The sequence below is a fragment of the Hungatella sp. SL.1.14 genome (genome assembly GCF_024460495.1).
In the GTDB taxonomy this organism is placed as follows: domain Bacteria; phylum Bacillota; class Clostridia; order Lachnospirales; family Lachnospiraceae; genus Hungatella; species Hungatella hathewayi.
Genome location: NZ_JANFYJ010000013.1, coordinates 1 through 115,343, shown reverse-complemented (window position 1 = coordinate 115,343; position 115,343 = coordinate 1). Strand labels below are relative to the sequence as shown.

Below are 115,343 nucleotides of genomic sequence, written 5' to 3'. Positions count from 1 at the left end.
CAGACGGCTGCCATCGACAATATAGCTGAAGCGGATTCCAAATTTCTCGCAGTAGAGTCCTTTTTCCGCCAGGATAACATCGAGCGAATCATTGCCGGTTTTAGCGAAAGCGTCATAGATCATGATAGCGTCTTCCAGCTCTTTTATGCTTCTGTCATGCTCACTCTGACTTCCAGTGTAGCGCAGGGCCGAAATCTGGTGCTTTAAGTCGTGACATTTTAGATTGATCAGTTCGATTGTCTCTCTGGAAATGGCGTGCTGTTCCTGTTCCATGTGGAGAACCTGCTTCATAATCTCATTTTGTTTTTGGATATTTCCCCATTCAAACATGCCGAACTGGAGAACCAGCAGAAGAATACAACAGAAACAATCAAATAAATTACAGCCAATGGTTTCCGTTTCTGTCATAGTTGTCCAGAGGCTGACGCAGTATACCATAAACATGGAAAATAAAGTAAATGCGGTCAGATAACTGTTTTTGACGGCGATATCCTCCCCCTTTTCCAAACGGCGCACAAAAACCAGATAGAATACGAGATAAAGGATTACGGCCAGAAACAGCTGAACGAACTGACTCGTCATGGTATCCCCAAGCGAGAGTGACATATCGAATATTTTCGATACTGTGTGGACGAGATGCTGGATCACACAGGCAGCGGTTCCGTAAAATGCAAGGTATTTACCCCCGGGTATTTCGAAGCAGTACCATACCAGAACGAGGGACAGTACCAGTAATATAAGGAATCCAAAAGTAAACCAGTTGCCGATACGAAATCCGGACCAGAAAAAACTTTCGGGCAATAGATAGGGAAGCAGGCAGTAAAGCGCTGTCCCGGCAATCATTGTCGGCCAAAAGTTTTTTTGACGTTTCAGCTTCAGACAGAATAACAGTTCTGCTGCCAGAATCTGTATATGAAACGAATTGAGAAACAGCCAGGTTTGTTTGATGTTACCCATTAGAAACCACCTCCCATATAATCAGCCAGGCTTTTCATGAAATCCTTTTTCCTGCGCCGGCTAATTGGAATTTCATCATTACCGATAAGAATAGAATTAGGGTGAACCTCTGTAATATGCCTTAAGTTTACGAGATAACAGGAGTTACATTTTGCAAAATTGCATGGTACCAGGGTTTCTTCTATGTTTTTTAATTGTCCGTATGCCTGGTATGTATGGTTCTCTGTATGATAGATCAGAGTGTGGTTGATGACTTCTATATAATAGAGATCACGAACAGAGACTCTTTTTATCATATCTCCGGTGTTGATCGTTATTTTAGTGTCCTTATGTTTTTCTATATAGTGGATCACCCTGTTCAATTTCATCTCAAAATCGTAGTATTTTACGGGCTTTAAAATAAAATCGAGGGCATTCACCTCATATCCGCGAATTGCGTACTGCGCCATGCTGGTGATAAAGACCAGCGCTGTATCTTCATCGATCTTTCGCAGCTTTTTTGCCGCTTCCATGCCATCCAGATGCGGCATCTTAATGTCCATAAAAATCACATCGAAAACAGGCAGATAGTCGCTGATGAATTCCAGGCCGTTTTTAAAAAAGACCAGCTGACAATCTGTTTGATGGGTCTGCTGGTACCGTTCTATATAGTTTTGCAATAAAGAAGCACTGCTTTCGTCATCCTCAACGACTGCAATTTTAATCATTCGTTTTCCTCCCCCGGCGATAGCAAATAGTTAAAGACGATGGTTTTCCATTAGCAGTATATCATCCTGGAGAGCGGTGTGCAATAGAACACTTGCACGACAGCAGGCACGCTACAAGGAAGATAAGGCCGAGCGAGGTATTATATATGACAACTTGTGAAATGAAAAAAGCAATTTATGAAATGAATAAAAAAACATGAAAACTTATGTTAAAATCTCTCTAAGAATAAACAAGATAAAAAGGGGTGATAGTAGTGAAACAACAGGCTTTTAATCCATATCTGCCGAGCTGGGAATATATTCCCGATGGAGAACCTTACGTCTTTGATGACAGGATATATGTATATGGTTCACATGATTCTTTTGGAGCCCCCATTTTCTGTGTAAATGATTATGTGTGCTGGTCAGCACCAATAAATGATTTGTCTGATTGGAGATATGAAGGCATAATTTACAGAAAAAAGCAGGATCCCTGTAATAAATTGGGGCTTCGGTCATTATATGCACCGGATCTGGCAAAGGGTGCAGACGGAAGATATTATTTGTATTATGCTTTAGACTTTATGGGACGGATGGGAGTTGCGGTTTGCAATACTCCAGCGGGACAATATGAGTTTTATGGATATGTTCATTTCGAGGATGGGCATATATGGGGAACAAAGAGCGGAGAACCATTTCCATTTGATCCGGGCATACTGGTAGATGACAATGGGAAGATTTATCTTTACTCCGGTTTTGCGGTGAAGGTTCCATTTGTGGCCTCCAGAGGACATAACCTGACAAATGAGGGAGGGGTGGTGCTTCAGCTGAAGCAGGATATGCTGACCATTAAGGAAGGCCCTATACTTTTATTCCCAATTAAGGGCAAAGCAGGAGCATTTAAAAACCATGCGTTCTTTGAGGCAAGTTCCATACGCAAGGTAGGAAGTCAGTATTGCTTCGTATATTCTTCAGAGCATAATCATGATTTGTGTTATGCTTTGTCTGATTCACCAATGGGGCCATTCACTTTTGAAGGAAGACTGATAGACATTGGAGATTTGGGACTGGCTGGTAACGAAGATGAAAAACATGCCTCTAACTACTTAGGTAATACCCATGGAGGATTACTGGAGGTATGTGGAAAATGGTACGTCTTTTATCATAGGCAGACTAATCGAAGTTCTTATGCAAGGCAGGCATGTGCGGAAAAAATAGAGTTGACAGCAGACGGAAAGTTTTGTCAGGCAGAGGTGACGAGTTGTGGGCTTAACGATGGGCCACTTAGAGGACTGGGCAAATACGATGCCAGGATAGCCTGCAATTTGTGGTCATCACAGGGAACGGGGCGTTATGACTGCAGAGCGCCAAAAAAACGGTTTAAAAACCATCCATATTTTACCCAAAGCGGAAAAGACAGGGAGAGTAATGGTGATCAATATATTGCAAATATGCGGGATGGTGCAGTCGCCGGATATAAGTATTTTGATATGGGGGAGGCGAATCGAATACAGATTGATATTGGAGGAAAAGCAAAGGGTACGGTACAGGTAGCCGACAACAAAGACTTTATCACAAACTGTGCCGAAATTTCAATTTGTATATCTGAAAATAAACGTATGACTTTCTCTTCCAATTTAAAAATGGGGAAAGGGAAGAAGGCAGTTTATTTTCGATATAGAGGATCTGGGTATATTAATTTCTATGCATTTGGATTTGAAAAGGGAGAGTGATTAAGTAACAGATGAAGAAATGGATGGAAAGGCACCCCGATTTGAAAGAATTTATTATGTTTAATCTGCTGGCTAACTGCGCGACAATAACTAATTTTATTGTCATATGGCTGTGTACCAGTTTTATCTTTAAAGGATTAAATGAAACCCCGATTTCTTTTCTGATGTTTCATTATACGACGCCGGAAAGTTTAATGCTTTGTGGATTCCTGAGTTTTTTTATAGCCACAATAGCCGCGCAGATTGTCAACTATTTTGTACAGAAGAATCTGGTATTCAAATCCGATGTGCAATTTGAAACAGCATTACCTAAATATGTAATCATGGTAATAATAATAGTAACTATATCGGCGGCTTTGCCGGCATATAGTCAAAAGATTTTAATAGGCTTGGGTATGACGAGAGGGATGGCCCCAATATTGGCTAATATTATAAATATTGTGGTACAGGTACTTATAAGCTATCCAAGTATGAAGTTCTGGATTATGCCAAAATCAAAAGAAAAAGAAGCAAAATATAGAATAGCAGGAGGGAAAAATGAAAAATAATTGGTTAAAAATAACAGTTACGGTGGTGATTCTGGCTGTCTTGGCAGCGGCAGGTTACAGAATCTATGATATGATGTTCAATGGCAGTGTTCCTGTTCAGATGGTGGATGTCATTGCAGCTATAAAAAATTGCAGCCTGCAGTTAATGATTGGCGGGGTTATTCTGATTGCAGGACTTGTTTGTGTTATTGCAGGCAAATTTTTAAAACAGGTTAATTGCAGGCAGCTGGTATCCGTACAAGGATGTGTAGCTATGCTTTTGGCACTGGTGATTAGCATAACATGGATTTGTCTGGGACCGCAGTATTCTATTGTAAATAATCTGTTGTCCGGTACCAGCAAAATTTCCGATGAGCATAAGCAGAATTCTGTGGAAACAGCAGAACAAATTGCAGAAGAAGGAATTACACTGCTGAAAAACGACGACAAAGCATTGCCGTTGACAAAGTCCAGTAAAGTGAATGTGTTTGGATGGTCATCAACCAATCCGGTATATGGCGGAAGCGGCTCTGGTTCCACTTCAGCTGAAAACAGAGTTTCCCTGATTCAAGGGTTAGAAGAAGCAGGTTTTGAAACAAACAAATCCATAGAAAATTTTTATAAAGGTTATCGATCAGAACGTCCTTCAATAGGCTTTGCAGATGAAGACTTTACAGTTCCAGAGCCAACTATGGATGAATATCAGAAAGAAGGCATTTTTGAAGAGGCAAAACAGTTTTCGGATATTGCCATAGTAGTTGTGAGCAGAGCAAGTGGAGAAGGCGGAGACCTTCCAATGAGTTTGTCCGAGGAAAACAATTACTTGACAGCTGAACAGGGCAATCCCATTGTTTTTTCTACACAGGATGATGATCTGGATGCATCAAAAAGTTACCTTGAACTTACCAATCGGGAAATTAGATTATTAAATGAAGTTAACAAAAATTTTAAAAATATAATTGTGGTTGTAAATTCTGCGGCAGCAATGGAATTGGGATGGCTTGATACATACGATAATATAAAGGCGGCTGTTTGGTGCCCAAGTCCCGGAGAGGTTGGATTTAGAGCTCTTGGAAAGATCTTAAACGGTGAAGTAAATCCTTCCGGACATCTGGTGGATACATTTGTCTATGACTTATTAAACACGCCGATAATCAATAATTTTGGCAGCTTCACGTATGAGAATTACGCAGATGTAACAGGCAGTGAAGATAATAAAGCGGTTTTTGTTAATTATAATGAAGGGATTTATGTAGGATATAAGTTTTATGAGACGGCTGCTGCAGAAGGGCTCATTGATTATGATTCCACGGTGCAATATCCATTTGGATATGGTCTTAGTTACACCAGCTTTGAAGCCAGTATAGATGATGTAAAAGATGATGGGAACAGGATTGCGGTAGATGTTCTTGTAAAAAACACCGGAGAAGTTGCCGGTAAATATGTGGCTGAGCTGTTTTATACCCCTCCATATACGAATGGAGGCATAGAAAAGGCAGCAGTAAACTTAGTTGGATTCGCTAAGACGGATATGATTGACCCAGGAGCGTCTCAGACTGTAACCATTGAATTTAATTATGAAGATATGGCATCCTATGATTCTGAATGTCTTAAAAGTGAAAAGGGTGCTTATATACTTGAGGCTGGGGATTATGACATTAACCTGTGCAGTAATTCACATACGGTGTTAGACACATATAAGACAAATGTACCAGAAGATATTATTTACGATGAGGAAAATGGAGGGAGCCGTTCAAATGATAGTGTAGCAGCTACAAACCAGTTCCCGGAATCAAAAGGCAATGTTACCTATATGAGCAGAGCGAATCGATTCGAAAATTATGAGGAAGCTGTTGCAGGACCAGCAGTTTTTGCAATGACAGACGAAATAAAAGAAAATTATGCTTCTATTATAACATTTGATGCTTCGGAATATGATGATCCAAATGCAGAAATGCCGACAACAGGTGCAGATAATGGGTTGACCATACAGGATATGGAAGGTCTTGCTTATAACAATGAAAAATGGGATGACTTATTAGATCAATTGACTGTGGAGGAACTAAAGAGTCTGGTCGCGGATGGAACTTACCATGCAGTTATAACAGAAAGCATTAATCTTCCCTATATAGTGGATACGGATGGACCTTCTGGTATACACAGTTTCTTTACCGGAAAAATGGGAACAGGTTTTACCGCACCATTATTACTTGCTGCAACATGGAATGTAGATCTTGCAAGGGATATGGGAGATCGGATTGGTCAGGAACTGACGGACTATGGTATGACAGGCTGGTATGGCCCGGGTTTGAATATACACAGAAGCGCATTCTCTGGAAGAAACTTTGAGTACTACTCTGAGGATAGCCTGCTTTCCGGCAAGATGGCAGCAAATGAAGTTGCCGCAGCCAGAAAACATGGAGTTATTACCTATATTAAGCATTTTGCATTAAATGATTCTGAAACAGATCGGGCAAAAGGTATCTGTACATGGTCGACCGAACAGGCAATCAGAGAAATTTATTTAAAGCCATTTGAAATAGCAGTGAAAGAAGGAAAGTCAAATGGTGTTATGAATTCTAAAAATGGTATCGGAAGTGAATGGGTTGGTGCAAGTATAGAATTAATGAATAATGTCCTTAGAGATGAATGGGGATTTGTAGGCTGTGTGATGACGGATGCACTTGATACAGTAAGTAAGTACTATCAGAATCCAAATGAGTCCGTTCGTGCAGGTACTGATAAGATGTTGTCTGCATCTATAGAGAAAGGATATTGGGATGATGAATCAGCCGGCACGGTGATTGCACTCAGAAATGCCGCACATAATTACTTGTATGCGCTGGCAAATTCAAATGCAATGGATGTTGCAACCGGAAGCCCAATGTGGGTAAATATTTTATGGGCAGCAGACACGATTATTATATTATTGCTTGTAATTTGGGAAGTGATTGTAATTAGACGGTATATTCGCAGAAAGGAATGTATTGAGATTTCCACTGTAGAGAAATAATGTTATATTGTAGAAAGGACTGCCACACTAGAAAAAAGTGTGGTGGTTTTTTCTGGTGTCTTGTTCCTCGGTTGTTTTTTTAATATGATCATGTTACAATTAGATACAAATTCGGAGGACGTATATGATTCACATAGCAATAGTAGAAGATGAAGATATTTGGGCAGACAGAATAACGCTGTTCATTCAGCAGTATAAAAGAGAATACCAGGAACATTTTCAAATTTTAAGATACCGGGATGGGTATGAAATAGCAGACAATTATCCCTTGGATCTGGACATTATTTTCATGGATATTGAGATGAAAATGATGGATGGAATAGCGGCGGCAGAAACAATACGAAAGATGGATGAGCGAGTTATTATTGTCTTTGTTACGAACATGGTCCAATATGCCATAAAAGGTTATGGCGTAGATGCGCTGGATTACATTTTAAAGCCGATTTCATACATCCCTTTTTCAGAAACATTAAAAAAAGCAATTCGATCTCTGCAAAAAAACAAAGAAGTATTTATTACTGTGAAGTTTCGTGACGGAGTTTTAAAAATCTGTTCCAGCCATATTCTTTGGATAGAAAGTCAAGGACACAGGTTGACATTTCATACAGTAGAAGGAGACTATGGTACAACCGTCTATAGTATGAAGGAAGTGGAAGAGAAATTAAGACCGGAAGGCTTTTGTCGGTGTAACAGTGGAAATCTGGTAAACTTAAGTCAGGTACAGGGAACAAAAAATGGACATGTACAGATTGGCGATGCACAGTTGTTAATAAGCCGGGGGAAAAAAGTGGAGTTTATGAAAGCACTTGTCAGTTTTATGACCAAATAATGTATTCAGGAGGCACAGGAGAAAATGCAGGATATACCCAAGACTTATACTGCACTCGCTGAGTGGCTCAGCTGTGTAACCATATTAATTGCATACAGAAATCTGATTAACAAAAACGAGATAAGTAAGATTGTATGCAAATTGGCAGCAGCGCTGCCAGTATTATATGTCATTCAGATGCTATGCGGAATGGTCTCAAATGTGCTGTGGCTATTTGGTATGTTTGCGGCAATTTTTACTATGATTTTTCTGAACAGAAGTTGCCTTGGTATTGATATCAAAGCATCGGCATATTTAAGTGCCAGAGGATTTTTGAAAGCGGAGTTTCTGGCGGCAATCGAATGGCAAATTTATTATTATTACTTTATTGATAATATTGGCGAAAAAATATTCAGTTTCTTTTTTTGCGTGTTTTTTTATCTATTTGGATATCTTCTTATAACTGCTTTAGAACGAAAAATAATGCCGGGTTATACAGAGAAAAGGTGGCTTTCGATTACAAAAAAACAGCTTGCGCTTGAATGGGGAATTACACTTCTAATTTTTATGCTAAGCAATATGAGTTACGTGTCCTTTAACAACCCCTTTACAGGAACAGGAACTATGGAGATATTCAATATCCGAACTTTGTTCAGCATGGTAGGCGTGCTGCTTTTAGAAGCACTTCAAATGCAGAAGCTGGATGCAGATAGAAGGCAGGAGGTAACTGCTCTTAACAATATTTTGCAGAATCAGTATAACCAATATCGAATGTCACAGGAGAGCAGAAGATTAATTGATTTGAAGTACCATGATTTAAAGCACCATCTTCAAATATTAAGGGAAGAATCAAACGGTGAAAAACGTGGTGAATATTTAGATGAAATTGAACAGGGAATCAAGAAATATGAAGCGGAAAATAAAACAGGAAATTCTGTATTGGATACAATTCTTACGAACAAAAGTGAAAAATGTATAAATATGGGAATTTCTCTTATTACTGTTGCTGATGGAACGCTCTTGAATCAAATTCATGTTATGGATATTTGTACAATATTTGGTAATGCCTTGGATAATGCTATTGAATATGAAGCACAGGTTACCACTGCAGAAAAGCGGTTGATTCATGTGACGGTATCACAGAAGAATAATTTTATATGTGTAGTAATTGAAAATTATTTTGAGGGAGAACTGGAATTTGATGGGCATTTTCCGTCGACAACAAAGGCAGACAAGCGATATCACGGATATGGTTTGAAAAGCATTTGTTATGCGGTAGAAAAATATGAAGGATATATGAATGTGGAGGTTACGGACAACTGGTTCCGTCTGGAAATATTATTTCCTAAAGCGTAAAATAAGATACATGTGAGGATACTATGCTATACGTGTGCCGCAGCATAACTTACAATACGTTCCATGACCATGGTAAGTCTGGATACTGTGGTTTCTTCTAGTTCGGATCTTGCCTAAAGTTAGTCTCCCGCTTTATGTGGGATTGTGAGATAATATTTGTTAGCCGATAATCCTGAAATTGGCAGGATGAGTTTAAAGCATGGCAGGCTGTAACACAGACAGTCTGCCATGCTTTCTTTGAATGTTCTTATGTGATGAAATAGTACAATCCTAGTTATAGGATAACATTTTCGATGATTGAAAAATAAGATCATCACACATATGATGTAATATCGTACTGCTTCACAAAGTCAATAAACTCCTGTGTAGTTCCTAGAAGAGAATCCTTTTTCCAGACAGCGCCAAATTGAGTTGTTATTTCCGGATAAATGGGTATCTGTACAAAATCTCTTGGATTGGCAGCCAGAGTGGAGTAAAGGAAGGCACCGCAATTTCCGCCCCGTATGAAGTTTAACGTAGTATAAAGCTGGCTGGAGTAAAGGATTACGTTGGGGGTTAAGCCTTCCTTGCGATATCGGAGGTTGATGGTCTGATTTTGGACAGAGTCCGTATTTAAGAAGATGACAGCTTCATCTTTTAACATATCAATTGTCACAGCAGTTTCTTTGGCGTACGGGTGAGATCGTGAGACACAATAGATGGTTTTGTCCTCCATGAGTACGTGATAATTGAAGTTGTCTTTATCGTAGAAGTCAAGATTTACGATTGCAAGGTCAAGTTCTCCGGATTTTACCATGCTGCAGGCACGAACCGATCCAAATTCGTACAATTGGATGGGAGTGTCACTGATTTCGTGAAAACTGTCAATCATACGGGGAAAGAAAACAGTGCTGATCATTGGCGGAATTCCGATTTTTATTGGCCGGACTGTCTGACCAAGCAGTGAAAAGTCTGTATAAAGGGATTGGGTCTGAGTTAACAAATCCTGTGCGCGCAGATAGAACTGTTCGCCGTCGCTTGTCAGACTGATTTTGTTTCGTGTGTGGTTAAACAGTTGAAGCTGAAATTCTTTTTCCAGCTCCTTTAAGGCAAGGGAAATGGTTGGCTGGGAAACAAATAGTTCCTCTGCAGCCCGGGTAATGCTGTGATACCGGCATACGGTGCAAAAATATTCTAATTGATTTAGTGTCATAGGAAACTCCCTGTTTTTCATATCAAAATAGCAATTATGAGTATACAGAAACAGTATAACATGTTTGGCGGAAGAATGAAATAATAGTATTAAAAAAACCAATACTAAACATAGATTATATAAATTTTACAAAAGTCAAGTTATGAGGTATAGTAAAGTCACAAGGTACAAAACGGCCGGGATTGTACAAAACGTAACTAAAAAAATATATGATCAAAGGGGAAACATATGAATACAGCAGCGATAATCACTTTACTATTTCTCGCATTTGCTATCATCATGTTTGTGACAGAGAAGATTCCGCTGGGACTCACATCTATGATTGCCTGCATAGGGTTGATTGTGACCGGAGTTTTGGAGCCGAAGACTGCATTTGCCGGATTTATTGATTCGAACGTAATTCTATTTGTAGCGATGTTTGTTGTCGGAGGTGCTTTCTTTGAAACAGGGATGGCAAACGAAATTGGAGGAATTGTAACAAAATTTGCAAAAACAGAACGAAGTCTGATCGTAGCAATCATGATGATTGTAGGTCTGATGAGCGGTGTACTTTCCAATACTGGTACGGCTGCGGTTTTGATTCCGGTTGTTATCGGAATTGCGGCGAAATCGGGATTTAAGAGATCGAGACTTCTGATGCCGCTTGTCTTTGCGGCAGCCATGGGAGGAAATTTATCACTCATTGGCGCACCGGGAAACATGATTGCACAGTCAACACTCGAACCGTTAGGACTTAAATTTGGTTTCTTTGAATATGCGATTGTTGGTTTTCCAATACTTGCAGCCGGAATCATTTTCTATGCAACCATTGGATTTAAGTTATTACCAAATCACGATGTAGAAGATGACGGAACTGCATTCGATACAACAAAAGATTTCTCAGGTGTACCGAAGTGGAAAAAGATATTGTCACTTGTAATTTTAGTGGGAACACTGCTTGCAATGATTTTTGAAAAGCAGATAGGAATTAAGCTTTACATATCTGGAAGTATCGGAGCCCTGCTTCTGATTTTAACAGGAGTAATTACAGAGAAACAGGCGCTCAAATCCATTGATTTGAAGACAATATTCCTGTTTGGCGGAACGCTTTCTCTCGCAGCAGCCCTGGATTCCTCGGGAGCCGGCGAAATGATTGCAAATGTTGTGATTGGAGCGCTAGGATCCAATCCATCTCCGTTTATACTCACTTTTGTAGTATTCATTCTCTGCTGTGTGATGACAAATTTTATGTCAAATACAGCCACTACAGCCTTAATGGCGCCGATTTGTCTGGCGATTGCACAGGGAATGGGGGCTGATCCAAGAGCCGTGCTTATGGCATGCGTGATTGGCGGATCGTGCGCTTACTGTACACCAATTGGAATGCCTGCGAACACGATGGTTGTGGGAGCTGGCGGATACAAGTTTAAAGATTATGTGAAAGCAGGAATTCCACTTGTTATCATTGCAACGATCGTAAGCATGATTATTTTACCAATCGCATTCCCGTTCTTTCCATAAGGAAGTATAGGAATCAGGAAGAAGTATGGGTATCAGGAAATAGAAAAACAATGAATTACATATCAGGAGGATTAAACTATGACACAGGAAGTACAGGTGAAAAGAGTACAGGATATTATGGCACAGTTTGTTGGGTTTACAGCCAGGAAACTGCCGGATGATGTGGTAGACAAGCTTAAGGAACTTCGTGATAAGGAAGATGATCCAATGGCAAAGACAATTTATGAGACCATGTTCCGCAACCAGGATCTTGCAGTGAAATTAAACCGCCCATCCTGTCAGGATACAGGAGTATTACAGTTTTGGGTAAAATGCGGTACGAATTTTCCGCTGATCAATGAGCTGGAAGTTTTGTTGAAAGATGCAGTTGTCCAGGCTACTTTTGAAGCCCCACTTCGCCACAATTCGGTTGAAACGTTTGATGAGTATAATACAGGTAAGAACGTTGGGAAAGGAACACCTACTGTATGGTGGGATATCGTTCCAAATTCTGATGAATGTGAGATTTACACCTATATGGCAGGCGGCGGCTGCACACTTCCGGGCAGTGCAACAGTTCTTATGCCGGGCGAAGGATATGAAGGTATAACGAAGTTCGTACTGGATCGAATGACAAGCTATGGATTAAATGCCTGCCCGCCGCTTCTTGTCGGCGTTGGCGTGGCGACCAGTGTAGAAACAGCAGCAATGCTTTCTAAGAAGGCTCTTATGAGACCGGTTGGATCACACAATGAGAATGAGCGTGCTGCCAGGATGGAACAGTTACTGGAGGATGGAATCAATGCGATTGGTATTGGTCCGCAGGGAATGGGCGGAAGCTATTCCGTTATGGGTGTAAACATTGAAAATACTGCCCGCCATCCGTCTGCGATTGGTGTTGCAGTAAATGTAGGATGCTGGAGCCATAGAAGAGGCCATATTGTATTTGATAAAGACCTTAATTTTAAGGTGACAACCCATACCGGATTCGAATATCAAGAAGCGTAAAATCAAGAAGCGTAAAATCAAGCAGCCGTAAAATGCATTCCCAGGGTGGGAAGAATCGAATCAATAAAGGAGATTACCATGGTTGAAATAATGGATGGAAAGAAAATCTTAACAACACCTGTATCAGCAGAGGACTTAAAAGATATCCATATTGGAGATATCATCTACTTAAACGGACATATTACAACTTGCAGAGATGTGGCTCACAGAAGAGTCGTGGAAGAAGGAAGACAGATTCCGGTTGATGTGAGAAATGAAGCAATTCTTCATGCCGGTCCGATTATTCGTCCTCATGACGATGGAACGTATGAAATGGTATCCGTTGGGCCGACTACTTCTATGCGAATGGAGAAGTTCGAGTATGAATTTGTAAAAACAACAGGAGTCCGTGTTATTGTCGGAAAAGGCGGAATGAAGGAAGAAACCGCCAGAGCATGTAAAGATTTCGGGGCAATCCACTGCGTATTTCCGGCAGGAAATGCCGTAGTAGCCGCGGTGGAAGTGGAAGAAATCGAGCGTGCAGAGTGGCTGGATCTTGGAATGCCGGAGACACTGTGGAACTGCCGTGTAAAAGAGTTTGGGCCGCTTATTGTATCTATTGACAGTGAGGGGAGAAATTACTTCGAGGAGAAGAAGGTGGAGTATAATAAGAAAAAAGATGAACAGATAGAGCTGATCAGTAAACAGGTTGGTTTTATATCATAATACTGTTGTTGATTGTCTGCAGTATGATTGTGATTCAATCACCCAGGCAAATGGAAAGACAATCAGGAGAAATCCGGAAATGGTGTCAGGCTTTGGCCTTATTATTCAGAGAGAAAGACGTCAAAATTGGAATATATTTTGGCGTCTTTCTTATTTTCATAGAATTGCAGGTTTTCCCATCAGAATTAGAGATAAGGCAGTCATGCTTATCGCTGGCTGTGACGCTGCTGCCATCATAATGACTGCTGAAATCTCCCTGGTGAGATTCCATATATTTGTTTGAAGACATAGGAAAAATTCTTCACGCTGATATATCCAACCTTTTCGACAATTTCATAGATTTTTAATTCTGGATAGTTTTTCATCAATAAGATTGCATGTTCCATTCTGACTCTGGTCAGATACTTAATATATGATTCTTTCTGCACTTTATGAAAAATTGTACTCAGATAATTGGGAGACACCTCGGTCACTTCACCCAGAAGCGCAAGTGTAATTGGCTTAGAGTAATTTTTGTCAATATAGTCTTTGGCCGTGGAGACAATTGCATTTTCACTGCGCTCTTTCTCTGCATCTTCTGTGTCAGGGGCAGTAGAAGCAGATAAAGAAAGCGCAATAGAATGATATAACGATATGACATCGGCTTTATTATCTGCAGTAGTCTGCAAAAGTTTTACACAGGCATTTTCAATATCCTCAGGTTTCCAGAAGAAATTTCCCCCTGTTGTAGATTTAATTAAAAATACTCCAAAACTGAGCGTTGTATGTGGCGTATATTGAGGAATTAAATTTACAAAAGAAGTTATCATGGATTTCATATTAATAAGATCTTTTTCGACCAAATATGTGCTCAGTGAGGTACTGTACTGACATAATAACCGCTGATGTTCCACTTCAATAGAATTCATATCTGTAAAAGAATGAATACAGCCATACGTTTTAAATAAGCGTTGGTTAAGAGCGGAAGAGGCTTCTTTGTAGGCATGATTCATCTGTAAAACATTTGAGAAAACGCTGCTGACACCGCCGCTTAAACTGATGCACGAGTGCCGGATGACCAAATCCTTAATCTGCGAATATACTGTCTGCACAGTCAGAAAGATATTTTCTTCCTCTTCGGAGATCAGGATAACCGTGTTTTCTTCAGAATCCAGGCATGTCCACATATTCGCATGTTTTTTGCAGATATCATGGGCAACCTGATTGACAATATATTTAAACAACGGTAAATCGTAAACGGGAATTCCGTGTTCCAGCAATATATTGTCATCAGGACTAAGCAGCAGTAAAATACCGGGACCGTCTAAAAGACTGATTTTCATGCGGCAAAGGCATGGGTACAGGGATTTAACCTCAACATTAGATTCTGAAATTACTGCTTTTATAAATTTTGCAATTATTTGAATTTTTCCTTCACTGGAAAGTTCAAGAAGGCTGTGGTAATTGGCGGCCTGCTCTTCATCTTTTATTATGAGTTCTTTCATTCGTTGGAGCACTGATTTAAGTTCTGTCTTTGAAATTGGTTTTAAAATATACTCTTTTATCCCATAACGGATAGCGTGTCTGGCATATTGAAAGTCATCATAGCCAGACAGAATGATAATTTTCTGTTCAGGATAAAGCTGCCTGACGCAGGTGCAGAAATCAAGGCCATTCATCTCCGGCATTTTAATATCTGTTATGATTAAATCAGCACGGTTTTTTGTCAGCCACGTGCAGGCCTCAGCTCCATTGGAACAGGTTCCGGCAATGCTCCAGGATTGATCAATTTGTGGAATCATTAATTCCAGATACTGTAATGTAAGTAACTCATCATCAACTAATAAAATACTGTACATATTATGATCCTTTCTCTATCAGGGGCAGTTTAACAAGTATTTGAGTCCCTTTTTGATATTCACTGTTTAATGTGACGCCGTACATTGAGCCGTAAGTAAGTTTGATTCGTCTGTTTACATTATTTAACCCTATATGTTCTCCATCTTTTGCAAAATCCGGCTGATGATCAAGACTGGCCGAACAGTCCGACAACTGGTCCTGGAGTACAGATAAACGCTCGGCAGGGATTCCGCAGCCATTATCGCTGACAGAGATATATAAAGAGGATTTATCTGAACAGGCCTTTACAGTAATTGTTGTTTTTCTGGTTAATGTTTCACAACCATGAACAACAGAATTCTCTACCAGTGGCTGCAGGATGAATGGAATAATCCGATCGTCTTTTAAAAAGTCTGGCAAATCCAGAAAGAATTCGAGACGATTTTCAAAACGACACATTTGTATCCCAAGATAGGATTCCAGAATTTTAAATTCTTCTTCGAGAGATACATCTTTTTTCCATTTTGCCATACTCCGCAGGAGATAATGCAGTTTATCAATATTGTCAACAGCATTGTCATATTTTCCGAGCTGTACTTCGATGCTGATCATATTCAATGTATTATAAAGAAAATGCGGTTTTATTTGACTTTGTAATGCATTGATCCGGGCTTCTTTGTTAAGCATTTCTGTTTCATAGATTTTTTTGATCAGTTGTGTATTCTTGTTTATGTTATCGTTGATTGTGCTGACCATGGAATTAAAGGAGGAGGCTAAATATCCTATCTCGCCCTGGGTTTTCCCCTGAAATACAACGCCAAAATCTCCTTCGCGTACTTGTTTCATTAGAGTGACGATCTCCATAAGTGGATTTAGGAAGCGTTTAGTAAAAAAGAGCATAATGACGATTGCACCCAGAGAGCAAAGTGTTGCCAGAACAAGGGAAAAATTCAGGGTATTTCTTGCTTCCAGATTAAGCTCATCGAGAGAACTGAGGCCAACAACAGTCCAATCGGCACTTTCAATGACTGCCGTATTTATTAAGTATTCTTTGCGGTCTATGGACTGGACAAACGATGATGGTGTCTGGAGCAGGGAATTGGCAATAAAATCTGATTTTTCTTTTGAAATATTACTGTAAATGATATTTTTATGTTTATCAATGATGAAAATTCCGCCATCCTTTCCCATTGATATTTTTTTTACTATAGTTTCAATCCCTTCATAGCTGGCGTCGACCTTTATTACACCGATGATCCGATCGATATTTTTTATGCTTCGAAGCTGTTTGGCAATGGAAAAGACGCGTTGTTTAGGATAGCTGACCAGCTGTTCAAGCTGAGTTGGTATGAAGATTACATCCTGAGTGTTCATGCACTTCTGATACCAGCTGTATTGAGTAAAATCTTCTGAGTAGTTAATACTTTTAGGCATTCTGCCGCTATAATAGATTTCGTCAGTAAGAATAAAGACATTTGTGATATCTTTTCTCGGCATAACCATTATCTGATTTAAAAAACTTTCTATTTCCCTTCGCTGCTTTAAAGAATCCAGTTCATTGTCATATTTTGATTCTATTGCAGTCATAATATCATCGTTATAGTAAGGGAACAGTGAAAAGTGAAACAATTCTTCTAAATAAGTATCAATATTGAGTGACAGCTGTTCTAATGTCTGACTGGTCTTTTGGGAAAACTGTTCCTGAAAATTTCTGGTATACCGATGATAGGATACGATAGAAGTCAGGAATACGGAAATCAGGATCAGAATGCTTACAACAACGGATAGTGTAAAAGCAATACTGTTCCCTTTATATGGTTTATCAGACAGCGGTCTTAGTTTCATCATAATGTCCCCTTTCATCATTTATAAAATTATTATAGCACAGGAAAATTGATTAGATAGGATAATGATAAAAATTAGTACCATGATTGGAAAAAGCAGGGATTTATATTGAGAGACATGTAAGTTAGAATAGAGATATCAAATAAAAAGTAACGGAGGCTTAGCATGAAAAAATGTAGAAGATGGCTGATTATGCTTGCAGCAGGAATTATGACGGTTGGCCTGACCGCCTGCAGCGGGGAGGCAAAAAAGAGCGAAGAAACGGAAAAATCAGGAGGGACGAAGGTAACTGTCAAATTTTTTAATGGAAATGTGGAGATGGTGGACTGGTATAACGATGCGATTGAACAATTTAATCAACAAAGCGATTCGATTGTTGTGGAACATGAATTTTTAAAAGAAGGGACATCAGCACTGCAGACAAAGTTTGCAGCAGGGGATATACCAGATATAACAACAATGGCCAATCAGCAGATGATTGATGCAGGAAAATTCCTGGATTTATCTGATTCGGACTGGTGGGACAGGATTGATCCATCTATTAAAGAAATAGCGAAGGATACAATCAGCGGAAAAAATTATTTCGTTCCTACTAATACGGTTTTTACAGGAATTATTTATAATAAGGACATTTTTAACGAATTAGGACTCACATCTCCTGGAACCTGGAGTGAATTTGAAAATGTACTGCGGGCGATTAAAGAGAAAAAAGAGGAGATTGTTCCGTTATATTTCGCTGGAAAAGAAGCATGGACCACGGGGATGCTGTTTGCTGATATTCCGGGAGCTGTCGAACGGCAGAAGTTAGGAATTATAGAGTACAATAGAATCGCAGGCCAGGGTGAGATTGAAAAAATGAAAATGGCAGAACCGGATGGACCGTATGAGAAATATGTGGAAGGACTTATGACGCTTCAAAAAGAAGAACTGATTAATTCAAACGTTCTGACTGCAACTTATGATGACCAGGTAAACGCGATGGCTAATGGTGAGGCCGCTATGATTTTCCAGGGATTGTTTTCATTAAGTAATATTGAGAAGAATAATCCGGAAATGGCAGACAAATTAGGATTTATGGCATTTCCGGCAATGGAAGATGATGTAAAACCGGCATATGTGTCGGCTCCTGACAGCACTTATTATATTGCTTCTGACTCTAAAAACCAAAAAGAAGCGAAAGAATTTCTGGACTGGCTTTTCCAGGCGGAAAATCAGAAATCCTATGCGGAAACCAGAATGGCTCCCTCCGTATTTACAGATGTAAAGGCGGTTTTATCACCAATCTACAATGGTATAGAGGAAGAACTTAAGGATGCAGCAGCACTTGGAAGTGTGTATGAGCCTGTAGGCTTTGGCGGCGATGCGATCGGTATTATGGTACAGGAACTGTTTGCCGGTAAATATACTCCTGAAGAATTTGTAGAAGCATATGAGGCAAACTGGAAAAAATCATATGAGGCTCAATAAAATACTTGCGGAATGCGATGCATTCCGCATTATTTAAAGGAGGGTATAAATGAGTCAAATAAGAAATAAGATAATGTCTAATCTACATAAATATATGATACTGCCGGCAGCTGTTCTCTTTGCAGCATTTTTTCTATTACCTTTGATTCAGGGAATAGGAGTAAGTCTGACTGATTGGAATGGATTTTCGGAAGAAAAAAATTTTGTTGGACTGTCGAATTTTATCCGCTTTTTTCACGACGACAGAGCAATAAATGCTATTAAAGTTACGATGATTTTTGGACTTATCAGTCCATTTTTGCTAAACATTTTCGGACTGATGCTGGCATTGCTGTTCGATTCCAAAATAAAGGGAAGAATTCTGGCACGAACTGTGGTATACCTCCCGACTATTATCAGTCCGTTAATTATGGGATACTTGTGGACTCTTATCCTGTCTCCTCAGACTGGTGTGCTGGATAAGACTCTTCGTGCCCTCAATATGGGATATCTGTATCGCGATTATCTGGGCAATATGGATAAGGCATTATGGCTGATCATTGCGGTAAACTTATGGCAGTTTGTGGGAGGCCCTATGATGATTTATCTGGCTGGTCTGCAAAATGTGCCGGAAGAATTGTATGAGTCTGCAAAAATTGATGGGGCGAATGCTGTTCAAACTTTTACATATTTGACGTGGCCGCTGCTGCTTCCGTCAGCAAAAGTCAATATATTAACGAATATTATCGGTTCTATGGCTGTTTTCGATATTATTATGTCCTTAACCATGGGAGGTCCCGGGTATGCGACTGAATCGCTGAGTATCTATATTTACAGGATGTCGTTTAATGGATTTGCAGGATATGCGACTGCGGTAGCAATTATTATGTTTATCATGGTTGTAATACCGATCGGCTTTGTAATGAGATGGAGCAACAGGAAAGAGGTGGAAATGTGAAAAAAAAGAGAAAATTAGGCAGAGGAATTCTGATCATTGCTATCATCCTCCTGTTTTTGCTGCCTTTCTACGTAATGTTTTATCTGGCTTTGAGTACGCCGGGGCATCAACTGGCAAAGGAATGGTTTCCGATAGAAATGAATGTTCGTAATTTCGCAGATGCATGGACGAAATCAAATATGGGAAATGCTATGAAAAATTCGATTATTAATACCGGAGGAGCGATTGTGCTGCTGGTTTTCTGCTCTGCCAGCGCAGGATATGCGGCTGCAAGAATCGGTGGTCGTATAAATCGTTTTATATTTAATGCTATGCTATTGAGTATGCTGGTACCCGGAATTATTAATACGGTCCCATTGTACATTATCATGCGGAAAATCAACGGAATCAATACTCATTGGGCTATGATTTTTCTGCTTGCCTGTATGAGCCTTCCGATATCCACTTTTTTGTATGAAAGCTTTATTCATTCAAGCAGCAAATCCTTGGAGGAAGCAGCGGTTATTGACGGTTGTACCTATTTTACTGCATTCTGGAAAATAACCTTTCCGCTGCTAAAACCGGTGACAGCAACAGTGGTAATTATGCAGGGCGTGGGAATATGGAATAATTATGCGCAGTCGGTATTCTTTTTACAAAACCAGAATTACCATACAATACCTCTCGCCATATCCGGCTTTTTTCAAACTTATGGCGCGGACTATAATTTGCTGGCGGCAGGAGCTATGATAGGTCTTTTGCCAATGGTTGCGGTATTTTTAGTGTTCCAGAAAGAGTTTGTGAAAGGGTTATCTGCAGGAGCAGTCAAGGGGTGACAAGTATGAGAAAAAAAGAACCTTATTTTAAAGAAAAATATCGTCCGCAGTTCCACTATACTGCAGAGACAAATATTATTAATGATCCCAATGGACTTGTCTGTTATGAAGGGGAATATCACCTGTTTCACCAGTATAATATCAATAACCATATTCATTGGGGGCATGCTGTAAGCGGTGATCTGTGCCATTGGACACATCTGGAACCAGCATTATTTCCAGATACGATCGGTCAGATCTGGTCAGGCAGTGTAGTGATAGACTGGAATAATACAAGTGGACTGAAAATAGGGCGTGAAGCTGTTATGGCTGCATTTTATACTTATAATGAGCATATCGATTCCTGTCAGAGCCAGGGAATGGCTTTTAGCCGTGACAGGGGGAGAACGTGGAAAAAATATAACTATAATCCGGTGGTAACTGGCGGAGAGAAAAAAGATTTCAGAGATCCTAAAGTATTATGGTATGACAGAGAATTGTGCTGGATTATGGTACTTGCCTGTGGAAATCATGTGGAATTCTTCAAATCGTTTGATCTGACCAAATGGTTTTATGTGGGATCCTTTGGAGAGGAAGAAGGAAGTCATGAGGGGGTATGGGAGTGTCCGGATTTATTCGAACTTCCATTGGAGGGGACAGCCGGGAAATCAAAATGGGTTTTAAGCGTGAGTGTCAATCGGGGTGCGCCTGCAGGAGGCACCGGAATGCAGTATTTTATCGGTGAATTTAATGGTAAGACATTCACCAATAGGAACGTTGCTCATAAAACCTTGTGGCTGGATTATGGGAAAGATTTTTATGCAGGAGTTACCTGGAATGATGTTCCGAATAAAAAAAGGTATATGATAGGCTGGGCGGATAACTGGGAATACAGGGATAAGCTGCCTTCTTATCCATTTAAAGGACAATTTAGCTGTGTAAGAGAATTAACTTTAAAAGAAGAGGAAAGTGAAATTTTTTTAATTCAAAAACCTGTAGAAGAATTAAAGCAAATTCGAAAGAATGTGTCTCAAATAAATAAATTCGTGTTGTCAGGGAACACAGCCATATTAAAAAATATTCAGTCAGGACTATGTGAAATTGTGACCAGTTTTCAATCAGAAGATTCAAAAGGAAATGGAGAAATATGTATAAGAAATAACCGGGAAGAGACTGTGAAAATAGGATACGATTTTGGCAAGAAGGAGCTGTACTTAGACAGAAGAGGGGCAGGGAACGCTCCCTGTGAACACTTTTTGGAAAAATATCAGGTTTCTCTTCAGCCGGAGCTCGATCAGGTAAAGCTGCAGATACTGGTTGATCACTCACAGATTGAGGTCTTTGCTAATGATGGAATGGCAGTAATGACAAATCTGTTTTTTATGAATGATTTTTCATATTGGATTGAGGCTTCTGGCAATGACAGTATTCTGAGAAACACAGAAATATATGAATTGAATTCCATATGGAAGGAAGGCATGAAGAGCGCAGATGATGATTTCAGAGAAATAGTTAACGGAAATTGGGGAGAAACGGTATTTGGATTGGAGGGAAATTGCCATGGAAACGGCTGCCTGCTGACTGAAAAAACGTATTTTGACATTACTCTAAAGGCAGGAATTATTTTTGCTCCATATGAGGAAAATAGAGACGCCGGTTTTCTGCTTGGTTGGGACAGCCAATTGGAAAAAGGGTATACCATTCTGCTGAACCGTGAAAAAGAAGGGCTGGAAGTCAAATATGGGGAAGAAACACTTAGTTTTGTCAGCCTTTCAATCAATCAGTGGCGAAGATATGTTTTAGAGGTACAGGTAATGGATCGATATCTGGAAGTTTCGTTGGATGACTGTAAAAAAATCAAATTAAGAATTCCCGGATATCAAGGTGGAAAATGCGGTTTTTATTTAAATCAGGCATTTGTTTATTTAAATGATATACAGATTAAGTAAGGACAAAATTAGAGAAGTATGCAGGATCAGGGAAAGGCTGGATATATGAACGGACAGTGGTGGAAAAGAAGTGTTGTCTATCAAATTTATCCCAGAAGCTTTAAAGACAGTAACGGGGACGGAATAGGCGACATAAGGGGAATAATAGAAAAAATAGATTATATAAAGAATTTAGGCGTTGATGTTTTATGGTTGTCTCCAATTTATCAATCGCCAAATGACGACAATGGATACGATATCAGTGATTATCAAGCAATCATGCCGGAATTCGGTACGATGAAGGATTTTGACGAACTTCTTAAACAGGCTCATAAAAGAAATATTAAGATCATAATGGATCTTGTGGTCAATCATACTTCAGATGAACATATTTGGTTTCAGCGTAGTCGGGAAAAGGAGAAAAGCAAATATCAGGATTATTATATCTGGGCAAAAGAAAAGCCAAATAACTGGGAATCTTATTTTGGTGGATCAGCCTGGGAATACGATGAAGTAAGAGAAATGTATTACCTGCATTTATTTTCCAGGAAGCAGCCTGATTTAAACTGGAGAAATCCTGAACTGCGTGAAGATATTTATAAAATGATGTCATGGTGGCTGGATAAAGGGATTGACGGTTTTCGGATGGACGTGATTAACCTGATATCCAAAGCGGATGGGTTTCCGGAAGGCGAAGTGATAGAGGGGACACCTTATACAGAAAAAGCGCCTTATGTAATTTGCGGTCCACAAATGCATACTTACCTGAAAGAAATGTATAAAAAGGTACTCTCCAATTATAATATCATGACAGTAGGAGAGGGATTAGGTCTGGGACTGGATGAGGCTCGCAAAATAACTTCTGAGAATTCCAAAGAGCTAAATATGATGTTCACATTTGAACATATGGATGTGGAAAATATAGGAAAGGAAAAGTGGACAGAGCAAAGATTTAAACTGAAAGATCTAAAACAGATTATGTCCAAATGGCAAAAAGGACTGGAGCATGAGGGGTGGAATAGCTTATACTGGAATAATCATGATCAGCCGCGGGTTGTTTCTCGATTTGGAGATGATGGTTTATTTTGGGAAAAATCTGCTAAAATGCTTGCAGTCTGCCTTCATATGATGAAAGGGACACCATATATCTACCAGGGCGAAGAAATCGGGATGACGAATATCAGGCTGAAGACAATTAACGAGTATCATGATATTGAATCGAAGGCAGCCTATGAACGCTATAAGAATTATATGGGATATTCGGAAGAAAAGATTATGAATTGTATTCATGCGAGAAGCCGTGATAATGCCAGATCCCCAATGCAGTGGGATACAACCCGGAATGCAGGCTTTACTGATGGTTCGCCATGGTTCGAGGTTAATACCAATTATGAAAAACTATTTTTTACAAAGGCATAATGCCAAGTGAAACAGGCTTTAGATTTTCCAGTGGATTGTAACGCTCTCACTGGTTGCATCAATGTGGGATATGAGAATATCAACCACCTTGCGCTTATCGTCAAAACTCACGGACTCCCAATCGTTGAGGTAATTCGTGATACAGTCAATTTGCGTGTCCGAAACGGAATTAGCGGTGAGATCGGCCACCAGCTTTAACTGCTTTTGCCGTTCTGCGTCCAGCTCCTCGATCCTATTGTTTGCGTATTGCAGGAGCAGCGGGTTTGCCCCGGACAAAGTGTCCAGAAGTTTCTCAATCTCGCTTTCCGTCTTTGCCAGGGCAACACGGGCGGCGGTCAGTTTGGGGTTATAGCCCGGTTCCTTGCCGCCTTTCAGCGTGTGATACTTCCGCATTTTCTCCACCATCTCGCCATACACAAAGGACTCCATGCTTTGCGCCGTCAGCGTACCGGCACCCTCGCAGCTCCCGTTATCGGCCCGCTGCTTGCACCGCAGGTAAGTAACGCCGTTTTGGGCTCTCAAGCCCACCAGAGCATAGCCGCAGCGTCCGCACTTGATTTTCCCGGCCAGCCAGGTATTGTGGCATTTGCGGCCATTCTGGAATGAGGTGTTTTGTGACAGCTTACGCTGGACGGTCAGCCAAAGGCTGGAGGGGATGCGCCCCTGGTGGGGAGCGATTACAAGGATTTGTTCTTCACCCTCCCGGCCCTGGTAGAGATAGCAGCTATTGTCCCCCGTGAACATTTCCGGGGGGCTTTCGATTTTTACGCCCTGGGCTTTGAAGTATTCGTAGATGTCCATATCGGCCTGGACATAGACCGGGTTTCTCAGCAGTTTCGAGATAAAGGCCCGTTGCAGGGCTTTTCCATAGACATCAATGGAGTTTTTGACAAAGTACCGGGTTATATCGCCGTAGGAGCTGCTCGGCTCCGCATACATCTGGTACATCAGCTCGGCAAAATCCATTTCCGCATTTTCCACCAGCTTCTTTGTCTTGATCCCGTCCATGACGATGGGCTCAGTATCAAAACCGTATGGCGTCCGGCCCCGCATATAGTAGCCTTTGGTACACCGGGAATAAAAAGCGTCCTGCACGCGCATTTGGATGCTTTCCCGTTCCAGCTGGGCAAACACGATACAGATATTGAGCATCGCCCTGCCCATTGGGGTAGAGGTATCAAATTTTTCCGTACAGGACACAAACTCCACATTGTACTGCTTGAACAGCTCCATGAGCTTTGCAAAGTCCACAATGGAGCGGCTGATCCGATCCAGCTTGTAGACGATCACCCGCTTGATGAGCCCCAGCTTGATGTCCTGCAAAAGCCGCTGGAAGTCCGGGCGTTCAATATTCTTGCCGGAGTAACCTTTATCCTTGTACTCCCGGCCCTCACCGCCTTTCAATTCGTAACGGCAAAATTCAAACTGACTTTCAATGCTGATACTGTCCTTTTTGTCAATCGACTGCCGCCCATAAATCGCGTCAATTCTGTTATCCATAATTAGCTCCCTTTCCATAAATGGGAGCCAACCTACAACTATATTATACCTCTAATGCCCCCATGCAACAAGGATGACTCCGGCCTACCCCCTCTGTCCGGCGTACTTTACAAACACATCAAACAGCCGCCGCTCGACCTCACGGCTTCGCTTATCCCGCTCCTGCGGCGGGTAAATGGGGGTAACATTCTTGACGGTGATCGTCCGATCCCCAAGAACGGCAGTTTTGATCTCGCTTTCGTATTTGACCTGTGCCTGCATAAAATACCTCCCTCTTAAAACGGTATGGATAAAGGAAACGGCCAGCACCCGCATAGGGCGCTGGCCGCTTGACGGTGTGACCTCTGGACACTTTGTCCAGAAGTCAATAGGGGCTCCGCTCGTAGTAAGCCGCAGCCTCCTCCGGGGTGGTGTAGTCAAAAACCTCGTGGAGCTCCAGCATGACCTGTTCAATGTCGGCGGGCTTGAAGCCGCACCGCTCCATCGCAGAGATCACATAGCCCCGGCAGGCCCCCTCGCTCCACGGCTGGGAAAGCAGGGCCGCCAATTCTGGATCGTAGTTCATAGAGCGTTCCCCTTTTTCATAAAGATATAGGGGAGCGCCGCGCTCATTTTCTTGCCCCGTCATAAGACAGCATCCTCGGCGGCGGCGCTCCCCCGCAAAGAGGGCGGCGGCCCGGCACTGTGGCCTGGGGCCCCCGCGTCCTCTTTACGGAGAGGGAAAAAACTTCCTCTCATATACCCAGGACAAAAAAGGGGCAAATGGAGATGGTAATTAGAAATTTTCTCTTAAATATTTTTTCATCCGTTTGATGCCGCTTTCCACGGAACAACGGACGGCGCTTTTATCCACGCCCTCCTCGCGGGCAATCTGGCGGTAGCTCTTGCCGAGGATCAAGTGAGCGTCCACCCGGCGGCCCTGGATTTCCGGCAGGGAGTTGAGGGCGTTCCACAGACGGAAAAACATTTCTTTCCGATCCAGGAGCTCCTGGGGGCTGGGCTCGTGCAGACACGCGGAGTATTCGATCCCGTCATCGCAGTCCAGGGAATAAAACGCCTTGTTCCGGGTAAGCCGCCGCTGATAGGCCGCTTCATTCCTCCGGCTGGCCAGAAGCACCTCGGCCACTTCATCGGGCACCTCCACCAGCTCGTCCACTATGTACCAATAATAAAAATCTTTCATATTGATTGTAGTCATAACTTGTCCTCCATTTTGTTTCGGTGGGTTGGTTGATCGGAAACAAAATGGAGGGCTGGCGGGGAGCGGCACCCAGGGGAGCCGCCCCGTACCCCTGGACACTTTGTCCAGAAGTAAGGCAAGCAAAATGCGCTTGCACAGCACAAGGCCGCACAAGCGCATAAAGCGAGGAATTTATTTATATTAGAACAATTTTCGCAACCAATATCAGAATATCCTGGTCCGGTGCCTGGGCTTTTTTTGACAAATTAAGGGCATGGACAAGGCAAAGAAACACGGCGTACCTCCTTTGCCGCCGTGGGTATAAAAAAGCGGCGGCCTTGAAATGATTAGTTTCAAAACCGCCGTTTGACTTCTGCCCCTATTTGAGGCGCATAACAACACAGCCGCCAATCCAACGGTTTTTTTATATGCCGTTTCCGTTGGCGGCCCCCAAACAACTATTAACCTCAAGAAAAAATACAGAAAAGAGAATATAATACGGTGCCGATGCCAAGTAATATATACACTATTCTCAACCCGAACGAATATTTTGCGTCTGGATTTCTCGTTAAGAATTTTGGTAATTTTATTTTGTTGCAGATAAAACCGAATATCACAAAACCTGCACCAATCACAAGCGTTACATATTGCCAATACTCACTTAAAAACTTTTCTATAAACTCCATCACTTACCCATCCAATATTTCATGCAATACTCACTCAATTTTTCATAGTCAAACATATAATTAACGTCCATGAGATAATTTTCCATCATCGCCACGGAACTAATAAGCTGTAAATCTATTTTGCCATCTTCAAGCTGGTCATTCTTTAAGATGAACAGGCTTGTTTTCTTGTCCTGCGTCATTTCGGAATTAGTCTTTTTGCAATAAATAGGTTCATCAATCCAATCCCATTTAGGATCTACGGGAATAAGTACGATTTCAGGAATGTTATTATCGTCTATGCCATAGCCCATAAGCCAGTTGTAATATGTATGAACAGTTTTCGTTAGTTTTTTCTTTGTTGTCATTTTCCAGACAACGGCGGTCTGATAATCTTTCCCTGTCTTTTCCTTAAATACTTCCGCTACCTTTTTCATATTTTCTTCTTGTTTAGCGGTCAGCTTTCCTTGCAGCGGCTTAAAAATGTTTCCAAACAATCCCATGATTTTTCACCTTTCCTTTTTGTTATTGTTGCAGTCGTTTTTGCATTGAAAGTTTATCCTCTTTCCATGCTTCATACAATTCCTCGTTTTCTTCCCACAATTCTCTTAATTCAGAATTATCAGAAAGAATGGCACCAATAGCCGTTACTGCTTTTTGTTTGAGGGGAGAAAAGTCAAAACATTTTTGTGAACTTGTCCACTCAAAATAATCTTCCTCATCACATCTATACACAAAGCTGTTTATTACGCTGTCAATAACGGCCGCTGATACTAAAGCGTAATGAGCTTCATCATAGCCGATATATTCAGCCTGTATAACCTCATCAAAATATCGTTCCATATCAGCAATTATGTCTAATGAATTTTTAAGGTCAGTCAAAGCGTCATACGCAGTATCATCATCAAAAACACCATAATTCCATGCGCCCATATATCATCCTCCTTTATCTACCGGGCCACTTCTGGACAAAGTGTCCAGAAGTCCGCACCTAAACAAGCAACGTAGCGATACTACACACGATCAACACGCATCCCCCGCGCCAAAGATGAAGCGGCAAGTTCCTCTTTATTTTTCCTGTTCTTGCTCTAATCGCTGAAAGAGTATATCAAGATAATTTCTTTTATCCAATTAGTACCACACGTCCACGCTCTGGGAAATAAATATTCAACCCCATCTTCCAAAGTTCAAAATAAGGACGGAAAGGATTTTCCCGTTTCGTATCATACATAGGCCACTGGAGATAATCGGACAATAGATAATCGCAGTTGATATGGTACAATGCCTCAGTCATTAACTCAATATCCTCATAGCCCTCCTTGTACAGCATATCGCTACACCAATCTATCAAATCAGTTTCTATTTCTGTACTTTCTCCATTTATTTGTTGCTGATAGGCTTCTTCTCTGAAAGTCTGGGCAGCTTGTCCGAATAAAATTTCTATTTTGGCGTTCTCGTCCAATGGAGCAGCTTCCTTGAACTCCTCCACGAAAATACGATTTATATTTCTAATATAGGCTTGTACTGCATTTTCAGCGTTCTGTCTATTATCTTCTGAAAATCGAGTAAAGAAATACCCTGCATAGCTGGTTTGTTCGTCTGGCAGTTCAACCTTTGCTGTATCTTTGCTGATTTCATCAATTTCCAAAAGTTCTTGTAACATATTTAATCCAGTTTGCCCATAGAGAGCAAAAATAGGGCGCAGATGTTCGATATTTCCACCGCGCAACTCCTGAAACAGAAAAGGCGGTACAGCTTCTTCCTCCAAATCGTAATCATGTTCTTCAAAGATTTCCATTAGTAATGGGTCTTGTTGAATAATCTCTGCCCAACGATTGGGAAGATATTTTTTACATTCATCTATTGTCATTAAAAATTTCTCCTCCTTTTCCTGCATATAGGGTGTTCTTATAGTACATCTTCATGCCAGATTTGACGAAGCGTAATTCCTTTTTCAAAGGTTTCCTCTGTGCCATCTTCAAAATGGACTTCAACCCGAATAGCTTCTTCATTCTCGTCATTTTCCGATTGATTAACCCAGTCAACCCATTCGATTATTGGAGATAGTTCATCATTGTCCCTAACAATTCGATACCCTTCTCCCAGATTTTCAGATAAAACATCTTCAATTTTATCAAGCTGCATTGTCATTAACTCCTTTCCGTTTCATCATCTTCAATTTCAATCCATTCCCCGGTTTCGTCTTTCTCCATACACGTGCCATAAGGCAAGGACAACAGGGGCACTACGGTTGGGTCAATGCGGCAAATGTCTCGAATATCGTAAAAGCCGCCGTTTTCGTCATCTTCAATTTCATCGTCATCATCGGAAAAGAACCCCCAGCCGGTGTCCCAGCCCCATTCCTCACGCTCCGGCGCTACCCGTTCTGCCACCTTGATTTTATAACCCTCTTGAGCGATACGGTCAGTTGCATAGCAGAATAGGGGACCGTCCCAATCGGGAATGATAGGCGGCTTTCCATCGGCGGCACGTGCAACACGCAGTTCGGGATCATCTTCAAATTCTGCTTCCAAAAATTCTTTTAACCGCTTATCCAAAATTGCACTTATCGCCTGGTAGCTTTCCTCGGTATAAGGCAAAAGCAAATATGCGGCTTCTTCCTCCTCAATGCTATTCCATGTATGGTCTTTCAAAACAGCCAGAGCGCAATCACGGTAGTCCCGAAGATAGCCATAGGGGTTTGAGCGATTGTCCTGGGCATACCATTGAGCAAAGCCAGAGCCTACCCGATCAAAAAATTGTGTGGACAATTTTCCGTCCAGCTTGTCCCGGATAAACACACGCAAGTCGGGGCCATTCCCCGCCCTAACTGCTTCTACCACATTTCGGTACTGGGTAAGAAACGGATTACTCATTTGCCCTCGTTCCATAGCCCAACGCAGATAAACGGCCATAGAGTTGTAAGCGGCCAGTTCATCAACAGGCAAATGCAAATCCCGGATACGTTTTAGATGACTTTCCGCATTATCCATTTCCGCTAAATCATAGCCAATCGTATCTTCATCTGTAATTGCATTAAGGCGCGTGGGGTTAATGACCTCCAAGATTTCGTCCGGGCATTTATCTATAAGTTCATCTACACTATTTTCTAACTTAAACTCCATTTCTTCCTTGTAGAGAGGGATAAGCTGATAAAAATTCACTTCGTCCCCGTCGGGGAGAGTGCAGAAGTATGAGGGTTCACCAAACACACCAGGGTTTAATAACATAGCCCCGCACAATTTTGTACTTTCCGCAAATGGCTCACCGGAACTTATGGTATGTCCCCAGCCAAGCCAAGTATTTCTATCTTTAACAGGTATGCGGGCAGTCCATTTCAAAACATCAATAGGCCAATACCATTTTTCCTCTTGCCAATCCTCCTCCGACAATTTCCAATCCGGGGGAAGATTGATTAAAAGCTCTGCCCGTTCCAATTTTTTCTCTGTTAGTTCCTCTGGCACGTTCATTCTATGAGCGCCCATTCCAAATGTAACAAGGGTATAATAGTTATGATCTTTTCGCGGTGGAATAACGCAGATGTCCAAATGAATACCTGTGGAAACACTTTCGTGAAATACGTAATCATAATGACCGAAATATTTTTCAATGTGTTTCTCTACCGCATCCCAATCGGCCTCGTCATACATTTCGACTGGTTCTTCCGAAAGATACCCCTCACAATCGCTCACCAATTTCTGCGCTTCTGGATTGTCCGGCTCTAATTCCAGCCACCGCTTTCCATATTCAAGAGCAACAGCCGCCGTATCATCTGCCATGAGGTGAGCATATCCCATGCGAGCGTTCCAGTACGGGTCATTTTCTCCCTGTTTCCATACAGTTTCCAAAATGTCAATGGAGTGTTGGATAAGTTCCTTATCTACTTCATCATCATCTCCATGCGCCTTGTGATCTCCCAATACTGCCAAATTGCTATAAGCCCGGCCAAGCAATACGGTCAATTTATATCCACGCTCTTTTTCCGGGATAGCTTCAATGGCTTCAATACACCGGGAAAATTCATCGTTTTTATTCCACTGTTCAAGTTGTTCCAGCAAATTGTCCATACCATAATCCTCCTCCAGTTGACGTTTTCAAAACAAAAAAGCGTTTCTATCCGCGCAGAAAACTGCCTTGATAGAAACGCTTATATATACCAATATTATTGGGGGCATGACAAAAGCCCGATGCTACATAGTTATAGCACCGCTCCGCTTGCTTGCTTGCTTGCTTGCTTGCTTGCTTTAGGATGGCAGAAGTCATGTTGCTTGTCAACCCCTTTTTGAAAAGTTATTTATAGACATTATAGCAGAACATTTGAAGTATGGCAATATTCTTTTTGGAATGTTCGCCCCCTGCACTATCCGCTCCAAAGCGCCTGTTTTTCGGGTTTGCACGAAACGGCAAGCAGGGCAGGTGTGCCCACACCTGCTATTTTTGCGTGGCCGGTAGCCCCGCAAAAATGCTTGTTGGGGAGCTCCCCAAACCCGCTGGACTTCTGGACACTTTGTCCAGAAGTCCTTATTGTCTGCGGCCCCGGCGCTACCGCTCCTGGGCCTTATCTTCCCGCCCTTCTGGATAGCAGCGCAGGAAGTCGATGTTGCCCTTGACCGCCACAGCCTCACGCATATCCGCCTGGGCTTTGCGGTACTCGGCATAGAGGGCCTTTTTCTTTTCAGAGAGCTCACGCCGCCGCTTTTTCAGCGCGTCCATCTTTGGGAGTTTTGCCCCGTCCAAAAGCTCACTCATGGCGGCCTTTGCCGCCCGATAGTCAGAAAGCTCCGCCTCGTGCTGGGCCAGATATTTTTTAGAATACCGGGCCGCCTTGTAGCCGTCAAACACGGGCCTCGTCTTTGCGTACTGCACCACCGCCCCCATGAGCTGGGAAGTATGGGAGAGGGCGGCCTCGGTGTCCCGCAGCTCCCCGGCCAGGGTGTGAAAGCGATCCACCGCCGCCTCGGTGGTGGCCTCCAGCGCCGCATAGTCGGTCAGCCCATGCTCCCGGAGATACAGGAGCGCGGCGGCCATCTGTTTGAGGTTGTAGACCTTCGCCCACCGTTCATAGGCCGGGCCTTTGCCCTGGGCCAGCCGATTTTGAATGTCGATGATGAGATCGACGCGCCGGGGCGGGGGCGGGCCATCCTTTGGCAGCTCCGGGATCGGGCGCTCCCCGGCGATCACCGCCCGGATGTCCTCCGGGTCAAAGCCCAGGCCCAGGGTGGACGAGCGCAGGCGGGTGGGCTTATCCTGCCCAGGGGCCAGGAATGAGATCACCCCGCCTCGGCCATGCTTCACCGCAAAGCCGGACTCCTCCATGAGCCGCAGGAACGCCGCAAAGTCGGCGGGCTGTTTCCCCAGGGCCTCCACGATAGCCAGCCGCACCCGCTGCTGGGCCGAGGGCGGGCGTTCCCCGATCCATTGGCCGTAGTGGAGAAAGCGGCCCTTGCTGTGGAGCTTCGGGTTTTGGATCACAGACAGATCATGCTCCAGGCATACCCGGTCAGAGAGCCGCCGCAGGGCTGCCGCCGATCTGAAAAAATCCCGGAATTTCCCGGTATAGTCCAGGGTGGTGGAATTGTAGTAAATGTGATTATGGATGTGCTGGCGGTCTGTATGGGTGGCAACGAAAAAGGCGTGCTTCCCCTTTGTCCAGCGCATAGCCGTTTCATAGCCCACCCGGTTTGCCTCCTCCGGGGTGATCTCTCCAGGACGGAAGGACTGCCGGATCTGATAGCACAGCACATCCGCATCCCGCCGCTGCTCCCGGCCCGTGACGGCTTTGTACTTTGCCTTTGCCAGCAGAAACTCGGCATCGGCTGTGCGGTGGTCGCACTCATAGGCGGAAATGAGCTCCCCGCCTTGGGTTTTCTCCGGGTTTTGGCCGTAGTCGAAACGGTCTTTCAGCGATTGGGCAACAGTTTCCCCCTTGCTGATATGGTGGGTGATCAAGCGTGTTGTGGCCGTAGGCTCACCTCCTCCAGATAGACGAAAAGCGGGCGACGGGAAAATCCCCGCCGCCCGGCACTTCTGGACAAAGTGTCCAGAGGTCATCAGCTAAACATAAAATCCTGCAAAGCGTATTTCACCCCATACAGGCGCTCCAGCAGCCACTCCCCGATGGCCGGGAGCCCAAAGGGGGAAACCAAAAACGCCAGCACCAGCATGGCAATACACCCGGTATGCAGCCCTGCGAAAAAACCGCAGGCCGCCAGCAGAACGAAAACCGTACACGCCAGCCAGCAGAGCGCCCCTGCGATGCAGGAGAGGAACGAGAGCACCGCCACAGCGAGGATCAGCGCCAGAACAAAGGGGGCCGCGATGATTTTCAAAATGATACGCATGGTTCATACCTCCTACAAAAGTTTGCTATTTGCCTCTATATGTATATTATAACTCAGTAAGAGGGGGCCAACAAGGATGACTCCGGCTGCCCCCACCTCTGGGCAAAGTGTCCAGAAGCCGGGGCAGCCGGGGAGCGTTGCGCTCCCCGGCAAGGGTTAAAGCTCCACCACCGCCGACAGCTTTTTGAGCAGGTCGGACAGCGGCTCCCACAGGGTTTCATAGTCCCGCTGGAGGGCCTTGATCTCCTCCGGGTAAATGCCGCCGTAGGTGTTCGCCTGGATCGCCACCTGGTTTAGATTGTTGGAGCACCGCCGCTGGAGTGATACCAACTCCCGGACGGGCGAAAGGTCAACATGGAGCACATAGCCGTTGAGCGCCATTTTCCGCACATAGGCCCCCAGGTTACGGACACCCGCCTCGGCCATGCGCTCCCGGATCAGCGCCAGCTCCTCCTCGGACACCATCACATGAAGATGGACAGGGCGGCGGCGCTTTTTCTGGCTCACCGTTCCTCGCGCTCCCGGCTCCGATAGGGGCGGGGCGGCTCCTTTACCTTGTCCAGCGGCTTTTCCTCCTCCGGGGGCTGGGGGGAGCCAAACACGCCGCACAGCCTTTTCATTTCCAGGTCGGCCCGATCCTGTTCCCTCTGTTTTTCCATACACATACCTCCTAACGCTCGCCCCTATCGGGGGCTTTCTTTTTTGGAGCCTCCGGCTCCCGGTGCTCCAGGGCCTCCCGCTGGGCGGCCTTGATTTGTTCGGCAATCGGCTGTTTTTCTTTCGCCTGTTTGTGGGCCTTAGCTGCTACTTGACGCTCCACCCCACGGGCGCGGGCGGTAAGCTGCTCCGGGGTGACATACTCTTTCGCCACATAGCTGCCAAAGTCGGGATAAAACCAGGTCAGCCGCCTTTGTTCCGGGACATGGTGGGCGTCCTCCCATTTGCCTACCACCTGGGCCTGGGCATCCATCTGCCGCCGGATGTCCAGATTTTCACGGGAGGGCCGCAGTTCATAATCCTGCATTTCCCGCTCAGTCAGCGGCTGGGCATAGGTGATGGCACCACACGCCTGGAACGCCTCACCCGTCACTTCCAGGCGGGTGAAATATAAATCCATGTGGACAGGACGGTTAAAGTAGCTGTTCGGGTAGGTGCCGATGTCGATGGGCCGCTGGGTGGAGTAGTATTTGTAGGTTTCCTTGTCCGGGGCCTGCTCTACCTCAAACACATGATAGCGCCGCTGATAGTCCTCAGCCCGATTGTGAAAATCCCGTTCTGCCATATCCGGCTCGTTGTGATAGTGGCCCCAAAAGAAGTCCCGGTGCCCGTCCTGCTCGTTGAATTGCCATGTTACATAGGGGTTTGGAGCCTTGGGGTTTTCCCCCAGCACAAAGCCACATTTGTTGTCAAACAGGATCGTGTGGCGTATCACATAGCCTTGATTTTCTTCCAGAATACCGCCTCCTTGTCATAATCAAATAGGCCGCCACCTCTGGACAAAGTGTCCAGAAGTGACAGCGTGGGGATGTGGAAAGCATTTGGCTAAAACGGGGGTAGGCCAAAGAAACATACGGCCCACCCCAAAACCGGCCCCGGAAAGCCTTGTGATCAGCGGGTTTTCCGGGGCCTAATTTTCCACACATCACCTCCGCTTTTTCCGCATATACTCCCGCTTTTGCCGCCGCAGGGCGATCCGGGCGCAAACCTCGGAGCAGTAGGCCATGCGCCCATCCACGGGGACAGCCCCGCCGCAGATGGGGCAGGGTTTGAAAACCGGGGGCGGGCCCTCGGTCAAGAGCGCCGCCTCCAGCGCCGGATCAAGGGGCAGGACAGCCTCCCGGAAATAACGGCAATAGGCCCCCGTCCAGCATTTGCCGAACATATAACATTCGCACTCCAGGGGCAGGCATCCATATTCCTTGTTATAGTTGGCGCACCACTTCACCACCAGGGCGCGGATTTTCCTTTTTTCCTCGCGGGTCAGTTCACGGGCCACCCCATCACCTCCCGGCAGGGGTTTTCAAAAGCTCCCGGTAGCAGGACACGCAGCTGATCCCCCGCCAGTAGGGGCACCCGGAGCAACGGGAGCCTTTGGGCTCTTTGGGGATGGAGGGGGCCAGAGGCCGGGGCTTCTGTTTCATCATTTTTTCATAGGGGTTATTGGTAAAGTTCATTCCTCATCCTCCTCGCTGTTTTCGTCCTCGTCCCAGGGCGGGCCGTCGTCCTCATAGTCCTCCTCGCCGTAGTCCTCCTCCGGCTCGGCGGCCTGCTGCTGTTTGGGCCGGATCACCTTGAAATAGAACGCGGCCCCGCCGCCGATCCCAGCCACTGCCAGGATGAGAAGGAGCCTCCCCATGCTGCCGCCTGTTTCCGGCTCCTCCGCAGGCTCCTCAGTTTCCGCAGGCTCCGGGGCGACGCCCACGCATTTTCCCATATTGACAGAGCAGACGGCGCACTCTGTATTGACAGCCCCCACCTCGCATTTTTCAGAGCAGGAGCACACCGCCTGTTCCACGCCAGCGGCCTCGGCTGCGGCCAGCAGGTCGGCTTCGTCCACCACATTCAGAAAATAGGTTTCGTACTGTTCGCCCTCCTCGTCCACGGGCTTGTCGTAGTCAATGACGAAATAAAATGTAGCCCCGCCGCTGGTCTGGACGGTGATAAACTGCTTGTTGGTGTTTTCGTCATAGAGCAGGTCGCGGGTCACAAAACCGCCCTCCTCCGAAAAGCCCTGGCCGGGCTCTATGGTAGGCTCCGGCTCCGGGGCCAGGGTTTCCATTGTGGGATCGCCGTAGTCCTCATACTCGCCGCCCCCAGCATAGGCGGTGGTGCTGAATCCGCATAAAAGAACAGCGGCGCAAAGCGCCGCCGTCAAAGACTTCCATCGTTTCATATTCAATTTTCCTCCTTTTCCATAGGCCCCGACTTCTGGACACTTTGTCCAGAAGTACCCTCCCGGAGCTGCTGAAGCACCAGGGGCAGCTCCTCCAGGGAAATGCTCAGACCCCGCACGATGTCCACGATCTCGCTGTTTTCCGCCTCCAGCTTGTTTTTCTCCAGCTCCTTGAGCCGGGCCTGCTGCTCGTTGATTTTGGCCTTGACCTTTTCGATCTCGGCCTGGATTTTTTGGCTTTTGCTTGCCGCCATAGAGTACCTCCAATCATGGTAAACGCCCGTAGGCGTAGAAATGGGACTGCCAGTAGCTTGTATTCAAATTCGCGTAGCTGATGGGATCGCCCGCATGGATCATCATCCCGTCCCCCACATAGATACCACAGTGGGAAACGCCGCTTGTATCATAGGTACCCTCAAAAAAGACCAGATCGCCGGGGCGGGGCGCGCTGGTGGGGGTGCAGATGTTGTAGAGCCCCTGGGCCCCCAGGCGGCCCACATCCCAGCCGGAGTGATTGATCACCCAGGATACGAAGCCGGAGCAGTCAAAGGAAGTGGCGGGGGAGCTGCCGCCCCACACATAGGGATAACCCAGGTACTTTTCCGCCTCGCCCAAGATAGCCGCAAAGGTTTCATCGTCCAGATATTCCTCCGGCACATCGTAGTCGGCGGGCGGTTTCGTGTATTTGTCCACATACCCGGACTCCGGGAACAGGTCGGGCCGGTTGCCCAGGCTGGACATATAGAGGGCATACCGGGCCAGCTCCTCCTCGCCCATAAGCTCCAGGGGGAGATGGGAAAGGTTTTTGTTTTCCAGCGTCACATAGCAGATATACCAGTTATACGGGACTTCCACCTCATAATCGTTGCCCTCGCTGTCTGTGCGGGTTTCCGTCCGGTAGCGCACCTCCACCACCACATCCTCGGTGAGAATGTATTGGCGGTCAAAGAGCATTTCCAGGGTGCCCTGTACCTGGGCAAGCGTCCATTCCCCCTCGTGAAGCACAGAGAGGATGGAGATGAGCACATAGGGATCGTGTTCAATCCCGTCCAGGTCAAAATGGTATTCGTCATAGTCGTGGGTGCTTTCGTAGGTGTCCAGGTAGTTTTGCAGCTCCGCCTCCATATCCGCATAGGCGGCCTCAGCCCCCAGGATGTCCTCATCCTTTGATGGATAGGTGGTAGCGCCCACGGCCCCCGCGCCGGAGTTGCCAAACATCACCAGGGAGGACGAACAGGACTGCATGATAAAGAGCAGGAGCACACAGGCCAGGGCCAGGAGCACCCCCACGGGATGCCGCTTGATGAAGCCCACCGCCTGGGCTCCGGCTCTTTCCGTGGCGGCGGCAGTCTGTTTTGCCGCCTTTGCCGCCCCAGCCCTGGCGGTCTGCCGTGCCTGCTTGCGGTATTGCCGTTTCTGCCAAAACCGTTTCCAGGCATTTTTCTCCAGCTCCGGGTGCTCCTGGGCCGCCACGCGGAACTGATGATCCGCCGCAGCCTTGATATATTTGGACTCCGCCCGCTGGACAGCCTTTGCCGGGTGTTCCCGGATTTTCTTCTTGACGAAGCGGGAGCCATGCCGCAGGGCGGTTTCACCCGCCAGCTCGGAACGGTGGGCTCCCTCGGTGCCCACATTCTCCTGTTCCACCTCAAAGAGCTTGCCATGCACGAAGCCGTGAACCGTACCGCCAGCGGCCCGGCCCACCCGCCTCACCGGGCCGGGCTTTTTGGGTGGCTTCTGCTTTGCCAGCTTATCTTTGGCCGCCTCCAGCTTTTCCCCGCGCTTTTCCATACGGAGCTTGGACGCGGCGGCCTGTTCCTGCTGGCTCTTTTGCCGAAATTTTGACTTCTGGACACTTTGTCCAGAGGTGCCGCTGTCCGCAGCCCCAGCATCACCTGGGGAGCCGCCCCCAGCGGCCTCGCCAGGATCGGCGGTGCTCTCCCAGGAGCCTGGGCGTTCCATTGGCTCTTGTTTTGGCCTATTCGGTTTTCGCTTCATTCTTCAAATCCTCCGGGCGGGTGGTGAGCAGGTTGTAAATCTCCCCTTTGGGGAAACGGTCAACAAAGGGGATGGTCACATCCCCATAGAACAGCAGGCCCTCGCCGGAATTGCTGTGGGTGATATAGGAAAGCTGGTGCTCGGAAATGCCGAGCTGCTTTGCCAGGATCGCCCGGTCACTTTGGGCCTGGGCCAACAGGATCATAAAGTCGGTGTTGTCCAAAATGGCCTCGATCTCCCGGCTGGCTAACAGGTCTTTCACATTCTGCGTAAGTGCGCTGGGGACGCAGCCCTTTTTGCGGAGCATCTTCCACACGGCCACAAAGTAGCTGGCGGTGAGGGCATCCCGGAGCAAAATGTGAAACTCGTCAAAGTAGCACCAGGTCGAAATGCCGTTGTGGAAATTCACGTTGACCGCCGAAGTGACAAAATCGTTGGTGATGTGCATGGCGATCTTCCGCAGGTTTTCCCCCAGCCCTTTGAGGACGATGCACACCACGCGGGCGGTCAAGTCCACATTGGTCGGGTGGTTGAACAGGTTGAGGGAGCCGGTGCAGTAGAGCTCCAGGGCGGTTGCCACCCGCCGGGCCTCCGGCTCCGGCTGTTTCAGAAGCTCCTCATACAAGTCCTGGAGCAAGGGCGGCTTGCTGTCCCCAATCCCCAGGGCCATATCCCGGTAGATGAGCCGCACACAGCGGTCGATCACCGTCTTTTCGATAGGCTGTAAACCATCCTTGCCGCCCACCACCAGCTCGCACAGGGACAACAAAAAATCCGCTTTCATTGAAAGCGGGCTCTCGTCCTCATCCATATCCAGCCGAATGTCCATAGGGTTGATATGGTTGGGAGAACCGGGGGCGATCTCAATGACTTGCCCGCCCAGCCGCCGCACCAGCGGGGCATACTCGCCCATTGGATCGACGATCAAAATTCTGTCCTGGGGGATGGTGAGGAACACGTTTAGGAGCTCCCTTTTTGCCGCAAAGGATTTTCCCGATCCGGTAGAGCCCAGGTACAGGCCGTTGGCCGATTTCAGCTTTTTCCGGTCAGCTATGATGACATTGTGGGAAAGGGCGTTCATCCCGTAGTAGAGGGACGGCCCCGCCATCCGCAGCTCCCTGGTCATAAAGGGAATGAAAATCGCCGTGGAGCTGGTCGTCATGCCCCGCTGGATTTCCACCTCGTTATAGCCCAGGGCCAGGGAGGACACAAAGCCCTGCTCCTGCTGCCAGTCCAGACGCTTTAGGGCACAGTTGTATTTCTGCGCGATGCCGCCCACCGTGAAAATATCATTTTCCAGCCGCTGGCGGGTGGGGGCGATGTTCACCACCGTAAAAGTCAGCAGAAACATCCGCTCGTTGCGGGATTGCAGGTCGGCCAGCAGCTCCGCCGCGTCTTTGGAAAAGGTAATGAGGTCGGGGGGCAGGATGTCGGGATCATACCCGGCCCGCACCGCCTTGCGCTGTTCCTCCACCTTCATTTTTCCAATGTCGGACAGCTTGCCTTTTACCGTTTTAATGGCCTTGAGCTGATCCACCGTCTGGATGTGCATGGTCACGGTCAGCTCTGCGTCCAGCTCCAGGATTTCCGCCAGGAGCTTATCGGAGAGCTCCGAAGCCATGATCTGCAAATAGGAAGCCGCGCCCCAATACTGGCCCACCCGGAACAGGCGGGACTGCCTAAAGTCGAAGCTGTCCGGGGCGATATAGTCTTTGGTACCCAGCCCTGTTTTGGGAATGTCCTGCCAGGAGAAGCGGAACGGCTCCCGGCTGCCGGGGTGCATCTGGCTGTGGAGCAGGGCCAGCCGTGACCGCCCGTCCAGGGGCTCCGAAGGTACCCCCAGCCGTTTGAGATTGCCTGTCACATCGGCCTCCACACGCTCCAGCCGGGGCCGGGCCTCCCCGATCCCATCGGCGGGGAGCCCAAAGGTGATATATTTTGACCGCTCGATCCCGTTGTTTGACCGGGCAATCTGGTTTTTTAGCATCCCGGTAAATTCGGCCCGGACGCTGTTGAAGTCATCCTGGGCCTGGGGGATGTTCACCCGGTATTTGTTCCGGGAACGGGAGCGGCGGTTGATAAAGGAGAGCTGGAACGGCAAAGAGGTGTCAAAGTAATTGAGGAACGAACTCCAGCCGCCGAAAATCGCCGTCTGATCCTCGGTGCTTGCCACGGAATAGTTGATGTCCTCATATTCCACCGTCTTTGTATAGAGCCCGCCGGGGAGCTGGCACACCCCGTCCGGGTGCATCACCAGATAAGGGATCGTCTGCTGGGCAGACAACGCAGCTTTCCGGTCAGCGGCCTTTCCGGGGCCGCGCTTTTGATTTTTTGCTTTCTGCAATCGCATCCTCCTTTCCCGCAGCGCCCCGATGGGTGAACGGGGCGTAAATGTTTTCTGTTCGGTAGGGCCTCACCCCAGGCCGCAGGAAACGGGCCCGGATGATGTTTCGCACCACCTTTTCCAGCGGGAGCCCGTCTTTCTCATACATAGCCAGCAAAAATGCGGGGAGCGCCACCGCCATCATAAGGAACATGGCCCCGGTGTTGCCGATGGAGCTCCGGGCCAACAGATAGGACGGGACGCCCACCGCCGCCGCGATCCCGAAGCACACAAGCTGGCGTTTCGTCAGATTAAAGGCAAGTTTGGTTTTGACCTTTGACAGATCGTTGGGAACATTCACATAGGGAATTTTGATCACTCCTTTCCGGCCCGGCCACTTCTGGACACTTTGTCCAGAAGCCCAGGCAGTTTTAACGCAGGGCCTCCGCGATCCCCGCCATGATATACTCCGCGCAGGGCAGGGCGATGGCGTTGCCCAGGGCCTTGTACCGCTGGGACGCGCTGATCTCCCTGCCGTCAGCCCCGTACTTCGTCCACCCCTCCGGCAAGCCCATCAGCCGCTCACATTCCAATTCCGTAGGGAAACGAATACAGCCGCCTGCCGGATCGTACTCGTACCAAAAAGCGAACGGTGTCACCGTACCGGCTAACAGAGTGGGAAAAGGGTCAGTTGGAAATCCGAAACTGTTTTGGAACGCTGTTTGTTCCCCCTCCTTGGCGGCTCCCCGCATACGGAACCCTTGAAAGGGTCTGGTGACGGGTACGCGCCCCCCTGTTTCAAGAACAGGGCCTCGATCTCCGCCGGGGGCGGGCAGCCCGCCCGCTGTGCAAGGCGCAGGAAGTGGGAGCATTGGGCGGGGCTTAAACAATATTTCGGGAGCACGCCGCCCTCCAAAGTCTGCCACAAGAAAGACGCGCTGGCGTCGGGCCAGCCGGGGCCTTGCCCAATGCTGGGCATCCAGGAGCCGCCATGCGAGATCGGGGCATCCCCCTCGCACCATTCCGGCGTTTGCCCATCTTCCCGAAGCAGGCATTGAAATTTCGGTGTCTGTGAAAGCGGATAGGACGGCTCTAAAGTCCATCCGGTCATTTGAAGAAAACGCTCCCATGACGTTTTCCCAAACAGAGATAACTGGATATAGATCATTGGTGGCCTTTCTCATTTCTTGAATGATACGGATGGCGTGAAAAAACAGGCCGGATTTGGTGCCGTCCAGCCCCTCACGCCTGCCGATCTGTGAAAGATTTTGACAGGGGGAGCCAAAGGTCAGCACATGGACGGGAGGGATGGCCCCGCCGTCCAGTTTGGTGATGTCCCCCAGGTGGGCCATATCCGGGAAGTGCCGCCGGGTGATAGAGATAGGGGCGGCCTCGATCTCGCTTGCCCACAGGGGGCGGATGTCGCACCGCGACGCCGCCAGGGGGAAAACCCCGATCCCGTCAAACAGGCTCCCCAAAGTGAGCCCGCTCACAAGCCCTCCTTTTGATCTGCCTCCTCTGGACACTTTGTCCAGAAGTCCGGGATCGTGGGCTCCACCTCATTTCCCCACACGTCCCAGCCGGGCGGGGACTGTCTTGCGAACAGCTCCACCCTGGGTAAGTCGCCCATAAGGGCCACGATCTTTTCACGGGCCTCCTCCGGCTTGCGGCTGTGCTCCCGAACAGGGGAAATGATAAACTGATGGACATTTGCCGCCTGCCGTTTGGGGTGTCCCCGTGTCGCCAGCAGGCAGACCTCCGCGTTGCCCCGTGTCCAAAAGCCCAGGCCGTAAAACCAGCCGGGGGACTTGCGGTTTTGTTTGAGCCAGACGAAAGCCACGCTTTTATAAGTGAAGCCCCACGCCTGGATCAGCCGCAGGGCCTCCGGGAGCTGCGGGAATGTGGCCCACAAAAAAAGCGCGCTGTCCTTGGCCGCAAGGTCGGCCACAGGCAACGCGCATAGCTCCGATATGCTCATGGTGGGGTAATGGTTTTCCGCCGCCCCCTGTACCTTTTTCGCTGTGTAGCGCCAGGGGGGATCGGCATAAATGATAGAATAGCGTCCGATAGTTAAACTCCTTTCTCCCCAGCCTCCACCGCTGCCCGCGCCGCACGGATGCGCTCACTGGCGGCAGCGTAGTAGGCCGGGACAGTTTCAAAACAAATAAAGCGGCGGCCTGTGTTGAGGGCAGCCACTGCCGTTGTGCCAGAGCCAGCGCAGATGTCCGCCACCACCTCGCCGGGCCGGGTATAGGTCTTGATGAAATACTCGCTCAGCGCCACAGGCTTTTGCGTGGGATGGACGGTGCGCTGGACGGTGGGAAAGGCCAGCACATTTCCGGGAAAGCGCAGGCCGTCCTCCGATCCGCTGCCGGAGCGGATGAACTTTCCGTAGTTGGTGCTGTCCCCACGGTTGCCCGCGATTTTCTTGTAGGGCTTACCTTGTTCAAACTGCGGGTTATAAAGCGGAAGTTTCTGATAGAACACCAGAATATTCTCCGTCTTTTTCAGCGGGGCCCGCCTCGCGTTGAGGAAACCTGTGCACCGGCTCTTGTACCACACCCATTCATAGCGGAGCATGGGGAGGTTGGAAGCCCCCAGCACCTTATCATAGGGGCACTGTGCGAAGAACAGCACCGCCCCCTCCGGCTTGACGGCCCATTTCACCGCCTCCCACAGCTCCGGGAGGGGCAGCGGCACATCCCAAAAGTTCCGGGTGGTGCCATAGGGCGGATCGGTCAAAAGCATATCCACCGAATGACGGGGCAGAGAGCGCAGCCCCGCGATGCCGTCTTGCAGGAACAGGCCCTCCGGGGACTTCTGGACACTTTGTCCAGAGGTATCGAATGTCGTTTTTTCCATTGAAGCGCCTCCTCTCAATGCGCCCCGAAGATGCGCTGGGCGATGCCGCCCGTCTTAAACAGCATAAAGCAGAGCAAAACTGTGTAGCCCACAATGCCCCAAATCGCCCCAATGGGATCTCCGCTGGTGACGATCCCTTGGACGAGCACCGCATAGATGGCAACGCATACCAGAATGAGCATCCCTTGAAAGCCCACGGCGAACAGGGAACGCAGATAATTCTGGCCCGTCTGCCCCACCTCCCGGTGGGCCAGGGTAGCCATAGGGATGGGGGCCAAGCTGGTCAGCAAATAGATTTCCAACATCCTGCCATAGACCAGTACAAAAATGACAATGCCCAGCGCCCACATGGTCACACCGACAATAGAGGATTGGAGCCACAGGCCGAGAAGCGGCCCCAAGTCCATGCCCTCCAGGGAGGTTTCCAGCTCCGCCATCATATCCGGCGTGATGTCCGTGGAGCCCTGGATGAGCCCGCCCGCCTGGGCGATCACGGACTGCGACACATCGAACACCGCCATAACGATATTAAAGGTGTTGGACAGGATGAGAATGGCACAAGCCGTTTTGAACATCCATTTATAGATATTCGCCACATCAAACTCGTGCATATTGTTCTTTTCCAAAAGCATCTGTATCAGCTCATAGGTGGCAACAAAGGTCAGCACCAGACCGGCAATCGGCAAGATCACCGTTTCGGAAAGCTGGCGTATAAGGGAGAAAACCCCGGCGTTCCAAGCCGCCGGGGTAGTCCCCACTTGTACCGCAATCTCCCCGACCTGGGCGTTGACGTAATCGGTGAGCCCCTCCAGGTTGCCCATGATCCCGCCAATCAGCAGCTCTTTGAGCCAGTTTGTGAGCCAGTCGGTGAGAAAATCCATAAGCCGTTACCTTAAAACAGCCCGGACAGCAGGGGGATCAAGGTGGTGCCCAGCAGGATGATGCCGCCGCCCGCCATGAGCTGCTTCATGCCCTGGCTTTTTGAGCCAGGATTATCCGATCCATAGCCCTCCAGCAGATTGACAACGCCCCACACGCCAAGACCAGCGCCGAGGGCAACAACAAGGGTCTGCAAAGTATCAATCGCGGAAGAAAAAAACTGCATAGAGCCTCCATTTCTCCGGGGGAGCCCCCGGCTATGAAAAAAGCCGCCATTTCTGGCGGCAGGTTACGACCTCTGGACACTTTGTCCAGAAGTGGGATTTATACATAGGCGTCCGGGTCATCCACATCGTCATAGTTGAGGATGTCCTCGTCCTCGCCTATGGGCCCTGTGTCTGTCCCGTCTGCCTCGTACACCTCACAAGCCTCATTCAGCCCAGGCCGCCTGCGGCGGTTGATGAGCTGATCGAGGGAAAAGGCGTTTTTCACTTTATCGGCCTCAGCCGTATATTTGTAGTTGGGGTGCTGCTTCAAGTCGTACTTTGGGGAATAGAACGGGGGCAGGCCCCGAAGCTGTAAAATACAGCGATCCCCCGGCATGGTGGCAAGCTCGGCGGGAGTCATCAGCTCCCGGCCAAGCCGCTGGGTGTTCTGGTTGTAGCTTTCTGACTGGCCTTTGGAGCGCCCGTCCGTCTGCATATAGATGGTGGACTTCCCCAGCCAGTTTTCCGAAATCTCCTTGATGGTGGAGCTTTCCCTGCCACCCAGGAAAACCACGCTGTCCATATTTCCCATGATCGTTTCCGCGTGCTTGTCATAAATGGCCTTGCACTGCGCCATCTGCTGGTAAAAGAGCGTCAGCGATATTTCACGGGAACGGATAACGGCCACCAGCTTTTCCAGGTTGGGCACCTGCCCTGTATTGGCCGCCTCGTCCCACAGCACCCGCACATGATGGGGCAGGCGGCCCCCATGAACATTGTCGGCCCTCTCGCACAACAGGTTGAACATCTGCGAAAAAGCCAGAGCCACAAGGAAGTTGTAGGTTGGCGTGGTGTCGGAAATGGTGAAGAACACCGCCGTTTTCCGATCTCCGATACGGTCAAGCCCCAGCTCGTCATAGCTCATGATCTCCCTAAGCTGGGGGATGTCAAAGGGGGCCAGCCGGGAGCCGCAGGAGATCAGAATACTTTTGGCCGTCTTGCCGCTGGCCAGCTTATATTTCTTGTACTGCTTCACCGCAAAGCAATCCGGCTTGCGCTTTTCCAGCCCCTTGAACATATAGTCCACCGCGTTCATAAAGTTTTCGTTGTCCTCCTTCACCTCCATGCCGGAGATCATATCCACCAGGGTATTCATATTCCGATCCTCGGCGGGGCCCTCGAAAATGATATAGGCGATAAGGGCGCAGTACAAAAGCGTTTCCGCCTTTGTCCAAAATGGATCACCCTCCTTGCCCTCGCCTTTGGTGTTGGCTATGAGGGTATCGACAAACTTTAGAATATCAGCCTCGTTGCGGATATACGCCAGGGGGTTATAGTGCATACTTTGGGAAAAATCAATGGAATTGAACACCTTGATCCGATAGCCCCTCCGTTGCAGGAAAGCCCCCACCTGGGAGAGAACCCCGCCCTTTGGATCGACCACCACAAAGCTGCACCCGCCCTTTTTCTTCGCGCTGGCCTGGAGAAGCTGCGGGGTGAGCCAGAACCGGGTTTTGCCGGAGCCGGACGAACCGATCACACAGGCGTTGAGGTTGCGGGCGTTGGCCGGATTTTTGGGGTGGGTGTTCATGGTAAGAAGCTCCGTCCCGGTGAGGATAACATTGTTTTCAAAGACTGGATCGACGAAAGGGGCTATATCTTTAGGCCCGCCCCATCGGGCGCTCCCGAACTCCTCATCCCGCCGGAATTTCTTTGCGTTCTTGTTCTTGAAGTAGATCAGCAGCCGGAAGCCCACCGCGCCCACAATGCCAACAAGCCAGTCAAAGGGATCAAGCCCCGGCGCAAGGTTGGCAAAGGCCGGGCCCACCGTCTGCCCCAGGCCCATGAGCTTATGGGGGAAATCCGCGCCAGCGGCCAGCCGGTAGGCTGTCCCCAGCTTTAGGCAGGCCCACAGCACAAACAAATAGGGGATGTTTGGTATCACATATTTTTTGACACTACCTGTCCTCATGCACCGCCTCCTTTGTGCGTTCCAGCTTTTGGGCGGGCTGGCGGGCCGCTTCTGTGGCGGCCTCCTTGATCTGCTCCCGGATGGGGGCTTTTGTGGATTTGGTGCGCTTTAGCAGCCGTTTGGAATACTCGGAGAAACAGGCTGTGATCGCGTCGGCCTGCCCCGCCTTGAAGAACAGCAGGTGCTTATCCGGCGCGACTTGATAAAAGGCGTAGTCCACATTCCATTTCCGGGCTACCCGGTCAAAGAGGGCCGGGGCCTCCACCTCGATACTGTTGGTGGCAGCCCCGTGGCCCATGAGCTGCCCCACCGTCTGCCTGCCGTGGGGCGTCTGCTTGGCCCGGTGATGTTTGGCGATCTTCCGGCCTACCGCCTGGAGAACATAGGCAAGCCCCCGCGCCGTGAGCTTGCTTGCCTTAATAGATACTGCTATGGTACGTCTGGAAATGTCCTCGTCTATCAGCCCTTATCCCTCCTTCCACACGAAAAAAGCACTTCTGGACAATGTGTCCAGAAGTGCCGCTATCGGTCTGTATGGCTTTGCTCCGGGCGGGGGCGTTCCGCCGCCTGGGGAAAACGGTCAATGACTTCTTTATAAGCCGCCATCTGCTCCCGGATGGAAAGCTGCGGATAAGCAAAAACCTTGTGCTCGTCTGGAATGTCCTCCAGCCCGTGGTAGTATTCAATAAACTGGCTGCCGTTGGGGAGGAAAAAACCGCCTTTGACAAACCCGCCATCCTCATTGATCCGCATATCCCGGCCATACGCCTCATAATCGAAATAATCCCGCAGGTTTTCGGGAATGTTGATTAGTTCCATGTCCTCCGCGTAAATGCGGCCCAGGGTTTCATCATCAGACACGCCGATATAGAAATCGTAGCAATCCAGATTTTCCACCAGATTGATGAGGTCGCCCACGCCGGAGGTATGCTCGCCGCTGGCAACAGCCGCCTCAAACTTTTCCAAATCGCTTTTATCCAGCTCGGAGAGCAGGCAGGCCAGATGGTTGAGCTCGTCAATGCTTTCGTATTCTCCCAGGCAGGCGTTGAGTTCCGGCAGGTCGCCGTCATAGTCGGCAATAAAAATCTCCTCATACTGGATATTGTCAACGCCGATCCGTTTAAGGAGCGCCTGTACTTCCTCCGTAGTCGTGGGGAATTTCAACGGCTCGCTTGCCAGCTCACCCTCGTTGTATTTCCCCAGGTTGGTGACATACGCCTCAATGACCGCCATATCAGCGCCGCCTCTGGCCCTTGACGGTGAGGATGCCGTCCAGGGTGGTGGCGGTGATCCCCAGCCGCTGGGCCACAGCGATGTCATTTTTCACCGCTACATTGACATAGCTCCCGCATACCACCAGCACGCGGGAGCGCCGGAGCAGGTCGCGCCCCATATCAATACCGCTTTTATGCTCCTCCGGCACTGCGTCATTGAGGAACAGCGGCAGATAGAGCATAGGGCAGATGGGGGAATATCCCGCATCATAGACAATGCGGCAGTATTTAGCTGCCTGCTCCATGACCTCGCACTCGCCGCCGCGCCATGCGGCGGTCACATACGCAAGGGGTCGCTTCATAATCAAAACCTCCGTTTCTTTTTCTTATATTTAATAGGTAGGGGGTCAACCCTATCCCCCCGCCCTTTCCCTATCCAGGGAAAGGGGGCGGCTCTGGAGGATATACCCCCGCCGCTTGCCGGAAATAGCACAGCCGGGGCAGGCCGTAAAGGGCAGGCCGCCGCAAGCGGCGGGCGTTCCGCCCCTTGACGGCCCACTCCCGGCTGTGCAGCATAAACCCCGGCGACGGGGGATATATCACCGCAGAGCCCATCCCAAGCGCAGGGCGCGTACCTCTGGACAAAGTGTCCAGAGGCGGGGCCCGGTCACTTATCGAGCTCGTGTTTCTTCTCAGGCTTTGCCAGTTCGGGCGGCTGTTTCTCTTTCCACTCGTCCAGCAGGGCTATGATCTGCTCCTTCATTTTGGCAGGAGTGACCTCCTTGCCGAAATACTTGTTGAGTTCGTCGGTACTGATGATCACGTTGTCAACCTCCCTTTTTTCTTCGCTCAAAATACCATCGATCACATCGCCGTTGAGCAAGCCCTCCTGGTCGAGCTCCCGGAGCCGCTTTGCCTGTTTGACCGAGGGGGAGGACTGCTCCCCATCAATGGACACGGCGATAAGCCGCTGGTTTTCCGGCTTGATATACGACAGTTCCACAGCGGGCATAAATCCCATATTTTTAGCGTCCACCTTTTCCAGAAGCTCCGGGACAAGATGGTTAAGGCGAACATAGCGGAGCACCTTTTTATAGTTCATATCATGCTCCTTGCCCACGATCTCCACCGAGAGCTTACCCAGGGCCTCCGCTTCCTTGTCATTTTTGGGCCGGGCCCCCTGGCGTTTGATGGCTTCCAGCTCCAAATCCAGGAGCTTTGCCAATTCGCTGGGGAGAGGGTCGCCCCGCTGCTTGTTGCTGTTCTTCATTTCACGGACAGCTTCAAGATCGGTCATCTCACGGACAATACAGGGGATCTCATCCAAGCCAGCCCGCTCACCGCCATGACAGCGGCGGTGGCCCGCGATGATCTCATAGCCGTTGCCGTCTTTTTCCGGGCGGACGGTGGCGGGGGTCATAATGCCGTGTTCCTTGATCGTCCCCACCAGATCGTCCATCGCCTTATCGTCCTGCACCTTAAAGGGGTGATCCCGCAAGGTATGGAATGGATGAAGCTCTGACAGCTTCAAATAGACGATTTTTCCCTGCTCCACCGGGCGGGGCGGCACCTCCGGCGTAGGCGGCAGCTTGATCTCCGGGGCGGGTGCCTCCGCCTCCTTGACCGGGGCGGCCTTAGTGGATTTAGGCGGTTGCTTACCATCCGCAAAGGGAGTTTCACGCTTGCCCGACAAAAAATCTTTCACATTTTGATTGCGTTCCCGTCGTATTTTTCCCCCACGCTGGGCGAGGGTAAGCTCTTGTTCCTTACTTCTGGACACTTTGTCCAGAGCTGGGGACGGGGACTCGCCACGGGCCGCCTTGTCAGCCTTGGCCGGGCGGCCTGTGCGGGGCTCCGGCCCCTTTTCCGGTTTGTCCCCCTGGGGAGAATCCTGCTCCTTGGGGGGACGGCCCCGGCGTTTTGCCGTCTTTTCCTCCGGTTCCACTTTTTTATCCTGGTCGGGGGATTTTTTCACCTTATCAGCTTCAACCTGCGGCGCAGGCTGGGCTGGAACATCCCCGCCCATTCCAGGGGTAACAGACTGTTCCGGCTGGCGTACCGGGCCGGTGCCAGCTGCGGGCTCCTCTACCGTTTCCGGGACAGGGGGCTTCGTCACAGTTTGAGCATCCCCAACAGAGCCCTCGCCAGGGGACTCCGGGCCTGCTTTCAGTTTGTCATCTGCCATTCGCTAACCTCCTTGTTTTGAAATGAAAAAAGCCAGACCTCTCAGCCTGGCTAACGAAAAAACTTCCCCCTTTCTTTTTTAGATTATATGGTTGTCACCACTCCTTTCTCAGTCCGGGCCATAAAAAAACGTCGCTTTTCACAAAGAAATAGCGACGTTTTAGTGTAGGTTGGCTCGGTTTTGTTGTGTTTTATGATTATGCCCTTGTATAAAAACCTAAGATTAATGTGGAATCACAAGTTAATGATCCTGATTCGATTTTGAGCTTTTACCGGGAGTTAATCGTTCTGAGAAAATCATATGAGATTATCATTGAAGGCGACTATAATTTGCTGTATCCAGAAGATGATAATGTGTATGCTTACACGAGAGAATGGCAGAATCAGAAGATATTGGTGATCTGTAATTTTAGTAAAGAGCATATTGCTTTTCAGGTTCCATCAAGTTTTGATAATAAAGAGAATAGACTTTTGATTGGTAATTATGAGGGTGCAGCTTTAGAGAAAGAAATGCTTTTGCGGCCTTATGAAGCGGATGTATTTTTATTTACATCATGAGGTCCTAATTATATTATTATGTCATAAAACCGCCCGCAGGTAAATTCTTGCGGGCGGTTTTACATGAAGAAAGCCACACGATCATCCCACGGCTTAGCCTGACGGTAAAAATTACTGCAGTTCCTCATACTTCTTAAAATAACCAATTTTTTTAAACGAGAACTCTTTGCTCTTCACTTTGATAGAAATTGCAAAAGGGAGCAGTATCAAACATACTGCAATACCAACAGAGATTCCGATACCGGCAATGACATCAGCAACTGTGAATACTGATCCAGACATCCATGCGATTCCCCCAATTGCCATTGGAAGCAGCAGAAAAAGGGAGCTGACAAGGCCGGGAGCATAAATAGATCGCTTGCCCCTATCCTTGTAACGCTGATACATCCCGATGCCCTCGCGGGTATGATTGACCGTTTCTGCGATACCAAAGAAAATCACTACGACCGTGACAGCTGCTTCCATTTTCAAGGAGTTTATTGTCAACAGAATAAATACTGTTTCTGCGCCTAAATTGGTGATCATGTTGGTAAGGCGATTCTGCGGATAGACCGTAGGTTCCTGTGAGCCGAAAGTCAGGTTATTCATGTAAAAGAAACCGCCGGGACAGGTGTTTTCCTCAAATATGTGCACGGGAATGGCAGCGGCCAGCAGACAGATCAATTTCTGAGGGATTGTCAAGCTGCTCCAATTCTTCAGTAATAGCAAAAGCATGATGAACCCCATTGTGTACACCAGATACAGCCATACTTTATTACAGAATTTACTTAATAGACTACGCATTTTTTCATCCTCCTACCACAATTTTCTGCGCAAAACGGTCAGAACATCTGCAATTTCCGCCACAGGTTCGGGACTTTCACTGTTTAGCCAGTCGCGGAGCACAGTAAGAGTACCCTGAAAAATAAAACGGCGAATGTATTTCGTCTTCGTTTCAGAATAGCTGCTTTCATCTGCCATATTATCAAAAATAATACTGATACTTGGAATAGAAAACAGATGAGCTGCAAACTCCTGTTCAGGCATGGACCGGATAAGAAGGCAAAACAGTTCCCTGTGTTCATACAAATGGTTCAGTACAGGAAGAAGGGCATTGGTACTTTGTGCAATCATGGATTTTAAGTCCTCATCCAGCTGCGCCATGAAATCTGTTTCGATTTCGTTCAGAAGCTCTGCTGGACTGCCATAGTATTTATAAAAGGTAGTGCGATTGATCTGAGACACCGCACATAGCTCATATACTGAAATTTGGTTCAGCGGCTTTTCTTTTAGCAGCTTTAAGAGTCCTGATTTCAGCATCGCCTTACTGATGCGGATTCTTTGATTTTCCATTTTTCGATTCTCCTCAACAAATAAAATATAATTGTTGATTTTAACTCATTATATTTTATAGCAGTTTATTATAACACATGAACAGAATCAACAGTCTGTTGACTTAAAATGTATATGTTTATTATAATGACAGTATGAAGAATTGTCAACTTTTGGGTTGCAGGAGGTAAAGATCAAATGAAATTTTGGAGACGAAACTGGTATTACATCGGCGGTGTTTTATTTGTTGTGCTGGCTTTTACTATGGGACTTTGGGGGTGTGATCACATGAGTAAGCTTCAGGTTCTTCTGGTGTTCAGCTGGATGGGTATGCTGATGCACCAGTTTGAGGAATATGCTTTTCCCGGTGGATTTCCCATCATATCGAATATGGCAGGATTAGGCGAAACAGAACACCCGGAGCGTTATCCCCTGAATGCACGGCAGAGCTTTCTCAGTAATGGCATTTTCTGCTATTTAAGTTACATCATACCCATCTGCTTCCCCAATTTGATTTGGATGGGTGCCTGTCAGGTTCTGGCTGGCGTATGGCAGTTACCGGGACACGGTATTGCCATGAATCTGCGCCTGAAGAGCAAGTATAACCCCGGTCTTGCTTCTACAGCATTTTTACAGACCCCGGTGGCGATTTACTATATCTGGTATGTCTGCACCTATATACCGGAAAAAGCAGGACAGCTCTGGTGGGGCATCCCCGGTTCCCTCCTCATGCTGCTGCTCACATTTATTGTACCTATCCTGCTTATGAAGGATAAAAACTCACCCTATCCTTTTGAGGATCGGGAACTGTATGGCTATAACAAGGAACACGTTATGGCGCTTTGGGAAGAACGTAAAGCCGCGAAAGCCAAGAAAGAGGGGAGATAACTATGATTAAGAAGCTGGATAAATGGTGCGACATTGATTGGATCATCTTTCTCTGTGTGACAGGCGCAGTTACATCTGTGGTGGCCGCAATCTTCCGGGATAAATTACTTCTGGGCGCACAGGGCGCGGTATTTGTGGCAGTCATCATGCCGTTTCATGTACTGGAGGAGTGGAAGTTTCCCGGAGGCCTGCACTATTTTTACAACATCCTGCTGGGCCCCAGAGAGGAAGAAAAACAGGAGTCTGACCGCTACCCCATGAGCCGGCTGACAGATATGGTTACCAATATGGGGTTACAGTGGATTCCACTGGTATATCTTGCTCTGTGCTTTTTTACGAATCTTTCCAACGCCACCGCTCTGTGTATGATGCTGCTGAGCTTTATTGAAGTCTTAGCCCACACAGGAGCTGGAACCCTTACATATTTCTGGTTAAAAAAGGACGGCAAAAAAACAATTTATCACCCCGGATTTGCTACCTCATGGATGCTGTTCCTGCCCACTGGCATCTATCTGCTGACCCATCTGGAAAATGTGACTGCAAATGACTGGCTGTGGTGCGGTATTCTGTTTGTTATTATGATGCTTATTTGTATCCCTCTGACCGAAACTCCGTTGAAGAAATGGGTCATCAAGCAGGACAAAGGGATGTTTGCCTTTGCAGATGCTAAGTACTATCATAAGTTTCCGAATTTTAGGAAGAAAATAAGGTGAAAGTATGAAAATTTTCCTAAAGGATGTTTATAATCCTTGCATGAGTTCTACGGTACTTCTGCAAATCCCTGTGGCCAATTACTATATTTTCTATGTGACAACGACCATGCTGGATAAACCGTTTTTATCCTGGAAAGATGGAGCAGAATGGGAGCGCGGCGAGACGGGCGCGGCGGTTTCCGACGATTTTTCCATTGGGAGCGGCTGCAGGCTCAGCTTTTTGGCTACATAAAAACAGCAAGGCAGCTAAAACTGCCTTGCTAAAAAGCCTGACTTTGGGATACTCGATTTTCATACCAGATTATACGGCCAGCTCTTCTGTGCGATGCGGCATGAGACAAAGGAAAACTCGGATAAAATGAGTCTGTGTACATCACAGTAAACCTGACGGCGGCCTTCTTCTAAAAGACGGCGTATGTTTTCCTGGAGCTCCATATCCGTGAGAATTAAATCCACCAGCACATCAGAATATCGCGTTCCCTTTCCCGTTTTCAATTCCGTTAACACTCGTTCAAAACACTTTTCACTGGTATAATTACGCCCAAGGTGGTCGGTGGCTGCATCCAGGCTGTCACAGAGCGAGATAATGTCGATAAAGATTTTTTTTGAGGAAGCGGTATTGTCAAAGTCAGAGGGGTAACCGGAGACACCATCAAAGCTTTTGTGATGCCCCAGGGCCAGATCTGTAAATTCCGAAAGTTCAGGAATCCGTTGAAGCATCTCCGCTCCGCTGACTGGATGAAATTTTAAAATCTGAAATTCAAAATCAGTCAGGCGGTGGCTCTGCGCGTTGACGACGCTGGAGCAAAGCAGCTTGCCAATATCATGAAGCAGGGATCCGCAGTAGATATACTGACTGAACTGATTCTGTTTTTCGCATACCTGAGCCGCTGTTTCCGTGCCAAAATGTCCAATCAGAGTCTCCGGCGTATAGGCAATCAGGCTATTTAAAATCTGCATTGCCAGATTGCCCACCATGATGGAATGCATGGCAGTCTGAACCTGGCGGAATACGGTCAGCTTTAACAGCGCAGACAAAAGCTTTTGGCGTCCTCTGATATGGGGGAGAACCGTAAGGACGTAACAGTAGTTATATGAGGCACTGATATAATCCATGTAGGTGCTGTACGGCCGGGTTGCGCAGAAATGGATAAAAAATTCCTGTATTACATTGTAAAATTCCACTTCCTGAGGGTCATTCTTAATCAGATTTTCGGCAATGAGCTGCACTACCTCCACGACTTCTATGGCGTGCAGGCCGCCGTCTGTATCGGTAAGAAGTCGGAGCGCATGCTGATCCATAAAGGTGTGGAGATCCGCTGCAAGCTGCTGTTCCGAATACGCCCCCTTTAAATGGCAGGCCATATGATAGACGAGTTCAGTGCGCAGATGGTAGTTTATGTCTGCATCAGCAGAATCTGAAAGGGTCTGATACAGCAGGCTCGAGGCCTGGCAGATGGCGTCGATCTGCTGCGGCGTACAATGATCTGATGTGATGCATAGCGCAGACATTCCCATATAATAGTCGAAATCAGGGAGTACCCGGTTAAATTCGTAGTTTTGATCCTCTTCGATTACGACACTTTTGCAGCGGACTGCAGCATAGTACCAGTCTAACATTTCTGCCAGATGGATGGGGATGTCCTGTCCAAGCTTTAACTGGGTGAAGAGCCGTTCCATCTCCAAATCAAAAATTGAAAGCCCCATGCTTCGTTCTTCCGGGGTGAGCGTGGAAAACTGACTCTCATAGATGCTGCGGGCCCGGGAAAAATTTTCATGGATTTGATCAGACATATGGATTATGTCAAAAAAACCGCCGGCGAAAGCACGGATGGTATAGCATTTCATCATTGCCGTAGGATCATTTAAGGGCTGATAAAAATTTAACAGAGAATCTGCGATTTCGTACGCCGTACCGAGGTCCTGCATACGGGTGACATAGCGGAACAGCGTTGTAAGAAGAGGATCCGCCACGCTTCGGCTCCAACGCTCCGGTGTTCGTGTAAACCAGCGGATATGCCAGTTCAGCGTCTCTTCGTTTTGCTGATAGGCAGCCCTAACCTTGTTAGAATTGAGTTTATACTGTTGAATCCACTCCTCATCGGGGAGATCTGACTGGATTAGTTCATAGCTGTGATTGCTTAACGTCTTAAGCACAAAATTATAGTCTAAAAGCCATTTCGTCCATGCTTCTCTTGTAGAAAATCCATGAATCTCGTGGTGTTTTTCCATAGTTGTTCCTGCTTTCAGGTTTTGAATGGGATCAGAGTGTTAAAAAGGTTACAAAACTCTATATATTAATCGTAATATGTAAAAAAATGTCACTTTACTATTATATATTATCGGAAATTGTATATGAAGTCAATCGAAAAAGGCGTATAAAGCTTACATAGAAAACATTTACGGCCGTTACCCCGTATTTTATACGGGAGGGCAATCTGCTTTTTCTCCTCTTGTCTTTCTTTCTGTCTGTCATGAATTTTTATTACTCTGCTTATTCGTATACATCCGCTCATCAGCCATTTTCATTAGCTGTTCATAATCGATTCCATCAACAGGGAAAAAGGCTATCCCGATGCTGATACCCACCGATTCCTCAGCAGCGCCGTCTCCCGGATTGTAGGGACTGCTGATGGCCTCACTAATCTTTCCAGATAATGCTTCAGCCATCTTCTGTTATAGGTTGATAATGATGGATTCCAGGATATCCGTCTTGTGGAATAAGGAATTTAAAAGAGCCTCAATTCTCTCCGCATATATCTTTGTCTCACGCCGCGCCTCCGCTTTTTTTAGTTTTGCCTCCTGGACACCCGCATATAGAATGATACATCCCAGGATGAGGAACAGCGCCACGACTGTTACCAGAAAATAGCGGACGATTCCATTTACTCTCTCATGCATATCTACACACCTCCCAGGCTATCGTAAAAATTACCCCTATTGCAACAAGGAATGCACGTATAATCAATTAAAAGAATTCACTCTGTCTGAGGACTACAAGAAAGATAACAAAACTGTAGTTGACGGGGAATCAAACCTGAGTTTATAAGACTGCATATCATTCAGCGGATAACCCTGATACGAAAGATACTATCTTCTTGAATTATTTTTGAACATCGCTTATAATAAAAAATATGAATTGAGCATAATAAGATGCAATTAGAACAGTTGTGGTTCCATAACCAGTGTGGCCGCTTTTTTTCCATAAAAATACAAACGACAGGGAAGGAATCGCTGCGGCTGCTGCGGGGATCTATATTTTCCCGCCTGGTCCCCCGGAGGGGTTCGAGGGGGTGACTTTTGGAAGAACGCTCTCCTATAATTCAGGAAGGGCGGTATGGGAGGTGCTCGTATGTCTTTGTTTGATGTGAATCCAGATCCGGAGGAAGCGTTCTTATATAATACAATAGCATCAATCTGCAGTGACTATTTATATGTCTGGGATTTGGAAGGGGACGTCCTTTTGGCGTCCCCCAATATGGTTTCTGACCTGGGTCTTGCCGGGAATCGCCTGGCCAATTGCTCTCAAATGGATATTAAGTGGGTTCATCCCCATGACCGGGAGCGGGTGCAGAAACAGTATCGAGCGTTTATCCAGTCTAAGGAGGAGAGCCTGAGCTTGGAATATCAGGCGTTAACTGCAAACGGCAGTTATATCTGGTTAAGCGACCGGGCGAAAATGAAACGGGATACGGCAGGAAAACCACTGCTGATTGTAGGTACGCTGCGGAATATGGAGCAGTATGAAGGCGTGGATCAGGTGACAGGACTCTTAAGACACAGCTCCGGCCGTGACAGATTCGAACGTACGCTGGAGGGCAGGGCGGGCTTTCATGAGGAGCTCCTGCTTCTGGGAATTGATGGTTTTAAAAACATCAATATCTTGAACAGCCACAGCTTTGGTGACCTTGTGCTGCGGACAACAGCGCAGGAAATCCTAAAGATGCTTCCGGAACAGGTGAAGCTTTACCGGTATGACGGAGATCAGTTTCTGCTCTCCGGGAATCATGTCCGGCGGGAGGAGATGCTCCGGATTTACGAGGATATCCGGCAGTATGCTTCCGGACCCCACCGGGTAAACGGATGTGCCTATCGGTTCACGGTGTCCGGAGGGATCATCGCTTATCCGGAGGAAGCACACAGCTGGGTGGAACTGGAGAAAGGAGCCTGCGCTGCATTAAGACAAGCCAAGGAAAACGGGAAAAACCAGTGTGTGGAATTCACTGCCGGGCTGCTTGACGAGCTCCAGCTTTCCCATTGTCTGGCGCAGAGTGCAGATAATGGCTTTCAGGGGTTCCGTCTGGTATTCCAGCCGATCTGCGGCGCAGATACCCTGGAGGTACGGGGGGCCGAGGCGCTTCTGAGGTACCGGATGCCGGATGGGAAGGAGATATCGCCGGTAGAGTTCATCCCTCTGCTGGAAAGCAGCCGTCTGATCCTCCCTGTAGGCCTGTGGGTTCTTGAACAGGCTATTATTGCCTGCAAAGTCTGGACGGAGCAAAATCCTGACTTTGTAATGGACGTCAACGTGTCCTTTGTACAGCTGAGGGATTCCGGTTTCTGTGACAAAGTGGAGGCGCTGCTGCAAAAGTACAGCCTTCCCGCGCGGAACCTGGCGCTGGAGTTGACAGAGAGCTACTTCATAACAAACGATGCCAATGTCAATGATTCGCTGGAACGTTTAAACGAGATGCGTATTGAGCTGTCCATGGATGACTTTGGCACCGGTTATTCCTCGCTCGGCCGTCTGGCCGAAATCGGTATGGATGTTGTGAAGATTGACCGCTATTTTGTTAAGGCGCTGCATATCAGCCAGTATAATCACGACTTTGTGGAGTCTGTCATCCGTCTGTGCCATAATCTCGGCAAAGCGGTTTGTATGGAGGGGGTTGAGACAAAGGAGGAATGGGAAACGATCAGCCTGCTCAACGCGGATATGGTCCAGGGCTTTTACATTTCCAGACCAATGGAGCCGGAGGCATTTTTCCAGAAATATCTTACCTCCAGTAATGACAATAAAGTCCTGGAAATTTCCAGTGATCGGATGAAGTTCCAAAAAAAACTGGCAAACAGCAGGGAGCTGCTGTTTGCCATGATGAATGCAACCCCTTTGTGCCTGATGCTCTGGAATCGTCAGTCTGAAATCATGGCCTGTAATGAGAAAGCGGTCCAACTGTTCAGGGCAGAAGGAAAAGAGGAGATTATAGAACATTTCTATCGTTTTTCACCTCTGCATCAGCCGGATGGCCGTACTTCCATTGAACTGGTACACGAGAAAATCGCGGAGGCATTTGCTGCCGGGTATTCAGAATTTAAGTGGATGCACTGTGATAAAGAAGGGGAGAGTATTCCCGTCGAGGTGATTTCCGTACGGCTTCCGTACCAGGAGGATTTTGTTGTGGCCAGTTATACCCGGGACCTTCGCGGGGAAATCGAATTGGAAGAAAAACGTTCGAAGTTCCGGATGCGGCTCAAGGCGCTGTTGGACGCGACCCCGCTCTGTCTCAATCTCTGGGACAAGGAGTTTCACAACATTATGTGCAACCGGGAGGCACCGAAACTTTTTGGATTGGACAGTGAGCAGGAATACCTCGATCATTTTAACCTGCTGTCTCCGGAACGGCAGCCGGATGGCAGTCTGAGCTCTGAGAAGGCGAAAGAGAGAATCAGGGAAGCGATGCAGGTGGGACGCGTTCAGTTTCACTGGCTGCACCAAAAAACAGATGGTGAATTGATTCCAGCTGAAATTACGCTGGTACGTATCGATGGATTGGAGGAAGACGGCAGTGCCATGGTTGCCGGTTATACCAGAGATCTCCGCGACCAGCTCAGGGCTGAAAAGGCGGAGCGCCTGATGGCCAGGCGTGTCCGGGCGATGGTGGATTCTTCCCCCCTTGCCTGTGTACTCTGGAATATGCGGCAGGAAGCGCTGGACTGTAACCAGGTAGCCGTTGAAATGCTGGGAGCCACGGATAAAGAGGAGGTTCTGCATGATTTTGACAGCTTTATGCCCCTCTATCAGCCGGATGGATCTGTCAGCGTGGAGAAGAGAAAACGGACAATGAGCGAAATCCAAAATAACAGACGCTATGTTTTTGAGTGGGTCTATGTAAACAGAAAAGGAGAGAGCATCCCATGTGAGGTCACGCTGGTGAAGGCGGTCATTGGAAACGATGATGAAGACATTATTATTGCCTACAGCCGGGATCTGCGTGAACTGAAGCGTACTATGGAAATCATTGAACGGCTGAAAAAACAGGCCTGCTATGATGCCCTGACAGGCTGTCTGACCCGCGAGTACTTCATAGAAATCCTGTCGGGACAGTTCCAGGAAGGAACGGGAGCAGACTCTGTCGTTCTGGGACTCCTTGATCTGGACGGATTCAAGAATGTCAATGATACCTATGGCCATGAGGCGGGGGATATGACCCTGAAGTGTGTCATGAATAGGGTCAGGGAGCTGCTTCCGGCAGGCACGGTAGTAGGGAGATTCGGCGGGGATGAATTCCTGTTCCTGCTGTATGAGACAGAGCATGGGCTTGTATCGCAGATACTGAACCGCCTCGTAGAGCAGATTCCGCATATGCAGATGGAATATCAGGGAAACATTTTTACAACTTCCGTCAGCATTGGCGCTGTGTTCCAAACAACAGAGGATACCTGTCCGGATGATCTGATCCGCCGGGCAGATGACGCGCTTTATCAGGCTAAGCGAAACGGCCGTAACAGAAGCGTGCTGATCAGAGTGAACAATTGAATAACGGCCAGAAGGCATTTAAATACAATGATTGATCAGCGTGCTGATGATTCGGGAGGTATACTGTGAGAGAATCTTTTTTTGAACGATTAATTATTAACCAGCAAAATCTGGTGGCGTATGCGACAGATACGGATACTAACGAGATTATATATATGACTCAGGCAGCAGCCTCCCTCTATGGATTTGAGCATGTACAGGACACTTATGGGAAGAAATGCTATGAGCTGATACAGGGGCTGGACAGTGTCTGTCCCTTTTGTACCAACAGCAAGCTGGTTCCAGGCCAGCCATATCATTGGGAGCATTATAATGAAAAGCTTCAGATGTGGTTTGACATTACAGATATCCTGGTCATGTATGAAGGAAAATACTGCCGGCTTGAGATTGCACGGGATGTTACAGCCCAAAAGGAAAAATTTGACCGTGTTTCGAACCGTCTTACAGTGGAAGAAACATTGGTGGATTGTATTCAGACACTTTCCAGTGAAGCAGATGTCAACGCTGCCGTGAACCGTTTTTTAGAGATTATCGGTCGCTTTTATGCCGCTGACCGGGCATATATCTTTGAATACAGAAAGAATCAAATTAAAAATACATTTGAGTGGTGCGCCCCCAATATAAAGCCTCAATTGGAGCTTTTGCAGGAAATCCCAATGGAATACATCCGGGATTGGAACCATAAATTTGAGCTTGACGGGGAGTTTTTTATTACTTCACTGGACAGGGACCTGGAGACAGATTCCCCTGATTACCGTATTTTAAAAGACCAGGGAATTGAGAGCCTTGCGGCCGCTCCGCTTAAGAAAAATGGTCAGATTATTGGCTTTCTTGGTGTTGACAATCCCATGGAAAGTACGGGGGACCTATCGCTGCTTCGCAGTGTATGCAGCTTTGTGCTGGAGGAAATGGAACGGCGCAGGCTGATTCAGAATCTGGAGCTATTCAGCTATACGGATTTACTCACCGGCCTGCAAAACCGGAACAGCTACATAAAAATGCTGGACAGACTTTCTCACCAGACCCTGCGTTCGCTGGGCGTTATCTACATCGACATCAACGGGATGAAGAAAATCAACGACAGCAATGGTCATAAGTATGGGGACAGGGTAATAAAAAAAGTGGCAGATATCCTGAAATCACGGGTGGAGAATTCTGCATACCGGGTGGGCGGAGATGAGTTTACGGTAATCTGCGCAGATATAGGAAAGCAGGACTTCCAGACGCTTACGGATAAGCTGATCCGGGATTTTGACAGGAACAAAGAGTATGACGTATCCATTGGCCATACCTGGAAAGAAGGCAATGTATCTGCCGATGAAGAAATCCTGAAGGCCGATGATTTAATGTATGCAGAAAAACAGCGGTATTACCATGCCGTTCTGCAGGGGGACAGAATGGCACGTGCCGGCATTGCCACGGAGCTTTTAAGGGATATTGCCGACCATCGTTTCGGGGTTTATTATCAGCCGCAGATCTGTCTGAAAACCGGACGGATTATGGGGGCGGAAGCCCTGGTGCGAAAATGGAGCAAGCGGGGAACTTTAATTCTGCCGGACCGTTTCATCCCTCACTATGAAAGGGAGCGTGTCATCTGCCATTTGGATTTATTTGTATTCGAGACCGTCTGCGCCGATTGGCAGAACTGGAAAAGGCAGGGGATAGATACCCATATTTCCTCTAATTTTTCCCGTGTTACGCTGATGGCCTCCGATATTGTGACGCAGATCAAACAGATCTGCCGGAAATATGAAGTCCCCGCGGAGAAGATTACCATAGAGGTAACGGAAAGCATCAGTAAATTGGAGCCGCAGCAATTGATTGATTTAATGAACCAGATTGTGGCTGAGGGCTTTTCGGTTTCCCTGGATGATTTTGGTTCGAAATACTCCAACCTTTCTATTTTGACCACACTTGATTTTAATGAGATTAAATTTGATAAGTCCCTGGTTGATAAATTAAGCAGCGATGCAAAGAGCCGCATTGTCATGAAAAATACGATGCAGATCTGCCGCGAACTGCCCATGACACGCTCTTTAGCCGAAGGGATAGAGACCGTGGAGCAGCTGGATCTGCTGCATCAATATCATTGTGACTATGGACAGGGCTACTATTTTGCCAAACCGATGAGCGCGGAATCGTTTTTGGAATTATTAAAGAAGGAACAAATGCTGGGAACCTCTGTTTGGATTCAGTCTGGTCATGATGGAACGGAATAAATGGAATGATTCCGGTCAAATGGAATTTGAAAAAGTCCCGGACAGAGATGAAGCGTCAGGGTGATGGCTGGACGTAATCGCCGGTAACAGGAGGAAAGAGAGCTATGAAGAATTTAAAAGTCAGTAGAAAACTCACGATTTCTTATGGATTTATTTTGAGTTTATTAGTTATCAGTATTGTCGTGAGTATTGGAAATTTAATCAGTATCAGGTCAAAAGTTGAGGTGTTCTACAATGGTCCTTTCCGAGTCCTGAATGCGGCGAACACTGTCAATTCCAGCTTTGAGGCGATGCAGAAATCAGTATTTCGTGCCATCTCCAGTACCAGTCAGGCAAATACAGAGCAGGCGTTAGAGAATGCCAGGGCATGGGAAAGAAAAATCCAGGAACAGATTCCTGTCATTCAGAAAGATTTTTTAGGAGACCAGGCAATTGTTGAACGGCTCCAGGCAGCCCTGGACGAACTTGCACCACAGCGTGAGCATGTCCTGGAGCTTGCAGTACAGAATCAAAAGGCGGAAGCCTCTGCTTATATGGAAGCAAACAATATCATAACCATCCACAAAGCACAGGCGGAACTGGATGAACTGATTGAAATAGCGGACAGAAAAGCAGACGAGCTGATTGTAAATCTGCATGCCATGCAGACGAAATTTATTACCATTTTGTCTGTATTGGGGATAGCCAGCGTACTTGTAAGTGTGTTTTTTGGCATTTATATTACCCGCGGCATTACCAGGCCGATTAAGGAACTGGAAGCTGCGGCAAGGCAAATGGAACAGGGACATCTGAAAATCGATGTAAACTATGCATCAAAGGATGAGTTGGGAAGCCTTTCAAACAGTATGCGGCAGATGTCAGACAAGATTTCCTATTACATGGATGCGATTTCCAGGGTTATGCGGCAGTTGGCTGACAGCAATCTGGAAATACCGCACTATGACGATTTCCAGGGGGATTTTCTGCCTGTACAGGAATCACTGCTGATTGTACTTAACTCTCTGAATGAGACCATTTCAGAAATCAATATGTTCTCCGACCAGGTTGCCAATGGGGCCGACCAGGTTTCGAATGGTGCACAGATCCTTTCACAGGGGGTTATTGCGCAGGCAAGCTCGGTGGAAGAGCTGGCAGCGACCATGTTAGAGATATCCCAGCAGGTGAAAGAGAATGCGGAAACCTCACAGGTGGTAAAAACAGCGGCAGGTGAAATGGGCGCGAATATTCTGGCCTGCAATCAGCAGATGCAGGAAATGAAAAACGCGATGGAAAAGATAAATCAGAATTCAACGCAAATCAGAACAATCATCAAGACCATTGATGATATTGCATTCCAAACCAATATATTGGCGCTCAATGCCGCTGTGGAGGCAGCACGGGCAGGTGAATCAGGAAAAGGGTTTTCCGTGGTGGCTCAAGAGGTGCGCAGCCTGGCAACCAGATCATCCGATGCTTCCAAGAGCACGGAGGCGTTGATCGAGCAGTCTCTCGCTGCGGTAGTTTATGGTACGAAAGTAGCGGAGGAGACTGCAGCCTCGCTTAGGAATATAGCTGGCGGTACCGATGAGATGATATCTAAAATAAATCAAATCGCGGAGGCTTCAAAAAGGCAGGCGGCCGCGACTGAAATGGTTTCTACAGGCATCGACCAGATATCCGATATAGTACAGACCAATTCTGCCACAGCGGAGGAGTCGGCTGCCGCGTCCGAAGAGCTCTACGGACAGTCTCAGGTTCTAAAAAGCAGGGTAAGCCGTTTTAAACTTCATGTCAGCCGGCCAGAGTATTAATTGTACAGAGGCATAGCCGGCAGGCGTGCGCTTTTGCCGGGACATGAGTGAATTTTCTTATTCAATAAACTTTGGAGGTATAAAATATGAGCATCACAAATCAGAATATAGATGGCGGCAAGGCATTTGACTGGAGTAAAACTTCGGAAGACTATGCAAAGTACCGCGATATTTATCCGCAGCAATTTTATGATAAAATCATAGACCGTAAATTATGTATAAGCGGTCAGAGTATACTCGATATGGGTACGGGTACGGGAGTACTGCCAAGAAATATGTATCGTTATGGGGCAAAATGGACAGGCACAGATATTTCAGAAAGTCAGATTAAACAGGCAAAAATTCTTTCACAGGGCATGGATATCGACTATTACGGATTATCCGCAGAAAACATAGATTTTCCCGACCATTCGTTCGATGTAATCACTGCTTGTCAGTGTTTCTGGTATTTTAATCATGAACAGATTATGCCGGCTCTTTCTCGTATGCTGAAACCAAATGGACGCATTCTTGTGCTATATATGGCCTGGCTGCCGTTTGAAGATAAAATAGCAGGAGCCAGTGAGGAACTTGTGCTGAGATACAGCCCTAAGTGGAGCGGGGCAGGAGAAACGATTCACCCAATACAGATACCTGCTTGCTACAGTGAAGAATTTGAATTGGTTTATCATGAGGAATATCCTCTGGATGTTCCTTTTACCCGTGAAAGCTGGAATGGAAGAATGAAAGCCTGCCGGGGGATTGGAGCTTCACTTACTGATGCAGAGGTTGCGGCGTGGGAGCAGGAGCATATGGAACTTCTTAATAAAATCGCCCCTCCCGAATTTAGCATTTTGCATTATGGCGCTATTGCTGAATTAAAAAAGAAATAAATCTCTGATTTGCCTGGGGTAAACGTGAGAACAGGTTCCCAGGCCAGTATGCCCTTCTTGCTTCTTCTTACTTTATACGTACAACTGGCTGACACCGCAGATCTTCATTGGACTGGCCCTTGTACTCTGGTGTCGGAAATGGTATATTTGGATGGGAGATGGACTTAAAGATTTGGGGCGGCTGAACTGACAGCCGCCATATCGTAATTTTAGGAGACATGTATGAATATCAAAAGTTGGTTTTCCGTTGAAAAAATTGACAGTGATACCTTTGCGATTAGTGAATATAAGCACTGGGAAGAGACACATTGCTATTTATTATGTGGGACAGAAAAAGCTGTTTTCATTGATACAGGATTAGGAGTTGGCAATATAAGAGAAATTGTTGACAGCCTGACTTCACTGCCTGTCACGGTGATGACTACTCATGTTCACTGGGATCATATCGGCGGGCATAGATACTTTGAAAAGATTGCAGTCCATGAAGCGGAAAAAGACTGGCTGTCAGTCCAATTCCCGATACCGCTGCAAATGGTAAAAAGGAACTTAATGTGCAGTCCATGTGACTTCCCAAACGATTTTTCTATTGATGAATACAAGATTTTCCGTGGAACACCAACGCGGCTTCTACATGAGGGAGACTGCATAGAGTTAGGAAACAGGACGCTGACTGTTATTCATACTCCCGGACATTCACCGGGGCATTGCTGCTTTTATGAACCGGGCAGAAAGTATTTATACTCCGGTGACTTAATCTATCGTGGCTGCCTGGACGCATTCTATCCAACCACGGACCCTAAGCAGTTTTTTCAGTCTGTAAGAAAAGTCCAGGTCCTGGAGATAAACCGGATTTTGCCAGGACACCATCAGTTAGATATCCCTGTCACGATAATTGGAAAGATTGAAGAGGCATTGAGCGGATTATCAATTGAAGGAAAACTAACACAGGGGAATGGTGTGTTTGATTTTGGGGATTTTCAAATTCATATTTAGGATGGTAAGAATGCGCCGTATAGATTTTGGAAATTAAAAACAGAATTGAAAGGGAGTGTTTATTATAAAATTATCTATAAGCCTGAAAGTAATAAAAAAATGCATCTGTACGGCTGCGGTATTCTTCCTGATGCCATGTGTGGCTGGCTGCGGAGTCAATAAGGAAAATAAAGAACAGGTGGCAGAGACTGCGAGGCTGGAACAAAACAGCGAGTCCGGAACGATACCAGAAAGCCAGACACTGCCATTGATAGATGTGATGTATTCGATTGCAGATAGCTAGGGATTAGACGGAGCAGTGGATTATGAGAGCGTAAGGCAGGACGGACAAAAGGACGCCCTCGTATTCTTATGCAGATCAGAGAGTAGAAAATATGAAGCATACGGCTTTATCAGCACTGAATACGGAAAAAATGGACTTTTAATAAATAACGTGATAAATGATCAGGATAATTGGAATTTTTTTGAAGAAAGCTGGTCCTGCGGAGATACCCTGCCGGAATTTGAAGAGAACGGTGATTACGAAGTCATTTTTACCTTTACACAGGGGGAAGAGGGGGAGTATAAGGAGCGGAGTATTCATTTTGACACGTATGACACCGGGACAATGTCCATAGAGGGGGAATCACCGTCAAGTACACCGGACAGATGAGACTGAAAAATGGATCAATCAAATATCTCGAGAGGAGAGAACAGAATGGCAGAGTATTTATCACCGGGAGTCTATGTGGAGGAATATGATAATTCTCCCAGAGCAGTGGAAGGCGTCGGAACAAGCACGGCGGGATTTGTAGGTATGGCGGTGAAGGGGCCGTCTTGTGGGGCACCCTCCCTGGTCACAAGCTTTGCTGACTTTCAGAGGCAGTTCGGTGGATATTTAGATGAGATCACCTACGGAGAGTATCGTTACCTGGCATTCGCGGCAGAACAGTTTTTTGTCAATGGAGGAACCCGCTGCTTCGTGGCGCGCGTCGTTCCGCCGGATGCAAAAAAGGCAGCCGGTACTTACGGAATTCTTACCGCAGAAGCCGTTGACGAAGGAAAATGGGGCAATAAAATTATGATATCGGTGACCACTAGCTGCCGGAAAAAGATGCAGCTGGTGGAAAAGCTTGGGGACAGGGTTTACTGTGCAAAATCGCCTGCGGGCTTCCTGGAGGGAGATCTCGTATCGTTTCACGGCGAGGTAAACCGGATCGCGGCAGTCTATGGCGGCGAAATCACCATGGAGGAAGAATTTACGGTAAATCCGGTCGATAATAATATTGTGCCTGTCAATGTGGTGACCTCCCTGGAGATCGACCTTTCTGTCCGATATGAAGATGAAGTGGAAAGCTACGAGGGAATGACGTTAAACCAGACTTCCCCCGATTATGTGGAGAAACGGATGGGAAAAAGCAAACTGGTTAAAATTACGTGCACACCGGAAGATAAATGGAAGAATCCGGTAGAAATGATCCTTGGCGAAGGTGTATCCGACGGAAGCGTCACACTGTCTGGAGGCAGTGACGGAACTCTGGCTTTGGTCAATGACGGAACCTTTATCGGCGAAGACTCAGGACCGGGAAAACGAACCGGAATCCAGGCGTTTCTTGAAAATGATTTCGTCAGTATCATGGCAGTTCCGGGCATCACCTCCCAGGCGGTCGAGGTCTCTCTCGTGAGTCACTGTGAAAATCTGAAGAGCCGCATGGCAGTCCTCGATATGCCAAAGCAGATGACGAAGACGAGCGAGCTGATCGAATTTCGCAGCATAATCGACAGTACCTATGCAGCCATGTATCACCCCTGGATCCAGCAATTCGACCGGACTGTGAAATGCCCTGGAATGTTTCCGCCGTCCGGCGCTGTAATGGGCGTATATTCGAGATGCGACATCAACCGGGGCGTTCACAAGGCGCCAGCCAACGAGACGATCAGCTGTACGGGACTTTCGGTCAACTATACGACTGCCGAACAGGATATCTTAGCTCCGGAGGGAATTAACTTAATCCGCGCGCTGCCGGGCCAGGGCATCCGCATCTGGGGGGCGAGAACGGCCGGCAGCGATCCCTCGTTCCGCTACATCAATGTCAGAAGGCTTTTTATCTTTGTGGAACAGAGCATTAAGGCCAGCACCAACTGGGTGGTATTTGAGCCGAATGACGCCACTCTCTGGGCAAGAGTTCAGAAGACGATTGCTGACTTCCTGGAACATCTGTGGAGAAACGGTATGCTGGCCGGCGCCTCTTCGTCCGAGGCGTATTTTGTGGAGATAGGACCTTCCACCATGAGCCAGGACGACATGATGGCGGGACGGCTGATTTGCAATATCGGAATCGCACCATTGAGGCCGGCTGAATTTATCATCTTCCGGATTACACAGCATACAGCAGAGGCAGGAGAATAGGGTGTGAGGGCTTTGGGGATTGATCATAGTTTAAAGAGAATTCTTATACTCTGTAGGGCTAATCCCTTGCACCTCCTTAAATGCCCGCACAAAATGCGCCGGTTCCGGATAGCCCACCGTAAAAGCAACATTTGCCAGGACGGATGCAACAGTAGATAAAAAGATTATAACGGGAGTGACCGCGCCGGCTGCGGGGGAGAAACCCGTGACAGCCATAACTGATACGGAGCAGTATACGGGGAAGGTAACGTGGCGGCCAGGTATTGCCCAGGACGGAACTTTTGCTGCGAATACGAAATATACAGCTGAGATTACACTGGAACCTAAAAAGGGTTATACGATGTCGGGAGTACCGGAGGATTTCTTTGAAGTAGAAGGAGCGGAAAGAGCAGAAAACAAAGTAGACAGTGGTATCATTGAAGCATCGTTTGCCAGAACGGCTGTGACTGCAAACAGAAAGAATATTACTGGAGTGACCGCACCGGTCACCGGAGAGAAACCCGTGACAGCTATCACAGAAACGGAACAGTATACAGGCAGTGTGGTATGGAGTCCGGCCATAGCCGAGGGCGAAAGCTTTGCAGACAATACGAAATATACAGCTGTGATTACACTGATCCCTAAAAAGGGATATACGGTGTCAGGAGTGCCGAAGGATTACTTTGAGGTAGAGGGAGCTGAAAGTACAGAAAACAGAATAAACAGTGGTATTATCACGGCCAGATTTGCCAAAACGGATGCAGCTGTAAACAGTAAGAATATCAAAGGAGTGACTGCGCCGGCTACCGGAGAGAAACCGGTAACGTCCATAACAGAAACGGAACAGTATACAGGGAGTGTGGTATGGAGTCCGGCCATTGCCCCGGGTGGAAGCTTTGCAGCCAATACGGAGTATACTGCTACGATAACGCTTACCCTTAAAAAGGGATATACCCTGACCGGCGTAACAAAGGATTACTTTGAAGTGGAAGGTGCAGCGCGCACGGCAAATGCTGAAAACAGTGGTATTATTACGGCCCATTTTGCCGGGACGGATGCGATTCGGGTGTCTGAAGTCACTCTGGATCGGACTTCGCTGTTCATGAAGGTGGGAGAGACGGAAAAATTGTCTGTCATCATAGATCCGCTGGATGCCACAAACCCAAGCGTAATCTGGACAACCGGTGATGCGGGGATTGCTGTGGTAGATTCAGATGGAACGGTTCACGCGGTTGGCACAGGACGCACTGCTCTTACGGTGACTGCGTTAGATGGAGGAAAAACCGCTGTCTGTACCGTTTTCGTCAGAACTTCTGTAGAAGAGTCTGGGGACGATGGACAGGAGGCAGACAACACATATCCGATACTTAATGGGCAGATACCGGCATCAGAAGGGCATGGCCTGTGGAAAGAGCAGGGAAGCGGGGCGTGGAAATTCTTAAAAGATAAGGATGGATATGCCCAAAAAGAATGGCTGAAGATCGGAGAAGACTGGTACTTATTCGGTGATAATTCCATCATGATTACCGGCTGGTCCCTGGTAAATCAAACCTGGTACTATAGCGGCGGCAGCGGAGCAATGCTTACTGGATGGCAGTTCATAAATGGCAGCTGGTATTACTTAAAGCTTGACGGAAGCATGGCAGTCGGCTGGCTGGAAGCAGACGGAAAGTGGTATTATTTAAGGCCGGATGGAAGCTGTCTGATAAACGGAGTGACTCCTGACGGATACCGCGTGGACGGGAACGGTGTATGGGACGGAAATGAGAAATAGGTAAGATCAATGAGGTTCACTTGACAGAATGAACTTAATAACATTCATGTTACACTCAAAAAAGACTTTGGGAAAACACCCCGAAGTCTTTTTTTGAGTGTGTGAAAATAGATAATGAGAAGAAATTGAGATGAAATCTTCCCCCCCCCACCACCTCCTATATCTCTGCGGGAACTTTATCTGGATTTTTAAAGCAAATCAGTGTATATAACCGGGCGTCCAGAAATATGGCCCGGAACGTGCGCTGGACGGAGGCGGCAGCACTTTCACGGTCGCCTTTTCTAAGGGACTGGCAGGAAAGCGCAAACTGTTCAAAGCCCTCCTGTGCCAAAGCCGCACATTCTTCAACCAATATATAGGGGCGGTCCAGATAATGCCCCCAAATTAAGGCGTCGTCAAACTGCTCAAGAATATTTTCCAGACATTTCTGCGGCATATGCGCCTTTAGGAAAGCGGTAATAATATGTATAATACCGGAACTTCTCTGTCTCAGAGGACTCGACTCCCACTCAGAGGCTGTATCCGCAAGCTGAGAATCATCCAGCAGGGAAAACGCAGCAAAGGAAAGTTTCCCGGTACAGACAGCCAGAATCTGCAGGACATTTAAAAAAAGAGTCAGATTGTTTTCGATGATATTTTGCTCTATGCGGATAGGCGCCAGTTCCTCCGATGTCCGCAGTACAGAACCTTTTTTTTCAATAGTATGGATCAGTCCGATGTCACTTAGCAGAGCCATCGCTTTGGCTGCAGTTGATTTGGAAATCTTGTAGGTATGCATGATTTCAGGCTCTGATGGGAAGTATGTACGATGACTGAACTCACCTAACTGGGCGCGCCGATACAGGCTTTGCGCAACAGCAGCATAAAGCGGAGAGCGGTTTTTCCCTCGGAACCATTGGTAGGTAACCGGCTCCCCCGGGACAGGGACGATTTTCTGTAAGTCATTTAAATAGACTGCAGCCTGCCGGCCTGCGTTTTTATACATCTCCTCCAGTTTGGCAATCAGGGATTCCCTCTCTTTTCGTTCCACCATCCCCTGCATAATGGACAGATTATGTTTTAGAAAGTCTGCCGATACAGTGAACGGATCTTCTAATTGAGACTGCATGACATAGGGAAAACGCGTATAGTGCTCCATGTCGGTCTGAAGATCCAACACAGTCTGGTTGCGGTAGGGCAGCAGCAGCTCTGTAAAAAAAGCAGTTGTGCGCTGGCTATTGATCATCTGGTCATCAGAAGAACCTTCAGCATCTGCAAAGACGCTTAAACGGCCGCAGTGCATCGCCCCTTCTGTATAAAGGGGAGGCATGATCAGTTCAAGGCCGCGGTAAACATCCAATATGCTTTCACGTCTTTGCATCAATGACTGAATGTAACCTTTTTCGCTCTCGCCAAAACAGACGATGGCACGCTTACCGGCGGAGGTACATATCACGCCTTCTTCCTTCAGCATACGGATTACCTTTCGCACAGTAGTAATTCCCACCTGATACCGCTGGCAAAGCTCGCTCTGGCTGGGAAATACATCTCCACAGCGGAGAACCCCACTGTATATCTGTGTCAAAATGGATTGATAAAGCACTTTATATAGCAGACTTTCCTGTTCCACGTATACCTCCTTATAAATATGCTGGTGATTGATCACTTTGTGAATAGCAGCATAAACTGGTTTTAGTATACCATAAAATCGAATGAAAACACTTGATAATTTAGTTGAGGAAGAATATAAAGATCAGAACAAGAATGCTGCTGTCATACGCCGTTATCATTCTGTTAGGCTTAAGTGCCAGTGTGTCCGCACTGATTATGATGGAGCGAATCAGTGGGAATCTGACCGTTTTTTATGACAATAATTATGCTGTGACAGTCAAAGCATGGACTGCGAAACGGGAGATGCAGTATGCGAGGGCAGACATTCTGAAAGGTATTTTGGAGACAGATGACGATGATATGCAGACAGCGCTTCATATATCGAATGGAATCCGCAGGCCTGTAGAGGAGATCCGAACCGCAGCGGAAAAACTGGCGTCGGGTAATTTAGATGTGTCAATCGATTATTATGCGGAGGATGAACTGGGGAATTTGTCTGATAGTATACGTTCTCTAATACATATATTCCAGGGAATTATTGGTGACATGGGCTATGGCCTTGCTGCTTTAGGCAGCGGTGATTTCACAGTTGATTCCAAAGCAGAGGAGCTTTACGTGGGTGATTTCCAGAAGTTGAAAGTTTCTATGGATGAGATCATAGAAAAGCTGAGCCTGATGATGGTGCAGATCAGTCAGTCATCAGACCAGATTTTTGCCGGCAGCAGCCAGGTCTCTTCTGGTGCACAGGCTGTTGCCGGCGGTGCAACAGAGCAGGCTTCTGCTGTCGAGGAATTGGCAGGTTCCATCAACGAGATATCAGCCCAGGTCAGCGAGAACGCACAAAACGCACGTCATGGCAGCGAACTGGCTGAAACCGCCGGAATAAAAATGATAGAAAGCAACCGGGAAATGCAGGAGCTGATCAGTGCTATGGGAGATATCAGTGACAAGTCCGGCAAAATAGAGAAAGTACTCAACATCATAGAGGACATTGCATTTCAGACCAAAATTCTTGCTCTGAATGCTGCTGTGGAGGCGGCACATGCCGACAAAAACGGAAAAGGGTTTGCGGTTGTAGCCAATGAAGTACGGAATCTGGCCCAAAAATCTGCAGAAGCGTCTAAAAATACGGCTGCTCTGATCGCAGAGACGATTCAGGCTGTAAATTTAGGGACGAAACTGGCAGACGAAACTGCAAATATGCTGGCAGAGGTTGTGGAAAGTGTCAAACAGGCAGTACTTGCAGTTGACAAAATTTCCGAAGCATCCGGCGAGCAGGCTGTCTCGATTGCCAAAGTGACGCAGAGTGTAAATCAGATATCCGATGTAGTGCAGAACAATTCGGCTACTGCCGAGGAAAGTGCTGCTGCAAGCGAGGAGCTGTCTGTGCAGGCGCATATTTTGTCAAGTCTGGTAAGTCAGTTTAAACTAAAATAACCGGGGATACTGATGTGTCAGAAGCGAAAAAATCATTAGAAGCGAAAAAATTCAATGGACAAAGAGAAGCACTGCTAAGAACTTGTCCATTGAATTTTTTCTGCAAATCATTGGTTGATGAAAGGATGCAGGCCGGGGTACTTACCCGGAACAGCCATATCTGAGTATTTTATTTCAAAAAGAGATTCTCATATTGTTCTATTTGGACTGGTCTGCTGATCAGGAATCCCTGAACACCGTCACATCCAAGTTCCTGTAATATGGAAAACTGTTTTTCATTTTCCACGCCCTCTGCGATCAAACGCATATGCAGGCTGTGGAAGATTTGTACAAGTGACGATATCAGCATCTGCGAGCGTTTATTATGATCGATATCATCCATTAAGCGCTTATCTACTTTTAATGTATTCAGGTCCGCATTGATAAACAGCGCCATATTGGAATAGCGCGAACCAAAATCGTCAATAGAGATGGCAAATCCGGCTTTTTTAATCTTATCAATGATGGAAATCAAAAAATCATTGTCATAGTTCTCATCATTTTCAATAATTTCAATCTCCAGTAAGGACTTATCTACATCATACCGTTCCCGGATTGCATTCAGCATCTCTATATATTCCGGAATGCGCAGCGTATAGCGGGAAAAATTCACACTGACCGGCTTTAACAAAAGATTTTCTTTTTTCCATTTTTCCAGCAGCCTGCAGATCGTTTCAAAAACAAAAAAGTCAATATAGTGAATACCTCGTGCGTTCTCTAAATAATTGATAAAATCATTGGGCATAATAAGCTTCCCCTGGTGGTCATGATAGCGAATCAGCGCCTCTCCGCCGATGATATGCCGATTGAAATCAACTTTAGGCTGCAGATACACTTCAAATCTCCCGTCTGCAATTTCTTCTTCCAGTTTACTTTTATCGGAGAACTGCAAGATGGTATCGTTATGAAAACGATAGCGATTCGAAGTTGGATTTTTGCGGTAAAAATCCATTTTATCTTTGTACATCAATTCGTCTGCTTCACTTATTTTACTGTCTATCTCCGTTACTTTATCTGTCCAGATAGAACCAACAGCACCTTTACAGTTGGTGCTTAACAAAATGTAATGTTTCAGATTTACTACCTGGTCTTCAAGGGCGCTTTGACCAATTCCATTTATTAACACGACAAATTCATCCCCGCCCAGACGATAGATATCACCTGCCGGGAATGCTTTCTTCAACATCTCTGCACCCTCGATCAGTATCTGGTCTCCGAACTTATGCCCCATGTGATCATTGATGTCTTTCAAGCCATTGATATCCATATAAACCACGCCTAAGGAAGTGAAGCTGTCACTTTGACAAAGCTTTTCTATATCCTGCAGATATTTATTACGATTAAAGGCGCCCGTCAATTCATCATAAAAACTATGATAAATCAGTTTATCATTTAACTCTGACTTTTCAATAGAAATACCAATGAAATAGCTTAATGTTTCCATCATAGAAGTATTCATCAGTAATTCTACATTAGAGTTATCAGCACCAATGAAACCTGTCAGCTGATCATGCATTACGATTGGGGATAAAACCATGCTGTGAATCCCCTGTTTATGCAGTACCTCAAAGGTATATGTATTTTCTTCTTTCAAGGCGTCTGCATTGGGAATCACAATACTTTTTCCCTGACAAAATTCTTCATACCACGGTTCGAGCAGCTTAATATCCATACGCTGGCAATAGTCCATCTGAGGAACGATATCTGCGCGGCACCATTCATAGATACAGTCCATCTTCGTATCGTTGATTTCAAACATATACGCCCGCTCTGCCTCTAAAAATGTGCCGATAATATATAGGATATCATCCATGTATTCTGCCATATCCATACAGCCATACATACGTTTTAGGCATTCCATTGTCTGCAGTTCTTTCCGTAACATATTTTGTGATTTACTGTGCTCTTTTTCTACTTTTGTTCGTGCATTTACCAAATCATTCACATCCGTATACACAACATATATAACGGGTACTCCGTCGATGACTTCGTTTGTAATAGTACCTATAAAACGAATCCAGATCGATGATCCATCTTTACGGGGCATTTTGCAAACAGCATCATATCCCCTTTGATTGGCAGTTAATGCGTCTTTTACAGCCTTCTCAATTGTCTGATATTCTTCTGGAGCGTTGGAAAAATAAAGGCGCACACTTCCATGAAAGTTCTGATCATATTCCTCTTTTGTATAGCCTGTCTTGTCATAGAAAAAGCGATTTGCCCATATGACCTGAAAATCATCATTCAGCAGATGTTTACTGACGCTTATATGCAGTGAAGTCATCAACATATTGTATTCATTACTTATTGTTGACAAATTAAACGAATTCTCCATATCTTTCTCCTTGTACGATCCTAAAACGCTTTTCATACTTCTGATCGGCCGATTAGTTTACCTGGATATTGCTATAAAGATGTACTGTTGCCTGCAGAATCAGTTCTGCACGCTGGTTTAGCAATGCATACCTTCCCTGTATTGACTATAGGTTATTATATCCAGAATCTGTTAAATTAGCAAGTGTTTTAGAACTTTTATAAATACTGAGCATGGCTGAACCGGGATTTATCAAATCGTTTACAAGAGGGAGCCGCCGTGAAACAGGAAACGGAAGTAGAACGGCTTGACAAAACTATCTCAATTAGTTATCATACAATTAACTAATTAAAATAGCTTGATCGGATTTCTAATCGGGATGCGGATAAAGAAGTATCTTATGGAACAAGAGAGATTAGGTGTATCCGGCAGAGCGCAGATTGCAGAGATGGTAACTGTTAAGTTAAGGAGGTCTTGCTGTGAAAGTAAACAGATGTATAAAGGAATCTTTTATCGTAATTGGTAAGGAAGGTTCCACACTGGATGGTGAAGACTTTATTCAAAAGTTATGGCATCATGCAAATTCACATTTTGAAGAGATTCAGCATTTAGCAAAGAAAGATGAAGATGGGAATATCTGCGGAATATGGGGAGCCATGACTGATTTTTCCCGTTCTTTTAAGCCGTGGGAGAATTTTAACAAAGGGCTTTATCTTGCGGGAGTGGAATGCGTTGATGATGCAGAAGCTCCCGATGGCTGGAGTAAGTGGATTGTTCCCGGTTATGAATATATTTATGCAGAATGTGAAGAGGAGGCTGTGTTTCCCAAGGTAATCGGGTATATGAGGGAGAACGGCATTCCATTGGCTGGCGCAGTTCAAGATTTTACTTGTCCGCAGACAGAGAAAAATTATGTGTTTTTCCCGATTCGTAAGCTATAAACCAATTTTAGTCTGCCAGGTGAACAGGATTATCTGTTAGAAAATGAGGTATTTTTCTTGAAAAAGGTATTGAAATCTTTTACATTTTGGTTTCTGTTGATTTCAGTTTTAGAAATTTTTATGCACCAGATGGGACAGGATTCAAAGAGCATTGTACTTATTAGACTTAACCCCATTCTGAACATGATTGCTGAGTCAGATGGATTCCTGTATTCTTTTATGAAATCAGGTTTACAGATTTCGTGTAATACAATAGAAGGTCAAATCTCAATATACTGGTACATTGGCTCTGCTTTAGTTTTTATATTCTATGGTGTCATTTTGGATTGTATAAAATGGGGAGTTAAGCGTTGGCGCAGCCACAGGGAATGCCCCTGAATTTTGCATAACTAAATGCAGGCAAATAAGCGAAAAAGCCGGACTGAATAGGGTGGAAAGGAATATTTTATGAATGAACATCAAGCCAGAAACTTTGTTTACAGGAATGCGAGACCGTTGGAGCTTGCCCGATGGAAGTATTTATTTGAAGGCGGCAGCCAGGAAGAGGTGTTGACTGCATTGGCTTCATATCAAAATGGCGACGGCGGCTTTGGCCATGCTCTGGAGCCTGATTGCTGGAATCCGGATTCTTCGCCAATCCAGACATGGGCCGCTGCGGAAATCTTACGAGAAATTGGATTTGCGGAAAAAGATCATCCAATTATTCAGGGAATCCTTCAATATCTATCATCTGGAAAGGATTTTGACGGCCATACCTGGGCTAATACCATTGCCACCAACAACGACGCTCCTCATGCACCGTGGTGGGAGTATGCGCCTGATGCTGAAAGATCTTATAATCCAACCGCCAGTCTGATTACTTTTATTTTGAAATATGCGGAACCGGAAAGCAAACTCTTTGCATTAGCCTGTTCGCTTGCAGAAGAGGCCTATCACTATTTTAAGGCGCATTTTCCAATGGAATCAGTGGGGAATGTATCCTGTTTTGTAAGATTATATGAGTATTTGAAAGAAAGTGAAACAGACACTCTGATAGATCTGATAGAATTTAAGGCCCTGTTACAGCGGCAGATCCAATACGTTATGACCTGTGACACCGCCAGGTGGACTGCCGAGTATGTATGCAAGCCTTCATTTTTTATCAGCTCAAAGTTAAGTGACTTCTATGAGGAGAACCGGGAACTATGTGAATTTGAGTGCGAATTTATAGAGAACACGCAGGAACCGGATGGAACCTGGGCTATTACCTGGTCGTGGGCCGATTACGCGGAGGAATGGAGCATTAGTAAGAATTGGTGGAAATCCGATTGGATCATAAAATATCTCCATTATTTAAGGGAGATTCGTTAAATGAGACAAAACAAACCTCACAGGGGCAGGCTTTTACAGGATAAGAGCAGCCTTGGCAGTGCGATATGATACTGGTTTCAGCTTTTCTATACAGGGACAGCAGGCGGAACGCTTGACAAAACTATTTCAAATAGTTACTATGTAATTATCAGATAAGACTGGAGGAGAGTTATGGCACGGGCGGGACTTGATAAAAACGCAGTGGTGGAGAGGGCTGCACAGTTAGCAAACGAAGTGGGAATTGACCATATTCAACTAAAAACGCTGGCGGAAAGCCTTAATATCCAGCCGCCATCACTTTACAACCATATCAGGGGGTTAGATGATTTACATCATGAGCTGTTGCTTTATGGGTGGCGGCATATGGAAGAACGAATGCTGGAAGCGATGGGGAGCAGTGACGGATATGCTGCATGGGAATCGGTCTGCTGGGCATTTTATCGATATGCGACCGAAAATCCAGGAGTGTTCAGTGCGATGCTCTGGTACAATAAATACCAGGATGACGAGACGCAGAGCGTCACGGAAGAATTGTTTACCATGTGTTTTAAAATCGCCTCCTCCCTGAACATCTCTGAGGAAAACTGTAATCACCTGCTCCGCACGTTTCGGGCATTTCTGGAAGGGTTTTCTCTGTTAGTGAACAACAATGCCTTTGGCCATTCGCTGTCAGTGGAGGAGAGCTTCGACCTGTCTTTGAAGGTGATGATCGCAGGCATGAAGGAATTGGAAGGAAAATAAATGGCACCGAAATTTACTGTCAGCGCGGTCTGTGTCAGGGGCTGCTGAGTTGAAATTCAGATCGGAGAGTGATGAAACTATGTCTAATCAGTATCAGGTTATTGACGAAAAATCATGGGATAGAGCCATGCATTGTTTTATTTTCAGAAACAGTATTGAGCCGGCATTTTGTGTGACATTTGAAGCCAATATCACCAATTTTAAGCGTAAGATAAAAGAACAGGGACTTTCTTTTACGATGGCGATGGTATATGCAGTTTGTAAATGTGCCAATGAAATCGAAGCGTTTCGTTATCGCTTTTTAGACGGACAGGTAGTGCTGTTTGATAAAATTGATACTGCATTTACCTACCTGAACAATGAAACAGAACTCTTTAAGGTAGTCACGGTACCTTTCGTGGGAAATTTGAAGGAATACTGCGAATCAGCATTGAAAACGGCACAAGAGCAAAAAGAATACTTTACCGGACCGTTAGGAAATGACGTATTTCAGTGTTCACCTATGCCGTGGGTCACATATACTCATATTTCACATACCAATTCTGGAAAGAAGGATCAGGCAACGCCTCTCTTTGATTGGGGAAAGTATTATGAAAAAAATGGGGAAATCCTGATCCCTGTTTCTGTGCAGGCACACCACTCTTTTGTCGATGGTTTGCATATTGGCCAGTTTGTGGATAAATTACAAAATTTTTTTGATGAGTATTAGGGTCAGAATATGGCTGCAAGGCTATTATGGTCTGAATCCCTGTCAAATAACAGATTTTTGCTATCCTGCGCCAACGTAAAATTTTATTTGGAAATAAATAGAAAGAGGCTGGGAAAGTCAGGGCACAGGGAGCATCCCGCCCCTTCTTCCCACGGGAGGGATGCATTGCTGAGCTCCTTAATCAAGGGACGGAAGCACGATGGCTTCGGCCTCCAGAATGCCGCCGGCAATCAGTTTCTCTTTCCCGGCCTTGAAAATATCAAGAGCCAGACACTGCAGTTCCTCTGCAAACAGATCGGCATCTCTTTCTTCCAGACTTTTCAGCAGGGCTGTGGTCGAACGGGAATCAAACCTGAATGGATAAGGCTTCACATCATTCAATGGATAACCCAGATACTGAATCTGCATTAGCCCGCCTAATATCTCTCTTAAAGCCGGTGACTGTGCATTCTCGCTCAGCAGCGAGAAGCAGACACCGAACGTCATATAGTAATCTCCGGAAATAACAATGGTTTTCAGCCATGAGGCTCTGTCTTGAATAGAACTGTCTGTAAGCGAAGGAAAAACAGACCGGGCTGCGTCTTTACAGATGATCAGGATAATCTGCATGCTCTGTAGATATTGCAGCAGAGCCTTTTTCAAATTGGGAGTGGAAAAACTGGAAATCGGAGCCGGATTATCCACTCCTACCAGCACCCGCGTTCCTTTTCCCGGGATGGTCTCTACAATTCCGATGTCGCTGAGAATTTTCACGGCGCGGCGGACCGTGATGAATGGTACAGAATACTGTTTCGCCAGAGTAGAAAAGGAGGGAAGATATTCCTGGTTTCCCAATAATGAATAGATTCGGCGGAGCAGTTTCATGGCCAAATTAAAATTGACCAGAGGACGTTCCGAGAAATAATTCCACTCATATGGGATTGGCTTGACCGGAGGCTCTGGCGGAGGCAGTGAATCATGATACTGGTGTATTCCTTCAATGTGTTTTTGATAAAGGCGTACCAGCAAATCTTTTAGATGGCCATAATCAGATGCCTTACACAGGGCCAGTATCTGTGCAGTCTCCCTTTTTAAAAAGGTCATATAACCATAGATATATGCCTTATCCCTCAGGCGCATAATGGTGGAGTGCCCAAAGAAGGTTGTGCTTAAATATAAGTTGAGAAAGAGAGGATTTCCCAGGCCTTTCAGGATATGGAAAAAAAAGTCAAAAAACGGATATTCATTACAAGGCGACATCCGTTGAAAGATCTCGGTGAGTTTTTCCAAGTCATCATCCGTACACAGTTTCAGACCCTGCAGCATCACCTCCGGCCAGATGATCAGCATCGTATCGCATAAGTCCAGAAGTGCATCTTTGGTGGCATAGCTGTAGGTTCTGTATTCCGTCCGGCATTCCTCTTCGTTGACATCATAAATCACAATTGCGCTCCGTCCCTGGCTTAAGGAAACGTAATGATCTTCCTGTAAGAGCCTCAGCGCATTGTGGATTGTGGAGCTTGAAACATTAAAGGTTTTGCAAAGTTCAGGTACTGTAGGAAGACTTGAACCAGTGGGATATAAGCCAAAATGAATGCAGTTAAACAGGTGTTTGTAAGCCATATTATATAAATTTAAATCATCCAAATTATTTTCATCCTCCCAAACCGGAATTTTCTTTATTTTATCATTTCTCCGACATGAAAGATACTATTTTTTTTGAATTATTTTTGAACAACGCTTATCTGGAGGCGGGCGGAAGGGGTGAACAGCCTAATATCAGGCATCAGGTCTGCGTTCTGCAACTACGGAATAATCCTCATTCCATTCCCCTGTCTGATAATCATAGATCAATATCTGATGAGGCGCTTTCAGGGATATCCATATCTCAAAATCTGCCGGTTTAAAATCCCCATCGGTGATAAGCTGATCATTCAAGCGCCAGTAAGATGCATCTTTTCCAATTAAATAGGTCATATAATAACTGATGCCTTCTTCTCCGGCAACAGAAGTAATTCCGCCGCTGTATTCAAGAATGTCCCTTGTTTCATCCCAGTCCGGAATACGCTGTTGGATTTCTTTTTCCAGCTGATCCAGAATTTCATAATGATCGGTCTTCCAGTTATATACCTCAAGCTGGTCGTACTCAGGGCAGGCCAGATAGGCTTTTCGCCCTTTCATATCCGGTATTTCGATGGAAAAATGAGTGTTTCCATGAAAAAATGGAAGGGTTTCTGCTGCATAAACGATCACATTGACTTCATTCCTGTCCTTTTTACTCTGTTTCCATACCACCCGGCTGATACGATAGCCGGAAATATTCAAATCCCCTTCCATGCTTAAACTGTCTGTGTTTTCCTGATATGCGATATGCGATATCTGGATCAGGTGGGGTTCTAAGGGTACCCCGACGATAAAAACCCGAATCAATACAGTCAGCACAAAGGCAGTCAGCAGGCCGGAAACTATCGCTACCGCAAGCTTCAGCCTTCTGGTCCGCTTCTTTATCTTTTTAAATCCATCCAGGACAAGAGTTTCTTCTTTAGACGGCTCTGCAGCGAGCTTCATGTCCGCTTTCAGTTCTTCATAAAAATCACGGCATTCCTGACAGCATTCCAAATGAGACTTTACCAAATCAGTACCGGCTTCGCTCAATATTCCATCCACATATCCCGGAATTAAGTCCCGGATAATATCACAAGTATAGTTAGGACTCATACTCCTTCAGCTCCTTTCTGATTTTTTGCTTGGTACGGTAAAATACGGTTCTGGCCCAATTCTCACTCTTACCGAGTATTTCCCCGATATCGCGGAAAGAAAGCTCCCCGGTTATGCGGTACAAAACCACCTCTCTCTCCAATTCCGGCAGATGGTGAATGGCCTGATAGAGCTCCAGTCTGTTTTCCCTCTGTAAAACACTGGCTTCTCCATCCAAAACAGAAGTATCCGGCAGTGCATCGGTCAGTTCTACCGGTTCCAGCCGCTTCTTTTTACGCAATTCCTGCCAGAGCACATGCTTGGCAATCTGACAAAGCCATACTGACAGTTTGCAGGATCCGTCGTACCGGGAGATAGAGGTAATGGCCCGCAAAAAGGTTTCCTGCATCAGTTCCTGGGCCCATTCGGAATCACAGGTTCGGGCATACAGGAACCGGTAGACTAAATTTTCATATGTTCGATAAATGGATTCCATATCCATGTTCTGCTCATGGGAACCTTTCACTTCTCCACCTCCTCTCACCTCTTATATCACATATTTGCATGATTCGTTACAAATAAATAAAATAAATGTAAACGGATCATGCTTACCTGCTGCCGTAGTTTTTTTGTAAAGCCTCCGATTGACTGTCGTGTGATTTCAGACTACAACAGTTTCGTCAGGATTGGTGTAAAATTTGCAGCAGCGTTCACATAGTATCCGGAAAGAAGGGCCTGATAGCGGGCAGCCATCTCCTTATGCAGGCCAAAATAGTGAAGCTGCTGTTCCAGATAGTAGGAGAGATACTTACCGGTATCCAGTGCGTGGCCGGAGTGGAGTGCGTGATCCACAAGGGCGGGTTTAATGGAAGCGATACTTATGGCAGCCAGCATGGGATAGTCGGTATCTTTTCCGACAGCGCCATATTCTTTAATGCGCGAGGCATTAAAGGTTAACAGGCGTTGATGAATGGCAGGAAAAAGTATGATTTCATCATAAAACCTTCCAAAGGGCAGACACTCCAGACAGAGACGGAGTTCCAGCGCGCTGGAGATAAAAAACATATCAAGAGGAGTCGTCTGCGGCTCGCAGGCAAGAAAAAGGGATTCAAAGGAGTTACGGACATCGCGGTAAATCAGTGTGGCGATTTCTTCTTTCCCTTTAAAATAGTAGTCGATCAGGCCGAGATTGATGTTGGCCTGTCCGGCGATCATGCGTGCGGTGGTTGCTTTATAGCCGTGTTCGTAGAAAAGGCTGCGGCCTGCCCTTAAGATGCTTTCCTTTGTTTCACTTCCTCTGTTATTATGTTTCATGACAGTACCTCCTGCAGCTTGAAAATATTCCGAAATTTTCGTGGTTTGTTTGATAAAATATATTATACATGTATAATGAAAAAACGAAAATGGAAATAAATACCGTAAATACAGGTGCTGATTTCAAGCGTTACAGGCAGAATGCCGAAAATAAAAAATAGAATTGACATTTGAAATTATACATGTATAATAAGCGTATCAAGTAAACAAAATCACCTGGAGACAGGGCAGACAAAGACGTTTGGATATGCGGAGAGGCCGCGCCGAACGTCTTTTTTGTTTATCTGAAAGACTGTCAACGTGGCTGCCGCGGTGAAATGCGGAAGAAGGGAGAATCATTATGAAAAAGAGAATGTTTGGAACGAGATTAACGGGTCTGGCTCTGGCTGCCTCATTGGCGGTGGGCGCGCTGAGCGGCTGCGGTGCGAAAACAGAGGCAAAAGCGCCGGCTGCCGACGGTGTTACGGTAGTAAAGGTTGGAACCGGCAACAATGCAGCTCCTTTCTGTTACCTTGACGAGGATGGAAATCCCGTCGGCTACGATCTGGATGTGCTGAAAGAGCTGGATAAGCGGCTGGAGCAGTACGAATTTGATATTCAGACCATGGACTTTTCCACACTGGTGGTCTCCATTGATTCCGGTTCCATCGACATGCTGTCTCATCAGCTTGTAAAGAGTGAGGCGAGAAAAGAAAAGTACTTATTTCCGGATGAGTACTACTGCCTGTCTCCGATGAGCCTTTGTGTGAGAAGCGACAGCGGAATAACCAGCATGGCCGATCTGGCAGGAAAGACCATGGAACAGAATCCGAGCGCATACGAGTATCAGATGATGATGGCGTATAACGAGGCTCATCCGGGGAACGAGGTTGAGATTATCGGAGTAAGCGACCAGTCGACTGCCGACTCTTATAAGAAGGTGTCGAATGGGCAGGTAGACGCGGCTCTGACGTACAAAGCAACGTATGACAGTGTGATGGATGACCTGGGAATCACGAATTTAACCCTGACAGATGTGGTGATGTGTGAAGATACATATATGATGTTTGCCAAGGACCAGGCGGAGCTTGTGGCGGCGGTAAGCCAGGCGACGAAAGAAATGAAGGAGGATGGGACGCTCGGAGAAATCTCGAAGAAATGGTTCGGCGGGGAAGACGTTTTTACCTCCTATGCGGATATGGTTGCGATTTCAGTGGAATAAGAATGATTCTGCCGCTGTGACTGGCAGTACGAGTCCCAAGGAGGGAAGCATATGGAAAATACATACCATTTATCGCAGGTGCCGGGATATATTCCGAGGATTCTGAAGGCCTTTCCGATGACAGCGGAGATTCTGGCGCTGTCGCTGCTGTTCAGTCTGGTAATCGGAACGCTGGTTGCAGCCGGGGCGCTGAGCAGCCACAGGATTCTGGGGAGAATCTCAAAGGGGTATATATCGTTTATGAGAGGTATTCCCACACTCGTTCTGATCTTTCTTCTGTATCTGGGGCTGCCGCAGGTGATGGCGGCACTGGGCGTCGATTTATCGGGGGTGAGCAAGACCTCCTATATTATCGCAAGCCTCTCCCTGAGTACGTCGGCCAATATGGCGGAAATGATGCGCGCGGCGTATCTGGCGGTGGAAAAGGGGCAGAGGGAGGCGGCCTACAGTGTTGGAATGAAAGGAAGCTCCGCATTTTTCCGTATTATATTTCCGCAGGCGTTCGGCATCGCAATTCCGACGCTGGGAAACAATATTATTCTCCTGTTCAAGGAGACTTCGCTGGCCTTTACGGTGGGAGTCATTGATATTCTTGGAAAGGCGAGGGCGATCAGTTCAGCCAGCTACGGGAGCAACCGGCTGGAGGTATACTTAGCGGCGGGCATCATATTCTGGGCGGTATGCGCTCTGTTGGAGCAGCTCAGTAAATGGGCTGAGAAACTGTATACAAAGGGCAGACGGCAGGCGGCCGGATAGGAGGGAAGTCGGATGATAGATTTTAAATTTATAGCGGAATCAGTTCCGGATATCTTAAAGGCCATTCCCGTTACGCTGATGCTGGCGCTTTTATCAGCGGCGGCCGGCTGGCTTCTGGGACTTGGAATTGCCAGTCTTCGGAGGGCAAAAACACCGGTAGTCTCTCAGATATGCGCCGTGTTTGTCTCCTTTATGCGGGGCGTTCCCATGGTTATTCTTTTGTACGTTGCCTATTATGCGCTTCCCGTTATGGTTTACAGCTATGGAGTCAGCATCGGGAGAGAATTCGACGTATCGGTTGTTCCGCCTGCCGTATATGCAATCGCGGCCCTGACCCTGGATCAGGCGGCCTATTCGTCCGAAATATTCCGGGCCGCGCTTGGGGCGGTGGATGAAGGACAGAGAGAGGCGGCCTACAGCGTGGGGATGACGAAGCTGCAGGCGATGACAAGAATCGTATTTCCACAGGCCATGGCTGTGGCGGTGCCGAATCTGGGCGGACTGTTTCTGGGACTGGTGAAGGGAACGTCCCTGGCGTATTACGTCGGGGTTTATGAGATTACAGCCACAGCCAATTTACTGGCGATGCCGGCGCTGAATTTCATCGAGGCGTATCTCATCACTACAGTGATCTATGAACTGATCAGTTTTTTCTTCAACAGACTGTTCGGAACAGTGGAAACCCGTTTAAAACGTTTCAGGGCCGGTGCGGCGGCGTGAGAAAGGAGCTGTTTGTATGGAATACATGGTCAGACTTGACAACATACACAAATCATTTGGAAAGAATCACATTTTAAAAGGCGTAGACTTAACAATTAAAAAAGGAGAGGTTGTGGTCATTCTGGGCCCCAGCGGATCCGGAAAAACGACGCTTCTGCGGACTGTGAATTTTCTCGATTCCGCTGATGACGGAAGCATTACGGTCAACGATTTTACGGTGAACGCAAAGAAGCATACGAAGTCCCAGATTATTGAACTCAGACGGAAAACCGCCATGGTGTTTCAGAATTATAATCTGTTTCAGAATAAGACAATTCTGGAAAATGTGATGGAAGGTCTGGTGACGGTCAAAAAGTTCAAGAAGGAGGACGCGGAGAGAGTCAGCCGGGAAATACTGGAAAAGGTAGGACTGTCCGAGCGGTGTGATTTTTATCCCTCTCAGATATCCGGAGGGCAGCAGCAGAGAGCGGGGATTGCCCGTGCACTGATCCTGGATCCGGATGTGATTCTGTTCGATGAGCCGACCTCGGCTCTGGACCCGGAGCTGGTGGGGGAAGTGCTAAATACCATTAAGGCCGTAGCGCAGACCGGAATTACCATGATTGTAGTCACCCACGAGATTGCATTTGCCAGGGAGGTGGCTTCCAGGGTGATCTTCATGGAGGGCGGCGTGGTGGTGGAACAGGGACCTCCCTCTGAGCTTCTGGTCAATCCGAAGGAGGCCAGAACGAAGCAGTTTTTAAAGCGCATCACAAGTCCAAACGACGGGATGGCAGAAGTTTGTTAAAGCGAACTGTATTTATGGAAGACGGCGGACTCGTGTGAAAAGCGGGTGAGGAATCGTCTTAGAAAAGAGGTGGAGAGTATGTCGGCTGTCAATACGATATGGGTGCTGTTTGGCGCCGCTCTTGTTTTCTTTATGCAGGCCGGATTTGCCATGGTGGAGACCGGATTTACAAGAGCAAAGAACTCCGGCAATATCATTATGAAAAACCTGATGGATTTCTGTATCGGAACTCCGATCTTCTGGTTTGTTGGGTTTGGTATCATGTTCGGTTCCTGGGGAAGCGTTTTCGGCGGATTTGATTTTTTCCTGATGGGAAATTATGATTCTGTGCTTCCGGCCGGAATCTCCAAATGGACCTTCGTAATTTTTCAAAGTGTCTTCTGCGCGACGGCGGCCACCATTGTATCCGGGGCGATGGCGGAGAGAACGAAATTTTCGGCCTATTGTGTCTACAGCGCCGTTATCTCCATGGTGATTTATCCGGTCTCCGGGCACTGGATCTGGGGCGGCGGCTGGCTTGCCAATCTGGGGTTCCATGATTTTGCTGGTTCTGCGGCGGTACATATGGTCGGAGGAACCGCGGCCGCGGTCGGAGCGTATCTTCTCGGGCCGAGAATCGGAAAGTATGGGGAAGACGGGAAAATCAAGGCAATTCCGGGACACAACATTACACTGGGAGCGCTGGGAGTGTTTATCCTGTGGTTCTGCTGGTTCGGGTTCAACGGCTGCTCTACTGTCAGTATGGAAGGAGACGCCATGGAGACGGCGGGGCTGATCTTCATGAATACGAATCTCGCGGCTGCGCTGGCCGGCTGTGCCACCATGTTTTATACGTGGTTCAAATATAAAAAGCCGGATGTCTCCATGACGTTAAACGGAGTATTGGCCGGCCTGGTCGCCATTACTGCAGGCTGCGACGCAGTGACTCCATTCGGAGCGGCGGCAATCGGTATCTGCGCCGGTATCCTGGTAGTCGTTGCGATTGAGATGATTGAAAAAAAGCTGAAGATTGACGATCCGGTCGGTGCGATCGGGGTCCACGGTGTCTGCGGAGCGTTCGGCGCCGCTGCGGTTGGCTTATTTGCAAAGGAAGGTGGGCTGTTCTACGGAGGAGGTTTTTCCTGTCTGGGAATTCAGCTTCTGGGTGTTCTTTCTGTGGCGGCCTGGGTGTTTCTGACCATGAATGTCGTATTCCGCGTGATCCGGAAGACCATGGGTCTTCGTGTGACGAGGAGAGAGGAGATCGAGGGACTTGACAGCACGGAACACGGTCTGGCAAACGCCTACGCGGATTTCCTTCCGGTGGTGCCGGCCGATGATCTGATGGCAAACGTGGATTCTGTACTCGGCGCAGCTCCCGGAAGACGGGATATTCCGGTGGATGAGGCAATTCCTGTGAGAGCAAGGGTTTCGGAGACAGGGGAATCAGAGCTGTCCAGGGTGGATATTATCCTGAAGCAGTCGAAGTTTGAAGATCTGAAGAATGCGCTGAACGGAATCGGCATTACCGGCATGACGGTGACGCAGGTTCTCGGATGTGGGATGCAGAAGGGGGCGGCGGAGTATTACCGCGGAGTTCCGGTGGATATGACGCTGCTGCCGAAGGTAAAGATCGAGGTTGTCGTGGCAAAGGTCCCTGTGGAGGAGGTTGTGTCTACGGCCAGGAAAGTACTCTATACAGGCCATATCGGTGATGGGAAAATATTCATCTATGATGTGCGGGATTCCGTGAAGATCCGTACGGGTGAGACCGGATACGACGCCATGCAGGGAGACCAGGACTAAAACTTAGAACAGGAGGAGAGAAAGGATGAAAGTAGTAATTTGCCAGGGCGAGGCCATAGGAGGGCGGCCTTCGCGGGAGGAACTGATCCGTTATTGGAAGGAGCAGCTGAAGGAGATTCCGGAGGTGGATGAGGTTGTATTTCACAACGGGTTCAGCAGCAGGAAGAAGGATGAGATTGCGGGAGATGCCGACGCACTTTTAGGAGCCTGGATTCAGGACTGCTGCGAAGAGACGTTCTTATCGAACCATCCCAGGTTAAAGTATCTTGCGTCGTTTGCCCATGGATATGGGGAGTTCGACCGGGACGCGGCAGAGAAACATCACATTACCATGACGAATACGGTTTACGGGGATGTGACCATTGCTCAGTTTGCCATGGCGCTGCTGCTCGATATCTGCCATAATGTGAGACTTCAGGATGAGTACTATAAAAAATGTATGGATCGCCATGAGATCATTGGATTTGGCGGCGGCCTGCGGGTGCAGAGCAGGCAGATTGAGCTGTTTGAGAAGACCATGGGAATCATCGGCCTTGGAAGCATCGGCCTGTGGACCGCCCGTATGGCGGCGGGATTCGGTATGAAGGTGATCTCCTTCAGCCGCCATAAGAAGACCGGTCCGGAGTATGATTTTATCGAACAGGTGGGATTGGAGGAACTGTTTCTGCGCAGCGATGTCATCTCGATTCACTGTCCTCTGACCGATGAATCCTACCATATGATTGACCGCGCCGCCATAGAAAAGATGAAGGATGGCGTGATTCTGATTAATACGGCGAGAGGCGCAGTCATCGATGAGGAAGCCCTGATTGGAGCGTTGGATTCCGGAAAAATATACGCGGCCGGTTTAGACGTCGTGGACAACGAGCCGTTAAAGGAGCGGTGCGCGCTGATGAACTGCAGCAACGCCGTCATTACGCCGCATATCGCGTGGGCGCCGGAGGAGGCCAGATACAGGACAGTCCGGGTAGCGGCGGAGAACTTAAAAAACTGGATTCATGGGATGCCGACCAGTGTGATTGCATAGGAAGAAGAGAGGAAGTTAAAAGCAGGTGAAAGAGAGTACGACAAGAATGGGAACGGCCCCACTGTTCCCGCTGCTTCTGTCTATGGGGATCCCGGGGCTTCTGGGGACGATGACAACCTATCTCTACCGGACTGTAGACCAGGTGTTTGTGGGAAATTATGTGGGCCGGTATGCGCTGGGCGGTTTATCGGTACTGGCGCCTTTTAATAATGTGATGATTGCCTTGTCCCTGTTTATCACGGTGGGAGGAGCGTCGCTCCTTTCACTGGCAATCGGAAGCGGCAACGATGAGAAGGCAGGACGCCTTTTTACGAATATTATCGTCCAGGCCACCGGCATGGCGACGGTTGTATCTCTGGTGTTTTCCGTGTCGGCAGAACCTTTTGTCCGGCTGTGCGGGGCTTCGGAGGAAACGGAGACGTACCGTTATGCCGTAGAATATCTGCGGATCGTGTCGCTGGGGCAGGTATTTAATATGCTGAATGTAGGACTGGCGGCAATAATCCGATCAGAAGGGAGCGCAGGCTACTCCATGGCGGCCAATATGATCGGCGCGGTCTGTAATATCATTCTGGATTACTTCCTGATCGCGCGGGGCGGTATGGGAGTGGAGGGAGCGGCGCTGGCTACCGTAATCAGCCAGATGGCAGGAGCGGCGTTCAGTGCGGCGTACTTCCTCACAGGCAGGAGCGGTTTAAAATGGGCGGGCTTCAGCGCGGTGGATGGAAGGCAGATGATTTATATTATAAAAATGGGAATCGCTCCATCCGTTTTCCAGATGCTTTCCTTTGTGACCAATATTATGATGAATAAGGCGCTGCTGAAATACGGGGATCTTGATCCGGTCTATTCACTTTTGGGAGGCGGCGAACTGTGCGTCTCCGCCATGGCTGCTGCGGTGACGATGGAGAGCTTTATCGTCTCTCTTACCTCTGGCATTAACCAGGCAGCCTCCCCGGTGATCAGCTATAATTATGGAGCCAGAAAGTACAACCGTGTAAAAAAGGCTTCGCTGATATCCCAAAGCATGACCGTGATACTGTCAGCGGCCGTGTGGGCGGCCATGATGGCGGTTCCGGCAGCTCTTGTCCGGATGTTTGGCGCGGGGGACGAGGCGTTTGTGACCTTCGGCGCCCATGCCATGAGGATTTGTAAAATACTGGCGCTGTTCAGCGGCTATCAGATGCTGGTCAGTATGTATTTTTCCGCCATCGGAAGATCGGATCAGGCAACCCTGGTATCGTTTTCCAGGCATGGGATCTTCCTGATTCCGGCGCTGCTTCTCTTCCCGAGGTTCTTCGGGCTTGCCGGCGTACTGTATGCGGCTCCGTTTTCAGATGCCTGTTCCCTGCTGGTAGTGTCCTGTCTGTATGGAAAAGATATCAGACGGGTCGGAAGGCTGAGAGACGGAGAAACAGTATTGAACAAAAACAGATTTATTTCTGCGAAAATGAAAGAGAAGACCGCTGTAAAAAGTGGTCTGGCATAGAAAGGAAAAGGGTGAAGGATATGAAAGAATGGAATGTGTTCAGTGATGCGGTTGCCAATAAGCCGGAAAGCAGGAGAGCGAGCGCGAATTTCGGAAAAACAGATATCGGCCGTCTTGTCCGGATGGGGCTCAATGAAAATCCGTATGGGATGTCGCCCAAAGCATTAAACGCAATAGCTGAGACGGCTGCCGGATCAAATCTCTACGGCGATTTTCAGGCAAATGAGCTTAAAAATACTCTGGCGGAATATTACGGCATGAGCTATGATAATTTCATCACAGCCGCCGGTTCCAGCGCCTGTATCGAGCTTGTCGGCAATACGTTCTTAAATCCCGGAGATGAGGTTCTGATGTGTCCCACGTTTGCCGCCTTTCTCGATATGGCTTACATTCACCAGGCCAAACCGGTGACGGTACCCTTAAAGAGCGATTTAACCTATGATCTGGAGGGACTCCTTGAGGCTGTTACGGAAAAAACGAAAATCATAGTGATCTGTAATCCCAATAATCCGACAGGAACGTATGTGAACGGCGACAGCCTGCGTTCATTCATCGACCGGGTTCCGGAGGATATCGTTATCGTGATGGATGAGGCTTATATCGAATTTTCAACAGCTCCTGACTGCGAGAGCATGATAGATCTCGTCCGGCAGGGAATCGAAAAACCGCTGCTGGTTCTGAGAACGTTTTCCAAATATTATGCCATGGCAGGCGTACGGGTTGGTTATGTGGCGGCTGCGCCGGAGTTAATAGCAGCCATGAAAAAATGCCCGTGTAACTGTAATATCAATAAGATGGGGCAGGCGGCAGCGGTGGCAGCGATGAAAGATCAGGAGTATTATCAGGAGGTTAAGGCCCTGGTGGTCGCGGGACGTAAGTATATTGAAACGGAGCTGGAAGCCATGGGGTGCAGAGTGTATCACTCCCAGACGAATTTCATCTATTTTGATGCCCACGTAAGCCCGGAGTGGCTGAGGGATCGATTGGCGGAACGCGGAATCATGATCAGTTCCAACCAGATCAGCCGTGTATCTGTGGGAACGGCAAAGGAAAATGAGATGTTTATCGGGGTGATGAAGGAAGTGCTGGAGAACGTAGAGCTGGCTTCATAATTCCGCCGTCCGGGGTTGACAACAGTGATATAATGTACTTGTAACAGTATAAATTACTTAACACACCTATTTGTTTATCAAATTTGAAGGCTGCTAAGCAATCAGAATTTTGGAGGAAAAGACAAATGAATACTTTAAAAGCTGAAAAGAGAAGCATGTCCATCAAAGCAAAACGATTGAGAAGAGAGGGGTACGTTACCGGTAATGTCTTTGGCAGAGATATCCAGGAATCCATACCTGTTAAAATCGAGAGAACTGTGGTGGAACGGCTTCTTAAAACCTGCAATAAAGGAAGCCAGATCCTGTTGGACGTGGATGGCCAGGCTTACGATGTCCTGATTAAAGACATATCCTTTAATGCAATGAAGGGGATCGTAGAGGAGATTGATTTCCAGGCGCTTGTAAGAGGCGAAAAAGTCCACTCCGTCGCGGAAGTTATCCTGGTAAATCACGATAAAGTGATGAATGGAGTCCTGCAGCAGCAGCTTCAGGAGATTTCGTACAAGGCTTTGCCGGAGGCCCTGATTGATAAGGTGCGGATTGACGTTGGAGACATGAAGGTCGGTGATACAATCCGGGTGGCGGATTTAGATATTGCGAAGAATAAAAATGTTGATCTCGTCACTGATTTAGATACAACCGTCGCAACGGTTACTGCGGTGCACGCAGCAGCGGAGGAACCGGCAGAGGGGACAGAAGAGGCGGCTTCTGAGACGAAATAGAGGTACGGCAGGACTAAGGCGCGTAGGAACATCATGTTCTTACGCGCTTTTTTTGTAAAAAAAGTTACGGTATATCCGACATGATAAACTTTAGAAAAAACTCAGTATATCTTCTGATTATCTTCATTGAAATATCCACATCATATATAGTATACTTGTCCCCGTGACGAAGTAAATAAATGGACAGAGGTAACGATGAAACGATTAATAAAATGCTCTTTTGATATATCGCTTAAAAATTGGCCTGTACTGTTGGCCTTTAATATGCTGTATAAAATGTTCAGCTACTCGATTCTTTACTCGGTTACGAGTGATGTGCTGGAACTGATCTTGAAAACTGCGGGGGTATCTTATCTGTCGGCAGAGAATTTCTCACTTATTCTGCTTAAGCCGTTTTCCGTGTTTTTGTGTCTGTGTATCCTGTTTCTGACTGTTTTTTCCGTTTTCTTTGAAACGGTGGCACTCTTTGTTTACTGCGAAAACGGGTGGCAGCAGCGCCGCATTTCCATTTTGCAGCTGTTAAAGCAGACGCTGGCTCACTGCAAAAAAATATTTCATATACAGAATCTGCTGCTGTTTTTAGGATTTATTCTGACTACGTTTTTAACTGTTCTGCCTTTTACGCCTTATATATTACGCTGGCTCAGTATACCCGAGTTTATCATGGATTTTATTCAGCAAAACATGCTGTTTTTTTCTGCTTTTATTATTATTGCCGTCATAGCAAATGCGGCCTGCTTACTTTTCCTGCTCTTTCTGCCAGGTACTCTGTTTCAGAATCAGTCCATGAAAGCTGCCTGGCATGATGGGTTACAGCTGTTAAAAAAGAGAAAAACTGCTGTGCTTCTTCATATTTTTGGGGCATTTGCCGCCTTTGGTATTGCTGCAGCTCTTCTGCTGGGTGCTGCGATTCTGGGCCTGGTTTATTATACAAAGCAGGTAGAAAATCCGCTTATGGCGGCTGAAACATTTGTGAGTTACTTTGACCGGGCAGTGCCGGTGGCCGTATTTATCCTGAGCAGCCTTTCTACTATCTGGCTGTTTTCACTGCTCATATCATTGTATCATCAGTATAGAGAAGACGTCAGACCGTCAGCCGTTTTGCGAAACAAAACAGGACTTCTTTACCATCTTAAGCAGGCTGTTGTAATCGCATTCACTGTGATTGCGATTGTAATATTCAGCGAGACTGAGTTAGGCGGTTCTTTTACTGCGGAAACCTATGCAGGGCCCAAAATTGTTGCCCACCGCAGCGGGGCTTTATTTGCACCGGAAAACACCATGGCTGCGCTGGATCATGCGATTGCCATGAACATTGATATGGTGGAGATTGATGTGCAGCAGCTGAAAGATGGAGAACTGATTCTATTGCACGACGACAGCTTTAACCGTACTACAGGCGAGAACAAAAAAGTGTGGGAGGCAGGGTATGATGAGGTGAAGCACTATGACGCCGGCAGTTGGTTTTCTCCTCAATTTTCCGGTGAGCGGATTCCAAAGCTGGATGATTTTCTGATGAGAGCCAGGGACAATATTAGGGTTATGATAGAACTGAAATCCACAGGGCATGAGACGAATCTTGTGGAAAGAGTCGCTGCACTCATTGAAACATATGATATGCTCGACCAGTGCAATATCGGTTCTATGAATCTGGAACTTTTAAAAGAAGTCAAAGCTATTAACCCCCAAATTGAAACCGTCTATATCACGCCATTGATTTATTCACTTCAATACGATATTGATTTTATTGATGCCTTCAGTGTGGAAACTACCATGCTGACGAGAGAGATGGTTGTGAGCATGCATTGGAATGGCAAAGACGTATATGGCTGGACAGCCAACTCGAAAGAGACCATTAAGAAAAATTTGCAGTGTCAGGTAGATGGCATTGTAACAGACAATCCGGAACTGGTGAATCATTACGTCATGCAGACATGGCATAATCGTTTGTTATCCGCGCTGCTCCAGACGTTTTTCAATACAACGTCAGCTGATCAGAACGATATGCAGTAATGATTTGTAATGAAGCGGGAAGTGGATTGTTTTTTTTCCCGCCAGTTGGTATAATAAATCAAAAGGAATGCGGTTTGATTTCTATAAGATCACATAAGAAAAATTCGGAGAAAGAACAGACATGATCAGACAAGCGATTCAAAAGATAATGTGCTGCTGCGGCAATGGTGTCGGGACTTCATTGATTATGCAGATGACAATAGAAGAGGCTTTGGAGTATCTGGGAATGGACGATATCGAGGTTTCCTTTGGCTCTTTGTCGGATATTTCTGCAGACAGGGCAGATTTATTTATTGTATCTCAGGAGCTGCTGGAAAGTCTGGGGGATTTGCCGGCCGTTGGTCTGGAGGACCTTATGGATTCAGAGATGGCGGCGGAACTATTAAAACCATTATTGGGGATTGAATGACTCTATGGCAGTTGGATATCTAAATGAACGTACAAAAAAGATTATCGATATGATATTAAAACGAGTCGGCGCGCTTAGCATTCAGGAGATCGCGGATGAATTAGCTGTGTCCACCCGTACGGTTTATAACGAGCTTGACCGGGCGAATGACTGGCTCCATACGAAACAACTGCCGGATATTCAGATCATACGCGGGAAGATACAGCCTTTTACAGAAGAGGAAAAAGGTTCCTTTGAGGCGGTTATGCAGACCGAGCAGCCTCATGATGATTACATTTTCACACCAAGTGAACGGACGCGTATGATTGTGTGTCAGATTATAGTCTCCAGAGAACCAGTCTATGTAGAAAACCTGATGAACACATGCCTTGTAAGCCGTAATACAATATTTGTTGACCTCCAGGCGGTTATCTCCCAGCTGCATGCATATCAGCTTGGGCTCGGATACGAAAAGAAAAGAGGGTATTGGATCGATGGAGATCCCATTCGTATCCGTGCCATCTTTTTTCTGTATTTTAACATGCTGGAGCCTCTTTTATCGTCCGGAAAGCTGCGCTTTCTGTATTTGGATGAGATGGAATTTCATTTAAAACAGATTGAACAGGTGGAGAAACGGTTGGGGGTAAGTTACGTCCGGAATGATATGCTTGCACTTGCCGCAATGCTTCCGGTTATGGAAAAGGGAGAGGACAGCCTGTATTTTACGGATGTAAGCACAGAAAAGGTAAAGGTTTCAAAAGAATATCAGTTGGTAATGGAATATTTTCCGACGCTGTCTGATATGGAAAAGGTATATTTGTCACTGCATTTTCTTGGAGGAAGGCTGGAGTCTTATTCCAGAACAGAGGCCGACACCGGGGATAATGAGTTTGCCCTGGAAATCACAAAAAACCTGATAACAGAATTTGAACGGGAGGCTTGTGTTCTATTCGAACGGAAAGAGGATCTGATCCGCAATTTGTACCGCCATATCGCAGCCTCTCTTTATCGTTACCGGTTTGGTATTCAGATTGGCAATCCGATGGCAGAAGACATTCGGAGGGAGTATCCTTATATTTTTGATACAACGCGGGCTGTAGTAAAGTATCTGGAACAGCAGATCGGTGTTTTAATCTCTGACAGTGAAGTGGCTTATCTGGCCCTCCATTTCGGCGCCCACTTAGAATATGCGGAACGTGATGAAAAGGAACTGCGTATTCTTGTGGCATGTATGAATGGGGTGGCAACAGGAAATATGATCAGTCATGAACTGAAGAGAATTTTACCCCAGGCGAGGATCGTCGCCGTAATGGCAGCTTCGGAAATCGTAAATCCGCAAAATATGTGCGATATCATTATTACATCCGTTCATGTAAAGGCTGTCGTTCCGGTTATCGTGGTAAATACGATTTTAAATGATTTCGACCGTAAAAATATTCTGAATCATCCGCTGATCCGCAGCAGATTTGGCTTTATCGATACAGATGCATTATTTAAAGTGGTGAAAAAATATGTTGATCCGCAGCACCATATGGAACTGAGGCGCGAACTGGAAAAATTCTTTGCCCGGCAGAAGGAAGAAAAACAGCCAGTCTTAAAGCCTGATATCTGGCGGCTTACGGACTTTCTGACAGAAGACAGAATCCTGTTTCTTGACCGTAATGGAAGAGAAAGGACGGAAGAGAAAAGGGAGTGGAGCGGCGATGGCTATTCGACCGGCTGGGAAAGAGCACTCTATACGGCGGCATCACCGCTTCTGGAACGGGGGAGTATGAGCGAAGAGTATGTACGGTGTATCGTAGACCGGATGGTGGAGGCGGGGCCTTATATGTTTATTACCCGGGATTTGATTCTTGCTCATGCACGGCCGGAAAATGGTGTAAAACATCTGGATCTGTCCATTGGCATAGCAGCGGACGGAATTGAGTTTGAAGGCGGTAAAACGGCGAGAGTCATCTTTTGTCTGGTTGTGGAAGACCAGCAGAAGCATATGGGGATTCTTCAGGATATTCGTAAAACCCTTGCGAAACCGAGGCAGATTGATGAGCTGGTCAGAGCAGAGAGCGCTTATGAGGTGTGTGATATTCTTCGCTCCAGACTGACAGATCGATAGAAAGAAAGGAATTGTATGCAGATCGTTACTGTTGTTCGGGAAATACTGGCTACCCCCGCTTTTCTTGTAGGATTTGTAACACTACTTGGCCTTCTTCTGCAAAAAAAACCTGTAGAGCATGTGATCAAGGGAACAATTACAGCCATTGTAGGTTTTGTCCTTTTATCAGCCGGATCTGATTTTCTGCAGAAAGGCGCACTGAAGGATTTTGGTGTCCTGTTTAATTACGATTTTCATATCCAGGGCGTAATTCCGAATATGGAGGCGATTGCTTCACTGGGAGTTGCACAATATGCAGTGGAAGTATCGATGGTTATGTTTTTGGGAATGGTCGCCAATCTTGTTATTGCGCGGTTTGGTCCGTTTCACTATATTTTCCTGACAGGACATCATACGCTCTACATGGCCTGCCTTCTGACCGTGGCTCTGAGCGGAAGCAGCATGAAGGAATGGCAGATCATTGCGGCGGGAGCTCTTATGCTGGGGCTTTTCATGGCGCTCATGCCGGCACTGGCACAGGGGGAGATGAAAAAGATAACCGGAGGGAATGGAATTGCACTTGGGCACTTTTCCACATGCGGCTATCTGATTGCAGCAAAGACCGCGCGCCTTGCAGCAAAAAAAGACAGACGGATAAAGACCGCAGCTTTAGAGACAGGAACAGTCAAGTCAACGGAGGATATTCGTTTTCCCACAAAGCTGTCATTTATGCGGGATTCAACTGTTGGGATTTTTATCGTAATGACAGGCATCTTTTTGGTGGTCAGTGGAATTGCGGCAGCGCGGACGGATCTGGCAGCGCTGGATATTTCTTACAAGACCGGAGGTTTTCAAAACTGGATCATCTATGCGGTCATTCAGGGAGCTCAGTTTTCGGCGGCTATCTATATTATCCTGTCAGGCGTACGCCTGGTGATTGCTGAGATCGTACCGGCGTTTAAGGGAATTGCAAAAAGAATTGTGCCTCACGCAAGGCCGGCGGTTGACTGTCCGGTTCTCTTTTCTTATGCGCCGAATGCCGCTATGATCGGTTTTCTGATGTCATTTTTGGGCGGCATCGTAACAATGCTTATACTGATTGGGATTAATACCTGGTTCGGAGAGCTGATCGTCCCTGTGATTGTTCCCGGCGTCGTTGCCCATTTTTTCTGCGGAGGCTCAGCCGGTGTTTTTGCGAATACAGAAGGCGGAGTCAAGGGGTGCCTTGTTGGTTCGTTTGTCCACGGCATTTTGATTTCCGTGCTGGCCCTGATTGTAATGCCAGTGCTTGGAACTTTAAATCTGTCAGGGACTTCATTCTCTGATTCGGATTTTTGTATCGCGGGAATTTTATTTGGAAATCTCGCTTCCGTTTTATCAGGCGGAGGGATCCTGCTGGTATGTGTTCTTGTATTTATTCTCCCAATCATATGGGAGCAGACGGCAAAGTATCGAAAAACATTGAAAGCTGATTAAGTAAAAAGCAGTGACTGACAGGTGGTTATTACGCCTGTCAGTTTTTTTGTCCTCTGAAGTGTCTGCGCGTTCAGTACAACGCTTTGCAAAATAAGTTGAAATCTTCTGGACTTCTGTTTGAACCGGCGGAATGGTATAGTGAAATCACAGAAAACGAAGAGCAATTAAAAATTCAAGGAGGGAAATTATATGAAAATCGTAGGAGTTTGTGCTTGCACAGTAGGGATCGCACACACATATATCGCGCAGGAGAAGCTGGAAAAAGCGGCAGAGAAAGCAGGCTTTGAAGCAAAGTTCGAGACACAGGGAAGCATAGGAAGAGAAAACGCACTGACACAGGAGGACATTGCAGCGGCGGATCTTGTCATACTGGCGATTGATGTAAAGATTGCGGACCGCGATCGGTTTGAAGGAAAGAAAACCATACAGGTTTCTACCGATGTTGCGATCAAGTCACCAAACAAGCTGATGGAAAAGGCGAAACAGGTAATGGAAGCTGCAAAATAAGGAGGAAGAGAACATGGATTTTACAGAGGTGCTTAATCCCCGGACAATTATAACACACTTGAAGGTCAATCAGAAGGCGGAAGCTCTGGAGGCCATGGCGGAACTGTTTGCTGAGGCAGGGGTAATTGGTGATAAAGAGCAATACATAAAAGATGTTTACGTGCGTGAGGAAATGGGGGCAACCGGGATAGGCGGTTACATCGCGATTCCACACGGAAAAAGTAAGGCTGTCATCACACCGGGGGCTGCAATAGCAGTTCTTGACCATGAGATTGAGTGGGAGAGTCTGGATGGCGCTGGCGCTAAGGTTATTATCCTGTTTGCCGTAGGGGCGGACCATGAGGCGGCAGAAGAGCATTTAAGGCTTTTGACAATGTTTTCAAAACGTCTGGGGGATCGTGCAGTGGTCAGCAGGCTGATCGATGCGGATACCGCGGAGGAGGTTATGCTCGCATTTACCGATGATGGGTGTATAAGGAAAGAAGAGCCTGACGAGGAAGAAGAACTGAATCTCGATGAAATTTCAATTATGTGAAAGTGAGGAAACGAATATGGTAACATTTGCCCCATCACTGATGTGTATGGATTTAGGAAAAATAAAAGAGCAGTTTGCAGTTATGGATCAGTATATGAAACTCTATCACGTCGATATCATGGACGGCCATTTCTGCAAAAATATGGCGCTTACTCCGGGGATTCTTAAGAGCTTCCGGGAACATACGAATACGGATATTGACGTACACTTAATGACAACCAATCCGTCTGACTGGATTGAGATGTGTGCTGCGGCAGGAGCAACTTATATCAGCCCGCACGCAGAAACAATCAACACGGACGCATTCCGCACGATGCAGATGATTCAGAAGCTTGGCTGTAAGTGCGGCGTTGTTTTAAATCCGGCGACACCGCTCAGCTATGTGGAATCTTACCTCGAGTATATTGATATGCTGACAATTATGACGGTAGATATTGGGTTTGCGGGTCAGAAATTTATTGATCAGATGTACAATAAAATCATGCAGGCAAAAGAACTGCGGGAGAAAAATGGCTATCATTACAAAATTCAGATTGACGGCCACTGCAATAAAGAAAATTACAGGCAGCTGGCAGAGGCGGGGGCTGATGTGCTGATCGTCGGCAATGCGGGATTATTTGGACTGGATCAGGATCTGGATACCGCATGCAGGAAAATGGAAATGGAATGGAAAGAGAGCATGCTGGAGAAAGCGGTTTAATGGAGGGGAAAGAATGGAAAAGTTAAAGAGCTTAAATATTAAAAGTCATCTGCTGACAGCTATTTCCTATATGCTGCCGATCGTATGCGGAGGCGGATTTTTAGTGGCAATCGGGATGGCACTGGGCGGAACGAATCTCTATGCGGCAGGACTCGTGCAGGGGCAGTTTACATTTTGGGATGCTCTTGCTACGATGGGCGGAGCTGCACTGGGACTTCTTCCTTTAATTATTTCGGTGGGGATCTCATTCTCAATAGCAGGAAAGCCAGGAATTGCCCCTGGATTTGTAGCCGGTTTATCAGCGATTGCGATCAGTGCCGGCTTCATCGGAGGCATACTGGGCGGATATCTTGCCGGGTACCTTGCACTGTTTATTATTAAAAACTTAAAGCTGCCGGCCTGGGCCAGAGGATTGATGCCGACAGTCGTTGTACCTTTAATTTCTTCTTTCATCGCCGGTCTGGTAATGGTTTATGTATTTGGCGTGCCGATTGCAGCATTTACAAACTGGCTGACTAATGTATTGCTGGGACTTGGTACATCCTCCAAATTAGTGCTTGGCCTTGTAATCGGCAGTCTGTGTATCGTTGACTTTGGCGGACCGATCAATAAGACCGTGTACGCATTTACGCTGACGCTTCTCGCCTCCGGAATTCGTGAGCCTGTCACAGCGCTTCAGCTTGTAAACACGGCGACGCCAATTGGATTTGGCCTGGCATATCTGATTGCGAAAGCATTACACAAGAATATCTATGAGCCGGAGCAGGTGGAAAACCTGAAATCAGCCGTTCCAATGGGAGTTTTAAACATTGTAGAAGGTGTCATTCCGATCGTCATGAGCGATCTGGCACGCGCTTTGATTGCATCAGCAGTTGGCGGCGCCTGCGGCGGAGCGGTTACGATGGTTCTGGGAGCTGATTCCACGGTTCCATTCGGGGGATTTTTAATGCTTCCAACCATGACACGCCCATGGACAGGATTATTGGCGATTGCAGTGAATGTGGTTGTGACCGGATGTCTGTATGCGGTAATCGCAAAGAATAAAGGGAATGAGGGCTTTGCCGATGAGAGAGAAGAGGAGGAAGAGCCGGATCTGGAGGATATTCAGATCTTTTAACACAGAAGAAAGGGCTGTCTGGGAATAAGCCAAAGACTCCGATAAGCAAATGGCAGGTGCGTGATCTGTGGTGTGATCACGCACCTGCCATTTGTTCAAAACTTATCGAAACGCATACCGGCAGATTTACACATCATCCTGTTCCTTCTTTAACAGCATGCGTTCAAATTCCTCAGCCGGCATAGGCTTTGCAAAATAGTATCCCTGTCCGATATCACAGCAGATCGACTTCATAAAATCCAGCTGGACATCATTTTCAATTCCTTCTGCAACCGTAGTAATTGAGAGGGCTTTTGCCAGATGAATTACGCTTTCTATCACAATCTTGCCCCGCTCTGAGGTGGACTGCTCAGACAGGAAATCCTTATCCAGCTTTAACTCTGCGATATCCAGATCCTTCAAGGTATTGAGAGAAGAATACCCACTTCCGAAATCATCCATTGAGATGGAAAAACCGATTTTGTGAAGCTTTCTGATTACCATTTTAACCTGTTCTAAATTACTCATCGCAACACTTTCGGTTACTTCCAGTATAATCAGGGACGGATCAATATGGTACTGGTCTACGATTTCATGGAATTTGTCTAAATATTCCTCATCGTAGAAAAATACTCTCGACTGATTGACAGAGACAGGGCTGACTTTATATCCCTGCTGTTTCCACTGGGACACCTTTCGGCAGGCCTCCTCCAGCATATACATATCCAGCTCCGTGATAAAGCCGTTTTCCTCAAACACCGGGATAAATTCATCCGGATAGTGAATGACGCCGTCAGAAGAGTACCAGCGGACAAGGGCTTCCGCACTGTGCATCGAACCGTCCTTCAGATAGTATTTGGGCTGTAAATACATGTGGAATTCTCCGTTGGCCAGTGCTGCGTACATCTGACTTTCTATCTCGATTTTCTTGCGGGCTTTTTCATAGAGGGCCTCATCGTAAAACGCAACCGGATTGGAGGTATTGCCGTTGACACTGTTGAGTGCAAGCAGAGCGCCGTTGATGGCTGTATCGGGAGAATGGCGGTGCGCATCCCAGGGGGTGTCCGCCTGTATAATATGAACTCCAAAATTACAGTTGATGCGGTAGTCCTGGTTGGGACTCACGGTATACTCGTTAATTTCCCGCTGGATGTTCCGAATTCTGTCAATGAGTTCTTCCTGGCTATGATAGGTGAGCAGCATGCCGAAGTGGTCGGCGCTGTCCCGATAGTACCGCTCCTCATGACAGACATTAGTATGCAAAACCATGGCAATATGCTGCAGCAGACGATTTCCGCTCTCAAAACCAAAGAACTCATTTACAAATTTAAATCCATTGATATTCATCAGCACCATGGCATAGTCTTTCGGTTCCTTCAACAGTGCAGGAAGGTCTGTGACAAAGCGGTTCCGGTTATCAGCACCGGTCAAAAGATCTTTGTACGCAAACTGCTGAAGTGTCTGGTGCTCCTTCTTCAGAAGGCTGTAAATGTAAAGAAACAGGATTCCGAATAAAAAGAAAATACAGATCATGACACCTGAAAACACGAGCAGAAGCGTGTGGAAATTGTGATTCAGAAATGTCTGCGGCACCAGGCAGAATAACTGCCAGTCATTGACACCGATGGGAAGGAAGGTAACCCAGTACGCCTCTCCCTGATAGCGGAAGGTGGCAAAGGAATCACCGTTATTCTCCATACTGGCAAGTATGGATGCCCGGATGCCGTCCTCAATCTCCCCGTCGTCAAAGAGATTGTGCATCTGCTTCGGAATGACGGCGTGGTCAGAACGGATAATAAAATTTCCCTCATGATCAACAATATGTATATAGGCAACGCCGTCGAAGATATCCTGGCTTATGATATCCGTAAGATTGGAGGTGAGCCGGGTGGCGGTGATTGCTCCTGTGATCGTATCATGATAGGTGATGGGAACTCCATAACAGACGACAGGCTCTCCGGATAACCGGTCTGTCATAATCTCAGACACGGTCCGCTGACCGGATAAGGTCTTCTGTATAAACGCCTCGTCACTGACATCGACATCAAAATGCTTTTCCCCGTCACTGTCTATAAAATATCCTGTCTGTGCAGGTGAGACAAATCCCATGCGGGTAAAGTCATTGCGGATGCTCTGTTCTTCCAGACAGGAAAGCGTCTCATCCAGATGAATGACATCATCATATCCGATCAGGACGGCCAGCGCCTCCAGTGTCTGAAAATCCCCGTCAATCTGTGCCGTAATAATGTTCTTATACTGTGACACAATCTCTTTCATATACTTCTGAGCTTCTTTTTCCTGCGCCTGTTCTATACTCAAATAGCTGATGCCGCCTATCAGAACCAGTGCAGCGCTGATAAATGACACTAAAATGGCAGAAACCACAATATGCTTTTTCACACCTTTGTCTACCATGGCCAGCCCCTTTCCATGTATGTTTGGATCTAAAATGATTATACAATATTAACAGAAGGAATTCAATTGAAAAGATGGCCTGGCAGAGCCCTTCTTCCGTCTTATTCTGAAAGGTCAGATTCTAACTTATTGAATTCGGCTCATACAGACTTCTGCGGGGACTTTAATAAATCTTCCAATGTAATCCCATCCAGATACTCATTGATAATCTTATCCAGTTCCTGCCATACCGGCCGGGCCAGACAGAAGCCGCGCCGGGAGCACTCGGTGTAAGATTCCTCGGCGCAGGCGACAGGGGCCAGACTTCCCTCGGTCAGGCGCAGAATCTCCCCCAGAGTATATTCGCCGGGCGCCCTTGTCAGGCGGTAACCGCCGCCTTTTCCCCGCAGACCGGTCAGAAGTTTATTCTGTACCAGAACCTTTATGACAATCTCCAGATATTTTTCGGAAATCTCCTGGCGGTTCGCTATTTCTTTCAGGGGTACATACCTGTCTGTGGTCTGCTGAGCCAGATCCAGCATAACCCGCAGCGCATAACGTCCCCTTGTCGAAATCATCATCTGAAATACCTCCCCTCTGTAATACCAGTATTATTATCCTATTATACAACAAGGTAAATAGGAATCGCAACAGGAAATAGTATTATAAACCTATTGACAAAGTAGGTTTATAATACTATGATGTTAATAACCAAGTGAAATGATAGGTTAATAAAAGTACAAGATAAAAGATAGAAGAGTGAAGCTTAAACAGCAGAAATGGAGGAATCTATGGCAAATCAATTGTTGGAAGTAAAGGGATTATCTGTCAAAGTGGAAGATAAAGAGATTTTGCATGGAATTAATCTTGAGATCAAAAAAGGAGAAACCCATGTACTGATGGGACCCAACGGGGCGGGAAAGTCTACCCTCGGATACGCGCTGATGGGCAATCCCCGCTATGAAGTGACGCAGGGAGAGATCTGGTTTCAGGGGAAGCTTATGAACGGGGAAACAGCGGATAAGCGGGCCGGAGCCGGAATGTTTCTTTCTTTCCAGAACCCTCTGGAGGTTCCCGGGCTTTCACTGGGAACCTTTATACGCAATGCGGTGGAACAGCGAAGGGGCGCCAGAGTGCGCCTGTGGGATTTCCGCAGGGAACTTGAGAAGGCCATGGAGCTCCTGCAGATGGAGCGGACGTACGGAGACCGGGATTTAAATGTCGGATTTTCCGGAGGTGAAAAAAAGAAAGCGGAGATTCTTCAGATGCTGCTCTTAAAGCCGGGTCTGGCAATTCTGGATGAGACAGATTCCGGTCTGGATGTGGATGCGGTCAGAACCGTGTCAAAGGGTGTGGAGGAGTATCAGAAGGACCGGAACGGAGGCCTGCTGATTATCACTCACAGCACCCGGATCCTGGAGGCTCTGCGGGTGGATAAAACCCATATTATGATAGACGGCCGGATTGTGAAGACAGGCGGAGCTTCCCTGGTGGAAGAAATTAATAAAAACGGGTTTGAACAGTATTTGGAACAGGCGGACCGATAGTCTGCGTCTCCGGAAAGGAAGAAAAACGAGATGGAAGAGAAGACATATGTAAATGATATAGACAGAAGCATCTATGATATCCGAAATGAAGAAACGGATGCGTACCGTATAGAGGAAGGCTTAAAACCAGCCATTGTAGAGCAGATATCAAAAGAGAAGAACGATCCGCTCTGGATGGAACTGTTCCGGCTAAAGTCCCTGCAGATTTACAACAGCATGGAAGTTCCCGACTGGGGGCCTTCCCTGGAGGGACTGGATATGAGCCATATCGCTACCTATGTGAGGCCAGGCACAAAGATGAAAACGAAATGGTCCGATGTGCCGGAGGCCATAAAGGATACCTTTGAACGTCTGGGAATTCCCCAGGCGGAGCGGAAATCTCTGGCGGGAGTTGGTGCCCAGTACGATTCGGAGCTGGTGTATCACAATGTCCGCCAGGAGGTGGCGGAGCTGGGCGTGGTATACACAGACTTGGAGAGCGCGCTGAAGGGTGACTATGCGGACATGGTGAAAAAGCATTTTATGAAGCTGGTGAAGCCTTCGGACCACAAGTTTGCCGCGCTTCACGGAGCCGTCTGGTCGGGAGGCTCCTTTGTCTATGTACCGCCAGGAGTTTCCGTGGAAATACCGCTGCAGTCGTATTTCCGGCTGAATGCGCCGGGGGCGGGGCAGTTTGAGCATACGCTGATTATCGTGGATGAAGGGGCCAGCCTTCATTTTATTGAAGGCTGTTCCGCGCCGAAATATAACGTGGCAAATCTCCACGCGGGCTGTGTGGAACTGTATGTGGGAAGAAATGCGAAGCTGCGTTACTCTACAATTGAAAACTGGTCGAAAAACATGTACAACTTAAATACCAAGCGGGCGCAGGTAGAGGAAGGCGGCACGATTGAGTGGGTATCCGGTTCCTTCGGCTCACACGTTTCTTACTTATATCCTATGAGCATCCTGAAGGGCCGCGGAGCCAGAATGGAGTTCACAGGAATTACTTTTGCGGGTGAAGGACAGAATCTGGATACGGGTGCGAAAGTGGTTCACGCCGCTCCGGAGACGACTTCGTATATGAACACCCGGTCCATATCCAAGAGCGGAGGGGTAAGTACCTTCCGCAGTTCCGTGGTGGTAGCCAAAGGAGCGAAGAACAGCAAATCCGCTGTGTCCTGCCAGTCTCTGATGCTGGATGGAATATCCAGGTCAGACACGATCCCGGCTATGGATATCCGGACTTCCGATGCAGATATCGGCCATGAAGCCAGGATTGGGAGAATCAGCGATGAAGCCGTCTTTTATCTCATTTCCAGAGGACTGAGTGAGGAGGATGCCAGAGCCCTGATCGTCAGTGGCTTTGCGGACCAGGTATCCAAGGAGCTGCCCCTGGAGTACGCGGTAGAGATGAATCATCTGATCCGGCTGGAGATGAAGGGGAGTATTGGATAGGAGGCTTTCACAGGAGAGCGGAAAGGAGGTTCCCTATGGGACAGGGACTTGATTTAACAATAAACAGGCTGCCGGCCAGAACCTGGAACTGGCTCAGGATGAATGAGGCGGACCTAAAACAGATAGAAGCGGGGGAATCCCCCACAGTGATAACGGAAGGGTTTGAGGAAGCAGAACCGTGGAATGAGGATATTTCAGTTCTTCCGACCGGCATGGGGGAAGATATGGACCGCCTGGCCGGAGAGGCCGGGACAGCGGCGATCAGGATTCCGTCCGGGCCCTTGAAGGAGAAGAAACGTGCCGCGCTGCACTTTGTCTGCAGCGATGGTGGGAAGAGCTTTCAGCCGGTGGAACTTCTGGTAAGGGAAGGGGAATGCTTAACCGTGATTATGGATTTCACCTCGCCGCCGGAAGCGGCAGGTCTGGCTGCAGTTCAAACCCGGTTTCAAGTGAATAAGAATGGCAGGCTGAAGCTGATCCAGCTTCAATTGCTGGGAAGCGGATATCGATTTTTAAACGATATCGGCGGCCGCTGTGAAGAAGACGGAGCTGCGGAGGTAGTACAGCTGTTTTTGGGCGGATCAGAAACTTACGCGGGCTGCCGGGCAGATTTAGCAGGGAGAGACAGCGTTCTGAATGCGGACATCGGCTACCTGGGAAGAGGAAATCAGCGGTTTGATATGAACTATGCAGCAGATCACCGGGGGGAGCGGTCAAGCAGCCGGATCCTGGCCGGCGGCGTGCTGCGGGACAGAGCCTTTAAGCTTTTCCGCGGAACCATTGATTTTAAGTCGGGAGCCGTCGGGGCAGAGGGCGAGGAGAAAGAGGATGTACTGCTTTTCGGAGACGATGTGGTCAATCAGACCATTCCTCTGATTCTCTGCGCCGAGGAGGACGTTTTAGGCAGCCATGGAGCTACCATTGGAAGGCTGGACGAGGAACTCTTATTCTATCTCTGTTCCAGAGGCATGAGCCGCGAGGAAGCTGAAGCAATGCTTACAAGTGCCAGGCTGGAGGCTGTCTGCAGGAAGAGCGGAGACGAAGCTGCAGAGCAGATGGTACACAATTATCTGAAGGAGGTGAAGGAGAATGGAAAACAGGAATCCATATCGTGAGGATTTTCCGCTTTTGGCGAATAATCCGGTCATTTATCTGGATAGCGCAGCAACGGCCCAAAAGCCCGGCTGCGTACTCCGGGCAGAGCGCGACTTTTACGAGCAGTGTTATGCGAACCCCATGCGGGGTTTTTATGAACTGAGCATGGAGGCGACAAAGCGGCTGGAGGAGGCCAGAGAAGAGGTTCGGCGTTTTATCAATGCTCCTTCAGCCGACGAGATCATTTTCACCAGAAATACGACAGAAAGCTTGAATCTGATAGCTTACAGCTACGGATTATCAAAGCTTAAGGCAGGAGATGAGATTCTGGTAAGCATTATGGAGCATCACAGCAATCTGCTGCCCTGGCAGATGGCTGCCGGGAAGACAGGCGCGGTTTTGAGATTCCTGGAATGTGAACCGGATGGCAGGATTTCTCAGGAGAAGCTGGAAGCGGCATTTACTGACCGGACCAGACTGGCGGCTGTCGCCCACGTCTCCAATGTGCTGGGATGTGAAAATCCGATACGCCGGATTGCGGCCATGGCCAGAGAACGAGGGGCTGTTGTTGTGGTGGATGCAGCACAGAGTGCTCCTCATATCCCAATTGATGTACAGGAGCTGGGGGTAGATTTTCTGGCCTTTTCCGGTCATAAGCTGATGGGCCCTATGGGGATCGGTGTGCTCTATGGAAGGCGGGAACTGCTGGAGGAGATGCCGCCCTTCTTAACCGGCGGGGAAATGATTGATTCCGTTACCAGAACAGGCGCCGTATTCGCCCCGATCCCTCATAAGTTTGAGGCAGGTACCGTCAATGCGGCAGGAGCCTGGGGATTAAAGGAGGCGGTCTGCTATTTAAAGTCCGTGGGATTTGATGAAGTGCGGCGCCGGGAACTGGAACTGACAGCTGCCGCCCTGGAAGGTTTGAAACGGATACCGCACGTACATGTTCTGGGATCGGAAAAACCTGATGAACACTGCGGCATCGTGACCTTTACCGTAGACGGGGTTCACCCCCATGATGTGAGTGCAATTCTGGATGCGGATGGAATCGCCGTCCGTGCGGGGCATCACTGTGCCCAGCCGCTGCTGGAATATTTAAAGGTTCCATCTGCCACCAGAGCCAGCATTTATTTTTATAATACCAGAGAGGAAATAGAAGCATTCCTGAAGAGTGCAGCCGGAATCAGGAGGAAGATGGGATATGGAGAATAGAAGCTTTTATAATGAGGTATTGACGGAACACAATCTGCGCCCGGCTCACAAGCACGATCTGCCGGATGCCAACCTGGTGCTGGAGGGCGTTAATCCCAGCTGCGGGGACGATATCCTGCTGAAACTGAAGGTGGAGGACGGGATAATCCGGGAGGGCTCTTTTGTAGGCGACGGATGTGCTGTCTCGCAGGCTTCCGCGGATATGATGCTGGATCTGGTGATTGGAAAAAAGAAGGAAGAGGCCGTGAGGCTGGCTGAAAAGTTCTTTCAAATGATCAGAGGTACGGCGGAGGAGGCAGACTTAGAGGCGCTGGAGGAAGCGGCCGCCCTGCAGGATATATCCCACATGCCCTCCCGTGTAAAGTGCGCGGTGCTGGGCTGGCGGACGTTAGATGAGATGCTGGCGGGAGAGAAGAGTTGAGCGTGCAGACGTAAAGCAAAAAATGCTTTCTGTCATATTTCATACATGCTATAATAACACCATAGAATACGGTGATTAACAGCCGTACAAAAAGGGAGTTTAAGCATATGAAGCTGACAGAGCAATTACAGGAATGGAACGAAAACGACGAATATCAGAAAATCATTGATGCGATCGAGGGGATGCCGGTTGAAGAACGGACGCCGGAATTGATCAGCGAACTGGCGCGGGCCTACAATAATATTGCAGGTCCGGCTCTTCATTATTTTGAGCAGTCTTTCCGGGAGAAAACGGCAGAGGGCTGGAGCGTATTTGAAAAGGGCGAAGCCCGTCTTCGCGCACTGATGGATCAGAAAGACCAGGGGGCGGTCAGAGAGGAGCTGATTGAAACGTGTTCCGGTCTGCTGTCTGCCGTTTTTTCGGATGTGAGCTTTGAATTAGGGTTTAACGGGAAAAAGTACGAACTGATCCTGACTCCTGAGGGGAAAAGAACCAAACTGTTTGAGCTTGTCTACTTCCAGAGCCATGCTCCATCTTCCGTTCTGGAACACTGGAATATTCTGGTGGGCCGACAGCCTTCCCGTGGCTACAGCCTGGGCGCTTTCGGTGAGATGGTCTCCGGCCAGGATGTACAGGTATGGATTGAGAAAACGGAAGAACACTCCCAGAGTAAGCATATCTCATTGGAGCTTTACTGTGAAAAACTGCTGCCGCTTTTCAAAACGGATGAGAGTAAGGTGTGGTGGCTGTTATCTACCCTTCTGGATCAGATACTGGGAGAACTTGCTGCGATGGAACTGGTGGAGGACTTCCAGGTGCTTGATACACCGAAGGATGCAGTGCCGGTCCTGCTAGACGAGCTTCCGGAGATACTTAAAAAGATGGATATCGAATGTTCCAGTGACCCTGAGCACTTTCTGGAGAACAGCTTCATCGGCTATGAGATGGTACCGGACCAGAATCCGGAGGCAGACTGGAGGCTGGATGTGTTTGCAGGCAGTACCCGGTGTGCTGCAGTCATTAACGAATATCTTCGGGGAGAGGGCGATATTATGGACGAGTTCCACCGGGATGGCGTGACGGCTGGATTTCTCTGCTATCCCCTGGACAGCTTTGCACATGAGGAGGAACGCGGCCGGGTGGTCCTGGATTTTCGGGATGAGCTCATAGCGTATGTGCTTGAAAACGCCGGTGATGATGCGATGACTTTTTTGGGAGGAGCTACCGGTATTTACTGCGGCTATCTGGATTTTATCGCCTGGGATTTAAATGCGGTGCTGGCCTCGGCAGCAGCATTTTTTGAGAACAGTCCGGTTGAATGGGCAGCATTTCATTCCTTCCGTCGGAATGTTAACGCGGTCCGGCTGATGGATAAAAGACCGGCTGAGGCAGAGTAAGGAGCTGCTGCTCCTGGTATTTCCAATTGACATCAGAGAAATTATTTGATAAAATACATTTAGATGATTAGATAAACGTCTAAATGTATTTTTATTTTAACGCCGTACGCGGCGAAAGGAGGTGCAGGCCATGCCCTTTGGCGACACTTTTAAGGCTTTGTCCGATCCCACGCGGCGGGAAATTCTGACCTTGCTGAAGCAGGGCAGTATGACGGCCGGGCAGATTGTGGAACGGTTTGATACATCAGGAGCCACGATTTCCCATCATCTCAATATCCTGAAGCAGGCAGGTCTCATCGAAGACCGCAAATCAGGAAAATATATTTACTATGAGTTAAACACCACCGTATTCCAGGAAGTGCTTTCCTGGCTTCAGACATTAATGGAGGAACAACATCATGAAAAAGACTGACAGAAAACTGACCTCTCGGGATCTCCTGTACTGGGGACTGGCCCTTGTGCCATTTATCATTTCCATTGTATTTTACAGCCGCTTACCGGAGCAGGTAGCGACCCACTGGGGAAGCGACAACCAGGTCAACGGATATTCCAGCCGGAATATGGCGGCCTTTGGGATACCGGCATTTATGCTTCTAATGGCGGTGATTGTCAATGTGATCCCCGTGATTGACCCGAAGCGGGAAAATATCAGGCGTTCGAAGGAACTGATGGCGATCGTACGCTGGTTCATTGTACTGCTGGCAGTTATGGTTCAGCTTGTGATTGTATTGTCTGCGGTTGGTATTTCCATCAATGTGGGAAGCGTGGTAAGCGTACCGATCGCTTTGCTGTTTGTTGTTATCGGCAATTATCTTCCGAAATGCAGACAGAATTATACTCTGGGAATTAAACTGCCATGGACTCTGGCGGATGAGGAGAACTGGACACGGACGCATCGTCTGGCCGGATATGTGTGGATGATTGGCGGTATTCTGATGATGATCCTGGGATTTTTCCACATGGAGCCTCTGTACTTTACTGTATTTTTAAGCATGATCCTGATTCCCGGTGTATATTCTTATCTGATCTACCGGAAGAAGGCAGGGCATAAACTGTAGCTTTCTGAGACGAACGCAGACCGGAATCTGCTGGTCAACGCTCCCTGTGTCTGGTACAATAGAGTATAATTTCCAAATACATCCTGAGAGGAGATAAGAGGCTATGGAACAGAGGGAGATACTGGCAAAACGCAGCAACAAGGTGGTCTACAGGGAGGGGAACCTGGTATATAAGGTATTTGACCGTTCGTTCCCCAAAGCAGATATTCTAAATGAAGCATTAAACCAGGCAAGAATAGAAGAAACGGGCCTTCCGATCCCGGGCATAGTAAGTGTAAACGTGACGGAACAGGGGGAATGGACCATTGTTCAGGAATATGTCAGCGGAAAGACCATGGCGCAGCTGATGAAGGAGGAGCCGGAGAACCGGAATCAGTATTTAGAACAGTTTGTCGATCTGCAGCTCCTTGTTCACAGCAAGCGGTCACCGCTTTTAAATAAGCTGAGGGAGAAGCTGGACCGCCAGATCAGCACCTGTGAAGCGCTGAGCCCCAATACCCGTTTTATTATCCGGGGCCGTCTGGACAGCATGCCAAAGCACGCTTGCGTACTTCACGGAGATTTTAACCCGGGAAATATCATTGTCAGTGAAGACGGAACGTGTCACATCCTGGACTGGTCTCATGCGACGCAGGGAAATGCCTCCGCCGACGCAGCGAATACATATCTGCTGCTGACGCTTAAGGATGCTGAGACTGCGGATCAGTATTTAGAGCTTTACTGCAGAAAGAGCAAAACAGCGAAACACTACGTGCAGCAGTGGCTCTCCATTGCAGCAGCTTCGAGAAAGACGAAAGGGATTCCGGAAGAAGAGAAGCTTTTAAACCACTGGCTGAATGTTTTGGAATATGAGTAATCAAGAGATGCAGAAGCAGTTTATTCCCGCGGGCAGCGAAGTCAAACGGATTCGCTGCCCGCGCTGCTGTCTTCGATAAAGGCTGTTCAGCCTTCCTTCAGCATCTGCATTGTTCGATACTTTTCATTTTCCGTGGAGCCCTGTTTTTTATGTGCAGACTCATGGAATAAAAATGTAGAAAAACGGATTTAATGGACGATATTTTCTCAAAAATATGGTAGAATCATGATAGCAGATCTTTTAACTGCCATTCAGATTTGGAGGGGAAAAATATGTCAAAGAGTACAGAGGTTTTGCGCATCTGCAAAGAAAAGGGAATCAGGATGATTGATTTCAAGATGACGGATTTAAACGGCCGGTGGAGACACATTACGATTCCGGTTGAACGGTTTGATGAAGAGATTTTTACGCAGGGCATTGGTTTTGACGGATCGAACTATGGGTATGCTCCGGTGGAAAAAAGCGATATGGTATTCATACCGGATCCGGGGACTGCCGTGGTGGATCCATTTACAGAGATTCCGACTCTGACCATGTGCGGAGATGTATGTGTGATAGGAAAGGAGAACAGACCCTTTGACCAGTATCCAAGAAATGTGAGTCTGAGAGCCATCCAATATATGAAAGAACAGGGAATCGCGGATCAGATGCTGATCGGGCCTGAATTCGAATTTCATTTATTTGATCATGTCAGCTATATGGTGGAGCCGCAGCGCATGGCATTTACCGTGGATACCAGACAGGCGGCCTGGAACAGCGGCAGGGAGAGCGCCGATAATAAGGGATTTCAAGTGCCGGCCGGCGGCGGGTACCACATTGCAGCACCTCAGGATTCGGCGTATACATTAAGAAGCAGAATGTGTATGATGCTTCAGGAGTGGGGCGTGGATGTCAAATACCACCACCACGAAGTGGGCGGCTCGGGCCAGATGGAGATCGAAGTAGAACTGGGAGATATGGTGGACATGGCGGATAAGACCATGATTATCAAATACGTGATCCACAACGCCGCCATTCAGGATGGAAGAACCGCCACCTTTATGCCAAAACCAATTTATCAGGAGGCAGGCAATGGAATGCATGTCCATATGCTTCTTATGAAAGAGGGGGAACCGGTTTTCTATGATGAGGAAGGGTATTCCGGGCTGAGCAAGACGGCCCATTACTTTATAGGAGGTTTGTTAAAGCACGTTCCGTCCCTGTGTGCCTTTACCAATCCGTCCACCAATTCATTCAAGCGTCTTGTACCGGGATATGAAGCACCGGTAACGATTGGATATGCCACGTCCAACCGAAGTGCCGTGATCAGAATTCCGGCTTATGCCAAGACGCCAAAGGCAAAACGGTTTGAGCTGAGAAATCCGGATGCAACAGCGAATCCTTATTACGCATATGCGGCGATTTTGATGGCGGGCCTAGATGGCATTAAGAACCAGATTGATCCGGAAAAACATGGCTGGGGGCCGTTTGACTGTAATCTTTACGAGCTTCCGGAGGAAGAAAAAGCAAAGATTCAGTCCCTGCCAAAGACTTTGGATGAGGCGCTTGATGCCCTGGAGGCTGATCATGATTACCTGACGGCGGGAGGCGTGTTCCCGGAACGTCTGATTGAAATATGGCTGGAGAAGAAGAGGCTGGAGAGCCGGGAGTTATCTCAGATTCCCCATCCGGCAGAATTCCAGAGGTATTATGATTTATAATGATTTGTTCATGTGGAGAAGGAATCAGAGAAACGAAATTTGCAGTAAAAAAGCGGCTTCCGGTTATTCAGGAGCCGCTTTTTAGAGGTAAGAAATACAATATATAAAATTGAAAAAGTTTAAATAGTTGAAAAAAAATAAAAAAATCGAAAAATGGTGTTGACATTTCGAAAAAGGTTTGATAAGATATACCTCGCCGCTGAAAACGGCGGCAAACTTTTCCGAAAAACGTCCGGCCTGACCGCTGAGAGAGTTTTGAAGAAAATGAAAAAAGTGGTTGACAAAAATGAATCACTGTGATAAGATATAAAAGTTGCTGCTGACACAGATCGACAGCAAACGCACTTTGAAAACAGAAGATTGAACAGTATGTAAAACCCTGAAAATTCTAATAAAACAAGCCATTGTTTGATGGCTTTGAATGAGAAAATTCAGAACGAATACAAATATTGTATACGAACCAAACAACAAGTAAAACGGGAAATAAATTAGCTAGTTAGTTGATTTTGACCCCGGATCAAACGAATCATTTAACATGAGAGTTCGATCCTGGCTCAGGATGAACGCTGGCGGC

107 protein-coding genes and 1 pseudogene (1 of these 108 running past the window's edge) are annotated in these 115,343 nt (G+C 47.2%); 58 read left to right on the top strand and 50 right to left on the bottom strand.

Features of this window, described 5'->3' with window-relative positions; genetic code table 11:
- On the bottom strand, positions 1-957 hold the 5' portion of the coding sequence (locus NE473_RS15335; RefSeq protein WP_155560980.1) for an ATP-binding protein. The gene continues 333 nt to the left of window position 1, outside the view; the window shows 957 of its 1,290 coding nt (coding positions 1-957); the start codon lies at positions 955-957; the stop codon falls past the left edge of the window.
- Positions 957-1,664, bottom strand: coding sequence for a LytR/AlgR family response regulator transcription factor (locus NE473_RS15330; protein WP_055651733.1), 708 nt, complete (start codon positions 1,662-1,664; stop codon positions 957-959). The genes NE473_RS15335 and NE473_RS15330 overlap by 1 nt, the downstream gene beginning before the upstream one ends.
- Before the next feature lie 254 nt (positions 1,665-1,918).
- Between NE473_RS15330 and NE473_RS15325 the strand changes: the two genes are divergently transcribed.
- The 5 genes from NE473_RS15325 (at position 1,919) to NE473_RS15305 (ending at position 9,080) form a co-directional block, all read left to right on the top strand.
- Entirely contained in the window at positions 1,919-3,376 is a 1,458-nt protein-coding gene (locus NE473_RS15325; protein ID WP_055651732.1) for a family 43 glycosylhydrolase, read from the top strand.
- Between the two features lie 11 nt (positions 3,377-3,387).
- A complete protein-coding gene (locus tag NE473_RS15320) occupies positions 3,388-3,924 on the top strand; it encodes a GtrA domain-containing protein (protein WP_055651731.1) in 537 nt (178 codons plus the stop codon).
- Positions 3,914-6,916, top strand: coding sequence for a glycoside hydrolase family 3 protein (locus NE473_RS15315; RefSeq protein WP_055651730.1), 3,003 nt, complete (start codon positions 3,914-3,916; stop codon positions 6,914-6,916). Before NE473_RS15320 ends, NE473_RS15315 begins: the two co-directional genes overlap by 11 nt.
- Before the next feature lie 124 nt (positions 6,917-7,040).
- The gene (locus NE473_RS15310; protein ID WP_055651729.1) at positions 7,041-7,745 is read left to right on the top strand and encodes a LytR/AlgR family response regulator transcription factor; all 705 of its coding nucleotides are present in this window, start codon (positions 7,041-7,043) and stop codon (positions 7,743-7,745) included.
- A 24-nt stretch (positions 7,746-7,769) separates the two neighbouring features.
- The gene (locus tag NE473_RS15305) at positions 7,770-9,080 is read left to right on the top strand and encodes an ATP-binding protein (protein WP_055651728.1); all 1,311 of its coding nucleotides are present in this window, start codon (positions 7,770-7,772) and stop codon (positions 9,078-9,080) included.
- Positions 9,081-9,393: 313 nt separating this feature from the next.
- Here the strand turns inward: NE473_RS15305 and NE473_RS15300 are convergent, their stop codons facing one another.
- Positions 9,394-10,272 carry a LysR family transcriptional regulator gene (locus NE473_RS15300; protein ID WP_055651727.1) on the bottom strand — a complete coding sequence of 293 codons (879 nt, stop codon included), beginning with the start codon at positions 10,270-10,272 and terminating at the stop codon, positions 9,394-9,396.
- 228 nt (positions 10,273-10,500) lie between these two features.
- On the opposite strand from NE473_RS15300, the gene NE473_RS15295 reads away from it, so the two are divergent.
- From NE473_RS15295 to ttdB, 3 genes are all read left to right on the top strand, one after another.
- Positions 10,501-11,772: an SLC13 family permease gene (locus tag NE473_RS15295; RefSeq protein WP_055651726.1), complete on the top strand. Its 1,272-nt coding sequence runs from the start codon at positions 10,501-10,503 to the stop codon at positions 11,770-11,772.
- 78 nt (positions 11,773-11,850) lie between these two features.
- Positions 11,851-12,759, top strand: a complete 909-nt coding sequence (gene ttdA, locus NE473_RS15290; protein WP_055651725.1) for a L(+)-tartrate dehydratase subunit alpha — start codon at positions 11,851-11,853, stop codon at positions 12,757-12,759.
- Between the two features lie 78 nt (positions 12,760-12,837).
- On the top strand, positions 12,838-13,464 hold the full coding sequence (gene ttdB, locus NE473_RS15285) for a L(+)-tartrate dehydratase subunit beta (RefSeq protein ID WP_055651724.1): 627 nt from the start codon (positions 12,838-12,840) through the stop codon (positions 13,462-13,464).
- 233 nt (positions 13,465-13,697) lie between these two features.
- Here ttdB and NE473_RS15280 read toward each other — a convergent pair whose 3' ends face one another.
- Complete coding sequence (locus NE473_RS15280; protein ID WP_055651723.1) at positions 13,698-15,302, bottom strand: response regulator transcription factor; 1,605 nt, start codon at positions 15,300-15,302, stop codon at positions 13,698-13,700.
- A gap of 1 nt (position 15,303) precedes the next feature.
- On the bottom strand, positions 15,304-17,130 hold the full coding sequence (locus NE473_RS15275) for a sensor histidine kinase (RefSeq protein ID WP_172682292.1): 1,827 nt from the start codon (positions 17,128-17,130) through the stop codon (positions 15,304-15,306).
- A 162-nt stretch (positions 17,131-17,292) separates the two neighbouring features.
- Here NE473_RS15275 and NE473_RS15270 point away from each other — a divergent pair, with 162 nt between their 5' ends.
- The 5 genes from NE473_RS15270 to NE473_RS15250 are packed head-to-tail and all read left to right on the top strand — an operon-like array spanning position 17,293 to position 23,672.
- Positions 17,293-18,594 carry an ABC transporter substrate-binding protein gene (locus tag NE473_RS15270; RefSeq protein ID WP_055651721.1) on the top strand — a complete coding sequence of 434 codons (1,302 nt, stop codon included), beginning with the start codon at positions 17,293-17,295 and terminating at the stop codon, positions 18,592-18,594.
- Between the two features lie 49 nt (positions 18,595-18,643).
- On the top strand, positions 18,644-19,531 hold the full coding sequence (locus NE473_RS15265) for a carbohydrate ABC transporter permease (protein ID WP_055651720.1): 888 nt from the start codon (positions 18,644-18,646) through the stop codon (positions 19,529-19,531).
- On the top strand, positions 19,528-20,346 hold the full coding sequence (locus tag NE473_RS15260) for a carbohydrate ABC transporter permease (protein ID WP_055651719.1): 819 nt from the start codon (positions 19,528-19,530) through the stop codon (positions 20,344-20,346). The genes NE473_RS15265 and NE473_RS15260 overlap by 4 nt, the downstream gene beginning before the upstream one ends.
- Before the next feature lie 5 nt (positions 20,347-20,351).
- Positions 20,352-22,274, top strand: a complete 1,923-nt coding sequence (locus tag NE473_RS15255) for a glycoside hydrolase family 32 protein (protein WP_055651718.1) — start codon at positions 20,352-20,354, stop codon at positions 22,272-22,274.
- A gap of 45 nt (positions 22,275-22,319) precedes the next feature.
- Positions 22,320-23,672 carry an alpha-glucosidase gene (locus tag NE473_RS15250; protein WP_502802829.1) on the top strand — a complete coding sequence of 451 codons (1,353 nt, stop codon included), beginning with the start codon at positions 22,320-22,322 and terminating at the stop codon, positions 23,670-23,672.
- Between the two features lie 18 nt (positions 23,673-23,690).
- On the opposite strand, the gene NE473_RS15245 is transcribed toward NE473_RS15250, so the two are convergent.
- From NE473_RS15245 to NE473_RS15095, 32 genes and pseudogenes are all read right to left on the bottom strand, one after another.
- Positions 23,691-25,172 (bottom strand): recombinase family protein, encoded by a 1,482-nt coding sequence (locus NE473_RS15245; RefSeq protein ID WP_025483343.1) that lies wholly within the window; start codon positions 25,170-25,172, stop codon positions 23,691-23,693.
- Between the two features lie 84 nt (positions 25,173-25,256).
- Positions 25,257-25,433: a hypothetical protein gene (locus NE473_RS15240; RefSeq protein WP_015563782.1), complete on the bottom strand. Its 177-nt coding sequence runs from the start codon at positions 25,431-25,433 to the stop codon at positions 25,257-25,259.
- Positions 25,434-25,536: 103 nt separating this feature from the next.
- Positions 25,537-25,800: a hypothetical protein gene (locus NE473_RS15235; RefSeq protein ID WP_233513001.1), complete on the bottom strand. Its 264-nt coding sequence runs from the start codon at positions 25,798-25,800 to the stop codon at positions 25,537-25,539.
- Between the two features lie 147 nt (positions 25,801-25,947).
- Positions 25,948-26,370 (bottom strand): RNA polymerase sigma factor, encoded by a 423-nt coding sequence (locus NE473_RS15230; protein WP_015563780.1) that lies wholly within the window; start codon positions 26,368-26,370, stop codon positions 25,948-25,950.
- 667 nt (positions 26,371-27,037) lie between these two features.
- Positions 27,038-27,520 carry a hypothetical protein gene (locus NE473_RS15225; protein ID WP_015563779.1) on the bottom strand — a complete coding sequence of 161 codons (483 nt, stop codon included), beginning with the start codon at positions 27,518-27,520 and terminating at the stop codon, positions 27,038-27,040.
- A gap of 22 nt (positions 27,521-27,542) precedes the next feature.
- Positions 27,543-27,950, bottom strand: coding sequence for a DUF4259 domain-containing protein (locus NE473_RS15220; RefSeq protein WP_015563778.1), 408 nt, complete (start codon positions 27,948-27,950; stop codon positions 27,543-27,545).
- A gap of 190 nt (positions 27,951-28,140) precedes the next feature.
- Positions 28,141-28,887, bottom strand: coding sequence for a hypothetical protein (locus tag NE473_RS15215; RefSeq protein WP_025483351.1), 747 nt, complete (start codon positions 28,885-28,887; stop codon positions 28,141-28,143).
- Between the two features lie 38 nt (positions 28,888-28,925).
- Complete coding sequence (locus NE473_RS15210; protein ID WP_015563776.1) at positions 28,926-29,162, bottom strand: hypothetical protein; 237 nt, start codon at positions 29,160-29,162, stop codon at positions 28,926-28,928.
- Between the two features lie 5 nt (positions 29,163-29,167).
- Complete coding sequence (locus NE473_RS15205) at positions 29,168-31,084, bottom strand: immunity protein Imm33 domain-containing protein (protein WP_256265328.1); 1,917 nt, start codon at positions 31,082-31,084, stop codon at positions 29,168-29,170.
- Between the two features lie 475 nt (positions 31,085-31,559).
- Positions 31,560-32,921 carry a relaxase/mobilization nuclease domain-containing protein gene (locus NE473_RS15200; protein ID WP_054343783.1) on the bottom strand — a complete coding sequence of 454 codons (1,362 nt, stop codon included), beginning with the start codon at positions 32,919-32,921 and terminating at the stop codon, positions 31,560-31,562.
- A 146-nt stretch (positions 32,922-33,067) separates the two neighbouring features.
- On the bottom strand, positions 33,068-33,358 hold the full coding sequence (locus NE473_RS15195) for a CD1845 family protein (RefSeq protein WP_015563774.1): 291 nt from the start codon (positions 33,356-33,358) through the stop codon (positions 33,068-33,070).
- Between the two features lie 156 nt (positions 33,359-33,514).
- A complete protein-coding gene (locus tag NE473_RS15190) occupies positions 33,515-33,865 on the bottom strand; it encodes a plasmid mobilization protein (protein ID WP_002578766.1) in 351 nt (116 codons plus the stop codon).
- Positions 33,862-34,017, bottom strand: coding sequence for a hypothetical protein (locus tag NE473_RS15185; protein WP_015563773.1), 156 nt, complete (start codon positions 34,015-34,017; stop codon positions 33,862-33,864). Before NE473_RS15185 ends, NE473_RS15190 begins: the two co-directional genes overlap by 4 nt.
- A gap of 11 nt (positions 34,018-34,028) precedes the next feature.
- The gene (locus NE473_RS15180; protein ID WP_051400576.1) at positions 34,029-34,790 is read right to left on the bottom strand and encodes a defense against restriction DarA-related protein; all 762 of its coding nucleotides are present in this window, start codon (positions 34,788-34,790) and stop codon (positions 34,029-34,031) included.
- A 210-nt stretch (positions 34,791-35,000) separates the two neighbouring features.
- On the bottom strand, positions 35,001-35,354 hold the full coding sequence (locus tag NE473_RS15175; RefSeq protein WP_025483355.1) for a cysteine-rich VLP domain-containing protein: 354 nt from the start codon (positions 35,352-35,354) through the stop codon (positions 35,001-35,003).
- Positions 35,355-35,358: 4 nt separating this feature from the next.
- Positions 35,359-35,532, bottom strand: a complete 174-nt coding sequence (locus NE473_RS15170; protein WP_256265327.1) for a hypothetical protein — start codon at positions 35,530-35,532, stop codon at positions 35,359-35,361.
- On the bottom strand, positions 35,529-36,251 hold the full coding sequence (locus NE473_RS15165; RefSeq protein ID WP_025483356.1) for a DUF4366 domain-containing protein: 723 nt from the start codon (positions 36,249-36,251) through the stop codon (positions 35,529-35,531). Before NE473_RS15165 ends, NE473_RS15170 begins: the two co-directional genes overlap by 4 nt.
- Positions 36,252-36,253: 2 nt before the next feature.
- On the bottom strand, positions 36,254-36,505 hold the full coding sequence (locus NE473_RS15160) for a DUF4315 family protein (RefSeq protein ID WP_025483358.1): 252 nt from the start codon (positions 36,503-36,505) through the stop codon (positions 36,254-36,256).
- A gap of 13 nt (positions 36,506-36,518) precedes the next feature.
- On the bottom strand, positions 36,519-38,249 hold the full coding sequence (locus NE473_RS15155) for a C40 family peptidase (protein ID WP_025483359.1): 1,731 nt from the start codon (positions 38,247-38,249) through the stop codon (positions 36,519-36,521).
- On the bottom strand, positions 38,230-40,599 hold the full coding sequence (locus tag NE473_RS15150) for a VirB4-like conjugal transfer ATPase, CD1110 family (protein ID WP_349769246.1): 2,370 nt from the start codon (positions 40,597-40,599) through the stop codon (positions 38,230-38,232). Before NE473_RS15150 ends, NE473_RS15155 begins: the two co-directional genes overlap by 20 nt.
- Positions 40,547-40,942, bottom strand: coding sequence for a PrgI family protein (locus NE473_RS15145; RefSeq protein WP_025483362.1), 396 nt, complete (start codon positions 40,940-40,942; stop codon positions 40,547-40,549). The genes NE473_RS15150 and NE473_RS15145 overlap by 53 nt, the downstream gene beginning before the upstream one ends.
- Positions 40,943-41,003: 61 nt before the next feature.
- Positions 41,004-41,324 carry a DNA cytosine methyltransferase gene (locus NE473_RS33145; protein ID WP_502802830.1) on the bottom strand — a complete coding sequence of 107 codons (321 nt, stop codon included), beginning with the start codon at positions 41,322-41,324 and terminating at the stop codon, positions 41,004-41,006.
- Between the two features lie 186 nt (positions 41,325-41,510).
- A pseudogene (locus tag NE473_RS33140) lies at positions 41,511-42,065 on the bottom strand (DNA cytosine methyltransferase); the annotation flags it as partial.
- On the bottom strand, positions 42,062-42,640 hold the full coding sequence (locus tag NE473_RS15135) for an MT-A70 family methyltransferase (protein ID WP_081739064.1): 579 nt from the start codon (positions 42,638-42,640) through the stop codon (positions 42,062-42,064). The gene NE473_RS15135 and the pseudogene NE473_RS33140, both read right to left, overlap by 4 nt.
- Positions 42,641-42,642: 2 nt before the next feature.
- On the bottom strand, positions 42,643-43,434 hold the full coding sequence (locus NE473_RS15130) for a DNA-methyltransferase (protein WP_025483365.1): 792 nt from the start codon (positions 43,432-43,434) through the stop codon (positions 42,643-42,645).
- Positions 43,435-43,448: 14 nt separating this feature from the next.
- Positions 43,449-44,315, bottom strand: a complete 867-nt coding sequence (locus tag NE473_RS15125; RefSeq protein WP_256265325.1) for a VirB6/TrbL-like conjugal transfer protein, CD1112 family — start codon at positions 44,313-44,315, stop codon at positions 43,449-43,451.
- Between the two features lie 11 nt (positions 44,316-44,326).
- Entirely contained in the window at positions 44,327-44,539 is a 213-nt protein-coding gene (locus tag NE473_RS15120; protein ID WP_002578752.1) for a Maff2 family protein, read from the bottom strand.
- 98 nt (positions 44,540-44,637) lie between these two features.
- Positions 44,638-46,491, bottom strand: coding sequence for a VirD4-like conjugal transfer protein, CD1115 family (locus NE473_RS15115; protein ID WP_256265324.1), 1,854 nt, complete (start codon positions 46,489-46,491; stop codon positions 44,638-44,640).
- Entirely contained in the window at positions 46,478-46,849 is a 372-nt protein-coding gene (locus tag NE473_RS15110) for a DUF3801 domain-containing protein (protein ID WP_034576453.1), read from the bottom strand. The genes NE473_RS15115 and NE473_RS15110 overlap by 14 nt, the downstream gene beginning before the upstream one ends.
- Positions 46,850-47,013: 164 nt before the next feature.
- The gene (locus NE473_RS15105) at positions 47,014-47,724 is read right to left on the bottom strand and encodes an antirestriction protein ArdA (protein ID WP_025483377.1); all 711 of its coding nucleotides are present in this window, start codon (positions 47,722-47,724) and stop codon (positions 47,014-47,016) included.
- Position 47,725: 1 nt separating this feature from the next.
- The gene (locus NE473_RS15100; RefSeq protein WP_025483379.1) at positions 47,726-48,067 is read right to left on the bottom strand and encodes a DUF7768 domain-containing protein; all 342 of its coding nucleotides are present in this window, start codon (positions 48,065-48,067) and stop codon (positions 47,726-47,728) included.
- Positions 48,068-48,372: 305 nt separating this feature from the next.
- Positions 48,373-49,890, bottom strand: coding sequence for a ParB/RepB/Spo0J family partition protein (locus NE473_RS15095; RefSeq protein ID WP_025483381.1), 1,518 nt, complete (start codon positions 49,888-49,890; stop codon positions 48,373-48,375).
- 227 nt (positions 49,891-50,117) lie between these two features.
- Here NE473_RS15095 and NE473_RS15090 point away from each other — a divergent pair, with 227 nt between their 5' ends.
- Entirely contained in the window at positions 50,118-50,447 is a 330-nt protein-coding gene (locus NE473_RS15090) for an alpha-glucosidase C-terminal domain-containing protein (RefSeq protein ID WP_256265323.1), read from the top strand.
- A gap of 111 nt (positions 50,448-50,558) precedes the next feature.
- Here the strand turns inward: NE473_RS15090 and NE473_RS15085 are convergent, their stop codons facing one another.
- Together NE473_RS15085 and NE473_RS15080 are read right to left on the bottom strand one after the other, a co-directional pair.
- Positions 50,559-51,173 carry an HXXEE domain-containing protein gene (locus tag NE473_RS15085; RefSeq protein WP_242866232.1) on the bottom strand — a complete coding sequence of 205 codons (615 nt, stop codon included), beginning with the start codon at positions 51,171-51,173 and terminating at the stop codon, positions 50,559-50,561.
- Between the two features lie 69 nt (positions 51,174-51,242).
- Positions 51,243-51,779 carry a TetR/AcrR family transcriptional regulator gene (locus NE473_RS15080; protein WP_172682291.1) on the bottom strand — a complete coding sequence of 179 codons (537 nt, stop codon included), beginning with the start codon at positions 51,777-51,779 and terminating at the stop codon, positions 51,243-51,245.
- 177 nt (positions 51,780-51,956) lie between these two features.
- On the opposite strand from NE473_RS15080, the gene NE473_RS15075 reads away from it, so the two are divergent.
- From NE473_RS15075 to NE473_RS15065, 3 genes are read left to right on the top strand one after another with little or no spacing between them, the layout of a single operon-like run.
- The gene (locus NE473_RS15075) at positions 51,957-52,646 is read left to right on the top strand and encodes an HXXEE domain-containing protein (RefSeq protein ID WP_055651716.1); all 690 of its coding nucleotides are present in this window, start codon (positions 51,957-51,959) and stop codon (positions 52,644-52,646) included.
- A 2-nt stretch (positions 52,647-52,648) separates the two neighbouring features.
- Positions 52,649-53,359, top strand: coding sequence for an HXXEE domain-containing protein (locus tag NE473_RS15070; RefSeq protein WP_055651715.1), 711 nt, complete (start codon positions 52,649-52,651; stop codon positions 53,357-53,359).
- Between the two features lie 40 nt (positions 53,360-53,399).
- Positions 53,400-53,591: a hypothetical protein gene (locus tag NE473_RS15065; RefSeq protein WP_155521615.1), complete on the top strand. Its 192-nt coding sequence runs from the start codon at positions 53,400-53,402 to the stop codon at positions 53,589-53,591.
- A gap of 59 nt (positions 53,592-53,650) precedes the next feature.
- Here the strand turns inward: NE473_RS15065 and NE473_RS15060 are convergent, their stop codons facing one another.
- The 3 genes from NE473_RS15060 to NE473_RS15050 form a co-directional block, all read right to left on the bottom strand.
- The gene (locus NE473_RS15060; RefSeq protein WP_055651713.1) at positions 53,651-55,591 is read right to left on the bottom strand and encodes an HD-GYP domain-containing protein; all 1,941 of its coding nucleotides are present in this window, start codon (positions 55,589-55,591) and stop codon (positions 53,651-53,653) included.
- Positions 55,592-55,831: 240 nt separating this feature from the next.
- Positions 55,832-56,029, bottom strand: a complete 198-nt coding sequence (locus NE473_RS15055; protein ID WP_055651712.1) for a diguanylate cyclase domain-containing protein — start codon at positions 56,027-56,029, stop codon at positions 55,832-55,834.
- 6 nt (positions 56,030-56,035) lie between these two features.
- Positions 56,036-56,260 carry a hypothetical protein gene (locus NE473_RS15050; protein ID WP_055651711.1) on the bottom strand — a complete coding sequence of 75 codons (225 nt, stop codon included), beginning with the start codon at positions 56,258-56,260 and terminating at the stop codon, positions 56,036-56,038.
- A 451-nt stretch (positions 56,261-56,711) separates the two neighbouring features.
- On the opposite strand from NE473_RS15050, the gene NE473_RS15045 reads away from it, so the two are divergent.
- From NE473_RS15045 to NE473_RS15005, 9 genes are all read left to right on the top strand, one after another.
- Positions 56,712-60,116, top strand: a complete 3,405-nt coding sequence (locus NE473_RS15045; protein WP_256265322.1) for an EAL domain-containing protein — start codon at positions 56,712-56,714, stop codon at positions 60,114-60,116.
- Between the two features lie 65 nt (positions 60,117-60,181).
- On the top strand, positions 60,182-62,335 hold the full coding sequence (locus tag NE473_RS15040) for a sensor domain-containing phosphodiesterase (RefSeq protein ID WP_256265321.1): 2,154 nt from the start codon (positions 60,182-60,184) through the stop codon (positions 62,333-62,335).
- Between the two features lie 104 nt (positions 62,336-62,439).
- A complete protein-coding gene (locus NE473_RS15035) occupies positions 62,440-64,125 on the top strand; it encodes a methyl-accepting chemotaxis protein (RefSeq protein ID WP_256265320.1) in 1,686 nt (561 codons plus the stop codon).
- An 86-nt stretch (positions 64,126-64,211) separates the two neighbouring features.
- Complete coding sequence (locus tag NE473_RS15030; protein ID WP_118041158.1) at positions 64,212-64,997, top strand: class I SAM-dependent methyltransferase; 786 nt, start codon at positions 64,212-64,214, stop codon at positions 64,995-64,997.
- A gap of 222 nt (positions 64,998-65,219) precedes the next feature.
- Positions 65,220-65,990, top strand: a complete 771-nt coding sequence (locus tag NE473_RS15025) for an MBL fold metallo-hydrolase (RefSeq protein WP_305148647.1) — start codon at positions 65,220-65,222, stop codon at positions 65,988-65,990.
- A 55-nt stretch (positions 65,991-66,045) separates the two neighbouring features.
- Complete coding sequence (locus NE473_RS15020) at positions 66,046-66,273, top strand: hypothetical protein (protein WP_256265319.1); 228 nt, start codon at positions 66,046-66,048, stop codon at positions 66,271-66,273.
- Between the two features lie 150 nt (positions 66,274-66,423).
- Positions 66,424-66,642 carry a hypothetical protein gene (locus NE473_RS15015; RefSeq protein ID WP_256265318.1) on the top strand — a complete coding sequence of 73 codons (219 nt, stop codon included), beginning with the start codon at positions 66,424-66,426 and terminating at the stop codon, positions 66,640-66,642.
- Positions 66,643-66,687: 45 nt separating this feature from the next.
- Positions 66,688-68,379, top strand: a complete 1,692-nt coding sequence (locus NE473_RS15010) for a phage tail sheath family protein (protein WP_256265317.1) — start codon at positions 66,688-66,690, stop codon at positions 68,377-68,379.
- Positions 68,380-68,584: 205 nt separating this feature from the next.
- Positions 68,585-70,132 (top strand): Ig-like domain-containing protein, encoded by a 1,548-nt coding sequence (locus NE473_RS15005; RefSeq protein WP_256265316.1) that lies wholly within the window; start codon positions 68,585-68,587, stop codon positions 70,130-70,132.
- 157 nt (positions 70,133-70,289) lie between these two features.
- Here NE473_RS15005 and NE473_RS15000 read toward each other — a convergent pair whose 3' ends face one another.
- Positions 70,290-71,741 (bottom strand): GntR family transcriptional regulator, encoded by a 1,452-nt coding sequence (locus NE473_RS15000; RefSeq protein WP_256265315.1) that lies wholly within the window; start codon positions 71,739-71,741, stop codon positions 70,290-70,292.
- Positions 71,742-71,845: 104 nt separating this feature from the next.
- Between NE473_RS15000 and NE473_RS14995 the strand changes: the two genes are divergently transcribed.
- A complete protein-coding gene (locus NE473_RS14995) occupies positions 71,846-73,159 on the top strand; it encodes a methyl-accepting chemotaxis protein (RefSeq protein WP_256265314.1) in 1,314 nt (437 codons plus the stop codon).
- 169 nt (positions 73,160-73,328) lie between these two features.
- On the opposite strand, the gene NE473_RS14990 is transcribed toward NE473_RS14995, so the two are convergent.
- Positions 73,329-75,533: a sensor domain-containing diguanylate cyclase gene (locus tag NE473_RS14990; protein WP_256265313.1), complete on the bottom strand. Its 2,205-nt coding sequence runs from the start codon at positions 75,531-75,533 to the stop codon at positions 73,329-73,331.
- A 458-nt stretch (positions 75,534-75,991) separates the two neighbouring features.
- Between NE473_RS14990 and NE473_RS14985 the strand changes: the two genes are divergently transcribed.
- The 4 genes from NE473_RS14985 (at position 75,992) to NE473_RS14970 (ending at position 79,253) form a co-directional block, all read left to right on the top strand.
- Complete coding sequence (locus tag NE473_RS14985; RefSeq protein ID WP_055651705.1) at positions 75,992-76,453, top strand: GyrI-like domain-containing protein; 462 nt, start codon at positions 75,992-75,994, stop codon at positions 76,451-76,453.
- 447 nt (positions 76,454-76,900) lie between these two features.
- Positions 76,901-77,803 carry a hypothetical protein gene (locus NE473_RS14980; protein WP_055651703.1) on the top strand — a complete coding sequence of 301 codons (903 nt, stop codon included), beginning with the start codon at positions 76,901-76,903 and terminating at the stop codon, positions 77,801-77,803.
- 171 nt (positions 77,804-77,974) lie between these two features.
- Positions 77,975-78,544, top strand: coding sequence for a TetR/AcrR family transcriptional regulator (locus tag NE473_RS14975; RefSeq protein WP_055651702.1), 570 nt, complete (start codon positions 77,975-77,977; stop codon positions 78,542-78,544).
- A 79-nt stretch (positions 78,545-78,623) separates the two neighbouring features.
- Complete coding sequence (locus NE473_RS14970) at positions 78,624-79,253, top strand: CatA-like O-acetyltransferase (RefSeq protein WP_022033349.1); 630 nt, start codon at positions 78,624-78,626, stop codon at positions 79,251-79,253.
- Between the two features lie 177 nt (positions 79,254-79,430).
- On the opposite strand, the gene NE473_RS14965 is transcribed toward NE473_RS14970, so the two are convergent.
- The 4 genes from NE473_RS14965 to NE473_RS14950 form a co-directional block, all read right to left on the bottom strand.
- Positions 79,431-80,855 (bottom strand): GntR family transcriptional regulator, encoded by a 1,425-nt coding sequence (locus tag NE473_RS14965; RefSeq protein WP_242866236.1) that lies wholly within the window; start codon positions 80,853-80,855, stop codon positions 79,431-79,433.
- Positions 80,856-81,011: 156 nt separating this feature from the next.
- A complete protein-coding gene (locus NE473_RS14960; protein ID WP_055651700.1) occupies positions 81,012-81,950 on the bottom strand; it encodes an anti-sigma factor family protein in 939 nt (312 codons plus the stop codon).
- Positions 81,940-82,455 (bottom strand): RNA polymerase sigma factor, encoded by a 516-nt coding sequence (locus tag NE473_RS14955; RefSeq protein WP_242866229.1) that lies wholly within the window; start codon positions 82,453-82,455, stop codon positions 81,940-81,942. Before NE473_RS14955 ends, NE473_RS14960 begins: the two co-directional genes overlap by 11 nt.
- A gap of 140 nt (positions 82,456-82,595) precedes the next feature.
- Positions 82,596-83,243, bottom strand: coding sequence for a TetR/AcrR family transcriptional regulator (locus NE473_RS14950; protein ID WP_022033353.1), 648 nt, complete (start codon positions 83,241-83,243; stop codon positions 82,596-82,598).
- A 340-nt stretch (positions 83,244-83,583) separates the two neighbouring features.
- On the opposite strand from NE473_RS14950, the gene NE473_RS14945 reads away from it, so the two are divergent.
- From NE473_RS14945 to NE473_RS14865, 17 genes are all read left to right on the top strand, one after another.
- Entirely contained in the window at positions 83,584-84,444 is an 861-nt protein-coding gene (locus NE473_RS14945) for a transporter substrate-binding domain-containing protein (protein ID WP_138314496.1), read from the top strand.
- A 51-nt stretch (positions 84,445-84,495) separates the two neighbouring features.
- Positions 84,496-85,200, top strand: coding sequence for an amino acid ABC transporter permease (locus tag NE473_RS14940; protein WP_256154593.1), 705 nt, complete (start codon positions 84,496-84,498; stop codon positions 85,198-85,200).
- A gap of 12 nt (positions 85,201-85,212) precedes the next feature.
- The gene (locus NE473_RS14935; RefSeq protein ID WP_256265312.1) at positions 85,213-85,920 is read left to right on the top strand and encodes an amino acid ABC transporter permease; all 708 of its coding nucleotides are present in this window, start codon (positions 85,213-85,215) and stop codon (positions 85,918-85,920) included.
- A 25-nt stretch (positions 85,921-85,945) separates the two neighbouring features.
- The gene (locus NE473_RS14930) at positions 85,946-86,707 is read left to right on the top strand and encodes an amino acid ABC transporter ATP-binding protein (protein ID WP_055652477.1); all 762 of its coding nucleotides are present in this window, start codon (positions 85,946-85,948) and stop codon (positions 86,705-86,707) included.
- A 78-nt stretch (positions 86,708-86,785) separates the two neighbouring features.
- Entirely contained in the window at positions 86,786-88,492 is a 1,707-nt protein-coding gene (locus tag NE473_RS14925) for an ammonium transporter (protein ID WP_256265311.1), read from the top strand.
- Positions 88,493-88,517: 25 nt separating this feature from the next.
- Entirely contained in the window at positions 88,518-89,519 is a 1,002-nt protein-coding gene (locus tag NE473_RS14920) for a 2-hydroxyacid dehydrogenase (RefSeq protein WP_055652475.1), read from the top strand.
- Positions 89,520-89,544: 25 nt separating this feature from the next.
- Entirely contained in the window at positions 89,545-91,008 is a 1,464-nt protein-coding gene (locus NE473_RS14915) for an MATE family efflux transporter (RefSeq protein WP_256265310.1), read from the top strand.
- Between the two features lie 20 nt (positions 91,009-91,028).
- Positions 91,029-92,120 (top strand): pyridoxal phosphate-dependent aminotransferase, encoded by a 1,092-nt coding sequence (locus tag NE473_RS14910; protein ID WP_256265309.1) that lies wholly within the window; start codon positions 91,029-91,031, stop codon positions 92,118-92,120.
- A 125-nt stretch (positions 92,121-92,245) separates the two neighbouring features.
- Complete coding sequence (locus tag NE473_RS14905) at positions 92,246-92,842, top strand: 50S ribosomal protein L25 (protein WP_022033361.1); 597 nt, start codon at positions 92,246-92,248, stop codon at positions 92,840-92,842.
- A 195-nt stretch (positions 92,843-93,037) separates the two neighbouring features.
- The gene (locus NE473_RS14900) at positions 93,038-94,855 is read left to right on the top strand and encodes a glycerophosphodiester phosphodiesterase family protein (protein WP_256265308.1); all 1,818 of its coding nucleotides are present in this window, start codon (positions 93,038-93,040) and stop codon (positions 94,853-94,855) included.
- Between the two features lie 121 nt (positions 94,856-94,976).
- Positions 94,977-95,264, top strand: a complete 288-nt coding sequence (locus NE473_RS14895) for a PTS sugar transporter subunit IIB (RefSeq protein ID WP_006776478.1) — start codon at positions 94,977-94,979, stop codon at positions 95,262-95,264.
- 4 nt (positions 95,265-95,268) lie between these two features.
- Positions 95,269-97,356, top strand: coding sequence for a BglG family transcription antiterminator (locus NE473_RS14890; RefSeq protein WP_256265307.1), 2,088 nt, complete (start codon positions 95,269-95,271; stop codon positions 97,354-97,356).
- Between the two features lie 15 nt (positions 97,357-97,371).
- Entirely contained in the window at positions 97,372-98,811 is a 1,440-nt protein-coding gene (gene ulaA / locus NE473_RS14885; RefSeq protein ID WP_256265306.1) for a PTS ascorbate transporter subunit IIC, read from the top strand.
- A gap of 189 nt (positions 98,812-99,000) precedes the next feature.
- A complete protein-coding gene (locus NE473_RS14880; protein WP_006776482.1) occupies positions 99,001-99,318 on the top strand; it encodes a PTS fructose transporter subunit IIB in 318 nt (105 codons plus the stop codon).
- 13 nt (positions 99,319-99,331) lie between these two features.
- Positions 99,332-99,853, top strand: coding sequence for a PTS sugar transporter subunit IIA (locus tag NE473_RS14875; protein WP_006776483.1), 522 nt, complete (start codon positions 99,332-99,334; stop codon positions 99,851-99,853).
- Positions 99,834-100,553 (top strand): D-allulose 6-phosphate 3-epimerase, encoded by a 720-nt coding sequence (gene alsE, locus NE473_RS14870; RefSeq protein ID WP_006776484.1) that lies wholly within the window; start codon positions 99,834-99,836, stop codon positions 100,551-100,553. Before NE473_RS14875 ends, alsE begins: the two co-directional genes overlap by 20 nt.
- 13 nt (positions 100,554-100,566) lie before the next feature.
- Entirely contained in the window at positions 100,567-101,670 is a 1,104-nt protein-coding gene (locus tag NE473_RS14865) for a PTS fructose transporter subunit IIC (protein ID WP_256265305.1), read from the top strand.
- 126 nt (positions 101,671-101,796) lie between these two features.
- Here NE473_RS14865 and NE473_RS14860 read toward each other — a convergent pair whose 3' ends face one another.
- Both NE473_RS14860 and NE473_RS14855 read right to left on the bottom strand, forming a co-directional pair.
- Positions 101,797-104,064 (bottom strand): bifunctional diguanylate cyclase/phosphodiesterase, encoded by a 2,268-nt coding sequence (locus NE473_RS14860; RefSeq protein ID WP_148510239.1) that lies wholly within the window; start codon positions 104,062-104,064, stop codon positions 101,797-101,799.
- A 140-nt stretch (positions 104,065-104,204) separates the two neighbouring features.
- On the bottom strand, positions 104,205-104,624 hold the full coding sequence (locus NE473_RS14855; protein WP_256265304.1) for an RrF2 family transcriptional regulator: 420 nt from the start codon (positions 104,622-104,624) through the stop codon (positions 104,205-104,207).
- Positions 104,625-104,834: 210 nt separating this feature from the next.
- On the opposite strand from NE473_RS14855, the gene sufC reads away from it, so the two are divergent.
- The 10 genes from sufC to glnA all read left to right on the top strand — a co-directional run bounded on the left by sufC (position 104,835) and on the right by glnA (position 114,769).
- Positions 104,835-105,590 carry a Fe-S cluster assembly ATPase SufC gene (gene sufC, locus NE473_RS14850; protein ID WP_138314568.1) on the top strand — a complete coding sequence of 252 codons (756 nt, stop codon included), beginning with the start codon at positions 104,835-104,837 and terminating at the stop codon, positions 105,588-105,590.
- Between the two features lie 30 nt (positions 105,591-105,620).
- Positions 105,621-107,027 (top strand): Fe-S cluster assembly protein SufB, encoded by a 1,407-nt coding sequence (sufB, locus tag NE473_RS14845; protein WP_256265303.1) that lies wholly within the window; start codon positions 105,621-105,623, stop codon positions 107,025-107,027.
- Positions 107,028-107,062: 35 nt separating this feature from the next.
- Positions 107,063-108,142 carry a SufB/SufD family protein gene (locus NE473_RS14840; protein WP_256265302.1) on the top strand — a complete coding sequence of 360 codons (1,080 nt, stop codon included), beginning with the start codon at positions 107,063-107,065 and terminating at the stop codon, positions 108,140-108,142.
- Positions 108,117-109,337 (top strand): aminotransferase class V-fold PLP-dependent enzyme, encoded by a 1,221-nt coding sequence (locus NE473_RS14835; RefSeq protein WP_138314570.1) that lies wholly within the window; start codon positions 108,117-108,119, stop codon positions 109,335-109,337. Before NE473_RS14840 ends, NE473_RS14835 begins: the two co-directional genes overlap by 26 nt.
- The gene (gene sufU, locus NE473_RS14830) at positions 109,327-109,758 is read left to right on the top strand and encodes a Fe-S cluster assembly sulfur transfer protein SufU (protein ID WP_256265301.1); all 432 of its coding nucleotides are present in this window, start codon (positions 109,327-109,329) and stop codon (positions 109,756-109,758) included. The genes NE473_RS14835 and sufU overlap by 11 nt, the downstream gene beginning before the upstream one ends.
- 107 nt (positions 109,759-109,865) lie before the next feature.
- Entirely contained in the window at positions 109,866-111,155 is a 1,290-nt protein-coding gene (locus NE473_RS14825; protein WP_256265300.1) for a hypothetical protein, read from the top strand.
- 130 nt (positions 111,156-111,285) lie between these two features.
- A complete protein-coding gene (locus tag NE473_RS14820) occupies positions 111,286-111,567 on the top strand; it encodes an autorepressor SdpR family transcription factor (protein ID WP_022033370.1) in 282 nt (93 codons plus the stop codon).
- Positions 111,554-112,213 carry an SdpI family protein gene (locus NE473_RS14815; RefSeq protein ID WP_022033371.1) on the top strand — a complete coding sequence of 220 codons (660 nt, stop codon included), beginning with the start codon at positions 111,554-111,556 and terminating at the stop codon, positions 112,211-112,213. The genes NE473_RS14820 and NE473_RS14815 overlap by 14 nt, the downstream gene beginning before the upstream one ends.
- 103 nt (positions 112,214-112,316) lie before the next feature.
- On the top strand, positions 112,317-113,069 hold the full coding sequence (locus tag NE473_RS14810) for a phosphotransferase family protein (protein WP_055652044.1): 753 nt from the start codon (positions 112,317-112,319) through the stop codon (positions 113,067-113,069).
- A gap of 272 nt (positions 113,070-113,341) precedes the next feature.
- The gene (gene glnA, locus NE473_RS14805; protein WP_022033373.1) at positions 113,342-114,769 is read left to right on the top strand and encodes a type I glutamate--ammonia ligase; all 1,428 of its coding nucleotides are present in this window, start codon (positions 113,342-113,344) and stop codon (positions 114,767-114,769) included.
- Positions 114,770-115,343 lie beyond the last annotated feature (574 nt).

Coding starts and splice junctions, on each gene's coding strand:
- NE473_RS15330 (WP_055651733.1), bottom strand. CDS start 1,664: ATGATTAAAATTGCAGTCGTTGAGGATGACGAAAGCAGTGCTTCTTTA.
- NE473_RS15320 (WP_055651731.1), top strand. CDS start 3,388: ATGAAGAAATGGATGGAAAGGCACCCCGATTTGAAAGAATTTATTATG.
- NE473_RS15315 (WP_055651730.1), top strand. CDS start 3,914: ATGAAAAATAATTGGTTAAAAATAACAGTTACGGTGGTGATTCTGGCT.
- NE473_RS15310 (WP_055651729.1), top strand. CDS start 7,041: ATGATTCACATAGCAATAGTAGAAGATGAAGATATTTGGGCAGACAGA.
- NE473_RS15305 (WP_055651728.1), top strand. CDS start 7,770: ATGCAGGATATACCCAAGACTTATACTGCACTCGCTGAGTGGCTCAGC.
- NE473_RS15300 (WP_055651727.1), bottom strand. CDS start 10,272: ATGACACTAAATCAATTAGAATATTTTTGCACCGTATGCCGGTATCAC.
- NE473_RS15295 (WP_055651726.1), top strand. CDS start 10,501: ATGAATACAGCAGCGATAATCACTTTACTATTTCTCGCATTTGCTATC.
- ttdA (WP_055651725.1), top strand. CDS start 11,851: ATGACACAGGAAGTACAGGTGAAAAGAGTACAGGATATTATGGCACAG.
- ttdB (WP_055651724.1), top strand. CDS start 12,838: ATGGTTGAAATAATGGATGGAAAGAAAATCTTAACAACACCTGTATCA.
- NE473_RS15280 (WP_055651723.1), bottom strand. CDS start 15,302: ATGTACAGTATTTTATTAGTTGATGATGAGTTACTTACATTACAGTAT.
- NE473_RS15275 (WP_172682292.1), bottom strand. CDS start 17,130: ATGATGAAACTAAGACCGCTGTCTGATAAACCATATAAAGGGAACAGT.
- NE473_RS15270 (WP_055651721.1), top strand. CDS start 17,293: ATGAAAAAATGTAGAAGATGGCTGATTATGCTTGCAGCAGGAATTATG.
- NE473_RS15265 (WP_055651720.1), top strand. CDS start 18,644: ATGAGTCAAATAAGAAATAAGATAATGTCTAATCTACATAAATATATG.
- NE473_RS15255 (WP_055651718.1), top strand. CDS start 20,352: ATGAGAAAAAAAGAACCTTATTTTAAAGAAAAATATCGTCCGCAGTTC.
- NE473_RS15250 (WP_502802829.1), top strand. CDS start 22,320: ATGAACGGACAGTGGTGGAAAAGAAGTGTTGTCTATCAAATTTATCCC.
- NE473_RS15245 (WP_025483343.1), bottom strand. CDS start 25,172: ATGGATAACAGAATTGACGCGATTTATGGGCGGCAGTCGATTGACAAA.
- NE473_RS15240 (WP_015563782.1), bottom strand. CDS start 25,433: ATGCAGGCACAGGTCAAATACGAAAGCGAGATCAAAACTGCCGTTCTT.
- NE473_RS15235 (WP_233513001.1), bottom strand. CDS start 25,800: ATGACGGGGCAAGAAAATGAGCGCGGCGCTCCCCTATATCTTTATGAA.
- NE473_RS15230 (WP_015563780.1), bottom strand. CDS start 26,370: ATGACTACAATCAATATGAAAGATTTTTATTATTGGTACATAGTGGAC.
- NE473_RS15225 (WP_015563779.1), bottom strand. CDS start 27,520: ATGGGATTGTTTGGAAACATTTTTAAGCCGCTGCAAGGAAAGCTGACC.
- NE473_RS15220 (WP_015563778.1), bottom strand. CDS start 27,950: ATGGGCGCATGGAATTATGGTGTTTTTGATGATGATACTGCGTATGAC.
- NE473_RS15215 (WP_025483351.1), bottom strand. CDS start 28,887: ATGACAATAGATGAATGTAAAAAATATCTTCCCAATCGTTGGGCAGAG.
- NE473_RS15210 (WP_015563776.1), bottom strand. CDS start 29,162: ATGCAGCTTGATAAAATTGAAGATGTTTTATCTGAAAATCTGGGAGAA.
- NE473_RS15205 (WP_256265328.1), bottom strand. CDS start 31,084: ATGGACAATTTGCTGGAACAACTTGAACAGTGGAATAAAAACGATGAA.
- NE473_RS15195 (WP_015563774.1), bottom strand. CDS start 33,358: ATGCGTATCATTTTGAAAATCATCGCGGCCCCCTTTGTTCTGGCGCTG.
- NE473_RS15185 (WP_015563773.1), bottom strand. CDS start 34,017: ATGGAAAAACAGAGGGAACAGGATCGGGCCGACCTGGAAATGAAAAGG.
- NE473_RS15170 (WP_256265327.1), bottom strand. CDS start 35,532: ATGAACTTTACCAATAACCCCTATGAAAAAATGATGAAACAGAAGCCC.
- NE473_RS15165 (WP_025483356.1), bottom strand. CDS start 36,251: ATGAAACGATGGAAGTCTTTGACGGCGGCGCTTTGCGCCGCTGTTCTT.
- NE473_RS15160 (WP_025483358.1), bottom strand. CDS start 36,505: ATGGCGGCAAGCAAAAGCCAAAAAATCCAGGCCGAGATCGAAAAGGTC.
- NE473_RS15155 (WP_025483359.1), bottom strand. CDS start 38,249: ATGAAGCGAAAACCGAATAGGCCAAAACAAGAGCCAATGGAACGCCCA.
- NE473_RS15150 (WP_349769246.1), bottom strand. CDS start 40,599: ATGCGATTGCAGAAAGCAAAAAATCAAAAGCGCGGCCCCGGAAAGGCC.
- NE473_RS33145 (WP_502802830.1), bottom strand. CDS start 41,324: ATGCGGGGAGCCGCCAAGGAGGGGGAACAAACAGCGTTCCAAAACAGT.
- NE473_RS15130 (WP_025483365.1), bottom strand. CDS start 43,434: ATGGAAAAAACGACATTCGATACCTCTGGACAAAGTGTCCAGAAGTCC.
- NE473_RS15125 (WP_256265325.1), bottom strand. CDS start 44,315: ATGGATTTTCTCACCGACTGGCTCACAAACTGGCTCAAAGAGCTGCTG.
- NE473_RS15120 (WP_002578752.1), bottom strand. CDS start 44,539: ATGCAGTTTTTTTCTTCCGCGATTGATACTTTGCAGACCCTTGTTGTT.
- NE473_RS15115 (WP_256265324.1), bottom strand. CDS start 46,491: ATGAGGACAGGTAGTGTCAAAAAATATGTGATACCAAACATCCCCTAT.
- NE473_RS15105 (WP_025483377.1), bottom strand. CDS start 47,724: ATGGCGGTCATTGAGGCGTATGTCACCAACCTGGGGAAATACAACGAG.
- NE473_RS15100 (WP_025483379.1), bottom strand. CDS start 48,067: ATGAAGCGACCCCTTGCGTATGTGACCGCCGCATGGCGCGGCGGCGAG.
- NE473_RS15095 (WP_025483381.1), bottom strand. CDS start 49,890: ATGGCAGATGACAAACTGAAAGCAGGCCCGGAGTCCCCTGGCGAGGGC.
- NE473_RS15085 (WP_242866232.1), bottom strand. CDS start 51,173: ATGGGGTTCATCATGCTTTTGCTATTACTGAAGAATTGGAGCAGCTTG.
- NE473_RS15080 (WP_172682291.1), bottom strand. CDS start 51,779: ATGGAAAATCAAAGAATCCGCATCAGTAAGGCGATGCTGAAATCAGGA.
- NE473_RS15075 (WP_055651716.1), top strand. CDS start 51,957: ATGAAATTTTGGAGACGAAACTGGTATTACATCGGCGGTGTTTTATTT.
- NE473_RS15070 (WP_055651715.1), top strand. CDS start 52,649: ATGATTAAGAAGCTGGATAAATGGTGCGACATTGATTGGATCATCTTT.
- NE473_RS15065 (WP_155521615.1), top strand. CDS start 53,400: ATGAGTTCTACGGTACTTCTGCAAATCCCTGTGGCCAATTACTATATT.
- NE473_RS15060 (WP_055651713.1), bottom strand. CDS start 55,591: ATGGAAAAACACCACGAGATTCATGGATTTTCTACAAGAGAAGCATGG.
- NE473_RS15055 (WP_055651712.1), bottom strand. CDS start 56,029: ATGGCTGAAGCATTATCTGGAAAGATTAGTGAGGCCATCAGCAGTCCC.
- NE473_RS15050 (WP_055651711.1), bottom strand. CDS start 56,260: ATGCATGAGAGAGTAAATGGAATCGTCCGCTATTTTCTGGTAACAGTC.
- NE473_RS15045 (WP_256265322.1), top strand. CDS start 56,712: ATGTCTTTGTTTGATGTGAATCCAGATCCGGAGGAAGCGTTCTTATAT.
- NE473_RS15035 (WP_256265320.1), top strand. CDS start 62,440: ATGAAGAATTTAAAAGTCAGTAGAAAACTCACGATTTCTTATGGATTT.
- NE473_RS15030 (WP_118041158.1), top strand. CDS start 64,212: ATGAGCATCACAAATCAGAATATAGATGGCGGCAAGGCATTTGACTGG.
- NE473_RS15025 (WP_305148647.1), top strand. CDS start 65,220: ATGAATATCAAAAGTTGGTTTTCCGTTGAAAAAATTGACAGTGATACC.
- NE473_RS15010 (WP_256265317.1), top strand. CDS start 66,688: ATGGCAGAGTATTTATCACCGGGAGTCTATGTGGAGGAATATGATAAT.
- NE473_RS14990 (WP_256265313.1), bottom strand. CDS start 75,533: ATGGAGAATTCGTTTAATTTGTCAACAATAAGTAATGAATACAATATG.
- NE473_RS14980 (WP_055651703.1), top strand. CDS start 76,901: ATGAATGAACATCAAGCCAGAAACTTTGTTTACAGGAATGCGAGACCG.
- NE473_RS14975 (WP_055651702.1), top strand. CDS start 77,975: ATGGCACGGGCGGGACTTGATAAAAACGCAGTGGTGGAGAGGGCTGCA.
- NE473_RS14970 (WP_022033349.1), top strand. CDS start 78,624: ATGTCTAATCAGTATCAGGTTATTGACGAAAAATCATGGGATAGAGCC.
- NE473_RS14965 (WP_242866236.1), bottom strand. CDS start 80,855: ATGGCTTACAAACACCTGTTTAACTGCATTCATTTTGGCTTATATCCC.
- NE473_RS14960 (WP_055651700.1), bottom strand. CDS start 81,950: ATGAGTCCTAACTATACTTGTGATATTATCCGGGACTTAATTCCGGGA.
- NE473_RS14950 (WP_022033353.1), bottom strand. CDS start 83,243: ATGAAACATAATAACAGAGGAAGTGAAACAAAGGAAAGCATCTTAAGG.
- NE473_RS14945 (WP_138314496.1), top strand. CDS start 83,584: ATGAAAAAGAGAATGTTTGGAACGAGATTAACGGGTCTGGCTCTGGCT.
- NE473_RS14940 (WP_256154593.1), top strand. CDS start 84,496: ATGGAAAATACATACCATTTATCGCAGGTGCCGGGATATATTCCGAGG.
- NE473_RS14935 (WP_256265312.1), top strand. CDS start 85,213: ATGATAGATTTTAAATTTATAGCGGAATCAGTTCCGGATATCTTAAAG.
- NE473_RS14930 (WP_055652477.1), top strand. CDS start 85,946: ATGGTCAGACTTGACAACATACACAAATCATTTGGAAAGAATCACATT.
- NE473_RS14925 (WP_256265311.1), top strand. CDS start 86,786: ATGTCGGCTGTCAATACGATATGGGTGCTGTTTGGCGCCGCTCTTGTT.
- NE473_RS14920 (WP_055652475.1), top strand. CDS start 88,518: ATGAAAGTAGTAATTTGCCAGGGCGAGGCCATAGGAGGGCGGCCTTCG.
- NE473_RS14910 (WP_256265309.1), top strand. CDS start 91,029: ATGAAAGAATGGAATGTGTTCAGTGATGCGGTTGCCAATAAGCCGGAA.
- NE473_RS14905 (WP_022033361.1), top strand. CDS start 92,246: ATGAATACTTTAAAAGCTGAAAAGAGAAGCATGTCCATCAAAGCAAAA.
- NE473_RS14900 (WP_256265308.1), top strand. CDS start 93,038: ATGAAACGATTAATAAAATGCTCTTTTGATATATCGCTTAAAAATTGG.
- NE473_RS14895 (WP_006776478.1), top strand. CDS start 94,977: ATGATCAGACAAGCGATTCAAAAGATAATGTGCTGCTGCGGCAATGGT.
- NE473_RS14890 (WP_256265307.1), top strand. CDS start 95,269: ATGGCAGTTGGATATCTAAATGAACGTACAAAAAAGATTATCGATATG.
- ulaA (WP_256265306.1), top strand. CDS start 97,372: ATGCAGATCGTTACTGTTGTTCGGGAAATACTGGCTACCCCCGCTTTT.
- NE473_RS14880 (WP_006776482.1), top strand. CDS start 99,001: ATGAAAATCGTAGGAGTTTGTGCTTGCACAGTAGGGATCGCACACACA.
- NE473_RS14875 (WP_006776483.1), top strand. CDS start 99,332: ATGGATTTTACAGAGGTGCTTAATCCCCGGACAATTATAACACACTTG.
- alsE (WP_006776484.1), top strand. CDS start 99,834: ATGAAATTTCAATTATGTGAAAGTGAGGAAACGAATATGGTAACATTT.
- NE473_RS14865 (WP_256265305.1), top strand. CDS start 100,567: ATGGAAAAGTTAAAGAGCTTAAATATTAAAAGTCATCTGCTGACAGCT.
- NE473_RS14860 (WP_148510239.1), bottom strand. CDS start 104,064: ATGGTAGACAAAGGTGTGAAAAAGCATATTGTGGTTTCTGCCATTTTA.
- NE473_RS14855 (WP_256265304.1), bottom strand. CDS start 104,624: ATGATGATTTCGACAAGGGGACGTTATGCGCTGCGGGTTATGCTGGAT.
- sufC (WP_138314568.1), top strand. CDS start 104,835: ATGGCAAATCAATTGTTGGAAGTAAAGGGATTATCTGTCAAAGTGGAA.
- sufB (WP_256265303.1), top strand. CDS start 105,621: ATGGAAGAGAAGACATATGTAAATGATATAGACAGAAGCATCTATGAT.
- NE473_RS14840 (WP_256265302.1), top strand. CDS start 107,063: ATGGGACAGGGACTTGATTTAACAATAAACAGGCTGCCGGCCAGAACC.
- NE473_RS14835 (WP_138314570.1), top strand. CDS start 108,117: ATGGAAAACAGGAATCCATATCGTGAGGATTTTCCGCTTTTGGCGAAT.
- sufU (WP_256265301.1), top strand. CDS start 109,327: ATGGAGAATAGAAGCTTTTATAATGAGGTATTGACGGAACACAATCTG.
- NE473_RS14825 (WP_256265300.1), top strand. CDS start 109,866: ATGAAGCTGACAGAGCAATTACAGGAATGGAACGAAAACGACGAATAT.
- NE473_RS14820 (WP_022033370.1), top strand. CDS start 111,286: ATGCCCTTTGGCGACACTTTTAAGGCTTTGTCCGATCCCACGCGGCGG.
- NE473_RS14815 (WP_022033371.1), top strand. CDS start 111,554: ATGAAAAAGACTGACAGAAAACTGACCTCTCGGGATCTCCTGTACTGG.
- NE473_RS14810 (WP_055652044.1), top strand. CDS start 112,317: ATGGAACAGAGGGAGATACTGGCAAAACGCAGCAACAAGGTGGTCTAC.
- glnA (WP_022033373.1), top strand. CDS start 113,342: ATGTCAAAGAGTACAGAGGTTTTGCGCATCTGCAAAGAAAAGGGAATC.